The organism is Vibrio sp. 378, from assembly GCF_033339435.1.
This window is the reverse complement of the sequence record NZ_JAWOUO010000015.1, coordinates 1-91,255: the sequence shown is the minus strand read 5'-3', so window position 1 is coordinate 91,255 and position 91,255 is coordinate 1. Positions and strand designations below refer to the sequence as shown.

Below are 91,255 nucleotides of genomic sequence, written 5' to 3'. Positions count from 1 at the left end.
ACACTAGCTCAGTTGGTAGAGCGCAACCTTGCCAAGGTTGAGGTCACGAGTTCGAACCTCGTGTGTCGCTCCAAATTATTCAGATATGGCCATGGCGGTATCTCGATGCCAAGTGCATCAACTTAAAACCAGCGAAAGCTGGTTTTTTTGTATCTGAAGACTGATAAATTCACACCATCTCTTTTTCATTACCTGTGAGCTTAGCAACCCCATCTCTGTCACGAGTTTCTGATATTAAGTGTGACCCGATGTTTCGCACCTCAGCCAATTTCAGTTTACAATACGGGCTTCCAAAGGATTTGACGAAGACGCATGAGAAATACCGACGATTACATCATTTTTTATCACTTGATCGAGCAAGGTTCATTCAGTGCTGCCGCGAGACATATGTCACTGACCAAATCGGTCGTCAGTAAACGGATTGCCAAGCTTGAACAAGAGCTTGGTGTACAGCTTCTCTACCGAACAACGCGAACGCTAACGTTGACTGAAGCAGGACGAGCGTTTTTTACTCATGCAAAAGCGGTTTATCAAGCGGTGGCAACGGCGGAAGAATCCATTGTGGGTTTAGGTAAAAACTTATCTGGAAACATTAAAATTTCGGTGCCTACTATCTCTGGTGAATTAATTCTTCCTCAAGTGATTAATGAATTTAATCAGAAATACCCAGACATCAATATCGATATGGATCTAGATAATCGTTTCGTCGATATCGTGAATGAACGTTTTGATTTGGCAATTAGAACGGGTGTGTTGCCAGATTCTAGTCTGATTGCAAGAAAGCTGGTGGATGCAAATTGGATCATTTGCGCGTCACCCCAATACCTAGCTAAACATGGCATACCTAAACAACCTCAAGCCTTGGCTAAACACAATTGTTTAGTCTATTCCTACCAAGAAACCGGAGCGCATGAGTGGGCGTTTAAAGATGGAGACGAGGTATATCAAATCACCGTCGACGGTAACCTCTGTACTAACAATTCTTCTGTATTGAGAAATGTGGCGCTGTTAGGGCAGGGAATCATCTATGTACCGCGTGTATTGGTTTATGAAGACTTAAAGCAAGGCAGTCTGATTCAGTTATTTAAAGACGAAACCGCCAAATGTTTGGGTATTTATGCGGTGTATCCTTACACTCGTCAGCAACCAGAAAAAATTAAGATCTTTATCGATCATCTATACACAAGCTTTCAAAGTCAAAACCATCGATTTTAAGCCAATAACTCAACACCGATCGTTATGTTGGTGTTGAGCTTATGTTTCCATCTTCATTTCTAAGAGTCCTCTTAAATTTAGGAGCTTACGCTTCTCCTCGTTTTCTTCACTAATATTGATAACAAGATACCTCGCACAACTGTTAACAAATGGTTTTGCTATTGTTTCTTTTAAGAAACGGTCTGTTTCTTACGTTAAATTTCTCAAATGTGAAAGATAAGTAACAGAAAAATAAAGAATTATTTTGTTTGTTGTTTATTGATTACGTATTGTTCGTCCGCCTGACATAGACGCAGAGAAATGGACTGCTTATAGTGGCGCAAACGCCATGTCTGCCGCTAAGCGGTGTTGTGAGCGAAGTACAATAACTAGAGATACGGATATGAAACAAAAGCAGCTGATTGAAGAATTTAAAACCATCGTGGGGGAAGAAAATGTTCTAACCGACGAGGTTAAAACGAAATATTACCGCTCGGGGTTTCGTTCGGGTAGTGGTAATGCGCTTGCTATCGTGTTTCCTAACACTCTTCTAGAACAATGGAAGATTATTAAACAGTGTGTTGAAGCAAACTGCATCATTATCATGCAGGCGGCTAAAACAGGTTTAACAGAAGGCTCGGCTCCGAGTGGTAATGATTATGATCGCGATGTAGTTGTGATCAATATTACCAAAATCAAGAAGATTCACTTATTAGATGGTGGTAAGCAGGCGGTTTGCTTGCCTGGTGCGAGCTTACACTCTTTGGAGAAAGAGTTGAAGGCAGTGAACCGAGCACCGCATTCTATCATCGGCTCTTCATCGCTAGGTGCCACTGTGGTCGGTGGTATCGCTAATAACTCAGGCGGTGCGCTAGTTAAGCGTGGTCCTGCTTATACGGAACTGGCGATCTACGCGCAGGTCGATAAGCAAGGCCAGTTACATTTGGTGAACCACCTTGGTATTGAAGGATTAGGTGAAACGCCAGAAGAAATTCTAACAAACCTGCAAGAAGGGAACTTTGACCCAGCGAAGATCATTCATGATGAGCGAATGGCATCAGACAAAGAATACGATGAACGTGTTCGAGACGTGACTTCTGACATTCCTTCTCGCTTTAATGCCGATGAACGCCGATTATTTGAAGCCAGTGGCTGCGCTGGCAAGTTGGGTGTTTTTGCCGTTCGGGTTGACAGCTACCCAGTACCCGAAAAAGAGCAGGTTTTTTACCTTGGCACCAATGACCCTGCGAAACTAACGAAGTTGCGAAAAGACTTCTTATCTACGTTTGATAACTTGCCTGAGATGGGAGAATACTTGCATCGAGATATCTTCAACATGGCAGAGAAGTACGGCAAGGATGTGTTCTTATCCATCGACTTGTTAGGCACAGATAAGCTGCCAAAAATGTTCGCACTTAAAGCTAAGGTAGAAAACTTCTTAGAGCGCATCCCGTTTGTCAGTAAATATCTGCCAGACACCATTTTGTACTACGCGAGCAAGTTGTTCCCACAACACTTACCAGAGCGAATGCTGGATTTCCGTGACAAGTATGAGCATCACCTGGTATTGAAAATGAGTGATGGTGGTATTGCTGAAGCACAAAAATACCTCAAAGAAGTTTGGGCTGTTGAAGACGACTGTGATTTCTTCGAGTGTACGCCGGAAGAGGGTAAAAAAGCTTATTTACATCGCTTTGCAGCAGCAGGTGCAGCAATTCGTTACGAGACGATTCACCGAAAAGACGTAGAAGACATCGTTGCACTTGATATCGCTTTGCGACGTAATGATGAAGAGTGGCTAGAAACTTTGCCTGAAGAGGTAAGTAAGAACCTTGTTCAAGCGCTCTATTATGGTCACTTTATGTGTTACGTCTTCCATCAAGATTACATTTTCAAAAAAGGGACTGACACGAAGTTGATGAAAAAGCTGATGCTAGAGCACCTCAATAGCCGTGGTGCCAAATACCCAGCAGAACATAACGTGGGTCACTTGTATGAAGCCGAAAACTCGTTGCAGAAGTTTTACCACGAATTAGACCCAACCAATACCTTTAACCCTGGTATTGGTAAAATGGACAAATATAAGCGCAATTGTAACTGCTGTGCGTAATGTGCTGTCTCTCCATGATTAATAATCGTTGTTCATCATTCAAATGATGAGCATAAGATAAGCCCTGATGATACTTGTGACATCAGGGCTTTGTGTTTTGGGTCTTTTTTATTGACGACTGGTATCGGCGTTGAAACAGCGACTAAAGAGCACGTACTGCAGCGGCGGCGATGATGCCTGCTGCAATTGCGGGTAGAGGCTTTTTCACGATGAACATGACAACGGCAGTAGAAAACAGTGCTGCTCTAGCACCATTATCACCCTCTACTGCTAGCGGAGCTAAAAGCGCAACCAGTACGGAACCTGACATCGCAGTAATGAAACGTTGAACCCGTTCGCTAATTGGAATGAATGACATAACATACACTCCGCCCCAGCGGGTTATGAGCGTGACTAACGCCATAGCGATGATGATAAGCAGTGTGCCACCTAAGGTTGTTTCGATGTTCATGCTTTCTTCTCCTTCCAACAAGCACCCAATACTCCGCCAGTAATGGCGCCAACCACTACGTGGCTATTCTCTGGCAAATACCAATACGCCAACATAGAAGAGGCTGCTGCTATGGCCCAAATCGCAAAGATTCTTAAGTCTTTCGGCCCGGCCACCACCATAGATAGCAGGAAGCATCCCATAACCATATCGAGCCCGAGGCCCACCGGATCTTTGATTGCGCTACCAAAATAAATGCCGATCCAGGTGCCCACAATCCAAAAAGACCACATCGCTAAGCCGCCACCAACAAGCAAGCCAAAGCCTGGTTCTTTTCTACCAAATGCATTGAGTGCCATTGCCCAGTTAGCGTCTGATGCAACCAGCATTACACCGTAACGTTTTGTTGGTGGGAGTTGTCGTAACCATGGATAAAGTGTGGCTCCCATCAAGAGGTGACGAGCATTAATAGCAAATACAGTAATAAGAACTGGAATGAGAGGGACTTCTGCTCCCCACATTTCTAACGTGGCAAATTGTGAAGCACCGGCGAAGACCAGTGTGCTCATCAACATAGTGGGAAATACATCTAGTCCAGTCTGTACGGCAGCAACACCGAAAGCGAGGCCAAATATGACCACGAACATAGAGAGGGGTAAAAGTTGGGTGAATCCGTTCCAGACGTCAAGCCGATTAAATTCGTGCAACTCAGCGGAGGAGCGTTGAAGATGTTGAGTATTTTCTGTCATAGAGATACCTAGCTAGCAGGCAAAGGGGCAGTGCCATACGAGTGTGTTTGTTATTCTTTTGTAAACTTCATGTTTAACATCAATTAGAGAGGCTTTCAAACACTAAGTGCTATATAAAAATGAGCCATCCAAGCGGCTTTAAGAAACAGAGTGTAGAGAGTCGCACTTGGTAGTGCTAAAGGAGATTAAAACAACAGAAATAGTAAGCTCTGTTTAATTGATAACATCACGAGCTAGTACAGATTAGTAAATAAGAAAGAAAGCGAGCACGAGGCTCGCTTTTTCGCTCTGTTACGAATAACTGAATAGGTTTATTTTACGTAGACACGAGGGTTCGCGCTTCCCCAAACCGTGTATAGTTCAGGGAAGATGACTTCTGCGTGTTTTTCCATCTCAGCAGCTGAAATCGTTTTGCCTTGTTGGGAGCCAAACAAAACAACTTCAGAACCAGGCTCAACATCTTTGATACCTGTAACATCTACCATTGTGGTGTTCATTGAAGCAACGCCCGCAACTTTTGCACGTTGGCCATTGATCAGAACTTCTGCCGTATTCCCCATTTTTCGTGGATAACCATCAGAGTAACCAACAGGAATGTTCGCCATTAAGCTTTCTTTGCTTGTTGTGTAGCTGCTGTCGTAACCGACTGTGCTATTTTTTGGCAGGTGGTGAACGGATGCCACGCGTGTTTTGAAAGACACGATAGAAGGGTACTCAGGGTTAGTCGGTAGGTCTCCGTATAAAACGCCACCAGGGCGAACCATATCAAGCTGCGCTTCAGGAACATTAAGCGCGGTGTAAGAGTTTGCTACGTGCAGTAAAATGTTGTCGCGTTTTAGATTCGCTTCTTTAATCAGCCATGCAGAACTGTCTTTGAATGAAGCTAACTTTTGGCGCACGTCGTCTGCATTGTAGTTAGGGAAATGAGTCATGATACCAACAATATTAACGCCAGCTTGTTGAGCGATTTCTAGCGCTTCTTTCTTGCCCGCTTCTGTCGTCATATCAACACCATTACGTCCCATACCACCGTCGTTCAGAGCAAGGTGCACTTTGATTTCTTTACCAGCTTTCTCGGCTAGTTTAGACAGTGCTTTAGCTTGCTCTGCTGTGCCTATCAACTCTTCGACATTTAGGTCGATTGCGGCTTCAATCTCGCCAATATCCGCTGAGCGTACACGCATAAGTTGGCCTTTAAAGCCACTGTCGCGAACAGTTTGTGCTTCGGCGTTACTTGCAACGGCAACGCAAGGAATTTGTTGCTCGATAATAGTCGGCATCAGGCCTGCGATACCATTGCCGTATGCGTCGGCTTTCATCACGGCACAAATTTTCGTTTTGCCATCCATGTGCGATTTAAACTGCTCAATATTATCGCGGAACTGACCTAAGTTTATTTCTAGCCAAGCGTTAGCACCTTGAACTTGCTCTGCTCTTGCTGCTGTATTGCTAATTTGAAGAGGAGCAGCAGTAGCTTGCATTACAGGAACCGCGATTGCAGCAGCGATAGTCAGTGATAGTAAGGTTTTATTTAAGCGCATAAAGTCTCCGTACGCGTTTTTTGTATTGGTTATGTTATTGAGTACTTGGGGAAAGTACCTGACGAAGTAAAACGCTCCAAGTGGTGCTTTGGAGCGTTTGTTAAGATAATGATTTAATATATACCTAAATATACCTCAGTGATGACATTCTATTTAAGCAAATCGGGATTGATTTGGTATCTACTAAGGTATCCACTGAGTTTAACTCAGTTTAAAGCGGCTCATTACATCTTTAAGAGAAATGGATAGCTGGCTTAGTTCGCGGCACGCCTGTGCGGTTTGCTCCGAACCTTGAGAGACCTCTTGAGATGCCAAATGTATGTTTTCAATGCTGCGGTTAAGCTCTTCCGCAACAGAGTCTTGCTGGTTACAAGCCGTGGCGATTTGGGTACCCATGTCTGAGATGTCCGAAATCGAATGCTCAATGTCGCTCATCAGCTGTTTTGATTGAATGCCTTGTTCTGCACATTCTGAGATGCTGGTTCTAGAAAGTTCAGTAGCTGATTTTGCGTCTTTTGCAAGTGATTGTAGCTGCTCAATGATCGAAGTGATTTCACTCGTTGAATCTTGCGTACGGCCGGCAAGAGTTCGAACTTCGTCTGCAACGACGGCAAAGCCACGACCAGACTCACCAGCACGCGCCGCTTCAATGGCTGCATTAAGTGCAAGTAGGTTGGTTTGATCGGCAATGTCGCGGATAACATCCACTATAACGTTAATTTTATTCGATTGCTGTTCAAGCTCTGCTACGGTATCGCCTGCAGCGCCAATTACGTTTGAAACTTCTTGAATCGCGTCAACCATACCTTGGGTTTCACGAACACCGTGTTGTGTGCGGCGGTTTGCTTCGTTAGCTTGGTTCGCTGAGTCTTCAGTGTTACGAGCAACATCGGCTACGGCCGCTTTCATTTCTGTCATTGCTGTTGCGATGTGCGTAATTTGCAGCTGTTGATCTTTCATACCAGACGCAGAAATATCGGAGATTTGGTTCATCTCTTCGACAGCGCTGCTTAACTGAGTAACTGCAGCAATCACGTTATCGATAACTTGGCGTAAGTCATCTTGCATCTTAGTGGTCGCGTCTGCCAGTTCACCAAGCTCATCATTGCCGATTGCTTTACGGTCAATGTCACTTGATAGATCACCTGTCGCGATGGCATTTGCTTGCTCAACAACAAGTTTAAGTGGGCCACAAATTAGCCGAGTCAGCACGTATGTCATGCCTACCATGATCAGTAGAATAATCACGTTACTTGCAATTGAAGAATTACTCAATCCATTTACAGAGGACAGGATATGAGTTTTGTTGCTGTCCATAGCTTCTTTAAGGAGACGGATTAGTTCGCCTAACTCTGAGTCAACCGCTTCGAAAGCAGACAAAGAGTTCGCCAAAATAGGGTGGGCCTTGCTTTTGTCGTTAGCTAGCATCGCTTCATTGTACTGGTCCATAGTATCCAAGTACTTTTTCCACTGACGCATAAGACGCTGGTAAGTTTGCTGCTCTTCGCCAGGCCAGATAGTTTCACCGTAAGCGTTGAGCTCTCTAGTGATCTTTTCGCGTTCTCTAATATTGTTAGAAATTTTAGTTTTGACTTGGTCTGCGTCTTCATAAGTGTACGCAGCAAATTGAGCTCGGCGCCAGCGAGACAAGTGGTCTCGAATCGAATCGACCCTTTCCATTGCAGGAAGCGTATCATCGGTATAGTTTAAAAGTTCAGATTTGATGCTTTTGAGCTCTGTAGATAAAAACACGCCAAATGCAATGTTGACGATGGCAATGAGTAAAAACGATAGCGATATCTTTTTCGCTATAGAAAGATTCTTGATAGACATTAGTGATATACCTTGTTTTTCTTATGTTGTGTCGCCAAAGTAAACCACATCCTTATATGTGATATATGTCCATTAAATTACTGCAACTCGTGTAACGTACCATTATTTATTGATATTTTCGATAATGAATTGAGCTTTGTTTGAAAATAAAAAAAGTCAATGATTTTATAAAGGTACGACCACATTCGATATAAAGTTATCGGTAACAAAATATGATGTTCTGTACGCAGTCGTGCCAAGAGTAGGGAATCAAATTGTTACAGATGTTACAGCGGTGAAAAGATCAGCGTTCATAACGTGATAGTCGCGTGTTTACCTCGAAGCAGTTACGGGCACTAGTATGCGTATGACTTAATAGATAATGAAAGGGAACGAGTGCTTATTGGTCTAATTGAATGCCAAATATACTAGGCAGATCGCTTTTTAAGCACTTAAATCAAAAAGATAAAATTTATTGTTGACCAGATAAATTAATCCGTTAAAGTACGCCTCGTTCTCACGGCAAAGGTCGCTGAGACAGATGGTGTCTAACCCATCGCATGATTGCGTTGCCCTGGTGGTGGAATTGGTAGACACAAGGGATTTAAAATCCCTCGGCGTTCGCGCTGTGCCGGTTCAAGTCCGGCCCGGGGCACCATCAAAATCTTTAGTGACAGAGATATAAAATCAGAAAGGCGCCTTGGCAGAGTGGCTATGCAGCGGATTGCAAATCCGTGGACCTCGGTTCGACTCCGGGAGGCGCCTCCACTATTTCGAAAGCCAGTCTTAAATGACTGGCTTTTTTCGTTTTTAGTCCGCCTTTTCGTAACCCTTCGCGCTTTCCTAAAGTCTCCCATGTTTTGATCACCATTCAATATTTTTAACGCGCTAATCATTGATTTTATAAATGTTAGACAACTCAATAATTGTATAGTGTGATTGGTGATAGTTTCTCTTCGATTGTAATCCGAACTTTTTGTATTACAGGCAGCAACCTAGCTAGCGTCATAGTTAGTATCGCTTGGTGCGTATATGCAGAAAGGAGGATTCTAGTCCTTAACGTGAGAGAAAAATAATGAAAACATTCAACCTTAAACCTACACTTTTACCCTTAACTTTGCTGCTCAGTTCGCCTGTAATGGCGGCACAAAATGGCACCATGATGCAGTATTTCCATTGGTATGTGCCAAATGACGGTGCACTCTGGACACAAGTTGAAAACAACGCTTCGGCACTATCTGATAACGGCTTTACTGCGTTATGGTTACCACCCGCCTATAAAGGTGCTGGTGGTAGCAACGACGTCGGTTATGGCGTTTATGATATGTACGATTTGGGAGAGTTTGATCAAAAAGGTTCGGTGCGCACCAAGTATGGCACCAAAGATCAGTACCTAAGCGCCATCAATGCTGCCCATAAAAACAATATCCAGATTTATGGCGATGTGGTGTTCAACCATCGCGGTGGTGCGGATGGAAAGTCTTGGGTTGATACCAAGCGAGTAGATTGGAACAACCGAAATATTGAACTTGGTGATAAATGGATTGAAGCGTGGGTAGAGTTTGATTTCCCTGGGCGCAACGACAAGTACTCAAACTTTCATTGGACGTGGTACCACTTTGATGGCGTGGATTGGGACGATGCTGGCGAAGAAAAAGCTATCTTCAAATTCAAAGGTGAGGGTAAGGCATGGGATTGGGAAGTTAGCTCGGAAAAAGGCAACTACGATTACCTTATGTACGCTGATCTAGACATGGATCACCCTGAAGTGAAGCAAGAGCTGAAAGACTGGGGCGAGTGGTATATCAACATGACGGGTGTGGATGGGTTTAGAATGGACGCGGTGAAGCACATCAAATATCAATACCTGCAAGAATGGATTGATCACCTACGTTGGAAAACAGGGAAAGAACTATTCACGGTCGGAGAGTACTGGAACTACGATGTTAATCAGTTGCATAACTTTATCACCAAAACTTCTGGCAGCATGTCTCTATTCGACGCACCGTTACATATGAACTTCTACAATGCGTCTAAATCGGGTGGTAGCTACGATATGCGTCAAATCATGGATGGTACGCTGATGAAGGACAATTCAGTCAAAGCGGTAACCTTAGTAGAAAACCATGACACTCAACCTTTGCAGGCTTTGGAGTCGACGGTTGATTGGTGGTTTAAGCCGCTCGCTTACGCGTTTATCTTATTGCGTGAAGAAGGCTATCCATCCGTGTTTTATGCAGATTACTACGGCGCGCAGTACAGTGATAAAGGGCATGACATCAATATGGTCAAAGTGCCTTACATTGAAGAGCTAGTAACACTGCGTAAAGATTATGCGTATGGCAAACAACATTCTTATCTCGACCACTGGGACGTAATTGGTTGGACTCGAGAAGGTGATGCAAAGCATCCACATTCAATGGCCGTGATCATGAGTGATGGACCTGGCGGCTCGAAGTGGATGTATACGGGTAAACCAAGTGCTCGCTACGTAGACAAGTTGGGTATCCGAACTGAAGAAGTTTGGACTGATGCGAATGGTTGGGCTGAGTTCCCAGTAAACGGCGGATCTGTCTCGGTTTGGGTTGGCGTTGAATAATCCATTCCTGTGATTTTGATACAGAGTAGGCAATTCTTGATAAAACTCTTCAATGAATCAATGTGTTATTTGATATTCATTCGACAAATGAGTAACTTATAGTTGAGCATAATCTAGAGGAAGATAAAGAATGGAATCTATTGCTGATGTATTGGTTGTGGCTATTGTGTTCGGTGCCATATTTGGGGGCGGGATAATAAAGTTAATCTTGAACCATCGTAAAGAAGTAAGAGCGTTGGAGATATCTGAACGTAATACGATGAGCCGAGAAGAACAAGATAACCTTAACAAGCAAATTGGTGACTTGAAGCGACGTGTTGAAGTGTTAGAGCGAATTGTCACAGATAACAAATATCAACTTGAAAAAGAAATTGCCTCTCTGTAGATCACCACTTAATCGTAAAGCCGGCGAAGTCCGGCTTTTTCGTGTCTATACTTCATACCTTTCGGATGTTTAACTCAGCGTTCATCAAAAAAGTCTTTGTCGCGAATGTATTTACTCATAAAGTGATAAGAGAACGGTCGCATTAACCAACTAAATAAGGAGCGCCCAAGCCGTATGAGCGTTGGGGTGTTCTCGTATATTCTCCCGTTGTATAACCATAGCATTTTGCCTACATGCCAATACAAAAAAGGTACGGGCGGCATAAAGGTCACGATGTCGATGTCGCAACAAATCCTGTATGTTTTGTGCCCCAAACGGTAGCGTTTCTTAAACGTCCAATCCCCGACAGCGGGCTGTCCGAAAGTGACCACGCGTTTAATGCTTTTTGGGTATTTTTTCTCAATATAGTCAGCAAAAACACTGCCAATCGCGCCACCTGAAGAGTGGCCAGTAATAGTGATTCTTTTTCCCCTGAGAATGAGCGGTACAACGATACCTTCGAGGCGCTCGAGCACGGTCAACCCCAACCGATCTTCATTTCGGCTCGGTAAACTTTCTTGAAACAGAAGATGATAGAAACCCGCGTGAATGCGATAGTTTAGTCCCAACCTTCGACAGCTTCTCGTCCACATCGCGAAGTTCAACAACCAATCACTGATACTGTGTGAGCCTTTAATCACTACGACCACTTCACTCTGTTTTTTACTCCAGAGCACGCGAATCATAATCTTACCGTGTTCATTTCTAATGACTCGTTGCCCATTAGGATCGAACCCGTATTGAGTTTGCCTGAAGACGCGAGGGTAGGCGAGATTACAAAGCACCGCATAGCGCTCGTATTGGTATCGTTTTAATGGTTTCACGTTATCTTTCTTAGTGGAGCCTAACGATTGACTGTAATTAATGAATATTAAAAATACGTGAACCTTGATTTAGAGCCGATAGAGATTCTGTGTATTGGTATCGCGAATGAAAGACTCAAACTGCCTTAAATGCGTCAAGATGGTTTGGCGAGAGAGTGCATGATGTTCGCTAAGCACGTTAATTAGCTTTTTCAAAGCCTTACGATCTTGTTTATTGAGATTTGCTGTCTCTTTGAGTTGTGCGAAAAATTCAATTTGACTTGAAGTGTCGTTAAAGTCACCGAGCTTGTCTTGCAATAGTTTTAGTTGTTTCACGTTGTTTTTGTGCTGTTGGGAAGGATAGAGCGTGGAAAATCCTTCTAACAAATAACGAAGCGCTTTGCACTTTATCCGCATCGAATGAATCACGCTGTCACGACTTTTGTCCGAGATCTTGCGTCGTGCTTTATCAACTTTTTTAAATTGATCGGAGATTTTTTGGCTTGCGAAGAGTAACGCAGGTACGTTGCTATCCACTCGTTCGTGTTGCGTACTTCGCAGCAGACTATTCCTGACCAAAGTGCAGTGCGTTGTGTATTCTTCTGTAGCTAGCCAACGCGTAACTTTTGCCTGTTCGTAAGCACGTTCGGCTTCGATAAAGCCAAAAAGCTGCTCAAGAGACGATTTGTGATTTGGGAGCATTTCAATGTATTGGTTTTTGTCCAAGATAAATACGTCCAAATCACGCAGCTTATTTGTTTTCTTCATCATTATTTTTAAATGAGGTTTCAAAATACGCTGTTCAAAAGGAGGGAGCAGTTCGCGAAGTAGTAAGCATAGTGAGCGTATGCGCCTCAGTGTGACGCGATACTGGTGAGTATATTCAGGATCCAAGTCTTCGATGACTCCCAGCTCCAGAGAGCGTGCATAATCAAATTCACTAAGGAAGAAGTAGGGCACTACGAAGTCGAGTTCGGAATCAGTGTGTAGCGGTAATTGAAATGATGACTTTCGAAACATGATGAGCGCTTATTTGTCCCCTGCAGTACGAGTTAAGTTTATACGCATACTGCCAATTTGTGCGACTTGTCGATTCCCCATTGACATGAAGTGATGAAGCAAAGTAAACGAGAGCAAAGCATGCTGATGTTCTTGTGAGCAAAATGATCGCCCTTTGTTCGTTTGAGTTGGCTTTTTAACCATTTGAATAAAAAAGACTAATTTTTTGTTGACCAGATAAATTAATCCGTTAAAGTACGCCTCGTTCTCACGGCAAAGGTCGCTGAGACAGATGGTGTCTAACCCATCGCATGATTGCGTTGCCCTGGTGGTGGAATTGGTAGACACAAGGGATTTAAAATCCCTCGGCGTTCGCGCTGTGCCGGTTCAAGTCCGGCCCGGGGCACCATCAAAATCTTTGGTGACAGAGATAAAAAATCAGAAAGGCGCCTTGGCAGAGTGGCTATGCAGCGGATTGCAAATCCGTGGACCTCGGTTCGACTCCGGGATGCGCCTCCACTATTTCTAAAAACCGGCCTTGTGCCGGTTTTTTACTATCTGGTATTGTCAAACTATTCTAATACACATTTATTATTGAATAATTAATTTTTGTACAAATACCAACCTCAATTATCAGTTAATCACTCTTTAACAGGTTTTCCTGAATTGCTATCTATAGCGTTATATTATCAATGTGATTTTAGTTCAATATTGAAAATAAAGTTGCGCATATATCCTGCTTGTTTCTCTATATGTCTCTAGTTGATATTGCACTGTATCTCTCAGTCTGTCTTTTAATCGAGTATAAAACTAGGTGAGCCAAAAATTTTCACCACTTTAATTTAACGTAAATTTAACAATCAAAGGTGGATAATATTACTCATGAGTTGTTGAGGTATATTATTAGAATGACTCGTTATTAAGTTGATGAATTTAAAGGTTATAACTTTATGCGATGAAATTGAGATTGTTTTAGTTAAATTTCTACTTGTTTGATTTTTAATGATTTAAATTGGCTGTAGTGCAAGTGATTTATTAAAGTCATTGTTGAATACAAAGGTTGTTCATATAAAACAATCATAAGGTTATTTTAAGTAACTGACAAAAATGGATAAATTTATTATTACACAAACTTAACCTAAATTACTTATCACTCTGGTTGAATTTTGACCGGTTGCTTTGCTATGATTCCGGCTCTTATATTTTTGGTGGTTATCCTTTTATAACCATGTTGATGTATATAGGAACATATTTGGCTTTATAGGCTAGGGCATTTTATTGCCTAAAATTTATATGATTTTACCCTACCATTTCTGCTTATATTGGCAGGAAGGTGAACTCGTTATTAAATTAAAATTAGGTGAAGCAGTGATAAAAAATATTAAAATAAATAGAACAACCCTAAATAAAGGGTTGTCATTTTTATTGGTAATATTCGCTTGTTTACAGAGCATCCATTACGCCAGTGCAGCAGGAAATACGACGGGACAGCAAAATACATTGGTTATCCTGCTGAACTTCAAAGAAAACCCAAATGAGCAGCCATTAACTTTGTCAGAAGCAAATAATCTAATCTTTGGTACAGTCAATGACTTCTACCGTGAAAGCTCTTTTGATCAAATGTGGCTGTCTGGGAAAGTCGTGGGTTGGTTTAATCTACCGTTGTCTAATCAGGTTTGTGACTTTACCGCTGTTCAAGATGCAGCGGATCAAGAAGCCATCGCAGCGGGAGTGAAGCTTGAAGAGTACGATCGTATTGTTTACTTGATGACAAAAACGGCATGTGGTGTCGCTGGATCCGCAACTATTGATGGCATGCCTTCACGCGCGCACATCAATGGTGATTTTTCTCCGATGAATATCGCTCATGAGCTTGGACATAACTTTGGTTTGCATCACTCTCGTGCTCTTGATTGTGGCGAGCATACGCTTTCAGACAACTGTACGTTGCGTGAATACGGTGATACCTATGATGTAATGGGTGGTCCAGACATCGGCTATTTGAATACTTTCCAGCGCGAGCGACTAGGATGGCTAGAGGGAGAGCACGCTTCAAAGACACTGGAAGTTACTCAAAATGGTACATACTCCATCGCGAATTACGAGACGACTAGTGCTCAGCCAGTTACGATAAAAGTACCTCGTGGTACTGATCCTTCTACAGGTGCAAAAAAATGGTTTTACATTGAATACCGCCAGTCTATTGGGTTTGACGACTTTTTAGATGCTCGTTCTTACTCGTTCTATCGTGGGGACGTTACGGATGGCATCATCATTCGAAGCGCTGTAGAAGGCGATGGGCGCAGCAGTAATCTGCTTCACTTTAAAACTGATTCTGAATATCGTGCGGTTTTTGGCCGAAATGACTGGTTTGACCCATCTATGCCGGTCGGTGGTAGCTATACTGACCCAGACTCAGGTGTAACATTGAGTTTGGTGAGTGCAGCGAACGGCATCGCCGAAGTAAGCGTTGTCTTTGACGACTCTGACAACGGTAATATCGGGACTTGTACTGTTAATGCTCCATCAGTGACTGCGAAAGCTGCAACAAGCCACTCGGTTGCAGCCGGCGATGAGGTTCAATATCAGGTCACTATTACTAACAAAGATAGTGCAGATTGTTCAGCGAGCAGTTTTTCTGTGAACGCGTCAGTGCCAACTGGTTGGAAAGCAAGCAGCAATTCAATCACGCTAGCAGCAGGTGGAACCGGACAAGTAATGATATCAGTCGTATCTTCGGTTGACGCTAGTGATAAAGACTATGCTTTGAAGATGATCGTGACGCACGGAGAAGACTCAAGTCTGCAAACCGCAGCATCCGTGAATTACTCTGTAACCAATGAAATCTCGCCATCACCAGAGCTCGTTGCTGTTGATGATCAGGTGACTATGTCTTCGAAACAGTCGGTGATTATCGATGTGATGGCAAACGATGTTGTTGGAGAGCAAAACTCTGCAAGCGTGGTTTCTTTTACTAGACCAAGTAAGGGGCGACTAGAGCTGTTATCAGATGGCACCCTGCGTTACACACCTGAGAAGAAATTCAAAAATAATGACAGCTTTACCTATACCATAGGTGATGGTCAAAGCAGCTCGACCGCTCAGGTCTCAGTGAAGTTAGAGTCCTCAGCTGGTGGAGATTCTGGCAACTCTGGTAACAATGGGAAAGGTAAGAATAAATAGAACGATATAGTTCGAAAGAAAACGCCTGACGAGTTAACGTCAGGCGTTGTTTTATTAAGTTGTAAGTAGACCTTATTCAGGGCAGTTAACAGGCTCTGGACAAGTTGGACATAGCGTACATTCTGCAGACGCTGTTATCGCTTCTACGACAACATTACCGAAGATAGTTTCACCACTCGCATCCACAGTATCTGTAAACGCTCTGACTTCTTCACCCGGTAATGGAAGGCCTTCACCATCTCCTGGGATTGGCTCGTAGTTACCAGTAAAGTCGTAACACTCAGCAGGCGCAAGCATACCAACCTGGATTGGATTCGAGTCTTTGTTGTCGATTACGACAATGCCGTCAATGGTGACATTGGAGGTATTACATACACTACCACTGTAATTGACTTGAAGACCGTATTCATTAATACCAGTATCTTCAAATCGATTCACGACGACGACACTACAGTCTTTCTCTAGAGACAATGAACCAGGGATGTTTTGGCTTGGGCATTCCCAATCTGCGTTGTCAGAAACCGCAACACCACCACCAGTTTCAAGTGCTGCGCTTACTTCTGCATAGTTAGTGATACCGTTTTGGTCAATAATAAACGAACCATTAAACTCTTGCGTTTGTCCAACGGCGAGCATCGCTAAATTGAACACATGGTCACCAGCAGCCATATCGTTGTCAACGGCTGTAGTGTCTGTTGCCACAACATCATACAATGCAAAGTCACCGGTGTTTTCTACAGTGAGTTTATAGTTGTATTTCAAAGTGTTACCATTGACAATATCACCAAATGTACAAGTTTTAGTGATTTTAATGTCTGGTACGCCTGGTGTGTAACAGAATGAAATATGACTTAAGCCATAGTATCTACCATTTTTCCCTACAGGTGAATGCAGCAAGGCATCATCTTGATACAATAATCCATCTGTGAAGTAGTTATATAGGTTTCCGTCAGGACCACCTTTAACAAAGATAGCTTGCATAATCACAGGGCTATCACCTTGATCCCAACTGAAGGTTTTTGCCCCAGGTTGTTGATCAATAACCACTTCAAGCATGCCATCACCGAAAGTGCCGTCTGTAACTGGCTCAAGCTTGTATTCTATCAAACCATCGATCCCTGGAAGTAATTGTTGACAGGTGTTATTCCCTTCAACAAATATTGGTTGCACGCCTCGGCTTGAAGGGTCGCCAGCGGATGCGTAAACAATTTGAGAGCTCAGCACTAAGCTAACCGCTATGACCCAAGTAAACAGCTTAAACATGCTGCTGATATTGATCGCTGTAAGTATATTCTGGCTACATAAAGTGGAACAACGGTAACTCTTATTGCCCCACCAAGAGTTAAATATGGTTTTCATAAAACCTCCTTGTGTAAGTGGGCTCGCTACGTCCTTGAGCCCACATACGTGATAGTTTTCTCACAGAGTTAAACTGCGTCGGTTGACTAGCATAGAGTGTTCCATATTTAACCTTTTGTATTTGTTGGTTATTTTTTATTTTTGTACAGAGGGGTGAACAGTTTGTTTATATTTTCATAAATGGTTGGGCTAAAACTTATTCGCTAAACTACTGAATATGTTTTAGTTAAATGAGTATTCAATTAGATGTGTAAAGGATGTAACACTATGCAAACACGTGTTACACATCACCTTCACATTAGTTGGAGCAGGTGAGTAAGCGTATATTTCATATTCATAGTGGACAGTTTCAATACCGTCGTTTTTGTGCACCTGTCACAGGTGTAAACAATAAAGTGTCAATCTGTAACATTATCCTAGAACACGTATATATCTTTGTTATCGTAGGTTTTTTGTCTCTTTTGTTTTCTTTCTCTTTCTTTAAAATTGAACACTCTGTTCATTCTCTTCGCTGTTGAAAATATTTAGTTTAATAAAATCATAACCTTAAGTAGTGGCATGCTCTATGCGTTATACAAGCCGAAACGAAAGTTGTATCTCGCTTTCACTCTTTCTTAAAAGGCAATTAATGACATAGGGACCTTCGTCTAGCTTTAGAAGCGTTCTAAGGAGTAGGTTATGAATTCTTGTAAGTCAGGTATCTGGCATACGATGAAGAGCTTTCTTTATGCAATATTTACAAGTTTGCTAATAGGTAGCTCTGCATTTGCAACACCAACAGATGGCGTATTTGAGTTAGAAGCAAATGCTAATGCGATAGATGACTCTGGAGTGGGAGCTCCAGATGACTGGTCAACGCCGCCAAACAGTGGTGGAGCATTAGTATTTAGCTTTGAGAATGACACGGCAACACCGGATACAATCTTTACTGGTGGTAATAAAGACATCAAAGACATACCAGAACTCGGTTGGAAGACTGGGACGGTACTTGATAAAGGGGATATTCTTCATGCGTATGCAGCGGCATACAACATTAATAATGACCTTGTACTCACCTTTGGTGCAGACCGCTTTGGTAACAGCGGTGATGCCTTCTTAGGTTTTTGGTTTTATCAAGACTCAGTCAGTACAAACCCAGACGGTACATTCACTGGTCAACATATTGCTGGCGACCTTTTGATTCAGGTGAATTATTTGCAAGGGGCAAATGAGGGGCCAGAAATTTTGGTTCTTGAATGGGACACAACTTGTGCGAAAGCTGATAACAATAATCCACAAGATGGTCAGTGTGCTGCGACAAACTTACGTTTGAAAGTTAAGACAAATGCACTGTGTTCACCGGGCGCGCAAGATGTGTGTGCTTCAACCAATACAACTGACTCACCTGCACCATGGGCGTATACGCCAAAAAGTGGTGTCGAAAATGTCTTCCCTCCAGAAACCTTCTTTGAAGGTGGTGTAAACCTTACTGAACTTCTACAAACAGACACCTGTTTTAGCTCATTTGCAGCCGAAACAAGAGCATCAAGCAGTATTACCGCTCAGTTGAAAGACTTTGTGGTTGGTGACTTTGAGTTGTGTAGTGTTGATATCACTAAAACATGTAATCAAGCGGTCGTGAATGAAACAGAAGATGGTTACGTTTACTCATACAGCGGCGACGTGATTAATGATGGTGTTGGTACGCTATACGATGTTGTTGTAGAGGATTTAGAAGCAGGTACTACACATAGCTTAGGTGCCATTGCTTCAGGTGACAGTGCTTCATACAGCGGCAGTTTTGAAAGTACAAATAACGGTCTAACTAATACAGTAAGAGTCACAGCAGCTGCGACTCCGGGTGGTCAAGCGACCATTACTGATACAGCGAGTGATCCATGTGAGTCATTGAGCTTGTCTCCAATGATTAGTGTAACGAAATCATGTGAAAGCGGCTTCAAACTTACTGAAAACGGTATCATTGCAGAAGTGAGCTTCTCGGGAATGGTATGTAACACAACGCCTGGACTTACTTTAGTGAATGTTTCTGTTGTGGATGACTCAGGTACGCCTGAGGATACTTCTGATGACGTGAAAGTGGTAGATAATATCGAACTCGCTTCGGATCAATGTCAGTCTTATACTGGTAGCTATATCCCAACGGCATTTAGCAATGCAGAAACACAATCTTTCCGTGATACTGTGACAGCGGTTGGTTTCTTGAAAATCGATAATACTCAAGCGACGAATACAGCTTCTGCAGACTGTGACATTTGTCCTGCACCAAGCAACTAATTGACGTCTTGTGAATAAAAAGCCTGGAGTATTCTCCAGGCTTTTTCATATTGAATTGCGTGATTTAGTTCGGTTTCCCTTTACCGTTTCCACCACCATTACCACCAGAACTCGATTGTAAGGTGATGCTAATCGTCGCGGTTGAAGAAGATTGACCGTCACTGATCGTATAAGTGAATGAATCATTATTCTTAAACTTCTTCGAAGGTATGTATTCAATGGAGCCATCGCTCAGTACACGGGCGCTGCCTTTGTTTGGCTTAGCGACCGTAATTGCAAGAGAAGTCGATTGTTCAAATGAGTCATTATTTAACTGTTGGATGCGAACGACGGATTTATCACTGATCGTTACGCTATCATTCACCGCTTCAAGTGGTGACGTTGACTCAGATAACACTGTGTAAGGTAGCTCGGTTTTGGCTGATTGTTCATTTTCAGCATCTATAACGTCAACGGCTATGCTGTAAGAGTTCGGTTGAGCATCGCTGTTTGACGTAACCATGACCGTCGTTTCTGCACTCATGCCGGAAGGAACCGTCAAGGCACTTGCGTCATAATTCCATCCGTCAGGAACGCTTAAAGCTGTTGTATAGGTCGCGTCTGCACATTCTGTATTGTTCTGGTTCGTCACTTTTAGATTATACGCTAATGTTTCTCCGGCATTAGCATCAGAACCTGAAAGTGGGGTTAGAGAGAGTAGAGGCGATGTCGCAACGCATTGCCCTGATTCACCACCAAATATGACACTGACCTGTGCGTTTTGACCATTAGCACTTTCCAAAGTAATCGACACGCCTGTTTTTGGATCGGTGAACGTTCCACCGATTGGAAGAGCGGGGTCTTCCCAGTCATTACTCCCAAATAATTGTTTGAAAGTGGAGTCAGGCTTCATGTGTAGCAAGCGGCTACTTTTAAGATCACCGTCTGTCGCTAGGCGCACAACCACACCTTCTGTCACATCTTGGCGGTATACGATGTACGAACGGTCACGTAAAAAGCTGTCGTAGCCAAGAGCTTGTCGATATTCAACGTAAAACCATTGGCGCTGGCCTGTAATTGGATCGGTACCTCTTGGGATTTTTAAAACTTTTGATGAAGTACTTTCAAAGTCTTCATAGGCATCAATAGAGTAAACACCATCACTAGAAATGATTTGAGCAGGGGAGGTCTGCCACCCTAAGTTTTCCAGTTGGAAGGCGCTAAAGTAACCCATATCGTAGTTACCCATCGTATCGTAGCTATCACCGTACTCTATGACACGGCAATCACCAGCCAACGTACCGTCTTTACAGTCGAGTGCGGAAGCGTGATGCAATCCAAAATTATGTCCTAATTCATGGGCGATAACTCGAGGCTCGAAAACCGCATTTATTGACGCTCTAGAGGGAGTTACTCCTTGACTACCAGAGCCTTCTGATGCACATCCAGTTTTGGTTGTTAAGTAGATAAAACGGTCATAGTTTGATAGTTGATATCCCGCAGTTTCAGCCATTTTGTTGGCTTCCGCAGCTACAGCATCATCATCGCAAATTTGGTTTGATATCGGCAAGGTGAATGTTCCAGCAACATCACCAGTTAGCCAAAGTTGCCCCTGGGACATTTGCGAATAGAAGTCGCTAACGGTATTAAAAACAACATGATGGGCGTCTTCTTTAGAGATCGGGATCTCTTGAGGGTTTTCTTGGAAATTGACGAGTACAACTAATGTTTTTTGTTCACCACTGGCCACTTGCTCAACATAAGCCTCTGATGAAAAAGAATATGCTGACACGAGGGTTACAAAGCCAAGAGCTAGCAAGCGTAAATTTGACGCAACAAAGCCCAATTGAGGGAGGATGACCTTCTTCAATTTATATACCTACTTAATATTTTGATATTAAATGAAATTACAAATTCATAATGTTTTAAATAAAATAAATAACGAGCTCTACCCAAATAGAACCAGTAATTATCAAGTGTGCATTATGTTTTATAAAGTTTGTTTTATATTTGTGTGTGTTTATTACTTTTAAACACGAGGCGAGATATTAGCAGAAGGGGTGGTTAAAATTCAACCATGCATTTCGGTTTTTATAAGTTCATGAATTATAATGTTTAACTACTTTTTATTGGTGGTTTTTATAAAAATAATAAGAGACAATATTGTATGCAACAAAAGTAGTTACAAAGACAGTAGTAATATTACACCGTGTAGTATGCAACACTCTTAATTGTTTGTTATTTCTTTTGTTTTATATATAAATTACTTATTAAAAATAAGACGCTATCAATTCCATAGAGAAAATTTTCAAATTAAAGAAATATTAATTTCAAAAAACAAGAGACTTATTATATCTGGATATAGGCAACGCCATTTTTGCCATTTTTCTTTATCTCATACATTGCATGATCGGCTTTTTGATAAACTTCATTAAACTGTTGTTTTCCTTTATCAAATAGACAAACACCGATGCTCATTCCAATCGTTACTTTATTTAAGTCCTGATTTATCACAGGAATGATGGAACTTAAGAGTCGATCACAAAGTTGAGATATTTCTTCTTGATTTGAATAAGAGCTTAAAACGACAAACTCATCTCCTCCTATGCGTCCGACTTGAGACTTGCTTGGCGCAAGCTCTGTTAAGCTATTGGCTATATTAATGAGGAGAGTATCACCAGTATGATGGCCTAGCTGGTCGTTAACTGCTTTAAAATTATCTATATCAACAAACACTAAGGCAGACTGCTGAGACGGCTTGGTTTGAGGTTGATGATTAAAGTTTTCCTCAATTGCTTTTCTATTTAATAGTCCGGTCAATGGATCACTCGAAGCTAACTTAGCCAGTTGCTGCTCATATCGCTTTTCTTTTGTAATATCGATATGAGTGCCCATCATGCGTAGTGGTTCGCCATCAGAACCATACTCGACGATGCGCCCTCGATCGTAGACCCAACTATCACTGCCGTCTTTATGAATCATGCGATGAACTACCTCATAAAGGTCGGTTTTGCCAGCTAGGTGATCTTCAAATGCACCCACCGCAAGATCATAATCTTCAGGGTGGAGATTGTTTTTCCACGTTTCAACCGTCGCGGTTAACTCATGGGGCTGATAACCTAGCATTTTGCCCCATTGCATATTGAATATCGTCAAAGTACCTGAAGGAATATGCTGCTCCCACAAACACAGTCCATTACTGTCGAGTGCAGCATTCAACTTTTCTTGTAGTCGCGCATTTTTCCGCTTCAGCTCTTCATTTTCTTTTTCTAAGACGGCAATTCGAGTTAGATATTCTTCCATTTTGCGCATAATTTACGTCGTTTTCGGAGCGACAATATACGAAAAATACTTTGCAATTTCTATGATTGAGCTTGGAGATATAAGTATTGAATATGCGGTAAATAATAAAGAATCGGTGATGTTACTTAAGAGCAGCAAAGTAAATGCTTGGAAAAACAAAGAGGGAAATAGGGGATAAGCGAGGGGCTCTCCTGGTGCAAAGTCTTAAATGGAGGCCTTTGCACCGGGACTACTGAGGGTTAGCGGTTTAGTGCACCACAACGCTCAGGCTGGTAGGTGATATCGACAATTTCAATTGTCTTCACTTGATTATTTGGCATTGGCCATTCAAGTTTTTGACCAACAGACAAACCGATCAGTGCGCTGCCTACGGGCGCAAAAATAGAGATATCATCACTGCTTTTCAGTTCAGAAGGGTAAACCAGTGTCTTTGTCATGGTTCTATCTTCACCTGAAAATTTAAACTCTACAGTCGAGTTCATCGTGACCACGTTATCTGGCATTTGTTCTGGCTCAAGAACTGTTGCTCGGTCGAGCTCTGCTTCTAATTCCACAAGCTCCGCTGCGATGTTTGGCATTTTATCCAACAAGGCCGTGATTCGGTTCATATCTAAGCTTGAGATGTAGATAGAATTGTTTTCTGACATTTTATGACTCCCAAATAAAAGGCCGCCTCACAAAAATGGGACGGCACTCTATATGTCAATTACGGTATCAATCATATGGACGCTATTCCATATGAACTAAACCTGATTTTAGTCTTTATAGTGCGACTTAGCTAGTAAAAAATTTTTGTTGTGAAGCTTGATTTTTCTAAATCTTTCAATCACTTCAGATATTGTTCTCTGATCACCTTGAAACAGTGAAGTCAAGTGAGTGCGTCGTTTAGAAGCAAAACAGGATTTATCGTAGGTGTGCTCGGTTTCGATGGTCAGCCTTACTTCATAAAGCAAAACGGTATAGTCCGTTGCTAGCATGGCTTCGGTTATCTCAGTTTGTTAAAACTACCAATATCCGTTAATAAATTACTTTTTATTTCGCAATAGTCAGATAAATACGTTCATCTACCCCTTTAGGGTAGTTTGAAATTGTAATTGATTTACATCATGTATTAATTTTCTTTCACAATTAACAATGCGCTCAGTGATAAGAACCTAACCCTTAGGAAGTACAATGAGCAAGTTGAAGCTAGTAGTCATCGGTAACGGTATGGTAGGCCACCGTTACATTGAAGACTTAGTCGAGAAAGCTGATATGTCTAATATGGACATTACGGTTTTCTGTGAAGAACCTCGTGTCGCATACGACCGTGTGCACCTTTCCTCTTACTTTTCTCACCATACTGCAGATGAACTTTCTTTAGTGAAAGAAGGCTTCTACGAGAAACACGGTATTAACATGCTGATCGGCGAACGCGCGATTAACATCAACCGTGAAAACCGCATTGTTTACTCAAGCACTGGTCGCGAAGTTCAATACGACAAGCTGATTCTTGCTACTGGCTCATTCCCATTTGTTCCACCTATCAAAGGTCACGAAAGCAAAGACTGTTTTGTTTACCGTACTATCGAAGATCTTAAAGCGATCGAAGCGTGTGCGAAGAAGAGCAAATCAGGCGTTGTTGTCGGTGGTGGTCTGCTAGGTCTTGAAGCTGCGGGCGCATTGAAAGCTCTGGGTGTAGAAACACACGTTGTTGAGTTCGCACCAAAGCTAATGGCAGAGCAACTTGACCTTGCTGGTGGTAACCAACTTCGTCAAAAGATCGAGCGTATGGGCGTGAACGTTCACACCAGCAAAAATACTCTTGAGATTGCGGCAGAAGGCACAAACGCACGCAATGTTATGCGTTTTGCTGACGGTTCAGAGCTAGAAACAGACTTCATCGTATTCTCTGCAGGTATTCGTCCACAAGACAAACTGGCACGCCAAATGGAGCTAGAAGTGGCACCTCGCGGTGGTGTTGCTATCAACGACCATTGTCAGACTTCTGATGAGAACATCTACGCGATTGGTGAGTGTGCGTCTTGGAACGAAATGTTCTACGGCCTTGTTGCTCCTGGTTACAAGATGGCGACAGTCGCTGTTGATCACCTACTAGGTAACACAGAAAGCAAATTCGAAGGCGCTGACATGTCTGCGAAGCTGAAACTTCTTGGCGTGAAAGTAGGCTCTATCGGTGACGCGAACGGTCGTACTGAAGGCTGTAAGAGTTACGTTTACCAAAACGAAGAGCAAGAAGTTTACAAACGTCTTATCGTTTCTGAAGACAACAAGAAACTGCTTGGCGCGGTTATGGTTGGCGATACGTCTGACTACGGCGACCTGCTTCAACTTATGTTGAACGAAATCGACCTACCAGAACACCCAGATGCGCTGATCCTTCCTGCACACGCAGGCGCTGAGAAACCAGCACTAGGTGCAGACGCTCTACCAGAAAGCGCAGTGATCTGTTCATGTTTCGACGTGACAAAAGGCAAGATCGCACAGGCGGTTGCCGATGGTCACCACACATTGGGCGACATCAAAGCAGTGACTGGCGCAGGTACAGGCTGTGGTGGTTGTATTCCTCTAGTGACGTCTGTTCTAAATGCTGAGCTTGCTAAATCGGGTATCGAAGTGAAGAACGACGTGTGTGAGCACTTTGCATACTCACGCCAAGAGTTGTTCCACCTAATCCGCATTGAAGAGATCAAAACGTTTGATGAGCTTCTAGAGAAATACGGTAAAGGTTACGGCTGTGAAGTTTGTAAGCCACTGGCAGGTTCTATCTTGGCTTCTTGCTGGGGTGAGCACATCCTTAAGCCACAACTGGTTAAGTTGCACGACACGAACGATAACTTCCTAGGTAACATCCAAAAAGACGGTACTTACTCTGTTATCCCACGTATGGCGGGTGGTGAAGTAACACCTCAGGCACTGGGTGCGTTAGCGAACGTTGCTGCAGAATACAACCTATACACCAAAGTAACCGGTGCTCAACGTATTGGTCTGTTCGGTGCTCAAAAAGACGATCTTCCAGAGATCTGGCGCAAGCTTATCGACGCTGGTTTCGAAACAGGTCAAGCGTACGCAAAAGCCCTTCGTATGGCGAAGACCTGTGTTGGCTCAACGTGGTGTCGTTACGGCGTTCAAGATTCTGTTGGTCTGGGTTCTTACATCGAGAACCGTTACAAAGGCATTCGTACACCTCATAAGATGAAGTTCGGTGTTTCTGGCTGTACTCGTGAGTGTGCGGAAGCACAAGGTAAAGACCTTGGTATTATCGCGACTGACGCAGGTTGGAACATGTACGTATGTGGTAACGGTGGTATGAAACCTCGTCACGCAGACCTACTTGCAAGTGACCTAGATAAAGAAACACTAATCAAGTACATCGACCGCTTCATGATGTTCTACATCCGTACTGCTGCGCCACTACAACGCACATCAGTTTGGATGGAAAACATGGAAGGTGGCGTTGACTACCTACGCGAAGTGATTGTTGAAGACAAACTTGGCATCAACACTCAACTAGAAGCTGATGTAGCGAAGCTTGTAGACGAGTACGAGTGTGAGTGGACTGCGACCATCAACGACGAATCACAACTGACTCGTTTCGCGCACTTCATCAACTCTGACAAGCGCGATGAAAACGTTGTGTTTGTACAAGAGCGTGAACAGCACCGCCCTGCAACCTTCACGGAAAAACATCCTGAAGCGAAAGGCGACATCCTACACGTAGCGATCACTGAAGCATAAGGGAAGGTTGATTATGTCATTTGAAAAGATTTGCCAAATCAGCGACATCGTACCGGGCACAGGTGTTTGTGCACTGGTTGATGGTCAGCAAGTTGCGGTATTCCGCCCAACACAAGCAGAAGAAGTGCTGGCGATCAGCAACACAGACCCGTTCTTCCAATCAAACGTGCTTTCTCGCGGTTTGATCTGTGAGCACCAAGGCGAGCTTTGGGTGGCTAGCCCACTTAAGAAGCAACGCTTTAACCTGACAACAGGTGCGTGCATGGAAGACGAGCGTTTTAGCGTGAAAGCGTACAAAACCCGCGTAACCAACGGCGAAGTAGAAATCTCTGCGTAAGCTTGGTTTTCATTCCCTCCTCTTAGGGGGAGGGAATGAACTGAAACCTAGATTCAATAGACAAAGGCTTTCCAAGCATCATCTCAGGGGAACAGGGAAGCGAGGTGTTGTAGACAGCGTTCAGGTGTCAACGGGAAGCCTTTCTCTATTCAATCTTTAACTTTTTAACTTTCAATTTTGGATAAGGACACATTCATGTCTACTGATTTTAAGCCTGCAGAATTCGTGCAAACCATGATCAATGTTGGTGAAGCGAAAACCAATACAAGCACGCGAGACCTTCTGCTTCGCGGTACGATGGCTGGCGTTATTCTTTCGCTTGCGGTGGTGGTTGCTATTACCGCGATTGTACAAACGGGTATCGGTCTTGTAGGAGCACTTGTTTTCCCCGTTGGTTTCGTAATTCTAAGTGTGATGGGGTATGACCTAGTAACCGGTGTTTTTGGTCTAGCGCCTCTGGCTAAGTTTGCTAACCGTCCGGGCATCACTTGGGGTCGTATCTTCCGTTGTTGGGGTCTTGTAGGCTTGGGTAACCTTATCGGTTCTCTGATCGTTGCTTACCTAGTGGCTATCTCTCTAACAGGTAACTTCTCTCTAGAACTGAACGCAGTAGCGAAGAAATTTGTGGCTGTTTCTACCGCGCGTAGCCTTGGTTTTGAAAACATGGGTATGGACGGATGGATCACGTGTTTCGTACGCGGCATCTTCTGTAACCTAATGGTATGTCTAGGCGTTATCGGCAACATGACAGCACGTTCAGTATCTGGTCGCGTAGCAATGATGTGGTTCCCAATCTTCATCTTCTTCGCTCTAGTATTCGAGCACACAGTAGTAAACATGTTCCTATTCCCACTAGGTATGATTCTAGGTGCGGATTTTGGTATCGCGACTTGGTTGAACTTCAACCTTATCCCAACCATCCTAGGTAACATTGTTGGTGGTCTAGTAATGACTTGTATTCCACTGTACCTAACTCACGCTAAAACTGCGCCTTCTATCAATGCTGAAGAAGAAGTAAAAGCGCAACCTGCAATGGCTAAATAACCATTAACGGGTAATTCGCTTAATATGGTCCCGCTTCTGGATGGGCGGGACTATTCTCTAACTAGATTTCAATTTTTAACTTTCACTTTCGCGACATATTTTATTGATTTAGCTATAAAAAGTAATAACTCCTTAGAGTGGTTTTAGCCCTAAGTGCATAACGCGAGTGTTACTCTTTATATCTAAATTTTTCGATAGGCGTTGATATGACTACTGCTCACTCATCTTTAAACAGCGGCTTTGTTTCTCTTGTTGGTGCAGGTCCAGGTGATCCTGATTTGCTCACAGTAAAAGGCTTAAAAGCCATTCAAGCGGCTGAAGTTGTTGTATACGACCGTTTGGTATCAAAAGAGATTCTTGAGTTGGCTCATGCATCAGCAGAGATGATTTATGTTGGGAAAAAACTCGATTTTCACTGTGTGCCTCAAGATCAAATCAACCAAATCTTGGTGCAAAAAGCGCAAGAAGGTAAGCGCGTTGTGCGCCTAAAAGGTGGGGACTCATTTATCTTTGGCCGTGGTGGTGAAGAGCTAGAAGAGCTAGCCGAATTTGGCATCAAATACGAAGTGGTTCCGGGTATCACAGCAGCAGCGGGTGCAACGGCTTATGCTGGTATTCCATTAACACACCGCGACCATGCACAAAGCGTTCAATTTATCACTGGTCATGTACAAAAAGATGGTCGTGAAATTGAGTGGCATTCACTAGCTCAGTCTAATAACACGCTTGTATTCTACATGGGTTTGAAGCAAAGCGGCCATATTATGGATAAGCTGATCACTCATGGGTTAGATCCTGAGATGTCATGCGCCATTATTGAAAACGGTACGCGCCCAGAGCAGCGCGTGTTCCAAGGAAAGTTGAACGAGCTATCGATCATGGCAGAGCAAGCCGTGAGCCCAGCATTGATTGTGGTTGGTAGCGTGACTCAACTTCACAACAAGTTGGATTGGTTCGCAAAGTAACATTGCCCAGAAGTGACTATATTTTACAGGGGCTTTGCTGCCTCTGCATTTCTTGCTTACGCATAGGCATTTGATCAATGAGGTTGTTGATAAACGGCCAGTCTGTTTCTGCGCCCCAGCGGTGCTTTTCTAGACCATCTTTACCAAGCAAAATAGCGGTGTGAGATCCTTTTTCGACCTCATAAAGACGAGCTAGCATTTTTAAGTCGAACTCTTCTTTAAGCCAAGCAGGAAAGGTATACCCTTGCTCTGTAATGACCAGTGTGACGACATCTCTGTCTTCCAACTCACACTCATTCATAAGTGTTTCTAGCAAGAATTGTTTGACGTATTCATCATTTTCCGGCGCAAAGTAGAGCACACTTCTATGTGGCCAGTATTTGGAGTGCGCTGGATAACCAAATGCTGTCGATGACAAGATACAAGAAAGTAGTATCACTAGTAACTTTCCGCCCATGACAGTTCCCCTAGAAACCCAAATAACTTTTTATACGTTAAGTTTAGTGGAATTGGCTCATTGTGCTTTTTCCAAAACTGGCATAGGGTAGGCAGCAAATAAATTGAGCGTAGAAATAGATGAGTTCGGAAAGCAAACAAAAAATCGCTATTTTGGTTGATGTACAGAATGTGTATTACACCTGTCGCGAAGCGTATCGAAGCAATTTTGATTACAACCAGTTTTGGTATGTTGCCACACAAGGGAAAGAGGTGGTAAGTGCTCGTGCTTATGCTATTGCGAGCAATGATCCCAAGCAACGTCAGTTCCACCATATTCTTCGTGGTGTTGGCTTTGAGGTGATGCTGAAACCCTACATCCAGCGTCGTGATGGTAGCTCGAAAGGCGATTGGGATGTGGGTATTACTCTCGATGCAATTGAAATTGCTCCCGAAGTTGAGGAAGTGATTCTAGTTTCGGGAGATGGAGACTTTAGTCTGCTAGTAGAGAGAATTCAGCAGCGCTTCAATAAAACGGTGACCGTTTATGGTGTACCTAAACTTACATCTCAAACTCTGATTGATTGTGCCGACAATTTTGTCGCGATTGATGACGATTTCTTGCTGTAGTTAATAGTGCAATAAAGAAAGGCGAGTCACTCAGGCTGTACGAAAACGTACAATGACTCGCCTCTAATTTATCGTTGATTTGGCTAGTTACGAAGGAATGATCATTTGCCCTAGCAAGTAACCCAAGCAACACGCACCAATCACGCCGATTAAGCCCACAGACATGAATGAATGGTTGAAGTACCACTTACCAATCTTAGTTGTGCCCGATGTATCGAAGTTCACAGTCGCGATATCTGAAGGGTAGTTGGGAATAAAGAAGTAGCCGTATACCGCTGGCATCAAGCCGATAAGCAGCGCAGGTTCCAAACCTAAGCCGAGACCAACAGGCAGCATCATGCGAGCCGTTGCAGCTTGAGAGTTCACCACAACCGACACAATGAATAACGCAAGCGCGAATGTCCAAGGATAGTTGGTTACCATCTCTACGATGCCAGATTTAAATTGAGGCATAGCGTACTGGAAGTAGGTATCTGACATCCATGCAATACCGAAGATAGCAATCGCCGCCACCATACCAGATTTAAATACCACCCCATTTGGTACGTCACGCGGGTCAGTTTTGGTCGCAAGCAAAATGATACCGCCGAAGCAGAGCATCATCATTTGAATCACAACTGCCATGCTGATTGGCTTCGAGCCATCTACGATGGTACGAATGTCTGGCCACATCGCGATAACGACGATAACCAAGATAGAAGCAATGAACAGCAATACAGAGTTACGAGCACTTGTTGGTAGTACTTCATCAAGAGACGTTGCAGTTGTGTTGAGGATTTTTTCTCTCCACACAGGATCTTTCAAACGCTCTTGGTATTCTTCATCGTCGTCTAGCTCTTTACCACGCTTTAGGCTGTAAAGTGACATCAACAACGTACCGAATAGCGTTGCAGGTACGGTAACGAGCAGAATTGAGAGCAGAGTGATCTCGTGTTGAATGTCGGAGAGTTGCGCCAAGTAGTAAACCACTGCTGCTGAAATTGGCGAGGCTGTGATTGCGATTTGAGAGGCGACAGAAGCGGCAGCCATAGGACGCTCTGGACGAATGCCGTTTTTAAGCGCAACGTCGCCAATGATTGGCATGATAGAGTAAACCGCGTGACCTGTACCAAGTAGGAAGGTCATAAAGTAAGTCACGAACGGAGCAATAAGGGTGACGCGTTTTGGGTTCTTACGAAGCACACGCTCGGCAACTTGCAGCATGTATTTCAAACCGCCAGCGGCTTCAAGAATGGAAGCACATGTTACCACCGCTAAAATGATCAACATGACGGTGACAGGAGGAGAGGTTGGCGGCATCTTAAAGATGAAGACTTCAATCACCAAGCCAATTCCGGATACGACCCCAAGGCCTATACCACCATAACGTGAGCCGATATACAGCATCACGAGCAAAAATAGAAACTCAAGATACAACATGTGGATTTCCTTATTCAAAACAGAGGGCTACATAGCCAAATTACCTCTTTGTATTGTCTCGATATTCAGAAAGAAAATACTTCATGTTGTTCACAATCCGCTGGATAAGAAACAGCAATATTCAATTATTGGCAATAACTCACGCTACACAGGGGAACTGTTAACACAGTTTTATCAGGGTGTTTTTATGCTGTGTATTTTTGCGATCATGTGAGCGTTAAATGCGAAGAGGTTTAAGAGTTTGTTGCTATTCATCGCATACGTAACCAGACCTTACAGTTTCACAGAATGCGGAAATACAGTCATAACTAACCCTAAGAGTGCTTCTTTGTTATGAAAACGCAAAGGATAATAGTTTGCATTGCGATTGGTGCTTGGGTATAAAGGTGTCAGAATGACTACACCAACAATAAGCCATCATGTCTGAGCAATTTTTCCCGCAACTGTTTCAAACTTCGAGTGAGATTACACCTTATCTACACGGTGATATCGGCGAGATAGGGCAAGAAGCTATCCATATCGAGAATGATATCACCCCGATCATCCAAGGCCTTTACCAGCAAATCTCGGAGGCTCATCCGGAAGCGGGAAAAGCATATTGGTTGACAAGAACGTGGGATTTACTTTGTTGGCAGCCAGTTTATGTCGCATTCATCTCTATTTACGGTTACCACACGTTGCCAAACATTCGCGAGATAGCGCAGCACCTCAAACCTTGTTTTGTTTCTGGGTACCGATTCGCCGACGAAGCGCATATACATGGCGAGTCAGAAGCGTTGATAAAAGAGGCGGGGCGTCAAATCCGAGAACTGTTCGACTTCTATCAACAAGAGATGAGTCAATGGACACGCATTCGTCCTGGCTTCACCCATCAATTGATGTCGGACGGAATCATGGCTTGTTTAATTCGTCTCCAACGGCGCTTTCCGCAAATGACTAACTCGACACTTCAGGAGCATGCGGTCTTGTGGCTAAGCGCAATGGGTTTGGATGTTGATAATAGCCGCTCACTTCATGAGACGGAATCTGATCAGCCGCTAAAGTTAGTAAGAAAAAGCTGTTGTTTAGTCTATAAGTGTGAAGGCAGAAAGCTTTGTGCAGATTGTCCTCGTTTAGAGGAAAATCGACAGCTTATGAGCAAGAAGGTGCTTAATTAACATTTATTTAACTTGTGTAACAATGCTCGATTTGAGAGTGAGAATAAGTATCATTGCATGCTCTTGTTGACAACAAAAAGATAAATACAATGATGAAAAGGACGTTTTCTTTCAATCTCATCGTACTTGCGATGAGCAGTGGATACGCAGTTAGCTCAATAGCAGCAGAAGATCTTAAACAAACATCGACTCCGAGCGATGAGCAATTGGTTGTTGTAGGCAGTGTGATGCCGAAATCGATCTCCGATATTCCAGGAACGGTTTGGTTTGTTGGCCAAGAAGAGATTGCTCAGCAATATCGTGCGGGCAAGACACTGGGTGATATTCTTTCTGCAACCATCCCTTCTTTAGACGTCGGCACCGGTGGTCGAACTAATTATGGTCAGAACCTTCGCGGTAGAGCAATGTTGGTAATGATTGATGGTGTCTCGTTACAGTCTTCTCGCCCGATTAGTCGTCAGTTAGATGCAATAGACCCATTCAACATCGAGCGAATTGAAGTACTATCTGGTGCAACCTCCATTTATGGTGCAGGCGCTACTGGTGGTGTTATTAACATTATCACCAAGAAAGCGTACTCGGATGACTTGTCGTTTGAATCCTACGTGAGTGGCACTACCGGTTTTAATAGCAGCGATGATTTTGATTACAAACTCGCTCAGTCTATCTCGGGTGGTAATGAACGAATTGCCGCTAGAGGTTCGGTTGTGTACACCGAGACACAAGGTGCATTTGACGCAAATGGCGACATTGTCACCCCAGACATTTCACAGGGCTCTTTGCAGTATAATTCAACGCTCGATGTTATGGGATCGACCGAGATTCAAATCTCCGATGCCAGCAAGTTAAACCTTGTCGCACAATACTATGACAGCCAGCAAGACTCGCCATACGGTTTGTACATTGTTAACAATAAATTTGTTGATGTACGAGAGGGGTTCGATTCCGACCGCGAACATGGTACAGAGCGAGTTCTCTTAAGTGCGAACTACGCTCACGACAGCGTATTCGGTCATCAACTGATAGGCGAGTTATCTTACCGTAGTGAAGACCAAACCTTTACTCCTTATTACCAAAGTGCCTCTCAACAAAAAACAGAAGTTTTTGCTGGGCGCTTAGCGTTAGCTAAAAGCTGGGAGTCATTCAAACTTGTTTATGGTGTCGATGCGTACTTAGACCGTTTTGAAAGTAACCAGGCTCTGTTCGATCCAACCATTGCGAACAGCTCTGGGAACTTAATTAATCGAACCTATGCCGAAGTGGGGCGTTACCCTGATGTTGATGTGGCGTCTTACGCAATGTTTGTCCAGGGGGATTACCAAATCAATCAAGATTGGTCAGTACAAGCAGGCTACCGCTACCAATACATGGACAATAAGATTGATGATTTTGTTGCCTATAGTATACAAAAGAAGATCGCATCGGGTAATGGTGTATCAGCGGATGCGGTACCAGGTGGCAGCACCGACTACTCTGTGAGCTTATTTAATTTGGGCACTATTTATCAGCTTAACGATGAATCTCAGCTTTGGGCGAACTTCTCTCAAGGTTTCGAACTCGCTGATCCTGCAAAGTACTACGGCCAAGGTAGCTACGATGCCGCGGATGCAAATGGTCACTACGCGTTGAACAATAGCATTAATGTATCTGACTCAAAAATGTCGGGCATCAAAACGGACAGCTATGAAATTGGTTACCGATTAGATACCGATACTGTCGCACTGCAAGCGGCGGGTTACTACTCGGTTTCGGATAACTCAATCAAGTATGACAAGAAGACGCTCCTAATCACCAATGTTGATGACGAGCAACGTGTATACGGTGCCGAAGCAAACATTAACTACTGGGTAAACCGTGATATTTTGTTAGGTGCATCAGGTCACTATGTGGTTTCTGAGCTTAAAACCAACGGTAAGTGGGAAGATCTAAGCGCGGGTAAAGCAAGTACATCAAAAGCGAACGCGTGGGCGGCTTACTATCAGGATGGCTATTCAGTACGTTTACAAAGCCAGACGATGTTTGATTACGAAGATGACGCAAACAATAAACTAGATGGATACACTACGTTTGATCTTCTTGGTAACATAACACTACCTATCGGGCAGTTAGGTTTTGGTATTCAAAACCTATTTGACGAAGACTACACAACCGCTTGGGGACAACGTGCGCAGATTCTTTATGCAGCACACTACGATGCAGCAGCGTACGACTACAAAGGAAGAGGTCGCACATTCACACTGAACTACAGTGTTGAATACTAAAGCTAACTCGCTCCAAATATCAAAAAAGCCGCTTGAAGCGGCTTTTCTTTTAGGCTTGATCTGTCTGCGCTGTGTCTACAACGTTTTCCGTGTGTTCTGAAGCTTGGTTTTGTTCTTCAGCTTCCATTTTCGCGCGTTCAGCTTTGGAGATATAACGCGGCTTATTGCTCTTATGTAGCTTAGCGTTATGCTTCTTCTGCTTCGCTTTCAAGATCTGATTGATTTTCTTCTTGCGGTTCATGGTGGTGGTCCTTTAATTTAGCGAGGCAGGATAGTTACTTTTTTATCAAGTTACAACTAAATAAGCGCCGGTATCGGTCGCAAAATTCAAGTACGTTCCTATGTCCAATCATCTATCTCGTTTTAATGGAGCCCAAATGAAAACACTGTACACCGAACGTTTGATACTGCGTCTTGTGAGTGTAGATGATGCACCATTTATACTAGAACTTTATAACCACCCAGACTTCTACCGTTTTGTCGGAGACAAACAAATTCGTACCGAATATGAAGCGGCGCGTTACATAAAAGAAAACATGCTACGCATGCAAAAAATTAGAGGCGTGAGTTTACTCGTTGTAGAGAAGAAAGAAGATGGACAACCCATCGGGATTTGTGGGTTGGTTAAACGTGACACATTACAACACTATGATCTCGGATATGGATTTTTACCTTCCGCTTATGGCTTCGGCTACGGAACGGAGTCTGCAACCGCAGTGCTGGAATACGCTAGAGAGGAAATGAAACTCGATAATTTGGTTGCCATCACCAACAATGACAATATTCGTAGTATAAGTTTGCTCAAAAAACTGGGCTTTGAGTTTGAACGAGTTGAGCAGCAATATGATAATGGCCGCACGTTAGAACTTTACACAATGATGTTGTGATTTTTGGATAGCGCATGAGCGATATTTTACTTGGCAAACTCGCCACTGAATTTAAGACAGTAAAAGCCATGGTAGAGGTTTACTGTCATGACCATCATGGAACAAAACGTGACTTATGCTCAGAATGTCGTGAGCTGCTTGAATACGCAGAAGTGCGCCTCGACCGCTGTCCTTATGGAGAGAATAAACCGACGTGTAATAAATGTCCGATTCACTGCTACAAACCAGAGCCGAAAGAACAAATGCGTTTGGTCATGCGTTACTCTGGCCCCAGAATGTTACTGAAACATCCCATCTTGGCGGTTCGTCATTTGCTTCATGAAAAGCGCATGGTACCGGAAAAGCCTGCAGCGAACGCGTCAAACCGTCACAAGCGTTTATCTAAACAAAAATGCGAAGAATAAAAAAACGAGGGCGACATGCCCTCGTTTTCGTTGAGTAGAAGCGGCGTGATTAGAGGCCAGCGGCCATACGCTGCTTGGTTTTGCTCGCAGCAAGTAGCATGTATACGCCAGTCGCAACCAAAGCGGCAAACAAGTAGCCTAGTAAGCCGTGTTCTTGGCCCATAAATTTATCAGCGACAACTGGGCCAGCAACAGAGCCGATGCTGTAGCTAAACAGCATGACTTGTGTCGCAGAGACAATAAAGCGTTCATCAAGTCCTTCGCAACCTAAGTTGATTGCAATCGGGTACAAGGCAAAAGTAGCTGCACCTAAAAAGAATAATGCAGCAGCCAATACCACGGCTGACGAGGAAATAAACGTCATACCGATCGAAAAAATACCCAAAATACAGAAAAACGCCATTAGCACTGTGCGGCTCATGTATTTGTTTAACGCGGTCACCATTGGTTGAACTAGCATGCCACCTAGAATCACTAGCGCCATCAATGTACCAATGTCTTGATGGCTAATTTTACGGTTAGTTAACTCAACTGGCATTAATCCGTAGATCGCACCTAAGGTCAAACCTGAAACAACACAACCAATAATTGCTGCATGGTTTAGTTTGGCAATTTGCTTAAATGATAAAGCGGTTGATTCATGGCTGTTTGGCTGCTCACACTCAATGAACATTAGCACCAGCATCGCCATTAGGATCAACGTCGTGATCGCAATAAACGGAACGCCGCCACTTACGCCAAGCACGCCAATACCAAACTGGCCTAATGCTGAACCACCATAAAGCGATAGCATGTACAAGCTCAAACGTCTCGCACGCGATGCTTCGTCTCCAGACATTAGCCAAGATTCAACAATGACAAAAACACCAGCAACCGCGATACCCGCAATAAAGCGAGCGGCAAGCCACATCAATCCGTTAGCAAACACGGGTAGTGTGACGATAGTTAGCGAAAATACGGCCAAGCAACCAATAAACGCGTTACGGTGACCAACTTGACGTACGATACGTTCAATAAAAATAGCACCGGTTAATAAGCCGCCATAAAACACACTCGCCAACCAACTCGCGTAATCTGCTGAGATGTTGTATTCACCGAGCATGAGAGGGATCAAGCTCATTAAATAGCCCGAAGCCACCGCATAAAGAGACAGTGCGACGACTGGAGCTGTAACTCGTGGTGATGCTGCAGGAACGACTGTGTTTTCCACTGTTTTGCGCCTATAAGTTAAATGAAATCTAAGGGTTATTCGGCGCGAATATGAGGCTAATAGTTAGGCAAGTAAAATGATAAATTTAAGTCGTTTCGACAAATAATATTTGTTAACTAGATAGGTTGATAAGTTGCATAAAAACGCCAACCTACAAACAAGGTTGGCGTGGAAGATTATTTAGTAAGTGCTTGATTTAACCATTGATCGAATTGAGTTTTAGGTAACGCACCATTGATCATATCAACGCGTTGACCATTCTTGAAAACCATAATGGTAGGAATACTGCGAATACCAAATTGCGCCGCAAGTTGTTGTTGAGCTTCGGTATCAATCTTAACAAAACGAGCCGTTCCGGCTTGCTCATGAGCAACATCAGAGAAAACAGGAGCAAAACCAACGCACGGGTTGCACCATGGGGCCCAAAAATCTACTACAACAGGCATATCACTTTGTAATAGAGCAGAAAAGTTATCTTGTGTACCTTCGATAGGCGAGCCGTCTAAAAGTGCACTTTTACATTTACCGCAAGTTGCAGATTCGGCAACGCGCTCATTAGGGACACGATTTAGACCGCCGCACGAAGGGCAGCGAGTTTTAAACGATGACATGACTTCTTCCTTTATTACGTATTGATGAAAACATGACTTACCAGTCAGCCTCATTATTTGTATACTTATTTTTTAACCTGCCGAAATAACGCAGCGCAGGTTTGTATTTGAGCCTAAGGTTCTAAGAAATTTTATTAAAATACAACAATAAATAGGTCTGCGATGACAAATTACTACGCTGAAATTACAGGTTGGGGGAAATGTGTTCCGCCAGCCGTGCTCTCTAACGATGATCTTAGCACTTTCCTCGATACTTCCGATGAGTGGATTCGTACCCGCACTGGTATCGAAAACCGCCGTATTAGTCATGTAAACACGTCAGACATGGCGACCGTTGCTGCTAAACATGCATTAGCTCGAGCAGGCGTCGATGCAACAGACGTGGATTTAATCATTGTGGCGACTTGTTCACCAGATTCATTGATTCCAAATATCGCGTCTAAGGTACAGCAGAACCTAGGTATTCGTGCAGCCGCTGCCTTTGACTTAAATGCCGCATGTACGGGATTTGTCTATGGCCTAGAAACGGGCACACGTTTGATTCAATCAGGTAACTATCGTAACGCGATCATTATTGGTGCGGAAAGATTGTCTTTCTACATCGATTGGGCAATGCGAGATACCGCTGTTCTATTTGGTGATGGTGCGGGCGCCGTTGTGTTATCAAGAACGGAAAAAGAAACGGGTTTACTGCAGTCTCAAATCGGTTGTGACGCAAAAGGCCGCGATATTCTGTCCGTACCAAAGTTTGGTACTTGTATGGATCGCTTTGCGGAAGACAACGGTTACTGGGATTTCAACTTTGTAGGACAAGAAATTTTCAAACGTGCAGTAAAAGGCATGGGGCTAGCTGCGAAAACCGTACTGAAAGCATCACAGTTAACGACGGAACAAATCGATGTTGTGATTCCGCATCAAGCGAATATTCGTATTATTCAAACCTTGTGTGACCTGTCTGGAATTCCGCACGACAAAGCGTTTGTTAACATTCAAAACTATGGCAATACTTCAGCTGCGACGGTGCCAATTGCATTGTGTGAAGCGGTAGAGCAAGGTCGAGTTAACCCAGGTGATAATATGCTTCTTGCTGCGTTTGGTGCAGGTTTGACATGGGGTGCGGCAGTATTGAAATGGGGTGACCGCGTAACGCCAGTTTCTGAAAGTGATGCGGTTCTGCCTGAATGTGAGCAATCCGCGTTAGAATTACTTGAGCGTGCCATTAAGCTGTGTAACGAACGCCGTCGCGACGAGGTGTAACGGACACTCTGCAAACATAAGATGGGTAAGGGAGCGCGAGGCTCCCTTATTTGATGATGCGTTCTACAGCTAACCTGAAAAATATCTTAAGCCATAAAACCCAGGTTTGAATGAGTAAAATTACGGATGTTCGGGAAGACGTATTCCAGTGCAGCGTTATCACTCACGCCCATCCACTGTGCTAGTGTTGAACCAACTTGATCAGCGGCAATTTTGGGTATGAGTCGGCCTTGAGAGTAATCATCGTTTCCGCCCAGTATTAGTTCCGGCCATGTACCGATAGGTTGTTTCCCATTTACCGCGCCTCCAATTAATAGTTGATGGCCACCCCAGCCATGATCGGTACCATTTCCGTTGCTCATCATCCGTCGACCGAAGTCAGACATAGTGAAAGAGGTGACTTGTTTGTTTAGCCCTAACCGTTCGACCGCACGATACATTGCTAAAAGGTTTGTCGCGAGATCCTCAAGTAACACTGGATGACGTGCCAATTGCGAATCGTGCAGGTCATACCCAGAGTGTTTAACGAAAAAGACTTGTCGTTGCTGCTTCAGGACATCTTGGCTTGCTATCAATTTGTACACGGTTTGCATCTGCTTGCCGAGCGTCGATGACGTAAACAGCGGCTCGTCAGCAATGTGGTTGAGTTGCTCGCTCAGTACACTACTCATTACCATCGACTCATCAACCATCAAATTAAAATGACCATTAAATGGATTGTCAGTTTGATGAGAGAGAAGGCGATCATAGATCCCCTTGTATAGCGGGTTATCAATCGCGGTAAGCTGAACTGCGCGATCTTTTTTCAGGACGGTTTGGCGGTGTTCCATTGCCCGTAACCAAAGCGAGTTGCCATGCACACTGTATAGCGGTGTTATTTCTGATTCAGAGTTTAATACATCCAACATTCTGCCAGCCCAACCAAGATTTTTAGACTCGCTCATTCCACCAAGTAACCAAGCGTCTGTTTGAGAATTATGAGAAAACAGTTGCTCGGGAAGTGATGCTTCACCTTGCTCAATAGCTTGTTTGGTGACGGGATGGTTGAGAATGCCACTATTGAGCACGATGCTGGCATCGCCTTGTTCGAAAACGGAAGTTAACGCATTTAACTTTGGGTGTAAGCCGAGCTTCACTGGGTGATTTGAGCTATCGACAGCACTCAAATTGATAGGGAGTATGTCTTCTTTGGCGACAGAGAGTGGCCCTCTGACTTTGGAATATTGACGATAATGCGCCTCCGATAATGGCAGTACGGTGTTGAATGCATCGTTTCCGCCTGCTAAATACACACATATTAATGCTCGAAAGTCATTGGATGGCGCTGCGAGAGAGTAACCTGGCAGACTAAGAGAGGCTAATGCGCCCATCGATAGCGTGCTTTGTATAAAATGTCGTCGTGAAATATCCATAATTCACTCCTAATCCTGAATATAGAATTCGTCGCCAGAAATGGCGGTAAATATCACTAGAGCGAGTTTTGTTGTTGGCACATAGTCCCCACGATAATCATTCAGGGCGGTGAGCATGAGCTCTTTCAATTCAGCAGAAGCCGTTCCAGCAAAGAAACGCTCGTTAACCAATTCGACTAAGGCACGGTGATCGTCCAGAAGAAGATAAAACTCGTTAAGATCGAAGTGGTAGGAATCACCACCTCCTCTACGAGTGCTGGTTAACATATAGTTGACCAAATCGGTATAAACAGACCAATTGAGAAGTTCATACTCTGGAGAGTTAATACCAGACTCCGTAAACTCGTTAGACGGCTGATAGTCTGGAGAGTAAAAATTAAACACGGAAGGAGAACGAAGCGGCCCTTGATTAGCGATGTTCATCATCGTTGTTGCGTCTTCGTAACGTGATCCTTTAATCGTAAAACCTGATGCTCGATGAAAATTAGTCAGGACCAGTATCGGTTCTTTCACTTTTATAGGCGGGGTATCCGTCATCCCTAATGCTTCAGGGTCGAGCAATATGGCTCGAACAACGGCGGTTAGATCGCCTTTTTCTCCTTCCCCATTGTTGTTAAATATCGTAGCAACACGCGCGACGTACTCTGGGCTTGGATTTGAACTGACCAAACGTTGGATAAGTAACTTTGAAACAAATGGAGCAACATTTGGGTGAGACATCAACATATCAATCACTTTTGAAAGCTCTTCTTGTGCGGTTAGACCCGATGGGATCACGTTCCCTAGAAATCGCTTCTCGCCGGTGTCGTGTCTTTGACTGATAACTCGCATCGGTTTCACGAATGCGATGTCGGAATTTTTCCATCCAGTTAATGCTCGCGCGAGCTCTTGAATATCAGTTTGATTGTACGTGGGGATAGGTTTGCCTGTTGCGTGGTTTAGCTTTTTACTGCCATCTAAATTGAGTTCATACAAACCGATAGTGAATAACTGCATTAACTCTCGAGCAAAGTTCTCATCGGGAAGCGTTCCTGTCGCACTATTTTCTTTTGCACTACCGAGCATAGACAAATAGCTCCCCATGACTGGATGGATGGAAACGTCATACAACAGGTCTCGGTAGTTGCCAAACGCATGCTCAACCAACAGATCGTAGTAATTCACTAACCCTGTAGGTTTGCTGGAAAGAACGCCGCCATAACGAGAAACGACTACGATCTGACTCAATGCATAAGCCGTTCGCTGTCTGAGCTGATCTTCAGCAGTAACAACAATTTGATACCAAGCATTTTCTCGGTTTGACTGTAGGCCTTTAGAAAAAGGCGTTTGATAAAGTGGTTGATGGTAGGTTGCTGGCAGGTTGATTTGCTTCTGTATCCAATCCTCTAACCCGTTTTCCCTAACCTCATTAATTAACGCAGGTGTTGGTCCAAAAGAGGTTTGATAGAGAAAACGCGCAACGGTTTGATCGGATGGGGATTGCTGTATTTGTGCTGATACATTAGACACATGGCTCAGCAATAAGATAGCCAATCCTAGTACCCAAGCAGAGATTTTATTTAGCTTCTGACGTCTCATAGTTAACTCGCTTACCCGAAGTAACGATTTAAGTCCATTTAACGGGAGTTATTAAGCTCTTTTGAGCTGTTTAGTAAATTTATGAAAATCAAGCAGCTGCATAGGCGAGTATAGTAGCTATAAGTGGTGAACAAAAAACTCAAACGGTGAATTTGGTACTATAGTGCTAGAAGTTTTTGATGCTATTTTTTCTAAGATACTGATATTAAATATGGCCAGTGAAGAGTAATAAGCAGAGATATCGCAATGGATATAGAAGGGGGACAGCTAAAGTACTGTTAACAAGAGATTGGTATGTTTGTTAAGGCTTAAGTTAGTTTCAAGAAATTATTGAGCCAATAAATAAAGTCCATTGGTTTGCACAAGAGAAAACCACACGGATGTTCTCTTGTACAAAGCAACAAAGGTTATTTTCGGGCAAGCTTATGGTGAGCACGAGAAAAGTGATCGGCACAAAATGCGCCCACGATCGAGAGTTCGCCAGCCAGACAAAGCGCAGCTGCGACTTCGGCTAACGCTTTCGCATTGCCGTTGCCGTGCAAACCCAAAATATCCAAACATGCTTTTTGCGTTGGAAGGCCAGTACCACCACCAACCGTCCCCACCATGATGTTTGGCAAGGTCACGCACGCGTACAAGTTGCCTTGAGCGTCCACATCCATACGAGTGATTCCAATGGCAGACTCTGCAACGCAAGCGGCATCTTGACCACAAGCAATGTACAGCGCGGCAAGCGCGTTTGCGTAATGCGCGTTGACGCCAATTGTCCCGCTGAGTAAACCGCCCACTGTGGTCATTTTGCCAAATTGAACCATAGACTCCGGCGTCGTATGCAGATATTTTTCCACCAACTCAGCAGGAATGGTCACTTCGGCGGATACTTTCTTACCGCGTACCGAGCGCAGTGTGTGCGCGTTTGGTTTTTTGTCGCCTGATAAGTTGCCATCCAAGAATGCTTGAGTTGGTTTGATTGGGCTGGTCGCCAAAATATGATGGAACACTTCGTTTGTTGCGATGGTCACCATGTTTTGTCCGGAAGCGTCACCAGTCACGTATTCAAAGACCAAATAAACGTGGTTTCCTTCGATATTTACATTGATGTCTTTGAGTTTGCCATGTGAGGTGGTGGATTCCGCAATTTGACGAAATACGTCAAACTGGGTCACAACCCAACTGACGAACTGGCCGGCGTCAGCAAGGTGATTAAAGGCGAATACTGGTGTTCGGCTCACCCCTTCACTTAGTAACAATGCGCTCGCGCCACCAGCGGCGGTGATAAGATTTGCGCCACGGTTGTAGGAAGCGACTAACGCGGCTTCTGTCGTTGCGAGCGGAACCAAAAAGTCATCGTTCGCATACAAGCCGTTGACGCGCAAAGGGCCTGCAATGCCGACCGGCACATTAACAGTACCAATGAAGTGCTCGATGTTGTTGGAGTAAGCATCGCAATGTGACTGCGTGAAAGGATCAAGGAGATGATCTTTATTGGTCACGTGTTCCAATACTTGCCAACGGCGCGCCAAATGCTTATCCGACAGGCCAGGGCTTAAGCAGAGACGTTTCTCTGGCTTGTGAAACTTCGGTTCTAATGCCGATTGAATCTTACTGCTGGTTTCGATATCGGAAAGGGCGGAGCTTTGAACAGGGTTATCTTGGTTTAACTTCGGCATACAAACGTTAACTGAAAAATCGAACCAGAGATTGTAGTGATTGAGGCTTTGATTACAACGTTGATTATACGTTTTGCAACAAATACCACTGTGCAAGCGCCTTTATTATCCAAGTGATTTGATATTGGAGCGACGAATTTACCGGACATAAATGGGTTTTGACAATGAATGTTGCAGTAAATGGCAGATCCGGGAGGTTATGGCTTTTAGAGAAACTGGCCTGTAGGTGTTTGGATTCGACAAGGTGTAAGCATGAGCGCCTTAAAAGCGGAATGGTTCAATCTATGAAAGGAATAAATTGTCTAACCCAGTCCCTTGGGTCAGACGTTAGTTTGAATCGGTTGTTCAAAAACTAGTTGAAGGCGCGAGCCACACGTCCCGCACTTTGAATACGGTAATGGCCAACGTAAGCAGGAACAAATACAGATTGTCCCTTCGCGGCGGTTAACGTCTCACCGTTATCACTGATGAGTGTCAGGTCGGCATCAATCGCCATCAAAATCTCTGCGCTATTGGCATCAACCACTTCATTGTTCGGTTGGTTAAGAATGCTGAAACTAAAGTCTGCCACTGGGACCGGATAAAGGCTTTGGCAACCATCGGCATTGGGTTCTAGAACAAGGCTGTTAAACGGCTTAGGCACAAAGTCTGTGCATTTAACCAGTTCTTCAACATCCATGTGTTTCGGCGTGAGTCCTGCACGCAAAACGTTATCTGAGTTCGCCATGATCTCTAATCCCGTACCTTTAATGTAAGCGTGTGGCGTTCTTGCGCTCAGGAACATCGCTTCGCCAGGTTGCAGCGTGATGACATTCAACAGTAATGGCGCAAACAAGCCGACATCGCCAGGGTATTGAGTGGATAGATCCAAGATGAGCTGGAAAACGTCGCTGTCAGTGCCTTGCTCCGATTGACGTGAAGCGTGGGCAAGAAGCTGTTTCAGTGCTCGCTCTTTTGTTTCTCCTTCCATGGTAAGAATGTGCACAAAGAAATCGCGTAAACCTTGTGAGTTGATTTCGCGTTTGAATGTGTCAAGAGGCGCGCGTAGCTCATCGATATCGCAAAGGCTAAATGCCTCAATAATCTCGGCATACGAGCGAAAACCGTTCATGGCTTGGTAACTTGTCAGCGCGTACACCAACTCTGGTTTGTGGTTTGGATCCTTGTAGTTACGATGGCTTGCGTTTAGTGGGATCCCGGCACTTTGTTCTTTTTCGAAGCCTATTTCGGCATCTTGTTTGCTTGGGTGAACTTGAATCGACAGTGCATGTTCGGCCGCTAAGATCTTAAACAGAAAGGGCAGGTCGCCAAATTTCGCTGCGGTTTCTGCTGATAAGTAAGCGGGTTGGTTTTGTTTGATCAGTTCAGACAAAGGCAGCGTGTTCTGCTCAATCTGAACTTCAGAGCAGCCGTTTGGGTGAGTACCCATCCATACTTCTGCTTGAGGCTCATTCGTTTCGTTAGAAAAGCCAAACAAATCGTGAATAGAAGAGGTGCTTCCCCAAGCGTAGTTTTGGATTTTGTTGTTCATTTGAAAGAAGCTATGCGATGAAATAGTGTTCAAATTCATGAATTTTTCCCATAGTTAACCCTCCGAACTGAATCGGAAGAAAAATTGAGCAGAGATACGTTAAATAAGGTGGGCGAGCGCGGTTAGGTCACTCGCCAATTTGCCCGAAGGGCGATAAGTCGATTTACAACCGAGGTTTTGGTTCGAGTGGTTTTCGTGATGGTTGCGCTTGCAAAAATGGCAGCAACAAAAGGCCAATGACGGCTGCACAAACTGAAATGGTGATGAAGAAACCCGTCCAATGATATTCTTCAAGAATTAACGCCAGTGGATAACCAGACAATGCTGCGCCCATGTAGGCGAACAAGCCCACGAATCCTGTTGCCGCGCCGGCAGAGTCTTTGTGAGAGCACTCCGCCGCCGCCATACCGATCAGCATTTGTGGCCCAAAGACAAAGAAGCCGATGGAGAACAATCCCGCCGCTTGGAATGCAAAGTTGGTCAGAGGCATTAGCCAAAGCGCAGAGACAGATAAGAAAATCCCAATCGCGAACAGCAAGTTCATTGGCCCACGGTTACCGCCAAAGAGTTTGTCTGAGCCCCAACCCGCAACCAATGAACCAACAAAACCGCCGATTTCAAACATAGACAGAGCAGCGTTGGCATTAATCAGGCTATAGTGATGCTGCTCGGTCAAGTACAGGTTTCCCCAGTCATTGATTGCGGTTCGGACGATGTAAACCAACACATAACTGAACGCGAGCAGCCAAATGTATTTGTTGTTAAATACGTACGATTTCAGAATTTCGCGGTAGGTGAGGCCACGTCCGTAATTTTCTTGCGCAAGTTCTAGTGCGTCGTTGCGCCATTGGCCGACACTTGGTAAACCCATTGTTGTGGGTTTGTCGCGCAATCGCCAACAAACGAATAGACCGAGCAATACCCCGATGATGCCGGGTAGAATAAAACCTTCACGCCAGCTGTAGTGCAACGTTAAATAGCCCACCAAAATAGGGATCAGCGCGCCACCAACGTTGTGTGCGGTGTTCCAAATCGCCCATAAGAAGCCACGCTCGGAACGTGAATACCAAGTGGTTAACAGCTTGGAGCATGAAGGCCAGCCCCAGCCTTGGAACCAGGCGTTTAAGATCCACAGAGTAATGAAAGCCGCGAGTGAGCTAGAAAAACCGAACGCGATATTGACCAGACCTGTCGCAATCAATCCTAATCCCATGAAATAACGAGGGTTAGAGCGATCCGAAATCGTGCCAGAAATAAACTTCGAGCAGCCGTAGGTGATGTAGAAAAGTGTACCGATAAGACCCAAATCGCCTTTATCTAAGCCAAGATCGTTAATCATCGCTGGTGCGGCGTAGTTAAAGGTCTTACGGGTAAAGTAGAAACCTGCGTAGCCGATGTACATCCCCAACATAATGTGCAAACGCCAATGGTGGTAACGTTGGTCGATTTGCTCGTTGCTCAGACTCGGTTGAGTAAATTTAGGTGAACGTAAAAATCCAAACATCTTGGGTTACACCTTAGGTAAAGTAATGCTGATTTGTGTGCCGATCACTTGATCGCTGGTGGAGTAGATAACCATTTTTCCACCTAACGCGTGCACACGCTCTTGCATGCCGCGAACGCCCATGCCTTTCATGCTATCCTGAACTTTGAAACCGACACCATCATCGTGAATCATCAGTGACACCGCCGTTTCTCCAATTGTCAGCTCAATATTGATCAACTGCGCTCCTGCATACTTGGCTGCGTTATTCAATGACTCTTGGCATAAACGGAATAGGGTGACTTTGAGTGTGTCACTCAGGCTGGTGTAATCGCCTTGCCAGTTCAGTTGAACAGTCGTTCCGTGATTGGCGAATTCCATCTCTCGCGTCAGTTGCTCGACGGATTCTTTCAAGTCCAAATCATCCAGCATTTTGGGTCTTAGCTTGCTCAACAGTCGCTTAGTGGTGTCGTACACGTTGAGCGAAAGCCCTTCGATCATGTCCGCGCAACCAACGCGTGTTTCTGTGTTATTTACCCGCTTAATGATGTTGGCTTGTGTGCGGATCGCCGTGATGTTTTGGCCGATTTCGTCATGCAGTTCGCGCGCAATATCGCGTCTTACCGATTCTTCCGCTTTGATAAGCTGGCGAGACAAATTCTGATTGCGCGCAAGTTCACCGCGCAGTTTGTGATTGAGGTCTTTTTGTTTCTGAACCCCTAAACCGAGCATAATGCCAGTAATGGTTTGCGCCGAGAGAGATAATAACAAATCGGTGATTTCTAGATTCGATACGCCGCTACGAGCCGCAATCAGCGCTATGCTGTTGAGCATGGTGGCGAGCAGAGCACCTTGCCAGCCGTAACGCAGAGCAAGCACGATGATTGGAATCGCCATACAAAACGGCGCAAATCGTTTTAGCTCTTCAGGCAAACTGGTTTGCACCAAAATACTGCCGATCAAAAGCAGCGCATAAAGCACGATATGACGCACCTGAAATACAACGGCATTACTAAGTAGGAGAGAGCTGAGCGGAGACCAACGACTTTGGAACAAATAGCTCCACAACAGGTAGCACATAGGCACCACGAGCAAGCCTCCAGAAATGCTAGCCAGCCATACCATGTAAACAGAAGGCACGTGAAATCCGACCGCCATTACGTTGATGAAGGCGGTAATGATGATCACAATGCCCATGACGGCTAAGTGGCGGTTTTGGTCACCGTAGTAGTATTTTTTCGCAATCAGTGTGACCGGGATACTGGCAATGCTCGCAATCAGCACGGTAAGCCACTGCGGTTGACCCAGTAACATCGCAAGTGCGATGGAAAGTCCCCACTCCGAAAGGTAAATCGTCGGCCAATAAGCGGTGCGAGTGTGAAGGGCGACACCTAATCGTAAAGCGAAAGGAAACAATAAGATCGCCAGCTCGGGATCATTGACAAAGTAATAGGCAATCACCCAAAAGCAAAACCAAGCGCAAGCCATAACAAAAAGTCCGCAAATGGTGGTAACAGCATAAGCTCGCATTAAAAGGACTCTTGAGAAAATAGTTTGGCGAGCTCAACGTTGTTTTTCACGCCGAGTTTGTCGATGGCATTCGCACGATGAACATGCACAGTCTTGTGGCTCAAGCCAAGCTCTGCCGCGACAGACTTTACATCCAACCCAGTGGCAAGTAGCTGACATACCTCGTTTTCACGTTTTGTCAGTTGGCATAGAGAGGTGGTGTTGTCGCTAGGCGTTGCAAGTTTAAGTGCAATATCTGATGTGAGGTAACAGCCGCCAGAAGCACTGGTTCTCACGGCTTGAATAAGTTCGTCTGGGCTACAGCGTTTACTAAGATAGCCTTTTGCACCTAGCTTTAGTGATTTTTCCACCATCGCAGGGGAGTCATGCACGCTAAGCATCACGCAGGCAATGCCAGTTGGTATTTCGCTAAGACAGTTTAAGCCGCTTTCATCTGGCATGGAGATATCTAGGATGACGACATGAGGGTGTACCGCAGGCAAGCCTTTGCGCGCTTCGGCGACAGAGCCGAATTCACCGACAACGGTAATATCACTTTCTAAATTTAATAATTGTGCGAAACCTGAACGCACGATGACGTGATCATCAACTAGAGCAACATGAATCATTATTACAACCAAATAGAGCAGACGACTAACAACAATAAGCTCCAACAGGAGCCAATAGAAAAACCTTTAATGATACTGAATTGATCAACTCATTTTAATGATCTTGCGCGCTTTACCGAAGTAAAGCGCGCAGAGAAGTTAGGCTTGGTTTTGTGCAAGTTGAAGCTTCTTCGCGTGTCGAATCTTCTTCTCTTCCGCGATAGCGACGAAAGCAAGCAAAACAATACAAATCATGGCGGAGGTATCTAGAGCTGCGAAGGTACCTTTCCAACCTGTTAAGCCGAAGATAGGTGTACCGTCTGCAATCATACCGAGACCAAGTTTCGCGAAGCTGTCACCGATTAGGTAAGCGAATGTACCTTTTACGCCGTCAGCCACACTGATTGCTTTTTTAGGGACAAAACCAACCGCGGCAACACCGATAAGAAGTTGCGGACCAAACACCAAGAAGCCCAATACAAATAGTGAGGCTAAGTACATGAACTCGCTAGTGGCGTGTTGGTAGAACTCAAGCGATACGATGATCAAACCAAGAGACACACAAGCAACCAATGCGCGGCGACCGTTTGCTAAGTCAGATAAGTAACCCCACATCAAAGTACCCACAAGCGCACCGACTTCGAATAGAGTAAAGCCAGAGATTGCCGTTTCTTTTGACAGACCAAGTTCTTGGTACGCGTATACCGTTGACCATTGGTCGATACCGATACGAACGATGTAAAGGAAGATGTTGGCAAAGCAAAGTAGCCAGATAACTTTGTTTTTAAGAACGTATTCAACAAAGATTTCTTTTTTGGTCATCTGGTTTTCTTCAGCGGCGGTGTCTTCTTCACTCACTGCTTCATCGAAAAGTTCTTCTACTTTACCTAGACCGTAAGCTTCTGGAGAGTCGCTACCAAAGCGCATACCGATAAAACCAACGATGATCGCGATGATAGAAGGGAACACGAACATGCCGATTACGTGTCCGTCGAATAGGTAGTTGGCACCGAAAAGAGCAACACCCGCTGCGCCCGCACCACCAACGTTGTGTGACATGTTCCACAAGCCTAGGTAAGAGCCGCGTTTGTTACGAGGTGTCCATTTTGTAATGGTTGAGTAACTAGAAGGGCCACCAGTACTTTGGAAGAAACCACTCAGAGCGTAGAAAGCCACCATCAAGAACAGGCTTGCACTACCGCCGCCCATGCTGAAGCTGAAACCAAGCATTGCAAGACCAGAAAGGATCAGCATAAAAGGGAGGAATTGCTTGGTGTTCTTACCGTCAGCGTAGTAAGAGACAACGGTTTTACCGATGCCGTATGTGATGGAGAAGCCAAGGCCAATAAGACCTAGGTCTGTCATGCTCAAACCGTAAGTTGAGATCATGTCGTTTTGCGCGACATTGAAGTTCTTACGAATCAAGTACATGGTTAGGTAGCCGATAAATACGACCAAGTAAGATTGGATGAACGGTTTAAACCACATCTTTCTTCTAACTTCGACAGGAAGATCGAGGGTCGGCTTCCGCACCTGTTCGAGGAATTTTAACATGATGAACTCTCTTGTAATTGTTTTAGAAACACAACGGCGACCGTTATGTGCTCTTGTTACCTTTGACTGAGCGGAATTCTAGAGAGTGGTTTTGTGAGGCACATGAGATGGTTGCCTAGATCGGCTAGGAAAAATTCCTAGAAATGCCTAGGAAGGCGGAAAAGCGTGAAAAGAGTCACACAAAATCCTTACTAATTTATGGGTTTTTGACAGGGTTCTTATCGGATTGGAAAGCGTTCAAATGCAAGCAGGTTAATATATGCAAGCTTAGTGCTGACAAGGGGTGAGCACGTTTGGTTGGAGAGAATAGTGTCTTGTCGCTAAGTATCAATTGGGAACGAGAAGCAAACAACAGAGACCCAGAGGTCTCTGTTAGAAATATTAGGAATTCGGCTAGGTTGACGTGTTAAGGCGCAGGGCTGTATAGACGCGGCGAGCCGTGTTTTGGTAAGTGAATTAGGTTCAAATGGTTTCTTCTTGCCCATTCGACAGTTAACGCTGTAGGTGCAGATAAGCAAACCAGAGTGGGGATACGCGCGCGAACGGCTTTGTGGATCAACTCTAAGCTGCAACGGCTTGTCATGATTGCGAAGCCACTTTGAGGTTCGATGTGATTGTTGGCCAATGCGCCAATCAACTTATCTAGCGCGTTGTGACGGCCGATGTCCTCTCGGCACAACTTGATGTTGCCTTGTAAATCTGAAAATAAAGCGGCGTGTAGCGCGCCAGATTCACGTGCGGCTTCTTGATGCAGTGCGACTTTGTCTCGCAGCCCTTCGAATACATCGGAGCGCGGAGGAAGAGACGGTGTTAGCGGTGCTAAATCAGGCAAAGCTTGTTCCAGAGCCTCGACGCCACAAATGCCGCATCCGGTTGTGCCTGCAAGATTCCGACGTTGTGTTTTTAGCGCCCAGAAAGCGCGGTTGCTGATTTCTACTTCCGCATAATGAGATTCGTGATCGCCACCAATTTCAATGTCTTTGATCTCTTTGAAGTCGTGGACGATGCCTGTGCTTAGGCTAAATCCTTTCACGAAGTCTTCCAGATGGCCTGGCGTCACCATCATGACCGCTTGGCTAATGCCGTTGTAGCTGATAGCTAAGGCGGATTCACTCGCCAGCGACATTTGTTGCACTGGGCGGCCATCAATCAATTCTCGGTAATTGAACGCACTTGGTTGAGGTGGTGCTTGATTGAAATCGGACAGTTCAAAATAAGATTGAGTAGTACATCTCATGAAATCACCTCATAAGCCGTTATGTATGCCAAAAATTGACGTGTGGATTCTTGTTATCGATTAAATATGTTTTTTGCTTCTGCGAAGCACTGATCCGTTAGCGCGGAGAAGGGTTCTTGTTTTCGCTTTAACAAACCTAGCGGGGCGTGAACGGCGGCTTCTTCGATAGGGATAATGCGAAGCGTATCGTTCAACTCTTCCAATCCACAATTCAGCGGCATAATGGCGCAACAAAGGCCACTGGTTACTGCTTGGATCAAGTGAAAGGTGGAGTTACTTTCAATGACGGTTTGCGGAACCAGCCCTTTACTCACAAAGCTAAGATCAATGGAGTGGCGATAGTGCATGCCCTTCGAAAGCAGCCCTAGCGGAATGTTATTGAGTGACTCCCATAACACTTCAGATTCGGCAAAATCAAAATGACGTTCATCGAATAAAACGCCAAGTTTGGTTGAATCTAGCTCGATAACATCGAAGTAAGCGGTGTTAACTTGATCGACATAACACATCCCCAAATCAAGTTGATTGCGATTGAGTTGGTCTATGATCTGTTCGGTCGTCATGGAGAGTATTTGAAAGCGTAACTCAGGGAACTGTTGAGCTAATGGTTTGAGCAATTGCATAGGGTTTTGGCTGGCGAGTGGCACCATTCCAAGCCGAAGAGAGCCGACTAACTGACCACGGCAGTTGGCGGCTTCGGCTTGCAATCCATCATGAGCTGCTAAGACGGTTTTTGCCCAAGCTAAAATGCGTTCTCCGGCTTCAGTGAATCCTTCAAATCGTTGACTTCTTTGGATTAATTCGAGATCGAGTTCTTCCTCTAAGCTTCGGATTCTCATGGACAAGGTAGGCTGCGTAATGTGGCACAATGCGGCGGCTTGACCAAAGTGTTTGGTCTGTTCAAGTGCGATGAGATATTTAAGTTGTTTGATATCCATAATGGCTTGTTAACCTTGCGTTGTGAGTCACATGTACGGGGAACTCCCTAAAAAGGGCACAGCACTACCGTACTTTTTAAGCGCTGGAGCGTTTTAACTAGGGAATGGAAAACCAAAACCAAGTCAAGAATAAAACCACACTCAAAATTGATCTGAATCAAGGCTATTCCTGATATTAATTAGGGTCAAATTTAAAGTATCTATAGTGTGATAGATATTATCTATTATCAAGAGTGCCGATTTTATTGAGTTCGTTAATCGAACTAGGTAGAATCGAATGGGAAAACGATTAACCTCATAAATTGTATTGATTAAAAATGTGATGACCGTCAGTGGAAAAATTCGTCATAGATTTTGTTTATCACTCGGTCAGGATTATCAATTGGACGCATATTGAATATCGACTTAATCTTTGATTTAGATCAAGACGCAACAATGCAAATTGAATCTAACAGTCTTAGAAACAGTAGGCGGGTATCCGATATCAAGAATCTAGATAAGTAAACGCTCGGACAGGCGAGAGCATGTTGAGTGGTTACTTATTTGGATTAAAAAATACATGGATTAGAAACTAAGCCCTTCAATACTTCCGCATTATCTCAATAAATAACGCGCTTGTTTTCACGGGCACCCTGCTTGCTGGTATATCTGCGAGGAGTAAAGTCGTGAGCCAAAAGGAACAAATAAAAGCATACAAAGGTCCAGCTGGTGGTTGGGGTGCACTGAAAGCCGTAACCAGAAGTTGGTGGGGCAGTGAAAATGCAGTTAAAAACATTCGCACTATGCTCAAAACCAACCAAAATGGCGGTTTCGACTGTCCGGGATGTGCATGGGGCGAGTCGCCAGATAGTGGTAAAGTCAATTTCTGTGAGAATGGCGCGAAAGCGGTAAACTGGGAGGCGACCAATCGTCTGGTTGATCCTGAGTTTTTTGCCAATCACAGCGTTTCTTCTCTCTCAACGCAAACCGATTACTGGTTGGAATACCAAGGCCGTATCACGCACCCAATGCGATACGATGCAGAATCCGATCACTATGTGCCAGTCTCTTGGGATGAGGCTTTTGCACTTGTCGCGAAGCATCTCAATCAATTGGATTCACCGCACCAAGCGGAGTTTTATACCTCTGGTCGTGCAAGCAACGAAGCGGCGTTTTTGTATCAGCTATTTGTCCGCGCATTCGGTACCAATAACTTTCCAGATTGTTCCAACATGTGTCACGAAGCCAGCGCAATAGGGATGAAAGACACCATTGGTGTTGGTAAAGGCACAGTGATCTTTGATGATTTTGAAGAAGCTGATGCGATTTTCGTGATTGGTCAAAACCCGGGTACGAACCACCCACGAATGCTTGAACCTCTGCGTGAAGCGGTAAAACGTGGTGCACAGGTTATCTGTCTAAACCCGCTGAAAGAGCGCGGATTAGAGCGTTTCCAAAACCCACAAATGCCGATTGAGATGTTGAGTAACGGTTCAGAGCCTACCAACACGGCGTACCTGCGTCCTGCTTTAGGCGGAGACATGGCAGTGTTTCGTGGCATCGCGAAATTCTTGTTGCAATGGGAGCGCGAGGCATTGCAAAACGGTGGCAAAGCGGTATTTGACCGCGAATTCATCAAACAACACACGATAGGTATTGATAAGTATTTGGCTGAAGTGGATGCAACGTCTTGGGAACACATCGCGGAACAATCGGGTCTTGATTTAAGTGAAATCGAGATGGTGGCGAGCATGTATCGACGTGCAGAACGTGTGATCATGTGTTGGGCGATGGGGTTGACTCAGCATCGTCACTCTGTACCAACCATTAAAGAAGTCGCAAACGTGCAAATGTTACAAGGTAACGTTGGTAAGCCGGGCGCGGGTCTTTCACCAGTGCGTGGTCACAGTAACGTTCAAGGCGACCGTACGATGGGCATTGATGAAAAACCTTCAGAGCTGTTGTTGGATCGCATTGAAAGTCGATTTAACTTTGCCGTCCCGCGCGGTGAAGGCCACAACACTGTGCAAGCCATTAAAGCGATGGAAGAAGGGCAAGCGAAAGTATTTATCGGTTTGGGCGGCAACTTTGCACAAGCAACGCCAGACACAGAACGTACGCACAACGCAATGCGAAACTGTAATTTAACCGTACACATTTCGACGAAGTTAAATCGTTCTCACCTTGTCACAGGTAAAGATGCGCTTATTCTTCCGTGCTTAGGCCGTACTGAGATTGATCAGCAAGCGACTGGCCCACAAGGCGTGACGGTTGAAGATACCTTCAGCATGGTACATATCTCATTTGGTCAGCTAAAACCGCGTTCGGAGCATTTGCGTTCAGAACCAGCGATTATTGCCGGTATTGCCAATGCTACACTCGGGGCAAAACCAATTGATTGGTTGTGGGCGATTGAAGATTACGACCGTATTCGCGATTTGATTGCCGACACGATTCCGGGCTTTACCGACTTTAACCATAAGCTTAAACACCCGGGTGGATTCCACTTGGTAAACCCAGCTGCTGAGCGTCGATGGAATACACCAAGCGGCAAAGCACAGTTCAGCTCTAGCGAGTTGCCGAAGCAGTTGATCAGCGAAGCGATACTCGAAAAAGGCCAAAAGCCAGATTTGATCTTGCAAACCATGCGCTCACACGACCAATACAATACGACACTTTACGGCTTGAATGACCGTTATCGTGGAGTATTTGGTATGCGCGAAGTGCTGTTTATCAATGAAGCGGATATTCGTAAACTCGGTTTTGAACCGGGCGACAAAGTGGACATGGTGTCATTGTGGGAAGATGGCGTTGAGCGCCGTGTGAGCGGATTTACGCTTGTTGCCTATGATGTACCAGCAGGTCAGGCGGCGGCTTACTATCCAGAAACAAACCCATTAGTTCCTTTGGACAGTTATGGGGATAGAACGTTTACGCCAACCTCTAAGTTTATTGCGATAAAATTGGAAAAATCGACATCCGATAAGATCGCTTTGGTGGAAGCGGAATAGTGACCAAACCGGCACAACGACATTTCCGATAAGCAAACGGCTGATATTAATTATCAGCCGTTTTTAATTGCGCTCAGTCTGCATTTAGTGCGCATAGCTTGTGTATAATGTTAATGACATTATGCTGCTCGATAATAGACAGATAAGGCCGATTTGAATCTAATTTCAAGTAGTAAAACTAATAAGAAGATGCTTATGACCTTGAAAAATATAATTAAATTAACAATCAGTCACTTAGTGGCAGTTTCTATTGGCATTGCGATAGGTATCTATACTTTACCGATCCTTATTGCACCACCTGCGCCGACCGATGAACAAGTTGCTAAGAGCAAGCAAGGTGCAGAATACAGCGCAGTGTTTAAGAGGGAACTCAAAGGTAGCGATGCTTTTCATTGGGGAGAGGGAGAGATTCATTTGAGTTCTGAAGTCATTACGTTGGTAGGAAAACTCGCTCCCGGACCAGACTATAAACTCTATCTATCTCCTAAGTTTGTCGAAACGGAACAAGAGTTTAATGACCTTAAATCTGAGATGAGCTTAATTGGTGATGTCAAAACGTTCGATAACTTCGTTGTTGAGGTTCCTCAAAGCACTTCAATTTCTGAATACAATACGGTTGTTGTATGGTGCGAGACATTCGGTGAGTTCATTACTTCGGCAAAGTATCAATAAACCTTAGCAGTAGAGTGAAAGGCTTTTCTTTTCACTTTACGCTAGGATGTTGTTTCGCATAATTAAGAGGCAAAGACTCTTAAACATTCTAAATTTAAGAGCCTTTGTTTAGAGTTATTGACAGAACCATTCGACTTGTAAGTCGTTTGCACCTTTCAGGCTACGTTCTGGAAAAACAAGATTTCGAACTATTTAGAGTTATTCTCTGTTTGGCTTGTTTCGTTCGATGACGCTAATCGCAATGGCTAAAAATAGAATATCTTTTACTAAAAAGAAGTTTGTCACCAAAACCCCATCAGACACTTTCCATGTATTCGGTGTCGTAATTAGAAAGCTGAGTGTCGCAAGAAAAATAATTGCGGCGGCTATGCCAGAAAAATAAGCGACTCGTGTGTTTTTAAGGCCAACGATTAATCCAATAGCGACAATGATTTCTGTTGCGCCAATGATGTTTGATACGGCTTGAACTGACATCACATCATACAACCAACTCATCAGAAAATGATTTTCAACGAGCGGTTGTATAAGCTTGGCCTCTGTAGGTGTGAATTTATAAATACCAATCCATATTAGAACTAAAGAAACGCCGAAAACTCCGATAAGATATCCAATTGAGTCACATTGATGATGGCTTTTTACGTTTTGCATAATTAACTACATTCTCCTGTTTGTTAGCGCTTCCAACAAGACCTATAAGGTTGGTAGAAAATTTCATAGTTTTTTTCGCTCAAACAACAGATATTAAAAATCACGTGATACAGAATTACGTGTTTGATAGAACTTAAGGATATTTCGTGGAAGTTAAAATTTTTCAGGTTGACTCGTTTACATCAGAGGTTTTCAAAGGCAATCCCGCGGGTGTTTGTATCACAGAGTCAAGCCTTGATGAGGAAACGATGTTGGCCATCGCGGCCGAGATGTCGTTATCTGAAACGGCATTTCTGTCACTCAGTACAATGCAACTTCGTTGGTTTACACCGAGGACGGAAGTTGCTTTGTGTGGACACGGCACACTTGCAACGGCGCACGTTCTGAAAGAGCAGGGGTTATATAATACTGGAGATACGATTGAGTTCGTTACGCTATCTGGGGTTTTAACTGCACAACTCGATCATGAAGAAATTCATTTGGTGTTTCCTGCTCCAACTTTAGATATGAAAGCTAGTATTAACAAAGACTTACTTCATGGCTTGGGGCTAGATGCCGCCAATGTAGTCGCCTACGGTCAGTTTGATAATAAGCAGTTGATCGTCATTAATGATGAATTTGTGCTTGAACAGCTCGACCCTGATTTTGGTGCGCTGCTTAAACAAAAGGGCCGTGGCGTCGTCATCACTGCTCAATCAAGTACTGACGCCGATTTTGTCTCTCGATACTTCGCGCCTTGGGTAGGTGTTAATGAGGACCCAGTTACAGGCTCTGCACATTGCGCTTTATGTGTTTACTGGGCTAAAGAGCTCAACAAAAAGCAACTGAAAGGCTTCCAAGCCTCCGAGAGAAGTGGGGTCGTCCATACAGAGTTGTTAAGCACTGAGCACGTTAAGCTTTCTGGAAATGCAGTAACGATATTGCGAGGATATATGAGAATCGCGTAGCGGTCCTTGTGGGAATGATTTTATTTTCGTGTTACCCAATGCTCAATAGTGAAGACGCTTGAATGCTGCTTATTTAAGTGGCTGATTTTTTTGTAAAAACACCCCTGGCACGGTGGTGTATAACGATTGGAGAGTTATATGAAAACTATCGGCCTTCTAGGTGGTATGAGCTGGGAGTCGACGCTTAGCTATTACAAATTGATCAACGAAGGAGTCAAAGAGGCGTTAGGCGGCCTAAATTCTGCAAAAATTTGTATGTATAGCGTGAATTTTTCAGAGATAGAGAAGCTTCAACATCAAGGTAAATGGGAAGAAACGGCAAGCATTCTATCTGATGCTGCATCTTCAATAGAAAAAGGGGGCGCTGACTTCATTCTTATTTGTACTAACACAATGCACAAAGTTGCGCCTCAAATTGAAGCCAGTACTAATATCCCTATACTACATATCGCAGACGCGACTGCTGAGTTACTTCGTGAGAAAGGGGTTCAAAAGGTCGGACTCCTTGGTACTCAATTCACAATGGAGCAAGACTTTTATAAAGGAAGGCTTTCAGACCTCTATGGGCTTGATGTCATAATTCCCGATCAAGACGACCGCTCTAAAGTACATAACATTATTTATAAAGAGTTATGCCAAGGTGAAATCAAAGAGGAGTCAAGGACGATATACTTGCAAATTATTGAAAAACTAAAAGAGCAGGGAGCTGAAGCTGTGATTCTCGGGTGTACTGAAATTGCCTTACTTGTAAACCAAAGTCACACCGATGTTACACTACTCGATACCACTTCTATCCATGCTCAAGCAGCAGTCCGTTTGGCAATTGAAGGTGAATGATCTACGCTTTCTTTCCTGCAAAAAAAGAGAAAACCAAGCACGTGGTTTTCTCTTTTTATTATCAAGTTATAAGCGAGCAAATTTGAGAGTTCTGTATCCACCAATCAAGTTGCGGGCTTTGTAACCATTGTTGACCAGCTGACGGTATGCTACGTTACCACGTAACCCAACTTGACAGTAAATCACGATCTCTTTGTCTTTAGGAAGTTCGTGCATGCGACGACGTAGTTGATCGACAGGAATATTAATTGCACCTTCAAGATAACCAACGGATTCCAATTCACCAGGATTACGAACATCAAGTAACAGTTGGTCTTCTGTCAGTGAATCCATTTCATCATAATGAATCGCAATCGCGTCACCTTTGATGATGTTATTTGCCACAAACGCCGCTTGGTTAATTACATCTTTAGCAGAGCCATAAGGTGGCGCGTAAGTTAGCTCGAGGTGTTGCAGTTGCTCTACCGTCATACCAGCACGCTGAGCAACTGCCATTACGTCGATACGTTTATCAACACCGTCTTTACCTACTGCTTGCGCACCTAATATTTTACCTGTTACTGGATCAAACAGCATTTTGAATGACACGGTTTCTGCACCTGGGTAGTAACTCGCGTGACTTGCTGTATGCACATACACTTTTTCATAAGCGATGTTTTCACGTTTCAGCTGTTTCTCGTTTTTACCAGTAGAAGCGACGGCTAAATCAAAAATCTTACAGATCGCCGTGCCTTGCGTACCTTGGTAAGTTTCTTGGCGGCCAAGCATGTTGTCTGCTGCCATTCGGCCTTGACGGTTTGCCGGGCCCGCAAGTGGCACTAGAGTTTGCTCGCCAGTCACAAAGTCTTTCTCTTCTACCGCGTCGCCGACAGCGTAGATCGAAGGATCGCTGGTTTGCATGTATTCATTGATATAAATACCACCAAGAGCGCCGATTTCTAAGCCAGCTTCTTTTGCTAATTTGGTCTCGGGGCGAACACCAATTGCCATAATCAAAATATCGGTGGTGAGTCTTTCACCATTGTTTAGTGTTAATTCCAATTCACCTTCTAGATGTTGGTGTTTTTCGCTCTCACCAGAGTCGAAACTTGCCACGTGCTCGTTAGGTACGAATTTCACCGACTCAAGTGCGACGCCAAGTTTAAGGTCGATGCCTTTCTCACGAATTTCAGCATGTGCGAAGCCAGCCATTTCACGGTCAACGGGCGTCATCACTTGATCCGCCATTTCAACTAATGTGGTTTTTATGCCTAGCTGGTGGAAGGCTTCCATCATTTCCAAACCGATAAAACCACCACCAACGACCGTAGCGTGTTCAACTTTGTTGGTTTCGATCGTTTTAATGATGCGATCCATATCTGGAATATTGCGCAGCGAGTGCGTTAACGGGTTATCAATACCCGGAATAGGCGGCACAACTGGACCTGCGCCAGGGCTGAGTAGAAGAAAGTCGTAGCTCTCTTGGTATTCCGAGCCATCAAGCAAATTCTTAACCGTAACCGTTTTATCTTGGCGGTTAATTGAAACCACTTCGTTCATCACACGGACATCAACATTGAAACGCGCTAAAAAGCTCTCAGGCGTTTGAAGAAGCAGTTTGCTGCGCTCTTGGATATCACCACCAATGTGATAGGGTAAGCCACAGTTTGCAAATGACACAAATGGACCGCGTTCAAACATAATGATTTCTGCATCTTCACTTAAACGACGAGCGCGAGCTGCTGCAGATGCACCTCCAGCAACCCCACCAATAATCACGATTTTGCTCATGGATTTCTCCTGCTGAATGATCGAAAACGCCTACACCTTACTTAAATAAATTAGCTTAGTCTAATGTTATTTAATCTACATTAGCATTGACTTAATAATATTAATTAGTAATATCTAATGAAATGTAATGTAGTAATGAAGAGGCATAAGAATGGGCGACAGTATGCTACAAAGTGCGACCGAAGCGAGTGAGCTGCTTAAAATTATGGCTCATCCAGAGCGCCTAATCGTGATGTGTAAGCTGATTGAAGGCGAGAAAGGGGTCGGTGAACTGTTTGAAGGTTCATCATTAAGCCAATCTGCTTTTTCACAACATCTCACCGTATTGAGAAAGCACGACATCATTAAAGCTAGGAAGGTTTCTCAGCAGGTATTTTATTCAATTTCTGATGAAAGAGTTGGTCCGCTGGTTGAAGCGTTTAAGCAAGTTTTCTGTAAGTAATTAGTTTGGCGGATGCTATGTTTGAAGTTCCTTGGATGTCGCTTTTGGGCGGCATAATAGTTGGCGTATCAGCGATAACACTGATGCTATTTACTGGCAAGACTGCTGGGATCAGTGGGATCTTAAACGGTGCCGTTGAGAGCGCAGACCGCGTTTGGCGAATTGTTTTTTTAATTGCGATGGTATTAGGTGGCTTGTTTGCTGTTTATGTTCTTGGCGGGCATGTACCAGATCAGTACAGCGGTTCTCTTATTTTAGTTATCGTTGCTGGCTTGTTAGTCGGTGTTGGTACGCGTATCGGCAATGGTTGTACTAGTGGCCATGGTATTTGTGGGATAGGGCGTTTCTCAATCCGTTCTGTGGTCGCGACGTGTACTTTTATGGCCACAGCCATGTTAACCGTCTTGCTAGTATCGTGAGGAATAGTGTCGTTATGAAAACTCACGTAATGAAAAGTATTAAGCAAATGTCCGTTGTTGCATTTTCTGGTGTGCTCTTTGGTATTGGTATGGTGGTCTCTGGTATGGCTGATCCGGCAAAAGTGATTGGCTTTCTCGATATTACTGGGGCATGGGATCCAAGCTTAGCCTTCGTAATGGGCGGAGCACTTGTTGTGTTCGTTCCTGCTTATCTTTTATTAATAAAGCCAAGAAGCGAATCTGTGTTTGGTGATGAGATTGTCTGTCCGACTTCTAAAACGATAGACAAAAAGTTAGTCGGTGGTGCAGCACTGTTTGGTATTGGTTGGGGCTTACTGGGTGTGTGTCCTGGTCCTGCGGTTGCCAGCTTTTTTACTGGCAACACACAAGTTCTGCTCTTTATAGCGGCAATGTTGGTTGGGTCATTCACCGCTAAAAGAATGGTTCGTGGCTAAAGAGTTCTTTAACGCAAAAAAGAGTATCTCAACGTTAACAGAGAACTTAAACGCTAAAAAGTGAGTGTCGTAGAAACCGGGCAATGGTCACTCAGTTTATAGTCGAGTACATCTTGTGTTTTGAAAACGGTTTGAACACCAGACGACGCCTTTAAATCACCACTCACAATAATGTGGTCTATCACCGAGCGGAATTGGTGGGTTTTATTCGGATTACGATTAGAACGCACTTTACATTCCGCTTTAGTGTCTTTAGTCACTAGCTTTGCACTAGTATTGTCCGATATCACGTCCCATAACCAATCTCCTTGATAACCCAAGTTGTGGTTAAAGTCGCCAAGCACGACATAATGTTGTTTGTTGTCCTCGCGCGCCTTTATCCACTTAGCTAGTGCCTGTCCTTGTTGTTTCACTATCTTACAATCGCGGTTATTACGATACGCGCCACTGCAACCCGCTTTCAGATGTACAGAGAGTAAGTGAGTCTCGTTTTCTTGGTTTGGATTTAAAACAAGGTAGCTCGCGAAGCGCAGCTTGCTGTTGCCTCGTGTGATAGAGAAGTCTGGCTTGTCTAATACGCTTACGCCATTGCGCACGGCAAAGCCTGTGTATTGGTTGGTGTCGTTAAACTGAAGGTGTCGGTTGGAGGCGTTTGAACGATCGGAAAGATAAATAGTGAAGTTATTGCCAACGGATTTTTGGATGGCAGCAGCACTTTCGACTTCTTGAAAAGCAAGAATGTCGGCTTGTGTTTTATCCACATAGTGGGTCAGTTTTTCAAAATCTTGTGGTGTTCTCGACACTTTTCCACCATCTATAGATAACCATTCTATGTTCCAACTGGTTAGATTGATGGAGTTTTGAGCAAATGAAAGAGAACTAAAAAGTAATATTAACGTAACAAAAAGTGATCGCATTTTGGCCTGTTGCACTCCTATCTTTTAGCATATTCCTTTCCATCCTTTATCCTACAAGACCTCCAAAAATAGCAAGTAGATTTAGTACCAATTTTGCAATTTTCATGGTTTTCTTCGCAACTGAGATCAACGCCAATAAGATCGATTTCTTCTTGTTCGCTAGCCAATCTTTATTGATCAAAATCAATGTTTTCGAGTGGTGCTTCTCGTTAAATACGCCACAATATATTGTGTTGCTAAAATAAAAAATAACCCCATATAGTGTGTTTGTGGATAACTCTGTGAGTATGCTCGGGTAAGGAGAACAAGGTGAAACCAATCGTAATCAAACGCGACGGATCAAGAGCTCCGTTCAACAGGGATCGTATCCAAGCAGCAGTTGAAGCAGCAGCGGAAAACAAAGATAAAGATGTCGCTATTTATGCTCTTAATGTGGCTCTTGCTGTCGAGTTACAGTTAAGAGAACACGATGAAGTTCACATCCATGAGATTCAAGACTTAGTCGAAAATGAACTCATGCAAGGTCCTTACAAAGCCCTAGCGCGTTCTTACATTGAATACCGCCACGATCGCGACATCGCTCGTGAGAAGCAAAGTGCACTAACTCGCGAAATCGAAGGTTTGATTGAAGAAAGTAATCTGGATCTAATCAACGAGAACGCGAACAAAGACGGTAAAGTAATTCCGACTCAACGTGACTTGTTGGCTGGTATCGTAGCGAAACACTATGCGAAGACGCACATTCTTCCTCGCGATGTGGTCCAAGCGCACGAAGTGGGTGACATTCACTACCACGATTTAGATTACGCACCGTTCTTCCCAATGTTTAACTGTATGCTTATCGATCTTAAAGGCATGCTGACGCATGGTTTTAAAATGGGTAACGCTGAGATTGATACGCCAAAATCAATTTCGACTGCAACAGCGGTAACAGCGCAAATCATTGCTCAAGTCGCGAGCCACATTTACGGCGGTACAACCATCAACCGTATTGATGAGGTTCTAGAACCGTACGTAATCACAAGCTACGAGAAACACCTAGAGATCGCAAAAGAGTGGAACATTGCTGAGCCAGAAGAGTTCGCAAAAGCGCGCACTGAGAAAGAGTGTTACGACGCATTCCAATCTCTAGAATACGAAGTAAACACGCTACACACAGCGAACGGTCAAACACCATTCGTTACGTTTGGTTTTGGTCTTGGTACAAGCTGGGCATCACGCCTTATTCAGAAATCGATTCTGAAGAACCGTATTGCTGGTCTAGGTAAGAACCGTAAAACAGCGGTATTCCCTAAACTGGTATTCGGCATCAAAGATGGTTTGAACCACAAATCGGAAGATCCAAACTACGACATCAAGCAACTTGCGCTTGAGTGTGCGTCTAAGCGTATGTACCCAGACATTCTTAACTACGACAAAGTAGTAGAAGTAACGGGTTCATTCAAAACACCTATGGGCTGTCGTAGTTTCCTTGGTACTTACGAAGAAAACGGCGAGTTGATTCACGAAGGTCGTAACAACCTAGGCGTAGTGAGCTTGAACCTTCCTCGCATCGCAATCCGTGCAAACGGCAGCGAAGAGAAGTTCTACGAGCTTCTAAACGATCGCCTACGTCTTGCTCGTAAAGCGCTAGAAACACGTATCACGCGTCTAGAAAACGTGAAAGCACGCGTTGCACCAATCCTTTACATGGAAGGTGCGTGTGGTGTTCGCCTGAAAGCTGACGACTCAATCGCAGATATCTTCAAGAACGGTCGTGCGTCTATTTCTCTTGGTTACATCGGTGTACACGAGACAATTAACGCGCTATTCGGTACAGAAGCGCACGTTTATGATGACGCTGTTTTGCGTGAAAAAGCGGTCGCGATCATCAAGCATCTAAAAGATGCTGTGAATCAATGGGCTGACGAAACAGGTTATGGCTTCAGCTTATATGCAACGCCAAGTGAAAACCTATGTAGCCGTTTCTGCCGAATCGATGCGAAAGAGTTCGGTGTAATTGAAGGCGTAACAGACAAAGGTTACTACACCAACAGCTTCCACCTAGATGTTGAGAAGAAGGTGAACCCGTACGACAAGATCGACTTTGAGATGCCTTACCCAGAAATCTCAAGTGGCGGCTTTATCTGTTACGGCGAGTTCCCGAACATGCAACGCAACGTTGAAGCACTAGAAAACGTATGGGATTACAGTTACACCCGAGTGCCTTACTACGGTACAAACACGCCAATTGATGAGTGTTACGAGTGTGGCTACAACGGCGAGTTTGACTGTACAAGTAAAGGCTTCACTTGCCCAAGTTGTGGTAACCATGACTCAACTAAAGTATCAGTAACACGTCGAGTTTGTGGCTACCTAGGCAGCCCAGATGCACGCCCGTTTAACTTCGGTAAGCAAGAAGAAGTGAAGCGCCGAGTTAAACACCTGTAAGGTTTACTACCACTCGTTTTAACACTTTGAAAATCAACTTTAAACAGGTTGGTTTTCTCTTTCGCGATAACACAGAGATGCATTATGAATTACCACCAATACTATCCAATTGACGTTGTTAACGGACCGGGTACGCGCTGCACGCTGTTTGTGTCGGGTTGTGTGCATCGGTGCCGTGGCTGTTATAACCAGTCGACGCAACGTTTGGATTCTGGTGTACTTTTCACGCAAGAAGCGGAAGACAAAATCATCGCTGACTTAAACGACACGCGTATCAAACGCCGTGGCTTGTCGTTGTCGGGTGGAGATCCGCTTCACCCTGCTAATGTGCCTCATATTTTGAAGATAGTGAAAAGGGTGAGAGAGGAGTGCCCAGGTAAAGACATTTGGGTTTGGACTGGCTACACGCTGACGGAACTGAATGACGCGCAAAGGGAAGTGGTGCAATACATCGATGTTTTGATTGATGGTAAGTTTGAACAAGACAAGAAAGACCTCAATCTCGAATGGCGTGGCAGTTCAAACCAAATCATTCATCGCTTTACAGACATCTAATCAAGCATTCTCCGCACATAAAAAGGGCTCACGCGTGCATAACGGGTGAGCCCTTTTGGTGTGAGTTCGTTAATGTCTCTTTGGTTACGCTGTCACCGATTGGTCATCTTCAACCATATTATTTATCCAACGTTTAGATTGAATACGGTAAGTCGTCAGTACGCCTTTCACTAACTCTTCCGCGAGCAGAGACATCAAGACAAAATGCAAAGGCAGCCCTAACACCATGCCTGTGTAATAAGTAAGGGGGATGCCAATAGCCCACTGACCGAACGTGTCGATGAAAATGCTATAGCGAATATCAGCGCCACTCTTTAGTACGCCGCCAATCCCAACCATGTTAAACACCCTCAAAATCATACCTAGCGCCATGACTAAACATACGTTAAGTGCCATGTCTGCATCGGTTAACGGGCTCAGTACCAATAGGTGATGAATCATGGGCGAGCTCAACCACACTAAGAATAACAGCAAGGTGGCTAAGATTGCGCTGGTTAACACATACCACCACGCCGTTTTCTCGACTCGGTCATAATGTTTTGCACCAATATCATTCCCAAGAAGAACGGATGCAGCGACCGCAAATCCCATAAAGGTTGAAATCAGTACCCCTTCAATCGGTGATAAGAATGAGATGATCGCCAGTTCTGAAACGCCCAATTGACCATAGATGATGCTGTAAACGATCAATCCACCAGTCCAAAGCGCATCGTGGACCAACATGGGTAAAGAAACCTTAAAGTACTTTTTTCGATACTGTTTTAAGCGGCCTTGTACCCAATCGAACTTAGTCGGAATTAGGTAAGCATATCGTTTGTAGAAAAAATAAATCAAGACGGCGGTTTGGAAAAATCGAGAAACAAAACTACCTACGGCTGCACCAAATACGCCCCATTGAGGGAAACCAAATAAACCAAAAATCAAAACATAATTAAGCGCGGCGTTAACGACAATGGCGGAGATACTAACGTTGGTTGCCAGTTTGGTTTGGCCCACGGAGCGCAATACCGCTTCAATCGGTACTACTATCGCCGTAGCAATGAGGCTAAAGCCCGTAACCACAAGATAATCACGTGCATAAGTGACGTATTCAGGATCGTCTGACATAAAAGAGACGATCTCTTCATCAAAAATCGCATAAAGAACGATAAACGGCAGCGTCACCAAAATGGAAATAAACCAAGATTGCGCCAACGTTCTGCGAATTCCGGCTAGGTTTCCTGAGCCGTAGTATTGAGAAGCAAGTACGGTAACTGCACCGCACAGGCCAAAGACAACCGCTAGGTTGAAGAAAAAGATACGATTTCCAACTCCAACTGCTGCCGTTGCAGATTCTCCGAGTAGGCTTACCATGAAAATATCCACGACGCCGAGCAAAGCAAAAAGCATGGACTGAAGTGAAACAGGTAGGCCAATCGTAATCAGCTTTTGCCAAAATGCTTTATCGATGTATTCGCGTGTTAAGAGCATCGCATTTCTCCTTAAAGATTAATGCGAGTAGTTTATCCTCATGATTTGGCGGTGTATTTTTCAAAGGAATCCAAAACCTTTGTAAAACTCTCTACTAACGCACATGTGAGCCAATAAATCATGGAAGATAAACAAGAACGCTACGCGATTTCAGAAAAAACTTATCAAGAGTTTATTGATCACAGTCGAGTATTAGCACTTGAGGAGAGAGGCATTGTGCAGTGCGGCATTGCCACTTGTCGTGACTTCTTCTCTGTTTATCGTAAAAACCAAAAGAAACACATGCTGCTCTATACGGTGCGTGGTAAAGGGTGGCTAGAGAGTGGGACTTATCGATACGATTTGGAACCGGGCTCGTTGATTACAGTACCCGCAGGTGTTGAAAACGGTTTTGGTATAGAAGAAGAACCTTGGCAGATCGCGTGGCTTTTTCTTGCTACTGATAGAGAGTGGCCGATATTAGAATGTGATGTTCGCTATCAGCTTTCATCTACACCTGAAGTGATGTATGCATGTATCCAAACACTACTACGCAGCATTCACCTTCCAATCGATTATGGTGGTGCGGTAGGTGAGCATAGTGTGGCTCAGTTAGAGCTGATGTTAAACATGCCGCCCTCAGAGTCGATATCACGCAGCCAATTGAGGCTTCGGCGTGTATTTGACCTTGTCCAACGTCAGCTCCATAAGGATTGGAGCGTTGAGCAGGTGGCGGCTCTATATCCATGTTCGGAGCCTCATTTGCATCGACTGACTCAAAAGCAGTTTGGTCGAAGCCCAATGGCACATTTAACGCGTATGCGCATGGAATATGCTGCTAGGTTACTTCGTTCAACAGAATGGCCAATTCAGCATATTGGAGAAATAGTCGGATATCCGACCAGCGCAAACTTTAGTACACGTTTTAAAGCGTGGTCGACCATGACACCAAGAGAGTTTAGAAAAAACGGTAGAGTGGATTGGTACGACGAGGAGTGAATCGTTCTTTTTCTGAACGATAGAGCGCACAAAACTCACCGCAATCCAGAATTTTGTTCTCTAATTGATGAAATAAGTGAAAAATCATTTCGTCATTTTTTGCGATGGTGTTAACGTGAGGTTCGGTACTTGAATTTCAAAGGGTTATGACTTTCATGTTTTCTAATCTCCCAACTCCCGTATTAGATCCTATTTTATCTCTATCCGTTGCATACCGTAACGATGAACGTCCAAACAAGGTTGACCTTGGCATTGGCGTATACAAAAACAGCGCAGGCGAAACGCCGATTATGAAAGCCATTCAAATGGCGCAGGATGTCGTTGTTGAAACTCAAAAAACCAAGTCTTATGTTGGTCTTGCGGGTTGCGAAGAATTTAATAAAAGCATGATCGATTTGCTGCTGACGGGAACGTCTGCAATGGATCGTGTTGCAGCTATTCAAACGCCAGGTGCAAGTGGTGCGCTGCGTATGCTCGGTGATCTAATGAAGATCGCACAGCCAGATACGACGGTTTGGATTTCCAACCCAAGCTACGTAAACCACAAGCCAGTGATGGAAGCAGCAGGCCTTAAAGTTAAGTTCTACCACTATTTCTCTTCGGAAACGAAACAAGTAGACACCGAAAAAATGATGGATGATCTTGCGAAAGCTGGGCCTTCAGATGTGGTACTTCTTCATGGTTGTTGCCACAACCCAACTGGTGCGGATATTGACTTCTCTGCTTGGCAAGCCATTACAGAATTGTCGCAGAAGAACGGTTTCATCCCATTTGTGGACATTGCTTACCAAGGCTTCGGTGATGGCCTAGAAGAAGACGCAAAAGGCCTTCGTTTTATGGCAGATAACGTTGAAGAGATGTTGATTACTACTTCATGTTCGAAGAACTTTGGTCTGTACCGTGAACGAACTGGTGCAGCGATTGTGGTTGGTAAGAACATGCATGATGTAACCAATGCAAAAGGTAAACTCCTCACTCTAGCTCGCTCGACTTACACGATGCCACCCGACCATGGTGCAGCTTTAGTTAAGACCATTCTGCAAGATGACAATCTCACTTCCGTTTGGAAGCAAGAATTGAGTGAAATGCAACATCGTTTGGTTAGCCTTCGTCAAAGTTTGTGTAACGAGTTGAGAAACAACCATAATACAGATCAATTTGATTTCATTGAGGGTCACAAAGGCATGTTTACTGTGCTAGGCTTTAGTGGAAACCAAATGGCGCAACTGCGTGAAGATTATGGCATTTATGGTGTTGGCGATGGTCGAATTAACATTGCCGGACTTACCGAAACTCATATTCCATACGTAGCGGACGCAATTAAGAAAGTATCTCAAGCTTAATTGGAGTGTGGATGAAAAACTGGAAACTGATTCTGCCGCTTATGATGAGCGGCAGTTTAATTGCTTGTACGTCAACTCAAACGACGCAGGAACCTGTTGAGCCAGAGTCGCCAAAGGTCGAAGAGCCCGTTAAAGTCGAGCCAGAAGTGAAACCTGATGTAGATCCAAAGCCAGAGGTGGAGCCCAAACCAGAAGCGAAACCTGAGAAAAAGCCGGAACCAAAGCCTAAGAAGCCAGTCAAGGTCACAAAAACACCCGATGGCATGTTAATTCTTGGTTCTGAAGAATGGGTTTATGTTCCTGAAATTGACCAGACTTTCAAGGCTAGAGTCGATACAGGTGCGACAACATCATCAATTAGTGCGACTGACATTGTTCCGTTTGAGCGTGATGGTAAAGACTGGGTTAAATTTAAGATAGATTTAGGTGACAAAGACACCAAAGAATTTAAAGTACCCGTTGAGCGCTGGGCTAAAGTTAAGCAGTCTTCGTCAGAAGAGGTGGATAAACGAGCGGTGGTAAAAGCCTACATTACCGTTGGGGATCACAAAGAAAAGACAGAGTTTACGTTAGCGGATCGCGGACATATGACGTTTCCAATTTTGCTTGGTCGAAGCTTTTTTAGAGATATCGCCGTTGTAGATGTATCGAAAAAATATGTGCAAGATAAACCTAAAAAAACCGCTAAAAACTGATGTATTACAGCTAGTTTCTGCTACAAGCTAATAATTCGTGATTAACAAAAAATGGCCTCCAAAATTGGAGGCCATTTTTATTGAATCATATGCTTGCTTGTGATGCCCTGGTAGTCATAGTCATGTCCACTAAAATGCAAAACGAGCAGACATTACAATTTGCTGGCCATAGACACCATTATTTTTGAAATCTGCACCAAGCGATAGTTGCTGAGTTGAGTGGAATCGTGCGCCCAGATTGTAAATGGTGTTCGAATCGTCATTATCTATGATTTGGCCGATACGGCCATGTAGCTCAACATTTTGCATAAACCAAATACGAGTGCCAATATTCACTTCCGTGCGCCACTCGTCGCCCACTTTATCACTGCCGTTCTCTTTAATGTTGTGTACCAACATTTGGCCATAAATATCTGCAAATTGGCCTGCTGGCCCATTAAAGCCTATACCACCAGCAATGTCCCAGTCTCCGCTGAATTCACTGTCTGCGCGAGCAATGAAATGGGTATTCTCTGTAAAGTAGGTATTGAACTCGCCACCAAATGTACCAGGGCTAGTGCCCATGCGAAATTCCATCGTGTTGTAGTTGAAATTATTTGCATGTGCGGAAAGTGGCAAAATAGCACACAAACCAAAGGCTGCAACCTTTAGAGCTTTACCTAGCATGGTGTCTCCGGGCAAGATGAATAAAATGAACAAAAAAATGGTCTGCAAAAAGCAGACCAAGATTGATAAAGCTATCATTTTAAGTGCTTGCCGTCACTATTTAGCTGTAATCGTCACTACATCATGTTGATATGCACAGCAATCGGGGTTTGTTTTACATGACCACGAGTTGTTCGACTTCAATCTCTGGTTTGTTCCCGCCTTCAAATTCGCCAAACAGACGGACTTTAGTCGTGTGATCAATCGGAGTGTTTAGCTGAATATCGTCATCGAGTTCGACCATCACTTCACCGGAACCATCGCTAAAGACAAACTTATCCGCGCGAACTTGACGCAATAAGTTACCTTCAACGACCACATCTTTTTCAGTAAACATATTGGAGTCGTTTAGCAAGGCATCCAATTTTTCCACAGTGACAGGACCGTTAAACTGCAAGTTTGATTGGTTTTGAGCGTTATCTTTCGCGAACGCGATAGAAGGAGCAATAGCTAAGGCGGCGATTGTTGCGATAATTGTATTCTTTTTCATGTTACATCCTCATCGGTTTGTTTTGATGGGTTCATTAAAACAGGGCTTGTTTGAACCAATGATGATTTCAACATTCATATTCTATTCATTTGCTTGAGTAAGTGGGGACGATGACGTTATGATTGTTCATCTTCCTCTATTCCTTACAAATGTTCATGAAATCAGCGATCCCATCTTTAATGGTTCAAGGCACCACTTCGGATGCCGGAAAAAGTGTCCTTGTGGCAGGTTTATGCCGTGTATTAGTAAGAAAAGGGATAAATGTTGCCCCATTTAAGCCACAAAACATGGCACTAAATAGTGCGGTAACCAAAGATGGCGGTGAAATAGGTCGAGCACAGGCCGTTCAGGCACAGGCGTGTAATGTTGAGCCAACCGTACATATGAATCCGGTTTTGATTAAACCTAACAGTGATACAGGTGCTCAGATCATTTTGCAGGGTAAGGCGATTTCCAATATGGATGCGGCTGGCTTTCATGATTACAAGAAAGTGGCGATGGATACGGTGTTAGATTCCTTCTTTCGTCTGACTCAAGAATTTGATTCGATCATTATCGAGGGCGCGGGGAGTCCTGCTGAAATCAATTTACGAGAAGGCGATATTGCAAACATGGGTTTTGCTGAGGCCGCTGATGTACCAGTGATCATTGTTGCTGATATTGATCGTGGTGGAGTGTTTGCACATTTGTACGGAACACTTGCGTTACTTTCTGAATCTGAACAAGCGCGAGTAAAAGGATTTGTTATCAACCGTTTTCGAGGTGATATTCGTTTATTGCAATCGGGCCTCGATTGGCTAGAAGAAAAAACAGGTAAACCTGTACTTGGTGTACTTCCTTTTCTCCATGGTTTGAATTTAGAAGCAGAAGACGCGATCACTGCGCATCAAGAGTTGCACTCTGAGGTAAAACTGAATGTTGTTGTGCCTGTTTTAACCCGGATTAGTAATCATACTGATTTTGATGTGCTGCGATTGAATCCAGATATCAATCTACGTTATGTAGGTAAAGGCGAAAAAATAGATAAAGCCGACCTTGTTATTTTGCCTGGGACCAAATCAGTGAGAGACGATTTAGAGTATCTAAGAAGCCAAGAGTGGGATAAAGATATCTTGCGTCATATTCGTCTTGGTGGAAAAGTGATTGGTATCTGTGGCGGCTACCAGATGCTTGGAAACTTGATTGATGATCCAAACGGCGTCGAAGGCCAACCAGGTCAAAGCGAAGGACTTGGCTTGCTTGATATCACTACGACGCTAACTAACAGCAAACAGCTTACAAACACACAAGCACAGCTTTCTCTTAACGGCAAAACAGCCAATGTAAAGGGTTATGAAATCCACGTAGGGCGAAGTGAAGTACGGGGCCTGCAACCTCTTACATTCAGTTCCGGTGAAGCGGAGGGGGCGATCAGCGAGTGTGGCCAAATCATGGGAACCTACCTTCACGGGTTCTTTGACGAGGCAGATGTCTTAAGCCTGGTATCAGAATGGGTAAACGGCACCCAAATCAAACAACAAGACTTTGAAGAGTTAAAGGAGCAAGGCATTAATCGCATCGCAGATGCGATAGAACAACATATGCGCCTTGATTTTTTGTTTAAATAGCACATTAACTGATTGAACTTTATATTCAAATAACCTGTTCTTTCGCTTGCCTTGTATTGGAGTATCTCTATGAAAGCATGGAAACAGCATGCTTGCCTTGCGGCAGTATTAAGCATTTCATTTTCAGCAAACGCAGCAACGAACCTAAAAGTGTATGCAGCCTCTTCTATGACGAATGCGATTAACGAGATCGCGCAAAACTTTGAAGAAAAGTATGACGTTTCTATCACTCCCGTTTATGGTGGTTCTTCTTCTATCGCTCGACAAATTATCAATGGCGCACCAGCGGATGTATTCATTTCTGCGAACACGAAATGGATGGATTATTTGGTCGATAAAAATGTCATTTATCGTGACAATGTCACAAATTTAGTGCGCAATAGCTTAGTGTTGATTGCTCCTCAGTCTTCAGAATTAACCTCATTTAACTTTTCTGATGCAAAGGCATGGGAGAAGGCATTGCATGGAAATCGTCTTGCGTTAGGCAATCCGACGTCAGTACCTGCTGGTATGTACGCGAAAGAGTCATTGACTACACTGGGTGTATGGAAAGCGGTTCAAACTCACGTCGCACCAGCAAAGAATGTGCGCTTAGCTTTGGCGTTGGTTGAACGTGGAGAAGCGCCTTTAGGTGTGGTCTACAAAACCGATGCTCAGTTAACTGATAAAGTCAAAATTCTCGGCGAATTTGCGAGTGATACGCATGCGGCTATTGTTTACCCGGCTGCAATTGTGAATGATTCTACTGAGTCGGAGCAGTTCTTCCAGTACCTAAAATCGGACGAAGCCGCACGCGTTTTTGCTCAATATGGCTTTCAGCAATAAACCGGCCTTCAATTATAGGAACGAAGCGTGACAGAACTGGAATACCAAGCCTTAATGTTAAGCCTCAAAGTAGGCGCGTACGCAGTACTTTGGCTGATTCCTCTCGGCGTTTTTCTTGCTTGGCTACTTTCTCGAAAAACGTTCTTTGGTAAATCGATTCTCGATAGCTTAATTCATTTACCACTGGTATTGCCGCCAGTGGTAATCGGCTATTTATTGTTGATTTCTTTAGGACGACAAGGGTTCCTTGGAAAGTGGCTCTATGAAAATTTAGGGGTAGTATTTAGCTTTAATTGGAAAGGGGCAGTAGTCGCTTGTATTGTCGTGGCTTTGCCTTTGATGGTTCGTTCAGTACGCTTAAGCTTAGATAGCGTCGACCCTAAATTGGAGCACGCAGCCTCTACGTTAGGCGCTTCTCCTTTAAAAGTGTTTCTCACCATCACGTTACCACTGACCATTCCCGGAATTATTACGGGCACGATGCTGTCATTTGCTCGTAGTCTTGGCGAATTCGGGGCGACGATCAGTTTCGTCTCTAACATTCCGGGTGAGACCCAAACGATTCCGCTGGCAATGTACAACTTTATTGAAACGCCAGGTGCAGAAATGCAGGCGGCTCGTCTGTGTATCATTTCTATCGCGTTAGCCTTGTCTACATTAATGATCTCTGAATGGCTAAATCGTAAGGCGGCAAGCAGATTGGGTGCGAAGCAATGACGATTAAAGTCCAATTTAAACAAATGCTTGGTGAGACTGACTTCGACATCAAACTTAAGTTACCCTGTAATGGAATTAGTGCCTTGTTTGGACGATCTGGTGCAGGTAAAACGACGTTGATTAACATCATCAGCGGATTGGTCACTCCAAGGCAAGGGTATGTTGCGGTTGGTGAGCATGTTTTGTTTGACAGTGAACAGGGAATCAACCTACCAACGCACAAGCGTGGTATTGGTTATGTGTTTCAGGATTCACGTTTGTTTCCTCACTATTCGGTTCAAGGCAATTTGTTATATGGCGTTAAAGAAAAAGATGACGAGTATTTTGATGCAGTCACCGAACTCTTGTCTATCAAACCGTTACTAAAGCGCTTTCCGGTATCACTTTCTGGTGGTGAAAAGCAACGTGTTGCGATTGCGCGCGCATTGCTATCTAAACCCAATTTGCTTTTGATGGATGAGCCACTTGCCTCACTCGATATGCCAAGAAAGCGTGAGGTAATGCCTTTTCTTGAGGAGTTGTCGGAGAAGGTAAATATCCCTATTATCTATGTCACACACAGTCTCCAGGAAATTTTAAGGCTTGCTCAGCACCTTGCAATTATTGACCAAGGTAAAATTTCGAGTTCAGGTAAGCTTGAGGAAGTGTGGGCTTCTCATGTTATGCGTCCATGGCAATCTTTCTCAGATCAAAGCAGCTTATTTGAAGGCCGGATTGCTGAACATCATGAACGTTATGCACTGACTTGTATCAGCCTTGCACCTAATGTATTCCTGTGGGTGCAAAAGATCGACGGAACACCAGACACGCCAATACGCTTGCAAGTGCGTGCCAACGACGTTTCTATCACGCTCGAGCAACCCAAGGCGACGTCGATTCGAAATATTTTGCCTGCTATTGTCGATTCCATCGAGGCGTTTAACGCAGCCGATGACAAGCAGAGTATTAATGTATCACTCAAGCTAGACGAGAAATGTTATTTGTGGGCAACGATCACACCGTGGGCCCTTGATGATCTCAACCTAAAAGTTGGTAGCCGTGTTTTTGCACAAATTAAAGGTGTCAGTGTGACACAAAAAGATATGGCACTAGCGCCTCATTAACCGTTTAGACTGATTTACGCTTCATGATCAAAAAAGGCCGCAAAGTGCGGCCTTTGTTACTAGAAGAATGTCGGAATTACTTCGCGAATACTTCTTTGAATTCACGCTTAAGAAGTGGGTCACGACGTGCTTTCTTAAGTTGCTTAACCATGTCTTTCACACAGTTGTGAAGCACATTATCAAGTAGTTGAGCACGGTATTCTTCTTTATCTTCATCTGTCATGTTTTCTGGCAGATTAAGAGTAGGAAACTCTTCCATCACATTAATACCAGCGAATGCTTGGCCTACAGAAACTAGAGCATGAAACTGTTCAAAGTTGTCTAGAATGTTCTGTGCGCTTGCTGGCATTTCGTCCCATGATTCACGTACCGCTTCTTCAGACACTTCATGGATAGAGGTAACCATTTCGAACATTTGCTCTGGAACTTCGTCAAATTCGATAACTTTACGTAGCTCTGGAGAAATGCTGGCTAGATCGATTTTTTTGCTTTCGCTGTTAGTTGCTTCTGACATGGTGTGTCTCTCATTACAAAAAGGCGGGAATATTAATACCAAATGCATCAAATAGCTATACCCATTAATCCACAAGATGACCAAAGTGAATGAGTTTGTTGAACTTCTGCTCACAGGCCATGATTAGATAGGGTAACGTCCAGTCTAACTGCTTTATGCAATGGATTCCGTGATATTCAAACAAAAATATAGCACTTAATTATGAGTCGAATGCAACAACTCTATGAGTATGGTATATGTTTAATAAAGACATAATTAAAAATGGAACGCGTTATGCAACCGACAGGGACATCGATGCGAATCCTTCTGGTTGACGATGTTCAGCTAGACAGGATGCAGTTGGCTATTCGTCTAAAGCAACTTGGACATATTGTAAAAGCCGTAGGTAGTGGACTAGAGGCGTTAAATACCTATGAGAGTTTTGATCCGGAACTGGTGTTACTCGATATATCAATGCCAGATATGAACGGTTTTGAAGTCTCTCTTCATATAAGAGAAACGTTTCCGGATTGGATCCCAATTATTTTCTTGAGTAGTCACGAAGAGCCAGAAATGATTGCTAAAGCCATAGATGCGGGCGGTGATGACTATTTAATTAAGCCGGTAGATAAACTGGTACTGAACTCTAAACTTATCGCAATGCAGCGTATTGCTCATATGAGACGAGAGCTTAAGCAAGCGACAGCTCAATTGGAGCAGGTTAATCAACTTTTGACTCAGCAAGCGAATGAAGATGGCCTAACCAAACTCTATAACCGCCGTTATATCGACCATAAGTTGGAATCGATGGTTGCATGGCATGGCCGTCACAATATGCCAATGGCTTTGATTCTATTGGACGTCGATTTTTTTAAACCGTTTAATGATAATTACGGTCATATTGAAGGCGACCGTTGCTTGCAAGCGATTGCGAATCAACTAAAGGCGACGTTTTGTCGCTCTGGGGAATATGTAGGTCGATATGGTGGAGAAGAGTTTGTTGTGTTGCTAGGGTGTACCGACACTCAAACAGCAGAAAGAGAAGCCGAGCGTATACAAGAGGCTATGTATTTTCTCGATTACCCACATGAGTATTCTAGTGTGTCAAATAGAGTGACAGTGTCACAGGGTATTTTTGTTTTTCAACCAACAGGGAAAGAAGTGCAATCAGACTTGTATGCAACCGTTGATAAAGCACTATATACATCAAAATCTTTGGGAAGAAACACACATACTGTAGTTAATTCTTTTTAAAACAAAGTCTTATGAATGCCACTTTTTTGTTGCGTTGTCACGTTTTGGTAATTCTTTTAAAGTTAACTCAAAGTAAGATAGGCAAACAGTGCGAACGGAATGTCGCAATCGGGCGTATACCTTATACCTTTGATTAGATAGATAACATCGGGATAGTGGCAACGATGAGTGCAGTTATTATGCTGATGGGGAAGTTCGGTTTTGTTTTAAACCCAGACAAGCTTGTTAACTTTCACGATTGGTGAGGGTCTAACGAAGCTTTATGCAGTTACGTCCGGCCTTTTTCGCTTTGTAAAGTGCTTCGTCCGCTGATTTAATAACGTCCAGAGGAGCTTGCCCATTCCGGCTATCAGCAACTCCGAAACTTGCGGTAACAAAAACCGACTTTCTTTTCGAACTGTTGCTACCACGACGTTTTTGTCCTTGTTTATGGTTCTCAGGGCGAGATTCTTCATCGCGTAATATCATCTCGTATTCTGCAATCGATTTGCGAGCTTCTTCCAAAAAGTTCTTACATTCGTCAGCGTATTTGCCTTTAAAAACGATGGTAAATTCTTCTCCGCCAAATCGATAAACTTTTGCGCCGCCTGGGGTTTTAGTGAGGCGCGAAGCGACCATTTTTAGAACGTCATCACCAGTATCGTGACCGTAGGTGTCGTTAAACTTTTTAAAATGGTCAACATCAAGCATTGCGATCGTGAACTTCTTACCCATGTGTTTTAGATCGAGATCAAGTGCACGTCTGCTCGGAATCAGCGTTAGGCTATCGGTGAAAGCCAGTTGATGGCTAGCGGAAGCGGCATAAATAATGATAAGCAGCCCTGTTAGCGTAAACATGGTGCTTGATATGTACTGCACATCAAAGAAAATGAACGTCGCAGACGCCAATACCATGGCAGAGTAGGTCATCGCATGGATAATTTCATTCTTCTTTAAAACAAGAATTCCAAGAAAACAGACAATACCCACGCAATATAAAACAAGAATGAAAGGCAGTTTAGAGACCGTCGGTACAATAAATAAAATACCGCTTGTCCATTGTTCAAACCCTCCTTCAACGTAATATGCTAGCGTTAGATAAGACCAAAGAACGAACATTGCTAACATCAAGATGTAAGTCAACATGGCTCTAGAGTCAAAACCTTCTTTACTAAACAAAAATACCGTAAGAAACGAGACAGGAAGTAACGTGGCTAAAATGGTTAGCTCAAGTAAAGCGGTACCACTTTGAAGCGGGACTTGTAGGCGGTGCTGTATCACGAAATAGGCTAGCAACATTGCCAAGCACACCATGGACTCTCTGCCTTGCTTAAATGAATAACAAAGGAGTAGCGCACAACCTAATAGTATGTACGGCAAGTTTGCGGCAATGCCCCAGTTTGCCTGAGTCATCTGAATAATGCTGTCCATGCCCGAACTCACTATGCCCAGTAGCAAAAAAGGGAATAAGAATCTGAAGCCTGATGAAGTCATTGACGATGAGGACATCTATTACAAACTGCCTGAAAATAGTTGACTATATAATTGGTTAGGTAAATCGTTTTATCAATATGGATATTTATCCGTTATTGAATTTCGAACTTTGAGAACTAGCAAGAATACGTCTATTTGTTCCTTTTCCCAAGTATTTTGGAAGACATTACCGCAAAAAGAGAGAGATTGATTAAATTAAGAGCAATCAATAAGTTGTTATAAACAAGTCGTTGCTATACTCATTTCATAGGAAAAAGGAGATTTACAGATGCAGATAAGCTCAGATGTGCACAATTACATGGAAACATTAGTAGGTCAGGTTCTCAGTTTGCCCGAATTTTTAGAACAGTATGACAACGAACAGTTAGCCGATATTGCTTGCCTTGCGCTTATCCAGCTCAAGCCTGTCTATATCCGTTATGATATTGATTTTTTGTCTTCACTTCCTGAACAAAAATTAAGCCAGTTTAAGCAAAGCGCGGATATAGCGGTGAAAAACGCCGCAGAAATGGTGAAAGAAGACAGGCGTAAGAACCGAGAGTATGATGTGCCTGTAATTTTTTCCCATACTAGTTATGATGATGACAAAGAGTTGGATTGGTATGAAAAACCGATCCTTAACGTTAATATTAAGTAAGAGTCGCTCAGTTGACTAGTGAGCTGACCCAAGGAGGAATCGTGGGATTTTTTTCGCGTTTGTTTGGTGGTAGTGAGAAAACGGTTGAAGCCAAAAATATCGAACCAGTTGAATATAAAGGTTTCCTTATTTACCCAGAGAGCCTTTCAGAGGGCGGACAATATCGCATCGCTGGTCGAATAGAAAAGCATGACAATGATGAAGTGAAAACACATCGGTTTATTCGCTCCGATTTGCTTGGCTCAGAGCAAGATGCCAATGACCTTATGTTGAAGAAATCTCAAATGTTTATTGATCAAATGGGCGATAAAATCTTCGACTAGCAATTTACTGCAATTTGATTCCAGTCATCTTAAAAAGAGCCATTAGTGTATATGCTAGTGGCTCTTTCTTTTTAACGCTTAAATCTCTGTTAAGTCAGTATTTAATCGTTACCTGGTTAGACCTCAGTCTAGTACGGTGTTGCGTTGTTATTTTTCGTGCACAGAGCGACAATCATTCATTACTTAGCGTTATATGTAATGAAATTTAGTATTTAAATTACAAAACACTTGAAGTAATGAGACGCGTTCGATACAAACAGAATAATAACAGGGCTGTTAGTCAAGGTGTTATTGTGCAAATGGGTGTCCCCAAACATCATCTTTCGTTTGCAATTGTCTTGCGTGGTAAACAGATAGAAATAAAAAAGAATTAGAGTAGAGCGACGCTCTGTTTTGGGACTAATTTATTGATATGTATACAAGGAGTATGCGTTTTGCAAATCGGTGTACCTAAAGAGATACTCGCGGGTGAATCGCGAGTGGCTGCATCGCCGAAGTCGGTTGAGCAGTTAATAAAATTGGGATTCGATGTCGCGATTGAATCCCAAGCGGGGGTGCTAGCGAGTTTCGATGATGCCGCTTATGAAGCAGCTGGTGCGAAAATCGTTTCTAGTGAAGAAGTTTGGGCATCTGGCCTTATTTTAAAAGTTAATGCGCCAATTGTGGATGATGAGCAAGGCATTGACGAAATTGCGTTACTGCAAGATGGAGCAACACTGGTTAGCTTTATTTGGCCGGCTCAAAATGCTGAGTTGATGGAACAACTTTCAAGTAAGAACATTAACGTTCTTGCCATGGATTCCGTTCCTCGTATCTCACGTGCACAAGCCTTAGATGCGCTATCTTCGATGGCTAATATCGCTGGTTATCGCGCAGTGGTTGAGGCAGCTCATGAGTTTGGTCGTTTCTTTACAGGTCAAATTACGGCTGCCGGTAAAGTACCTCCAGCGAAAGTATTGGTTGCGGGTGCTGGCGTCGCTGGCTTGGCGGCTATCGGTGCTGCAGGTAGCTTAGGTGCTATTGTCCGTGCGTTTGACGTTCGCCCAGAAGTAAAAGAGCAAGTTGAATCGATGGGCGCTGAGTTCCTGACCGTTGACTTTCAAGAAGAGTCTGGCTCTGGGGATGGCTACGCAAAAGAAATGTCTGATGACTTCAACAAAAAAGCGGCAGAGTTATACGCAGAGCAAGCTAAAGATGTTGATATCATTATTACGACCGCGCTCATCCCTGGTAAACCTGCGCCGAAGTTGATCACCAAAGAAATGGTCGACAGCATGAAAGCGGGCAGTGTAATTGTCGACTTGGCAGCTGCTAATGGCGGTAACTGTGAATATACAGTGAAAGACCAAGTTATCATGACGGATAACGGCGTAAAAATTGTTGGTTACACTGACATGGTTGGTCGTTTGCCAACACAATCTTCTCAGCTTTACGCGACAAACCTTGTTAACCTTCTAAAACTGCTGTGTAAAGAGAAAGATGGCAACATCAATATTGATTTTGAAGATGTTGTTATCCGTGGCGTTACCGTGGTGAAAGAAGGTGAAGTTACTTGGCCAGCGCCACCAATTCAGGTTTCAGCTCAGCCGCAAGTGAAACAAGAACAGCCTGTGAAGCCAGAGCCTAAAGTAGAAGAACCTACGTCTCCAACGAAGAAAATTATTGGTGTGGCAGCGGCTGTTGGAGCCTTTGCATGGGTAGCATCGGTTGCTCCGGCAGCGTTTCTTTCTCACTTTACTGTATTCGTTCTAGCGTGTGTTGTCGGATACTACGTAGTATGGAATGTTACCCATGCACTTCATACTCCACTAATGTCAGTAACGAATGCTATCTCTGGCATTATTGTCGTTGGTGCATTACTGCAAATTGGACAAGGTAATGGCGTCGTTTCATTCCTATCTTTTATTGCCGTATTGATCGCGAGTATCAATATCTTCGGTGGTTTCACCGTCACCAAGCGTATGCTTGAAATGTTCCGCAAAGATAAATAGGAGTCACAATGTCTGCAGGATTAGTACAAGCAGCTTACATTGTTGCTGCATTATTTTTCATCATGAGTTTGGCGGGGCTTTCAAAGCAAGAGTCTGCTCGTAATGGTAACTACTACGGTATCGCTGGTATGACGATCGCGCTAATAGCGACGATCTTTAGCCCAGATGCGCAAGGTTTTGGTTGGATCATTATCGCGATGGCGATAGGTGGTGCGATCGGTATTTTCTATGCGAAGAAAGTAGAAATGACCGAGATGCCAGAACTGGTTGCGATTCTACACAGCTTTGTAGGTTTAGCTGCGGTTTTAGTTGGCTACAACAGTTACCTAGATGCGCCAGAAGCAGCAACACATGCTGAGCATGTTATCCACCTTGTAGAAGTATTCTTGGGTGTGTTCATCGGTGCCGTAACTTTCACCGGTTCAATTGTCGCATTTGGTAAGCTGCGTGGTGTGATTTCTTCGTCGCCACTTAACCTACCTCATAAGCACAAAATGAATCTCGCAGCGGTTGTTATCTCTACGCTTCTTATGATCTACTTCGTAAAAGCAGATGGCAGCATGTTCGCTCTTATTGTGATGACTTTGATTGCGTTCGCATTCGGCTACCATTTAGTCGCTTCAATTGGTGGTGCTGATATGCCAGTTGTTGTCTCTATGTTGAACTCATACTCAGGTTGGGCAGCAGCGGCAGCAGGTTTCATGCTAGCAAATGATCTATTGATTGTAACAGGTGCTTTGGTAGGTTCATCAGGTGCGATTCTTTCTTACATCATGTGTAAAGCAATGAACCGTTCGTTTATCAGTGTTATTGCCGGTGGTTTTGGTCAAGAGATAGTGATTTCAGGTGACGAAGAGCAGGGCGAATATCGTGAAACAACGGCTGAAGAAGTTGCAGAGATGTTGAAGAACTCAAAATCAGTAATCATCACTCCAGGATATGGCATGGCAGTAGCTCAGGCACAATACCCTGTTCATGAAATTACTGATGTACTTCGTTCACAAGGTATTGAAGTTCGCTTTGGGATTCACCCAGTAGCGGGTCGTCTACCGGGGCATATGAATGTGTTACTCGCTGAAGCAAAAGTACCGTATGATATCGTTCTTGAAATGGATGAAATCAATGATGACTTTGCAGAAACCGATACCGTATTGGTTATCGGTGCTAACGATACGGTCAACCCAGCCGCACTGGAAGATCCGAACAGCCCAATCGCTGGTATGCCCGTATTGGAGGTATGGAACGCGAAAAACGTAGTGGTATTCAAGCGCTCAATGAATACTGGTTACGCAGGAGTACAGAACCCACTGTTCTTCAAAGAAAATACATCAATGCTATTTGGTGATGCGAAAGAAAGTGTTGAGTCTATTTTTAAAGCACTTTAACCATTCTTGATTTAAAACTATACAGGGTCAGCAATCGCTGGCCCTTTTTTGTTCCGTTTCAATGTTATAGTAATGCAAATCCTTCTGTTAGCAGATGTCAATTGCTTGTAGATTGATGTATAGTTTTGGCTAATGTAACAAGTGACGGTAACAGTTTGATTAAAAAGTTTTTGCTCGGTTTTGCAACTGTATTGCCGCTTTTTTCGGCACCTGCATTTTCCGATTCACTACCAGAAAGAATAGATACGTTTACAGAGCTATTTAACTATGAAGTAGCTCTTAAGTCGTACGATATTCGTATTCTGCAATCAAATTATCCTACCAAGTTACTTGCGCCAGATTCGCTTCTGCCGCAAACGTCTGACTATCCGTTAAAAGATATCCAACAGCTTTACAGCTTGGCGAATACTTGTCGTGGCAAATTACCATTAAGTCCTTTAATTACTGAGCCTTTAGTATTTACAAGGGCGATTTGTAAAGGGACGCAGCTGACACCTCGTTGGTTCTCGCGTAGTGGTCTCATTCACCCTGGTGGTGGGACGTATGCGGCACGTTATGTGGATAAGTATCCAGAACTCAAACCCAAACTATCTCAGTACATGCATATAAAAGAGCGTGATAACGAGGAACGGGATGAGTTGCTAGAAAGCTTGAAAAACATGGATGACGACGCCATTAATGCTTTGATTGCAGGCGCGAGCATGTTTATTGAAGGTAACGAACTTTGGTTAAGACGTGGTGACCGTTACTTTGTTTTCGAGAAAGATATCTGGCAAGAGAACGTAGCGAATGCGGGTCTGTCATACGCTCTAGCGTCTCAAAGCAAAAGTTGCTTTGTTAAACGAGGTAATATTTGTTGGGATGTAGAAGATCACTCGCAAGTTTTGCGGATCAGTATGATCATACTGGTAATCGCCAATATTCTTTTGGTGATTGGTTGGGCGGTGTACCGTTGGAATAGCAAGCGAGAAGAACTACGTAGTAGAATGCTCGTGTTGCAAATTTTAACGCATGAGCTCAGAACACCGATTGCATCTCTGTCACTAACGGTTGAGGGCTTTCGTCGAGAGTTCGAGCATTTGCCTGAAAGTGTGTATGACGAATTCCGCAGATTGTGTGAAGATACGCGCCGCCTGCGTCAATTGGCAGAAGCGAGTAAAGATTATTTGCAATCTGATAACCAAATGCTTGCAACAGACTGGGTACCATCCGTTGCAGATTGGTTAGAATTTAAGATCGAAGAAGAATTTGATAGTGCCGTGCTTTTTAACATCAATGAAGATGTGGCTGCTAAAGTTAATGTGTACTGGTTAGGAACTTGTATCGATAACTTGCTTCGTAATGCGCTTAAGTACGGTGTCGCACCGGTTGAATTGGATGTCTCAACTAGTGAAGAAAAAATAGTATTCCAAGTCCGAGATGCAGGAGGCCTAACGGCTAAAGATTGGGCAAATTTGAAGAAACCGTTCGTAAGTAAGAGCGGGTTAGGACTTGGATTAACAATCGTTGAATCTATGGTAGGCCGCATGGGCGGAAAAATGTCCTTAATGGGACCACCTACAACTTTTATATTGGAGATACCTTGTGAAACAGACACTGCTTCTCGTTGAGGACGATAAAAACTTGGCTGACGGCCTGTTAGTAAGCCTGGAACAAGCAGGATATGAGTGTTTACATGTGGAGCGTATTGCAGACGTAGAGCCACAATGGAAAAAAGCTGACTTGGTAATTCTCGATCGCCAACTCCCAGATGGTGACTCTGTACAATGTCTCCCAGAATGGAAACAGATTAAAGACGTACCAGTTATCTTGTTAACGGCACTTGTTACCGTAAAAGATAAAGTTGCAGGCCTTGATTCCGGCGCGAACGACTACTTAACAAAGCCTTTTGCTGAAGCGGAGCTTTTTGCGAGAATCCGTGCACAGCTACGAGCACCGGATTCAGCAGAACAAAGCAACGCTGATAAAGTGATTACAAAAGACTTAGAGATTGACCGCTCGACTCGTGAAGTGACTTATAAAGACGAGCTAATTACGCTTACTCGAACAGAGTTTGATTTGCTGCTATTTTTGGCGTCAAACTTAGGTCGCGTGTTTACTCGTGATGAGCTACTTGACCACGTTTGGGGTTACAATCACTTCCCGACAACACGTACGGTTGATACACATGTATTACAGCTTCGTCAAAAACTGCCAGGACTGGAAATTGAAACACTTCGTGGTGTTGGCTACAAGATGAAAGCATAAGTCGTAATGAAAATACTACTCCCTGTAGTTGTCTCATTAGCGTTAGTGAAACCAGTCCATGCGATGGACTGGTTTCAAACTAACACGCCTTTAACACAGGCACATCAACACTTACTTGAAGATGATCTTGCGGGTATGTTCAACTCTCTTGTTGAACTCTGGCAAACGGAACCAAGTAAAGATTTGACTCCTCACCTTAATGATCTTCTTGGTCAGTCACTATCTAAAAACTGTGGCAAGGCTCTCACTGGTGTAACGCTGCCTGATTGGATAAGTGGTGTGAACGTTATTCGTCAGACTATTCAAAGCCCTGGGCGAGATACATTTAGATTGGTGATCAAGCTAAGAGCTACAACTGACATCGAAAATATTTCATTTAATCGATGGGTGGATGATTCTATATCCGCGGACAGTTCATTCAGCTATGAACAACAGCCGAACGGGACAGAACTTGCCAACGAGCGTAGTTACTCGAAACGCTATAACTTAACAGGCAAGCTTGAAGCTGGTTTATATCACTTAACCGTTGTTTCTACTGATAAACAAGAGTATCGAACTTGGGTAATACTTGGAGATTCAAACTCTTCTCAATATGTTCGTTGGACATCTAAAGAGAATTGGAAAGTAGAAAAGAGCGCACTTCGTAATCCCCATTGTCCATTACCGCAACTTGAAGTTGGTTTGTATGACTACATTGATGGCCAGTACGAGCAAATGTGGAAAAAGACTTATGAGTCTAACTATCCAAATTCATTGGAGCTAGCGGGTGTCCCAAACGATAGATACGTATTGGCGGTAAGTATCAATAGTCGCCGTTGGCAGGGCGATATAATTGTTGAGCAGGCTCAAACTATTAGCCGAACCTATGATCTTTCTCAGGAAGAATAGTTAAAGAAATACTACTTGTGCCGATAAAGGTTCAGGACGAACTAAAATCACAAGTGTAGTATGAAAAACAAATATAAAATTCTTGCCACTTCTGTTGCTACTATTCTTTTCGCTAATACTGCTTCTGCTGCTACTTATGCGATAGAGGCTCGTAGTGATGCAATGGGTGGCGTTGGTACCGTATCAGCAACTTATCTAACTGCGCCTTTTTTCAACCCTGCTCTTACTGCGATTTATCGCCGAAATGACGATGCAGGCATGATCGTGCCAAGTTTTGGTGGCAGCTACGATGATCAATATGATCTAGTTGATGAGATCGAACGCATCAGCAAATTAACAGACGTCGATGAAATCAAAAAATCGATGGATGCTATCGATGGGAAAAAGACAGACTTTGATCTTGGTGGTGTCGTTGCCATTGGTATCCCCAACAAATTCTTATCTGCAACTGCATACGGTAAGCTATACACTGAATCATTCGTACAACCAAATGTTGATACCTCAGGTACTAATCCATTAGATGATAGCTATGTACAAGGTGTTTCTATTGGCGTGGCTGAAGCTGGTATTTCACTTGCTAAATACACTAATTTCATGAACCAACACCTTTCTTTTGGTGTTACTCCTAAACTTCAGCGTATATACACATACTCATACGCCACGAGTTTTCAGAATTTTGATACTAAAGACTTACGTGAAAATGAGACCGCGGAAACGATGTTTAACTTAGACGCAGGCGCACTTTGGTTCTTTGGCCCATATCGTCTCGGTATTTCAGCGAAAAATTTGATCGGAAGAGACGTTAAAACAAAATCATTCCAATATGGCAGCGATACGATAAAATCATACGAATATAGCATGCGTCCTGTATACACCGTTGGGGCAGGGATTGTTGCCGATTACTTTACGATGAGTGTTGACTACGATCTTAACGAAGAAAAACGTTTTTCATCCTTTGATGATAATACTCAAATGATTCGAGCTGGTATTGAATTTGATATTTTGCGTCAAATGGCATTACGAGCAGGGTATATGAAGAACTTAGCTCGAAGTAATGACGAAGGAACCATTACTGCTGGTATCGGGTTGTCTCCACTTAAGTTGTTCGAATTGGATATCGCAGCTCAGTACACAAACGAGAACGCTATGGGTGCATCCATTAATTTCCTTGCTACCTATTAATTGAATCGTTATAGTCAGCTCCTCAAAATGAGGAGCTTTTTATGTTTGACGATTTACCCCCTCTATCTCACCAAGAACAACAACAAGCTGTAGAGAGAATTCAAGAATTGATGGCGAAGGGCACAAGTACTGCAGAAGCTATCAAAATTGTTGCCGAACGGATTCGTTCTGAGTACGCAGAAAAACAACAACAACAAAACTAATCAATTCATGGACAGGGCATACGCCCTGTTTTTTTGCCTTTCTATTTTCTATTCCTTTACATTCCCAAACACCACCCTAATTACGCTGTAACTACAATTTACTAAACCTATATGGTTTTAATCTTGTTCAATTGCCTTTAAGACTAAATAGCGAGTTGGTAAAATTTTACCTAATCGTGTTAACCTTAGTTTTCGTAGCACAGGTAATTAGGCATTTTTTAAAGAACTCATAAATTAAACTCAATAATATCAATTATTTACCGCGGGCATTTAATCTGCCAACCATATTGGTTGCGATTGATCTTGTAATTTAATTACAAAGCCCAAGAGAGCTTTGTTCTCAGACAGAAGATTATGCTAAAAAAAGAAAAAAGAGACACCGTAACTTATAACGATAATTAAACTAGAGTTATTAAATAAGCGATATAAGAACAGTAAGCACTCGCAGACATATGTAATAGATGAATCGAAATTCATCTTATTGAGCTGCTTTTTTAGCCGAAATACGTCTCCTGGATTTGAGCGGAGCGTTACATATTGAATATGCTTAATCTAAAGTAGTTTTACTAAACTAGGCGACGTTGAAGTGGGTAATATGAATCCTCAAGAGTAGTAGAAATCAAGAGCAGTAACGCGCATTACAACGTAACGTTTTCTGGCATCCTTCCTGTTAAATAGTCCGATAATTAGAGAAGAAATTGGAAAAACATCGTTTATCTTTGGATGAGAGGAAGCAACAAGGTTGCAATGAAAACTATTTGCCTGTTTTAAACTAAACTCCTTTAACTATCATGTAGCAGTAGTTTTGATGTTGTGTTCGCTCTATGTGGACTAGACTTAATATGAGAACAAAAACTAACCTAGGGAGGAATGATGGGTTATAAGCACGTTTTGGTTGCTGTCGACTTATCTCAATCTAGCCAAGCCGTTATCGAAAAAGCAATAATGCAAGCAGATAACTCAAGCAGCAAACTCTCATTTGTTTACGTAGATGTTGATCGCATAGTCATGGAAGCGAAGGAAGAGCAAGAATTGGAAAGAAGGCTGCAAGAGCTCGCTGATAAATGCTTATATCCAGTAAACGAGACCATGGTAGTAATCGGCGATCTTCATATAAAACTATCGGGAATCGTCAAAAAAGAGGGGATAGACTTAGTTGTATGTGGTCATCATCACAACTTATTGAGTCGCTTTTTTTCATCGATACCAAAGGTTGTGAACGAAGTTGAAGCTGATTTATTAATCGTCTATTTAGACGAGTGATCGACAACTCTTGTTCGCACTCATCATTTTTTGTCACTAAAAAGCCGAACGTTTATGTTCGGCTTGGTGTATCGGCGATAATAAAAGTTTTTAGCCAGGAATGATTGATGCCTCATGAGATAAAACAGATGCAGACTCCGCGTTTGACTGCAGATCAAAATGTACGTTAACTTGCACGCCTTCTCGCTCAAAAGTGACATCATCAAAATCGGTCATAGCGATTTTGAATCCATTTCTAGCAAAAAAGCCAGTCACCATAGTTCGCTGCTTAATTTCTAATGCAGACGCGAGTAGCTTATCCATGGCATTCTCCTTGGTTATTGTGGGGATATGGGTAGAAGATACACATAGATTGGTATGAAATCAATTTTATATAAAGTTGCTTTTGATGAAAATTTTAATGTAAGTCAATCTATCGTTTACCCCACGTGATTTATTCCACGCAAAACCTTGATAACAAGACGGCAGAGCATCTCACATTGTGATAGCAAGCATAAAGATGGGGGTGTTAATAAATACCGCCGAAACAATATGTTACAAAGATTAGCGTTAGGCCTAGTTGAGTAGACAACGCAAAATTCTAAATCTGAACAACCGCCCTAAAATGACTCACTCTTCAATACTTGTGATAACTCAGACCTAATAAAAGTAGATATCTCAGCTAGCTTTCTTGGCAAAGGGTTTTGATAAGGGTAGGCAATATACATGGAACGTTCTATATCAAAGGTTTGCGATATTCGGATGTTTTTGTCTATATAGTTACTTTTAATAAGATAGTTTGGAATGACACCAACCCCAACTCCCTCAGAAACAAAGTTTATTAAAATAGAGGTGTTATCAACTTCGATAACATCAGTATATTGATTTTTAATTGATTCCTTATTCGAATGATGTTTGTAGATTAATAGTGTTTTGTTGTTGGCATTACTTACCCTAGATATCAAAACATCACTATAATCACCAATTTTATGTGCAATAAGAGTGTCATCAATAACATTATTAAGCCTAATCGCTAAATCTACGTTGCTTTCTAATAAATTTTCTACATTGTTACTTGACGATATTTCAAAATCAACTTTTGGATATCGTTCTTTTAAGTCTTTAAGAACAGAACCAAAAATAGAAGAGGCTATAGAGTTGGGCATTGTGATTTTAAACTTTCCATCAATGCATTCACTCAACGAGCTAGCTCTGTAATTTAACTCGTGCAAACTCTCTAACGTCTTGATAGCAAGTTCTCTAATGCTTTCGCCATGATCAGTTAAAACGAGTTTCCTTGTTGTTCTGTGGACGAGTGTTACGCCAAGTTGTTTTTCTAATGCTGCTAGCTGCCTGCTGACTTGAGCTTTAGACTTTCCAAGTTCTTTTGATGCCTCTGTAAGAGAGAGGTGTTTACAAATGGCTGCAAAGCAGATCAGCTCATTGTTCATCAATTCCATGATTGTTACCTTTTTGCAACTCTGAGTCACGTTGTCTTTTAACTGGTGGGAAAGTATAACTTGCATCATCGGAGGGGGACAATGATATTTAAAAGCCGCCATGAAATAATGGCAGACTACTATCTTAATAAAACCATATTGGATATTAAGTTAAACCGATATCCTGAAGGAATTAACTTAATCGGATTAAATATATAAAATAAAGATTTAAAAATAAAAAGTTTGTCTCGTGAAATTACTAAGTTGGATTCGGGTGATTTAATTATTTATTGTGTATCATTGATAATGACTCATTCCATATCGAAAAAAGTAATAATAAAAGTTGAAATTGACTCTTTAAATTATAAAGTTAAACGTGTGAGGATATTTAAATATGAAGACTGCAATACAAAATTCGAAAAGATCTGTTTATCAGAAAGATACATTGTATAGAATAATAAATAATATTAGTACTTTGTATACCAAATCACTAGTAAAATTATTTGGTGAAGAGTTGAGAATCCATCATTGCAAACATAAGATTAATGTAAGAACCACTAACGAGTTGAGTGAACATATGAAGAAAGATCTAGGTATAGATTGAAAAGTAGAGAGTTTACATCTAATAGATTCCTTGTTCCTATAAAGATAATATAGTACTTACACGTTTGGGTTAAGCAAATGCGTGTCCATGTTGTCTCATATTGAATGAGCAAGATGCAAAACCAACGTGCATGGTGTCAGATACAGAAGTGGTCGCTGTGGTGGAATCGAAGTTCATGGCCCATACAAGACAGCTGATGAAGCTTGCAAGGAAGCAAAAGCCAAATACGGTGTAACTAAACTGAC

Annotated in this window: 78 protein-coding genes and 4 tRNA genes; 47 read left to right on the top strand and 35 right to left on the bottom strand. The window is 43.5% G+C overall.

All coding sequences use genetic code 11. The annotated features are described in order from the left end of the window. Nucleotides 1–312 precede the first annotated feature (312 nt). Nucleotides 313–1,215 carry a LysR family transcriptional regulator gene (locus R7Q48_RS20705; protein WP_017633645.1) on the top strand — a complete coding sequence of 301 codons (903 nt, stop codon included), beginning with the start codon at nucleotides 313–315 and terminating at the stop codon, nucleotides 1,213–1,215. A gap of 382 nt (nucleotides 1,216–1,597) precedes the next feature. Then, the gene (gene dld / locus R7Q48_RS20700) at nucleotides 1,598–3,304 is read left to right on the top strand and encodes a D-lactate dehydrogenase (protein WP_042520979.1); all 1,707 of its coding nucleotides are present in this window, start codon (nucleotides 1,598–1,600) and stop codon (nucleotides 3,302–3,304) included. Nucleotides 3,305–3,446: 142 nt separating this feature from the next. Here the strand turns inward: dld and R7Q48_RS20695 are convergent, their stop codons facing one another. The 4 genes from R7Q48_RS20695 to R7Q48_RS20680 form a co-directional block, all read right to left on the bottom strand. Continuing rightward, nucleotides 3,447–3,755: an AzlD family protein gene (locus tag R7Q48_RS20695; protein WP_017820198.1), complete on the bottom strand. Its 309-nt coding sequence runs from the start codon at nucleotides 3,753–3,755 to the stop codon at nucleotides 3,447–3,449. Beyond that, the gene (locus R7Q48_RS20690) at nucleotides 3,752–4,483 is read right to left on the bottom strand and encodes an AzlC family ABC transporter permease (protein WP_054865294.1); all 732 of its coding nucleotides are present in this window, start codon (nucleotides 4,481–4,483) and stop codon (nucleotides 3,752–3,754) included. The genes R7Q48_RS20695 and R7Q48_RS20690 overlap by 4 nt, the downstream gene beginning before the upstream one ends. A gap of 311 nt (nucleotides 4,484–4,794) precedes the next feature. Further along, the gene (gene alr, locus R7Q48_RS20685; RefSeq protein WP_318132431.1) at nucleotides 4,795–6,024 is read right to left on the bottom strand and encodes an alanine racemase; all 1,230 of its coding nucleotides are present in this window, start codon (nucleotides 6,022–6,024) and stop codon (nucleotides 4,795–4,797) included. Between the two features lie 201 nt (nucleotides 6,025–6,225). Continuing rightward, entirely contained in the window at nucleotides 6,226–7,857 is a 1,632-nt protein-coding gene (locus R7Q48_RS20680; RefSeq protein ID WP_053303666.1) for a methyl-accepting chemotaxis protein, read from the bottom strand. A gap of 550 nt (nucleotides 7,858–8,407) precedes the next feature. On the opposite strand from R7Q48_RS20680, the gene R7Q48_RS20675 reads away from it, so the two are divergent. From R7Q48_RS20675 to R7Q48_RS20660, 4 genes are all read left to right on the top strand, one after another. Next, nucleotides 8,408–8,494: transfer RNA gene (locus tag R7Q48_RS20675), tRNA-Leu, on the top strand. Nucleotides 8,495–8,530: 36 nt separating this feature from the next. After that, nucleotides 8,531–8,604: transfer RNA gene (locus tag R7Q48_RS20670), tRNA-Cys, on the top strand. A 307-nt stretch (nucleotides 8,605–8,911) separates the two neighbouring features. After that, nucleotides 8,912–10,435, top strand: coding sequence for an alpha-amylase (amyS, locus tag R7Q48_RS20665; RefSeq protein ID WP_017633649.1), 1,524 nt, complete (start codon nucleotides 8,912–8,914; stop codon nucleotides 10,433–10,435). Nucleotides 10,436–10,565: 130 nt separating this feature from the next. Further along, the gene (locus tag R7Q48_RS20660) at nucleotides 10,566–10,820 is read left to right on the top strand and encodes a hypothetical protein (protein ID WP_005375990.1); all 255 of its coding nucleotides are present in this window, start codon (nucleotides 10,566–10,568) and stop codon (nucleotides 10,818–10,820) included. A gap of 74 nt (nucleotides 10,821–10,894) precedes the next feature. Here R7Q48_RS20660 and R7Q48_RS20655 read toward each other — a convergent pair whose 3' ends face one another. Both R7Q48_RS20655 and R7Q48_RS20650 read right to left on the bottom strand, forming a co-directional pair. Beyond that, nucleotides 10,895–11,683: a lipase family protein gene (locus R7Q48_RS20655; protein WP_033907029.1), complete on the bottom strand. Its 789-nt coding sequence runs from the start codon at nucleotides 11,681–11,683 to the stop codon at nucleotides 10,895–10,897. A gap of 69 nt (nucleotides 11,684–11,752) precedes the next feature. Continuing rightward, entirely contained in the window at nucleotides 11,753–12,682 is a 930-nt protein-coding gene (locus R7Q48_RS20650) for a CHAD domain-containing protein (RefSeq protein ID WP_262639148.1), read from the bottom strand. Between the two features lie 301 nt (nucleotides 12,683–12,983). Between R7Q48_RS20650 and R7Q48_RS20645 the strand changes: the two genes are divergently transcribed. The 3 genes from R7Q48_RS20645 to R7Q48_RS20635 all read left to right on the top strand — a co-directional run bounded on the left by R7Q48_RS20645 (nucleotide 12,984) and on the right by R7Q48_RS20635 (nucleotide 15,844). Then, nucleotides 12,984–13,070 (top strand) — tRNA-Leu (locus R7Q48_RS20645). 36 nt (nucleotides 13,071–13,106) lie between these two features. Further along, nucleotides 13,107–13,180 (top strand) — tRNA-Cys (locus R7Q48_RS20640). 981 nt (nucleotides 13,181–14,161) lie between these two features. Next, complete coding sequence (locus R7Q48_RS20635) at nucleotides 14,162–15,844, top strand: Ig-like domain-containing protein (RefSeq protein WP_213871362.1); 1,683 nt, start codon at nucleotides 14,162–14,164, stop codon at nucleotides 15,842–15,844. Between the two features lie 72 nt (nucleotides 15,845–15,916). Here the strand turns inward: R7Q48_RS20635 and R7Q48_RS20630 are convergent, their stop codons facing one another. Beyond that, nucleotides 15,917–17,203, bottom strand: coding sequence for a hypothetical protein (locus R7Q48_RS20630; protein ID WP_213866317.1), 1,287 nt, complete (start codon nucleotides 17,201–17,203; stop codon nucleotides 15,917–15,919). A gap of 678 nt (nucleotides 17,204–17,881) precedes the next feature. Here R7Q48_RS20630 and R7Q48_RS20625 point away from each other — a divergent pair. Continuing rightward, the gene (locus R7Q48_RS20625; RefSeq protein ID WP_151515535.1) at nucleotides 17,882–19,477 is read left to right on the top strand and encodes a DUF11 domain-containing protein; all 1,596 of its coding nucleotides are present in this window, start codon (nucleotides 17,882–17,884) and stop codon (nucleotides 19,475–19,477) included. 64 nt (nucleotides 19,478–19,541) lie between these two features. On the opposite strand, the gene R7Q48_RS20620 is transcribed toward R7Q48_RS20625, so the two are convergent. From R7Q48_RS20620 to rnk, 3 genes are all read right to left on the bottom strand, one after another. Then, complete coding sequence (locus R7Q48_RS20620) at nucleotides 19,542–21,326, bottom strand: Ig-like domain-containing protein (protein ID WP_213898300.1); 1,785 nt, start codon at nucleotides 21,324–21,326, stop codon at nucleotides 19,542–19,544. A 479-nt stretch (nucleotides 21,327–21,805) separates the two neighbouring features. After that, nucleotides 21,806–22,759: a diguanylate cyclase domain-containing protein gene (locus R7Q48_RS20615; protein WP_213898396.1), complete on the bottom strand. Its 954-nt coding sequence runs from the start codon at nucleotides 22,757–22,759 to the stop codon at nucleotides 21,806–21,808. Nucleotides 22,760–22,998: 239 nt separating this feature from the next. After that, nucleotides 22,999–23,406: a nucleoside diphosphate kinase regulator gene (rnk, locus tag R7Q48_RS20610; protein WP_005376048.1), complete on the bottom strand. Its 408-nt coding sequence runs from the start codon at nucleotides 23,404–23,406 to the stop codon at nucleotides 22,999–23,001. A gap of 526 nt (nucleotides 23,407–23,932) precedes the next feature. On the opposite strand from rnk, the gene nirB reads away from it, so the two are divergent. The 4 genes from nirB to cobA all read left to right on the top strand — a co-directional run bounded on the left by nirB (nucleotide 23,933) and on the right by cobA (nucleotide 28,843). Beyond that, nucleotides 23,933–26,497 (top strand): nitrite reductase large subunit NirB, encoded by a 2,565-nt coding sequence (gene nirB / locus R7Q48_RS20605; RefSeq protein ID WP_318132430.1) that lies wholly within the window; start codon nucleotides 23,933–23,935, stop codon nucleotides 26,495–26,497. Nucleotides 26,498–26,510: 13 nt separating this feature from the next. Continuing rightward, complete coding sequence (gene nirD / locus R7Q48_RS20600; RefSeq protein ID WP_005387969.1) at nucleotides 26,511–26,834, top strand: nitrite reductase small subunit NirD; 324 nt, start codon at nucleotides 26,511–26,513, stop codon at nucleotides 26,832–26,834. Nucleotides 26,835–27,029: 195 nt separating this feature from the next. Beyond that, the gene (locus tag R7Q48_RS20595) at nucleotides 27,030–27,878 is read left to right on the top strand and encodes a formate/nitrite transporter family protein (RefSeq protein WP_005387971.1); all 849 of its coding nucleotides are present in this window, start codon (nucleotides 27,030–27,032) and stop codon (nucleotides 27,876–27,878) included. Nucleotides 27,879–28,084: 206 nt separating this feature from the next. Beyond that, a complete protein-coding gene (cobA, locus tag R7Q48_RS20590) occupies nucleotides 28,085–28,843 on the top strand; it encodes a uroporphyrinogen-III C-methyltransferase (RefSeq protein ID WP_258458081.1) in 759 nt (252 codons plus the stop codon). A gap of 16 nt (nucleotides 28,844–28,859) precedes the next feature. Here the strand turns inward: cobA and R7Q48_RS20585 are convergent, their stop codons facing one another. Then, on the bottom strand, nucleotides 28,860–29,300 hold the full coding sequence (locus R7Q48_RS20585; protein WP_005376058.1) for a DUF4174 domain-containing protein: 441 nt from the start codon (nucleotides 29,298–29,300) through the stop codon (nucleotides 28,860–28,862). Between the two features lie 119 nt (nucleotides 29,301–29,419). Between R7Q48_RS20585 and R7Q48_RS20580 the strand changes: the two genes are divergently transcribed. Continuing rightward, a complete protein-coding gene (locus R7Q48_RS20580) occupies nucleotides 29,420–29,908 on the top strand; it encodes an NYN domain-containing protein (protein ID WP_005387978.1) in 489 nt (162 codons plus the stop codon). 87 nt (nucleotides 29,909–29,995) lie between these two features. Here the strand turns inward: R7Q48_RS20580 and R7Q48_RS20575 are convergent, their stop codons facing one another. Continuing rightward, nucleotides 29,996–31,327 (bottom strand): anaerobic C4-dicarboxylate transporter, encoded by a 1,332-nt coding sequence (locus R7Q48_RS20575; RefSeq protein WP_005376060.1) that lies wholly within the window; start codon nucleotides 31,325–31,327, stop codon nucleotides 29,996–29,998. A 419-nt stretch (nucleotides 31,328–31,746) separates the two neighbouring features. Between R7Q48_RS20575 and R7Q48_RS20570 the strand changes: the two genes are divergently transcribed. Further along, a complete protein-coding gene (locus tag R7Q48_RS20570; protein WP_318132429.1) occupies nucleotides 31,747–32,484 on the top strand; it encodes a siderophore ferric iron reductase in 738 nt (245 codons plus the stop codon). A gap of 89 nt (nucleotides 32,485–32,573) precedes the next feature. Then, nucleotides 32,574–34,745 (top strand): TonB-dependent receptor, encoded by a 2,172-nt coding sequence (locus tag R7Q48_RS20565; protein ID WP_206952922.1) that lies wholly within the window; start codon nucleotides 32,574–32,576, stop codon nucleotides 34,743–34,745. A gap of 49 nt (nucleotides 34,746–34,794) precedes the next feature. Here the strand turns inward: R7Q48_RS20565 and R7Q48_RS20560 are convergent, their stop codons facing one another. Further along, nucleotides 34,795–34,986, bottom strand: coding sequence for a DUF2986 domain-containing protein (locus R7Q48_RS20560; RefSeq protein WP_005376066.1), 192 nt, complete (start codon nucleotides 34,984–34,986; stop codon nucleotides 34,795–34,797). 136 nt (nucleotides 34,987–35,122) lie between these two features. Here R7Q48_RS20560 and R7Q48_RS20555 point away from each other — a divergent pair, with 136 nt between their 5' ends. Together R7Q48_RS20555 and R7Q48_RS20550 are read left to right on the top strand one after the other, a co-directional pair. Beyond that, nucleotides 35,123–35,632 carry a GNAT family N-acetyltransferase gene (locus tag R7Q48_RS20555; protein WP_053349919.1) on the top strand — a complete coding sequence of 170 codons (510 nt, stop codon included), beginning with the start codon at nucleotides 35,123–35,125 and terminating at the stop codon, nucleotides 35,630–35,632. 14 nt (nucleotides 35,633–35,646) lie between these two features. After that, complete coding sequence (locus tag R7Q48_RS20550; protein WP_005387988.1) at nucleotides 35,647–36,036, top strand: nitrous oxide-stimulated promoter family protein; 390 nt, start codon at nucleotides 35,647–35,649, stop codon at nucleotides 36,034–36,036. 49 nt (nucleotides 36,037–36,085) lie between these two features. On the opposite strand, the gene R7Q48_RS20545 is transcribed toward R7Q48_RS20550, so the two are convergent. Together R7Q48_RS20545 and trxC are read right to left on the bottom strand one after the other, a co-directional pair. Continuing rightward, entirely contained in the window at nucleotides 36,086–37,246 is a 1,161-nt protein-coding gene (locus R7Q48_RS20545; RefSeq protein ID WP_053349918.1) for an MFS transporter, read from the bottom strand. 176 nt (nucleotides 37,247–37,422) lie between these two features. Then, the gene (gene trxC, locus R7Q48_RS20540) at nucleotides 37,423–37,857 is read right to left on the bottom strand and encodes a thioredoxin TrxC (RefSeq protein WP_005376074.1); all 435 of its coding nucleotides are present in this window, start codon (nucleotides 37,855–37,857) and stop codon (nucleotides 37,423–37,425) included. Between the two features lie 162 nt (nucleotides 37,858–38,019). Here trxC and R7Q48_RS20535 point away from each other — a divergent pair, with 162 nt between their 5' ends. Next, a complete protein-coding gene (locus R7Q48_RS20535; protein WP_053349917.1) occupies nucleotides 38,020–39,114 on the top strand; it encodes a ketoacyl-ACP synthase III in 1,095 nt (364 codons plus the stop codon). Nucleotides 39,115–39,200: 86 nt separating this feature from the next. On the opposite strand, the gene R7Q48_RS20530 is transcribed toward R7Q48_RS20535, so the two are convergent. The 10 genes from R7Q48_RS20530 to R7Q48_RS20485 all read right to left on the bottom strand — a co-directional run bounded on the left by R7Q48_RS20530 (nucleotide 39,201) and on the right by R7Q48_RS20485 (nucleotide 52,634). Then, nucleotides 39,201–40,526 carry a DUF1501 domain-containing protein gene (locus R7Q48_RS20530; protein WP_318132428.1) on the bottom strand — a complete coding sequence of 442 codons (1,326 nt, stop codon included), beginning with the start codon at nucleotides 40,524–40,526 and terminating at the stop codon, nucleotides 39,201–39,203. A gap of 9 nt (nucleotides 40,527–40,535) precedes the next feature. Beyond that, nucleotides 40,536–42,104: a DUF1800 domain-containing protein gene (locus tag R7Q48_RS20525; protein ID WP_053349915.1), complete on the bottom strand. Its 1,569-nt coding sequence runs from the start codon at nucleotides 42,102–42,104 to the stop codon at nucleotides 40,536–40,538. A 407-nt stretch (nucleotides 42,105–42,511) separates the two neighbouring features. Beyond that, nucleotides 42,512–43,774: a hydroxymethylglutaryl-CoA reductase gene (locus R7Q48_RS20520; protein WP_025767748.1), complete on the bottom strand. Its 1,263-nt coding sequence runs from the start codon at nucleotides 43,772–43,774 to the stop codon at nucleotides 42,512–42,514. A 352-nt stretch (nucleotides 43,775–44,126) separates the two neighbouring features. Continuing rightward, nucleotides 44,127–45,344 (bottom strand): mannose-6-phosphate isomerase, class I, encoded by a 1,218-nt coding sequence (gene manA / locus R7Q48_RS20515; RefSeq protein WP_005388002.1) that lies wholly within the window; start codon nucleotides 45,342–45,344, stop codon nucleotides 44,127–44,129. 124 nt (nucleotides 45,345–45,468) lie between these two features. Further along, a complete protein-coding gene (locus R7Q48_RS20510) occupies nucleotides 45,469–46,809 on the bottom strand; it encodes an MFS transporter (RefSeq protein ID WP_262902282.1) in 1,341 nt (446 codons plus the stop codon). Between the two features lie 6 nt (nucleotides 46,810–46,815). Continuing rightward, a complete protein-coding gene (gene uhpB / locus R7Q48_RS20505; protein WP_151515548.1) occupies nucleotides 46,816–48,318 on the bottom strand; it encodes a signal transduction histidine-protein kinase/phosphatase UhpB in 1,503 nt (500 codons plus the stop codon). After that, nucleotides 48,318–48,926: a transcriptional regulator UhpA gene (gene uhpA / locus R7Q48_RS20500; RefSeq protein ID WP_318132427.1), complete on the bottom strand. Its 609-nt coding sequence runs from the start codon at nucleotides 48,924–48,926 to the stop codon at nucleotides 48,318–48,320. The genes uhpB and uhpA overlap by 1 nt, the downstream gene beginning before the upstream one ends. 138 nt (nucleotides 48,927–49,064) lie before the next feature. Beyond that, nucleotides 49,065–50,459 carry a hexose-6-phosphate:phosphate antiporter gene (gene uhpT, locus R7Q48_RS20495; RefSeq protein WP_021707729.1) on the bottom strand — a complete coding sequence of 465 codons (1,395 nt, stop codon included), beginning with the start codon at nucleotides 50,457–50,459 and terminating at the stop codon, nucleotides 49,065–49,067. 406 nt (nucleotides 50,460–50,865) lie between these two features. Beyond that, nucleotides 50,866–51,696: a formate dehydrogenase accessory sulfurtransferase FdhD gene (fdhD, locus tag R7Q48_RS20490; protein ID WP_005460891.1), complete on the bottom strand. Its 831-nt coding sequence runs from the start codon at nucleotides 51,694–51,696 to the stop codon at nucleotides 50,866–50,868. Nucleotides 51,697–51,749: 53 nt separating this feature from the next. Continuing rightward, nucleotides 51,750–52,634, bottom strand: a complete 885-nt coding sequence (locus R7Q48_RS20485) for a LysR family transcriptional regulator (RefSeq protein ID WP_005460961.1) — start codon at nucleotides 52,632–52,634, stop codon at nucleotides 51,750–51,752. Nucleotides 52,635–53,299: 665 nt separating this feature from the next. On the opposite strand from R7Q48_RS20485, the gene R7Q48_RS20480 reads away from it, so the two are divergent. Then, nucleotides 53,300–55,624: an FdhF/YdeP family oxidoreductase gene (locus tag R7Q48_RS20480; RefSeq protein ID WP_318132426.1), complete on the top strand. Its 2,325-nt coding sequence runs from the start codon at nucleotides 53,300–53,302 to the stop codon at nucleotides 55,622–55,624. Nucleotides 55,625–55,819: 195 nt separating this feature from the next. After that, nucleotides 55,820–56,296 carry a DM13 domain-containing protein gene (locus R7Q48_RS20475; protein ID WP_005376099.1) on the top strand — a complete coding sequence of 159 codons (477 nt, stop codon included), beginning with the start codon at nucleotides 55,820–55,822 and terminating at the stop codon, nucleotides 56,294–56,296. Between the two features lie 198 nt (nucleotides 56,297–56,494). Here the strand turns inward: R7Q48_RS20475 and R7Q48_RS20470 are convergent, their stop codons facing one another. Continuing rightward, entirely contained in the window at nucleotides 56,495–56,944 is a 450-nt protein-coding gene (locus R7Q48_RS20470) for a YkgB family protein (RefSeq protein WP_005376100.1), read from the bottom strand. A 146-nt stretch (nucleotides 56,945–57,090) separates the two neighbouring features. Here R7Q48_RS20470 and R7Q48_RS20465 point away from each other — a divergent pair, with 146 nt between their 5' ends. Together R7Q48_RS20465 and R7Q48_RS20460 are read left to right on the top strand one after the other, a co-directional pair. Continuing rightward, nucleotides 57,091–57,891: a PhzF family phenazine biosynthesis isomerase gene (locus R7Q48_RS20465; RefSeq protein WP_318132425.1), complete on the top strand. Its 801-nt coding sequence runs from the start codon at nucleotides 57,091–57,093 to the stop codon at nucleotides 57,889–57,891. 138 nt (nucleotides 57,892–58,029) lie between these two features. Beyond that, nucleotides 58,030–58,728 (top strand): aspartate/glutamate racemase family protein, encoded by a 699-nt coding sequence (locus R7Q48_RS20460; RefSeq protein ID WP_047101077.1) that lies wholly within the window; start codon nucleotides 58,030–58,032, stop codon nucleotides 58,726–58,728. 66 nt (nucleotides 58,729–58,794) lie between these two features. On the opposite strand, the gene R7Q48_RS20455 is transcribed toward R7Q48_RS20460, so the two are convergent. Next, a complete protein-coding gene (locus tag R7Q48_RS20455) occupies nucleotides 58,795–60,498 on the bottom strand; it encodes an FAD-dependent oxidoreductase (protein WP_256902687.1) in 1,704 nt (567 codons plus the stop codon). 151 nt (nucleotides 60,499–60,649) lie between these two features. Between R7Q48_RS20455 and R7Q48_RS20450 the strand changes: the two genes are divergently transcribed. From R7Q48_RS20450 to R7Q48_RS20440, 3 genes are read left to right on the top strand one after another with little or no spacing between them, the layout of a single operon-like run. Beyond that, on the top strand, nucleotides 60,650–60,940 hold the full coding sequence (locus tag R7Q48_RS20450) for an ArsR/SmtB family transcription factor (protein ID WP_005376206.1): 291 nt from the start codon (nucleotides 60,650–60,652) through the stop codon (nucleotides 60,938–60,940). 5 nt (nucleotides 60,941–60,945) lie between these two features. Next, entirely contained in the window at nucleotides 60,946–61,359 is a 414-nt protein-coding gene (locus R7Q48_RS20445; RefSeq protein ID WP_254901900.1) for a YeeE/YedE family protein, read from the top strand. A 14-nt stretch (nucleotides 61,360–61,373) separates the two neighbouring features. Continuing rightward, a complete protein-coding gene (locus R7Q48_RS20440) occupies nucleotides 61,374–61,814 on the top strand; it encodes a YeeE/YedE family protein (RefSeq protein ID WP_053349906.1) in 441 nt (146 codons plus the stop codon). A 53-nt stretch (nucleotides 61,815–61,867) separates the two neighbouring features. On the opposite strand, the gene R7Q48_RS20435 is transcribed toward R7Q48_RS20440, so the two are convergent. Next, entirely contained in the window at nucleotides 61,868–62,731 is an 864-nt protein-coding gene (locus R7Q48_RS20435; RefSeq protein ID WP_213966203.1) for an endonuclease/exonuclease/phosphatase family protein, read from the bottom strand. 309 nt (nucleotides 62,732–63,040) lie between these two features. On the opposite strand from R7Q48_RS20435, the gene nrdD reads away from it, so the two are divergent. Together nrdD and nrdG are read left to right on the top strand one after the other, a co-directional pair. Next, nucleotides 63,041–65,161 carry an anaerobic ribonucleoside-triphosphate reductase gene (nrdD, locus tag R7Q48_RS20430; RefSeq protein ID WP_054575441.1) on the top strand — a complete coding sequence of 707 codons (2,121 nt, stop codon included), beginning with the start codon at nucleotides 63,041–63,043 and terminating at the stop codon, nucleotides 65,159–65,161. An 84-nt stretch (nucleotides 65,162–65,245) separates the two neighbouring features. Beyond that, on the top strand, nucleotides 65,246–65,716 hold the full coding sequence (nrdG, locus tag R7Q48_RS20425) for an anaerobic ribonucleoside-triphosphate reductase-activating protein (protein ID WP_318132424.1): 471 nt from the start codon (nucleotides 65,246–65,248) through the stop codon (nucleotides 65,714–65,716). An 84-nt stretch (nucleotides 65,717–65,800) separates the two neighbouring features. Here nrdG and R7Q48_RS20420 read toward each other — a convergent pair whose 3' ends face one another. After that, complete coding sequence (locus R7Q48_RS20420) at nucleotides 65,801–67,186, bottom strand: MATE family efflux transporter (RefSeq protein ID WP_256902688.1); 1,386 nt, start codon at nucleotides 67,184–67,186, stop codon at nucleotides 65,801–65,803. 120 nt (nucleotides 67,187–67,306) lie between these two features. Between R7Q48_RS20420 and R7Q48_RS20415 the strand changes: the two genes are divergently transcribed. The 3 genes from R7Q48_RS20415 (at nucleotide 67,307) to R7Q48_RS20405 (ending at nucleotide 70,202) form a co-directional block, all read left to right on the top strand. Next, entirely contained in the window at nucleotides 67,307–68,164 is an 858-nt protein-coding gene (locus R7Q48_RS20415; RefSeq protein WP_054575975.1) for an AraC family transcriptional regulator, read from the top strand. A gap of 155 nt (nucleotides 68,165–68,319) precedes the next feature. Continuing rightward, nucleotides 68,320–69,507, top strand: coding sequence for an aromatic amino acid transaminase (locus R7Q48_RS20410; protein WP_047101084.1), 1,188 nt, complete (start codon nucleotides 68,320–68,322; stop codon nucleotides 69,505–69,507). An 11-nt stretch (nucleotides 69,508–69,518) separates the two neighbouring features. Then, complete coding sequence (locus R7Q48_RS20405) at nucleotides 69,519–70,202, top strand: ATP-dependent zinc protease (protein ID WP_005388032.1); 684 nt, start codon at nucleotides 69,519–69,521, stop codon at nucleotides 70,200–70,202. A 129-nt stretch (nucleotides 70,203–70,331) separates the two neighbouring features. Here R7Q48_RS20405 and R7Q48_RS20400 read toward each other — a convergent pair whose 3' ends face one another. Both R7Q48_RS20400 and R7Q48_RS20395 read right to left on the bottom strand, forming a co-directional pair. Then, complete coding sequence (locus R7Q48_RS20400) at nucleotides 70,332–70,868, bottom strand: hypothetical protein (RefSeq protein ID WP_017634623.1); 537 nt, start codon at nucleotides 70,866–70,868, stop codon at nucleotides 70,332–70,334. A gap of 154 nt (nucleotides 70,869–71,022) precedes the next feature. Next, the gene (locus tag R7Q48_RS20395) at nucleotides 71,023–71,397 is read right to left on the bottom strand and encodes a YgiW/YdeI family stress tolerance OB fold protein (RefSeq protein ID WP_005376220.1); all 375 of its coding nucleotides are present in this window, start codon (nucleotides 71,395–71,397) and stop codon (nucleotides 71,023–71,025) included. 155 nt (nucleotides 71,398–71,552) lie between these two features. Here R7Q48_RS20395 and R7Q48_RS20390 point away from each other — a divergent pair, with 155 nt between their 5' ends. From R7Q48_RS20390 to modC, 4 genes are all read left to right on the top strand, one after another. After that, on the top strand, nucleotides 71,553–73,004 hold the full coding sequence (locus R7Q48_RS20390; protein ID WP_256902689.1) for a cobyric acid synthase: 1,452 nt from the start codon (nucleotides 71,553–71,555) through the stop codon (nucleotides 73,002–73,004). Between the two features lie 69 nt (nucleotides 73,005–73,073). Next, nucleotides 73,074–73,829, top strand: a complete 756-nt coding sequence (gene modA, locus R7Q48_RS20385; RefSeq protein WP_042520932.1) for a molybdate ABC transporter substrate-binding protein — start codon at nucleotides 73,074–73,076, stop codon at nucleotides 73,827–73,829. Nucleotides 73,830–73,856: 27 nt separating this feature from the next. Then, the gene (gene modB / locus R7Q48_RS20380; protein WP_042520927.1) at nucleotides 73,857–74,546 is read left to right on the top strand and encodes a molybdate ABC transporter permease subunit; all 690 of its coding nucleotides are present in this window, start codon (nucleotides 73,857–73,859) and stop codon (nucleotides 74,544–74,546) included. After that, on the top strand, nucleotides 74,543–75,649 hold the full coding sequence (modC, locus tag R7Q48_RS20375; protein ID WP_065275319.1) for a molybdenum ABC transporter ATP-binding protein ModC: 1,107 nt from the start codon (nucleotides 74,543–74,545) through the stop codon (nucleotides 75,647–75,649). The genes modB and modC overlap by 4 nt, the downstream gene beginning before the upstream one ends. Before the next feature lie 76 nt (nucleotides 75,650–75,725). On the opposite strand, the gene R7Q48_RS20370 is transcribed toward modC, so the two are convergent. Beyond that, nucleotides 75,726–76,163: a DUF3069 domain-containing protein gene (locus tag R7Q48_RS20370; RefSeq protein WP_005376232.1), complete on the bottom strand. Its 438-nt coding sequence runs from the start codon at nucleotides 76,161–76,163 to the stop codon at nucleotides 75,726–75,728. A gap of 273 nt (nucleotides 76,164–76,436) precedes the next feature. Here R7Q48_RS20370 and R7Q48_RS20365 point away from each other — a divergent pair, with 273 nt between their 5' ends. Beyond that, nucleotides 76,437–77,396 (top strand): diguanylate cyclase, encoded by a 960-nt coding sequence (locus R7Q48_RS20365; RefSeq protein ID WP_256902811.1) that lies wholly within the window; start codon nucleotides 76,437–76,439, stop codon nucleotides 77,394–77,396. A 249-nt stretch (nucleotides 77,397–77,645) separates the two neighbouring features. Here R7Q48_RS20365 and R7Q48_RS20360 read toward each other — a convergent pair whose 3' ends face one another. Next, nucleotides 77,646–78,884 carry a sensor domain-containing diguanylate cyclase gene (locus tag R7Q48_RS20360; protein WP_053349903.1) on the bottom strand — a complete coding sequence of 413 codons (1,239 nt, stop codon included), beginning with the start codon at nucleotides 78,882–78,884 and terminating at the stop codon, nucleotides 77,646–77,648. Nucleotides 78,885–79,137: 253 nt separating this feature from the next. On the opposite strand from R7Q48_RS20360, the gene R7Q48_RS20355 reads away from it, so the two are divergent. The 10 genes from R7Q48_RS20355 to R7Q48_RS20310 all read left to right on the top strand — a co-directional run bounded on the left by R7Q48_RS20355 (nucleotide 79,138) and on the right by R7Q48_RS20310 (nucleotide 88,988). Beyond that, a complete protein-coding gene (locus R7Q48_RS20355; protein ID WP_047101090.1) occupies nucleotides 79,138–79,506 on the top strand; it encodes a late competence development ComFB family protein in 369 nt (122 codons plus the stop codon). A gap of 41 nt (nucleotides 79,507–79,547) precedes the next feature. Beyond that, nucleotides 79,548–79,829 (top strand): HlyU family transcriptional regulator, encoded by a 282-nt coding sequence (locus R7Q48_RS20350; RefSeq protein ID WP_005376244.1) that lies wholly within the window; start codon nucleotides 79,548–79,550, stop codon nucleotides 79,827–79,829. A 434-nt stretch (nucleotides 79,830–80,263) separates the two neighbouring features. Next, nucleotides 80,264–81,820, top strand: coding sequence for a Re/Si-specific NAD(P)(+) transhydrogenase subunit alpha (locus R7Q48_RS20345; protein WP_054575447.1), 1,557 nt, complete (start codon nucleotides 80,264–80,266; stop codon nucleotides 81,818–81,820). 8 nt (nucleotides 81,821–81,828) lie between these two features. Beyond that, the gene (pntB, locus tag R7Q48_RS20340; protein WP_005376248.1) at nucleotides 81,829–83,205 is read left to right on the top strand and encodes a Re/Si-specific NAD(P)(+) transhydrogenase subunit beta; all 1,377 of its coding nucleotides are present in this window, start codon (nucleotides 81,829–81,831) and stop codon (nucleotides 83,203–83,205) included. A 155-nt stretch (nucleotides 83,206–83,360) separates the two neighbouring features. After that, on the top strand, nucleotides 83,361–84,815 hold the full coding sequence (vxrA, locus tag R7Q48_RS20335) for a sensor histidine kinase VxrA (RefSeq protein ID WP_256902812.1): 1,455 nt from the start codon (nucleotides 83,361–83,363) through the stop codon (nucleotides 84,813–84,815). Beyond that, nucleotides 84,790–85,452, top strand: coding sequence for a response regulator transcription factor VxrB (gene vxrB, locus R7Q48_RS20330; RefSeq protein WP_005376251.1), 663 nt, complete (start codon nucleotides 84,790–84,792; stop codon nucleotides 85,450–85,452). Before vxrA ends, vxrB begins: the two co-directional genes overlap by 26 nt. Before the next feature lie 6 nt (nucleotides 85,453–85,458). Next, nucleotides 85,459–86,340, top strand: a complete 882-nt coding sequence (locus tag R7Q48_RS20325; RefSeq protein WP_005388048.1) for a DUF2861 family protein — start codon at nucleotides 85,459–85,461, stop codon at nucleotides 86,338–86,340. Nucleotides 86,341–86,400: 60 nt separating this feature from the next. Continuing rightward, nucleotides 86,401–87,522, top strand: coding sequence for a conjugal transfer protein TraF (locus tag R7Q48_RS20320; RefSeq protein WP_256902692.1), 1,122 nt, complete (start codon nucleotides 86,401–86,403; stop codon nucleotides 87,520–87,522). A 41-nt stretch (nucleotides 87,523–87,563) separates the two neighbouring features. Beyond that, complete coding sequence (locus R7Q48_RS20315; protein WP_005376257.1) at nucleotides 87,564–87,725, top strand: YoaH family protein; 162 nt, start codon at nucleotides 87,564–87,566, stop codon at nucleotides 87,723–87,725. Nucleotides 87,726–88,598: 873 nt separating this feature from the next. Next, the gene (locus R7Q48_RS20310) at nucleotides 88,599–88,988 is read left to right on the top strand and encodes a universal stress protein (RefSeq protein ID WP_017634770.1); all 390 of its coding nucleotides are present in this window, start codon (nucleotides 88,599–88,601) and stop codon (nucleotides 88,986–88,988) included. Nucleotides 88,989–89,078: 90 nt separating this feature from the next. On the opposite strand, the gene R7Q48_RS20305 is transcribed toward R7Q48_RS20310, so the two are convergent. Both R7Q48_RS20305 and R7Q48_RS20300 read right to left on the bottom strand, forming a co-directional pair. Further along, complete coding sequence (locus R7Q48_RS20305; RefSeq protein ID WP_005376260.1) at nucleotides 89,079–89,291, bottom strand: hypothetical protein; 213 nt, start codon at nucleotides 89,289–89,291, stop codon at nucleotides 89,079–89,081. A gap of 296 nt (nucleotides 89,292–89,587) precedes the next feature. Continuing rightward, nucleotides 89,588–90,427: a LysR family transcriptional regulator gene (locus R7Q48_RS20300; RefSeq protein ID WP_053349988.1), complete on the bottom strand. Its 840-nt coding sequence runs from the start codon at nucleotides 90,425–90,427 to the stop codon at nucleotides 89,588–89,590. Between the last annotated feature and the right edge of the window lie 828 nt (nucleotides 90,428–91,255).

Coding starts and splice junctions, on each gene's coding strand:
- R7Q48_RS20705 (WP_017633645.1), top strand. CDS start 313: ATGAGAAATACCGACGATTACATCATTTTTTATCACTTGATCGAGCAA.
- dld (WP_042520979.1), top strand. CDS start 1,598: ATGAAACAAAAGCAGCTGATTGAAGAATTTAAAACCATCGTGGGGGAA.
- R7Q48_RS20695 (WP_017820198.1), bottom strand. CDS start 3,755: ATGAACATCGAAACAACCTTAGGTGGCACACTGCTTATCATCATCGCT.
- R7Q48_RS20690 (WP_054865294.1), bottom strand. CDS start 4,483: ATGACAGAAAATACTCAACATCTTCAACGCTCCTCCGCTGAGTTGCAC.
- alr (WP_318132431.1), bottom strand. CDS start 6,024: ATGCGCTTAAATAAAACCTTACTATCACTGACTATCGCTGCTGCAATC.
- R7Q48_RS20680 (WP_053303666.1), bottom strand. CDS start 7,857: ATGTCTATCAAGAATCTTTCTATAGCGAAAAAGATATCGCTATCGTTT.
- amyS (WP_017633649.1), top strand. CDS start 8,912: ATGAAAACATTCAACCTTAAACCTACACTTTTACCCTTAACTTTGCTG.
- R7Q48_RS20660 (WP_005375990.1), top strand. CDS start 10,566: ATGGAATCTATTGCTGATGTATTGGTTGTGGCTATTGTGTTCGGTGCC.
- R7Q48_RS20650 (WP_262639148.1), bottom strand. CDS start 12,682: ATGTTTCGAAAGTCATCATTTCAATTACCGCTACACACTGATTCCGAA.
- R7Q48_RS20630 (WP_213866317.1), bottom strand. CDS start 17,203: ATGAAAACCATATTTAACTCTTGGTGGGGCAATAAGAGTTACCGTTGT.
- R7Q48_RS20625 (WP_151515535.1), top strand. CDS start 17,882: ATGAATTCTTGTAAGTCAGGTATCTGGCATACGATGAAGAGCTTTCTT.
- R7Q48_RS20615 (WP_213898396.1), bottom strand. CDS start 22,759: ATGGAAGAATATCTAACTCGAATTGCCGTCTTAGAAAAAGAAAATGAA.
- rnk (WP_005376048.1), bottom strand. CDS start 23,406: ATGTCAGAAAACAATTCTATCTACATCTCAAGCTTAGATATGAACCGA.
- nirB (WP_318132430.1), top strand. CDS start 23,933: ATGAGCAAGTTGAAGCTAGTAGTCATCGGTAACGGTATGGTAGGCCAC.
- nirD (WP_005387969.1), top strand. CDS start 26,511: ATGTCATTTGAAAAGATTTGCCAAATCAGCGACATCGTACCGGGCACA.
- R7Q48_RS20595 (WP_005387971.1), top strand. CDS start 27,030: ATGTCTACTGATTTTAAGCCTGCAGAATTCGTGCAAACCATGATCAAT.
- cobA (WP_258458081.1), top strand. CDS start 28,085: ATGACTACTGCTCACTCATCTTTAAACAGCGGCTTTGTTTCTCTTGTT.
- R7Q48_RS20585 (WP_005376058.1), bottom strand. CDS start 29,300: ATGGGCGGAAAGTTACTAGTGATACTACTTTCTTGTATCTTGTCATCG.
- R7Q48_RS20580 (WP_005387978.1), top strand. CDS start 29,420: ATGAGTTCGGAAAGCAAACAAAAAATCGCTATTTTGGTTGATGTACAG.
- R7Q48_RS20575 (WP_005376060.1), bottom strand. CDS start 31,327: ATGTTGTATCTTGAGTTTCTATTTTTGCTCGTGATGCTGTATATCGGC.
- R7Q48_RS20570 (WP_318132429.1), top strand. CDS start 31,747: ATGTCTGAGCAATTTTTCCCGCAACTGTTTCAAACTTCGAGTGAGATT.
- R7Q48_RS20565 (WP_206952922.1), top strand. CDS start 32,574: ATGATGAAAAGGACGTTTTCTTTCAATCTCATCGTACTTGCGATGAGC.
- R7Q48_RS20560 (WP_005376066.1), bottom strand. CDS start 34,986: ATGAACCGCAAGAAGAAAATCAATCAGATCTTGAAAGCGAAGCAGAAG.
- R7Q48_RS20555 (WP_053349919.1), top strand. CDS start 35,123: ATGAAAACACTGTACACCGAACGTTTGATACTGCGTCTTGTGAGTGTA.
- R7Q48_RS20550 (WP_005387988.1), top strand. CDS start 35,647: ATGAGCGATATTTTACTTGGCAAACTCGCCACTGAATTTAAGACAGTA.
- trxC (WP_005376074.1), bottom strand. CDS start 37,857: ATGTCATCGTTTAAAACTCGCTGCCCTTCGTGCGGCGGTCTAAATCGT.
- R7Q48_RS20535 (WP_053349917.1), top strand. CDS start 38,020: ATGACAAATTACTACGCTGAAATTACAGGTTGGGGGAAATGTGTTCCG.
- R7Q48_RS20530 (WP_318132428.1), bottom strand. CDS start 40,526: ATGGATATTTCACGACGACATTTTATACAAAGCACGCTATCGATGGGC.
- R7Q48_RS20525 (WP_053349915.1), bottom strand. CDS start 42,104: ATGAGACGTCAGAAGCTAAATAAAATCTCTGCTTGGGTACTAGGATTG.
- R7Q48_RS20520 (WP_025767748.1), bottom strand. CDS start 43,774: ATGCCGAAGTTAAACCAAGATAACCCTGTTCAAAGCTCCGCCCTTTCC.
- manA (WP_005388002.1), bottom strand. CDS start 45,344: ATGAATTTGAACACTATTTCATCGCATAGCTTCTTTCAAATGAACAAC.
- R7Q48_RS20510 (WP_262902282.1), bottom strand. CDS start 46,809: ATGTTTGGATTTTTACGTTCACCTAAATTTACTCAACCGAGTCTGAGC.
- uhpB (WP_151515548.1), bottom strand. CDS start 48,318: ATGCGAGCTTATGCTGTTACCACCATTTGCGGACTTTTTGTTATGGCT.
- uhpA (WP_318132427.1), bottom strand. CDS start 48,926: ATGATTCATGTTGCTCTAGTTGATGATCACGTCATCGTGCGTTCAGGT.
- uhpT (WP_021707729.1), bottom strand. CDS start 50,459: ATGTTAAAATTCCTCGAACAGGTGCGGAAGCCGACCCTCGATCTTCCT.
- fdhD (WP_005460891.1), bottom strand. CDS start 51,696: ATGAGATGTACTACTCAATCTTATTTTGAACTGTCCGATTTCAATCAA.
- R7Q48_RS20485 (WP_005460961.1), bottom strand. CDS start 52,634: ATGGATATCAAACAACTTAAATATCTCATCGCACTTGAACAGACCAAA.
- R7Q48_RS20475 (WP_005376099.1), top strand. CDS start 55,820: ATGACCTTGAAAAATATAATTAAATTAACAATCAGTCACTTAGTGGCA.
- R7Q48_RS20470 (WP_005376100.1), bottom strand. CDS start 56,944: ATGCAAAACGTAAAAAGCCATCATCAATGTGACTCAATTGGATATCTT.
- R7Q48_RS20460 (WP_047101077.1), top strand. CDS start 58,030: ATGAAAACTATCGGCCTTCTAGGTGGTATGAGCTGGGAGTCGACGCTT.
- R7Q48_RS20455 (WP_256902687.1), bottom strand. CDS start 60,498: ATGAGCAAAATCGTGATTATTGGTGGGGTTGCTGGAGGTGCATCTGCA.
- R7Q48_RS20450 (WP_005376206.1), top strand. CDS start 60,650: ATGGGCGACAGTATGCTACAAAGTGCGACCGAAGCGAGTGAGCTGCTT.
- R7Q48_RS20440 (WP_053349906.1), top strand. CDS start 61,374: ATGAAAACTCACGTAATGAAAAGTATTAAGCAAATGTCCGTTGTTGCA.
- R7Q48_RS20435 (WP_213966203.1), bottom strand. CDS start 62,731: ATGCGATCACTTTTTGTTACGTTAATATTACTTTTTAGTTCTCTTTCA.
- nrdG (WP_318132424.1), top strand. CDS start 65,246: ATGAATTACCACCAATACTATCCAATTGACGTTGTTAACGGACCGGGT.
- R7Q48_RS20420 (WP_256902688.1), bottom strand. CDS start 67,186: ATGCTCTTAACACGCGAATACATCGATAAAGCATTTTGGCAAAAGCTG.
- R7Q48_RS20415 (WP_054575975.1), top strand. CDS start 67,307: ATGGAAGATAAACAAGAACGCTACGCGATTTCAGAAAAAACTTATCAA.
- R7Q48_RS20410 (WP_047101084.1), top strand. CDS start 68,320: ATGTTTTCTAATCTCCCAACTCCCGTATTAGATCCTATTTTATCTCTA.
- R7Q48_RS20405 (WP_005388032.1), top strand. CDS start 69,519: ATGAAAAACTGGAAACTGATTCTGCCGCTTATGATGAGCGGCAGTTTA.
- R7Q48_RS20400 (WP_017634623.1), bottom strand. CDS start 70,868: ATGCTAGGTAAAGCTCTAAAGGTTGCAGCCTTTGGTTTGTGTGCTATT.
- R7Q48_RS20395 (WP_005376220.1), bottom strand. CDS start 71,397: ATGAAAAAGAATACAATTATCGCAACAATCGCCGCCTTAGCTATTGCT.
- R7Q48_RS20390 (WP_256902689.1), top strand. CDS start 71,553: ATGAAATCAGCGATCCCATCTTTAATGGTTCAAGGCACCACTTCGGAT.
- modA (WP_042520932.1), top strand. CDS start 73,074: ATGAAAGCATGGAAACAGCATGCTTGCCTTGCGGCAGTATTAAGCATT.
- modC (WP_065275319.1), top strand. CDS start 74,543: ATGACGATTAAAGTCCAATTTAAACAAATGCTTGGTGAGACTGACTTC.
- R7Q48_RS20370 (WP_005376232.1), bottom strand. CDS start 76,163: ATGTCAGAAGCAACTAACAGCGAAAGCAAAAAAATCGATCTAGCCAGC.
- R7Q48_RS20365 (WP_256902811.1), top strand. CDS start 76,437: ATGCAACCGACAGGGACATCGATGCGAATCCTTCTGGTTGACGATGTT.
- R7Q48_RS20360 (WP_053349903.1), bottom strand. CDS start 78,884: ATGTCCTCATCGTCAATGACTTCATCAGGCTTCAGATTCTTATTCCCT.
- R7Q48_RS20355 (WP_047101090.1), top strand. CDS start 79,138: ATGCAGATAAGCTCAGATGTGCACAATTACATGGAAACATTAGTAGGT.
- pntB (WP_005376248.1), top strand. CDS start 81,829: ATGTCTGCAGGATTAGTACAAGCAGCTTACATTGTTGCTGCATTATTT.
- R7Q48_RS20325 (WP_005388048.1), top strand. CDS start 85,459: ATGAAAATACTACTCCCTGTAGTTGTCTCATTAGCGTTAGTGAAACCA.
- R7Q48_RS20320 (WP_256902692.1), top strand. CDS start 86,401: ATGAAAAACAAATATAAAATTCTTGCCACTTCTGTTGCTACTATTCTT.
- R7Q48_RS20315 (WP_005376257.1), top strand. CDS start 87,564: ATGTTTGACGATTTACCCCCTCTATCTCACCAAGAACAACAACAAGCT.
- R7Q48_RS20310 (WP_017634770.1), top strand. CDS start 88,599: ATGGGTTATAAGCACGTTTTGGTTGCTGTCGACTTATCTCAATCTAGC.
- R7Q48_RS20305 (WP_005376260.1), bottom strand. CDS start 89,291: ATGGATAAGCTACTCGCGTCTGCATTAGAAATTAAGCAGCGAACTATG.
- R7Q48_RS20300 (WP_053349988.1), bottom strand. CDS start 90,427: ATGGAATTGATGAACAATGAGCTGATCTGCTTTGCAGCCATTTGTAAA.